This is a genomic window from Winkia sp. UMB3158, from assembly GCF_030217145.1.
Classification (GTDB): domain Bacteria; phylum Actinomycetota; class Actinomycetes; order Actinomycetales; family Actinomycetaceae; genus Winkia; species Winkia anitrata.
This window is the reverse complement of record NZ_JASONH010000001.1, coordinates 1-111128: the sequence shown is the minus strand read 5'-3', so window position 1 is coordinate 111128 and position 111128 is coordinate 1. Positions and strand designations below refer to the sequence as shown.

Below are 111128 nucleotides of genomic sequence, written 5' to 3'. Positions count from 1 at the left end.
TTTGATCGACGAGGCTCGTACGCCACTAATCATTTCAGGTCCTGCTGAGGGCGAAGCGGATCAGTGGTACTCGAAGTTCTCGCAGATGGTCCGCCTGCTAGAGCGCGGTAGGGACTACGAGGTAGACGAGAAGAAGCGCACCGTTGGGGTAACCGAAGCGGGCATTGAAGCGATTGAGGATATGCTCGGTATTGATAATCTCTACGAAGCTGCGCATACGCCGCTGATCGGCTTCCTGAACAATGCTATTAAGGCTAAGGAGCTCTTCAAACGCGACCGCGACTACATCGTCTCGGGTGGGGAAGTAATCATCGTTGACGAACATACCGGTCGTACGATGGAAGGACGCCGCTACAACGAGGGTATCCACCAGGCTATCGAAGCCAAGGAAGGTGTTGAAGTAAAGGCCGAAAACCAGACTTTGGCGACGATTACACTGCAGAACTACTTCCGCCTATACGAGGTACTCGCTGGCATGACGGGTACTGCCGAAACTGAGGCTGCCGAGTTCGCAAATACTTACAAGATCGGGGTAGTGCCGATCCCAACTAACAAGCCGATGATCCGCCAAGATAAGGCTGACCTGGTCTACCCAACCCGCGCTGGCAAGCTGCGGGCGATTGTAAAAGATATCGCGGAGCGTCACGAAAAGGGACAACCGGTACTGGTTGGCACTACCGACGTGGCGAAGTCCGAGGAGCTTTCTGCACTTCTAAAGGAAGTTGGAGTGCCGCACACTGTGCTGAATGCTAAGCAGCACAAGCGCGAAGCAGAAATCGTTTTCGATGCCGGTCGAAAAGGCGCAGTGACTGTCGCTACGAACATGGCTGGTCGTGGTACCGACATTATGCTCGGTGGCAATCCTGAGCGCATTGCCGAGCAAGAAGTGCGTGCAGCCGGTTTCGATCCTGAAGAAGATCTCGATGCCTACCGGAAGGCCTACGAGGAGGCGCTTCCAAAGGCCGAAGCCGCTGTGAAGGCCGAGCATGACGAAGTAAAGGAGCTGGGCGGACTATACGTCCTCGGTACGGAACGGCACGACTCGCGTCGTATCGATAACCAGCTTCGTGGTAGGTCTGGCCGTCAGGGTGACCCGGGCGAATCCCGTTTCTACCTGTCTATGCAAGATCCGCTCATGTTGAAGTTTGCAACCGGTCTGGCGCAGAGGATCATGGCATCAGACTCGTATCCGGAGGATCTGCCGCTGGAAGGGCGCTTGGTGTCGCGTACGATCGAGTCCGCCCAGAGCCAGGTCGAGGCACAGCATGCCGAGATTCGTAAGAACGTGCTGAAGTATGACGATGTTATGACCGGTCAGCGTGAGCTGATTTACGATCAGCGGCGGCAGGTACTAAACGACAAAGTTGACATGGGGGAGCAGGTCCCGGGCTTTATTGAGCAGGTAATTCGCGAATCGGTCGCGGCCGTAACTGCGGAGGGAAGCCCCGAAGATTGGGAGCTGGAGAAGCTCTGGACTGAACTTCGTTCGATTTACCCAATCAGCTTGAAGATCGAAGATCTAGAAGAAGAAGTAGGTGGCAGGGTCGCCCTATCGTCTGACGATGTCACGGAAGCTCTGTTGGATGACATTACTGACGCCTACGCAACCGCGGTTGAAGAAGTAGATAATAATCCGGTTGCAATTTCGCAATTGGGCGATGCTCCCATGAACGAGCTGGAGCGCCGGGTCCTATTAGGGACAGTCGACAGGTTGTGGAGGGAACACCTCTACGAGATGGATTACCTGAAGGAAGGCATCGGCCTGCGCGCAATGGGCCAGCGTGATCCCCTGGTGGAATATTCTTCCGAGGGCGCGCAGATGTTTACCGAGATGATGGGGCGTATTCGTCAGGACACCGTCTCTTCGGTATTCGGTTTTGCTCACCAGTTCAAGGCTGTTCGTGAACAGCTTGAAGCCCAGCAGGCCGACAACTCCGGAAATGTGATGGGTACTGTCGGAGCAAGTGAGGAGCCGACCAATATTGCCTACTCCGGGCCATCCGATTCTCCCTCGAGCGAGGAAGAGGAAGGCGCATCTGCGGGGCAGGCAGAAGGAAAGCCCATGAACCGTTCAGAGAGGCGTGCCGCGAAGAAGAAAAATCGCAGCTAGCCAATTTCTAGTGCCGTAGTAACCCACCTACCGTGTAGCGGTTCAAGGCGCAGTGCTACGGCCCTGGACTTCTTTCCATCGAATACTACGACGGCGGCCTCTACAGCCTGGAGGCCGCCGCCTTTTATTGCCTGCACTGCCTTCACATGTGCGCTAACAACTCTGGCGGATTTAGCGGGAGCGGCATGCTTATTCAGCCTTCGCGCCATCTCTACCCGATTGAGTAACGCCCCATGTATTTCGGGCAATAGCCACTGAGACAGTGGGGAAGTAGGGCGAAAACCGGTGAGTAGTTCGATTACGGTTTTAGCGATGTTCGCCGCCCATGGTCTTGGGTGTGGCATCTTTGGTGTGGGCAGACCTTGATTAGGTCTAAGCTTGCTCCGGGCGGCACACCCAGGCCGTAGTACCGGAATCTGGGTGCGGGTTGGGGGTGGAGTCATTGGTCGCTTGGGAGCAAGCTTTATCATCTTTGGGGATTGGCTTAGTGGTGCGCTCATTTGTCTTCCTTTGGAATAGCCAGGTTTTGTCCTGGTTGAATTAGGTTCGGATTTGGTCCGATAACGGTCTTGTTTCGGTCGTAAAGGGCATTGACTGAGGTGGCGTGCTCTTGCGATATGCTCCACAGAGAATCACCGGCTTGCACGGTGTAATAGGAGAGGTTTTGGGGTGGCGCTCCGGCAGTTAGATCCAGTGAGGGAGCTCCTGGCCCCAGATCAACGAGGGAGGTCGCAACTACGGGACTTCCTTCGGTAGCAGGCGAAGCAGTAGTTGCGAGGGCTGCGGGGGCGGAAAAGAAGCCAATTGCCGTGGATGCTGAGATCGAGATTCCAGCTGCTTTTCGCAACAGGGGCGGACCGTATTGTAGAACTTTGCTGCGAATTGTCTCGGCAACTCTTGCCGGGGCAAACTGGGCAACCAAAAGTGCCAGCCCGCCGGCTAGATACCACAGCGATAGTAGGGCTCCGATTGTGGCTAGTATGCAGGCCACTAACGCCGAGAGCTGGGCTGATGGCAATTCTTGCACGAATATTTGGTGTGCAGAGTCGATCGCCATGCCAGAGCAGTAGGCGCAACTACTTGGTGCCGCCAACGTTGCGATACCGGCGCCGATATTGTTTATGCTTCGCATTGAATGCCTAACGACTATGTTTGAGCATGTTTGATACTTAACGTTAAGCGTGCGGGTGCGACTCTGTCAACAGTAATATTTAGATATGGATTTTTTAGATTCTCTGGAAGCTGCTTTTGAAGGGCAGTGGGCGGTAGAGCGTGAAGCGGAGGCGCACGAATTAGCCGAGGCTGCTCGTCTCAGCATTAACTTGGCTGATCTGATACGCGAGCAGCAAGGTAGGCGTGTTGATCTGGAACTATTTTCCGGGGCGCGGATTGCTGGGCTGGCGGTAGAGGTGAATTCTGCCTGGGCGCAGGTTGTAGATCAGGCAGGGAATCGGACGGTTGTTGCGTTGGCTGCAATAGCGGCGATGGGTGCTCCGGGGCGTGCTGGAACCGTTGAATCTTTGTTGCAGTCTAGGCAGAAAATCGGCATGGTTATGCGTGAAATTGCAAGATCGGGGCGTGTGGTGCTGGTGACCTCTGTAGCGGGGCAGCAGTGGCGAGGTCGACTGTCCGGGGTTGGGGCCGACTATCTAGAGCTAGACAGGAGATGTGCTGTGCGGCTGGCCGTTATTGAGAGCGTGCGAGTGTGTTAGAGGTTTTTAGCTTTTTCCGCTGAGGCTGCGTATGCATTCTGAATGTAGTCTTCGAGGACAGACTTCTCTATCCTCCACTGCTTGCGTCCGCCAACTTGGATGGCTGGAAGTTCGCCCGATTTGATCATGGCACGGACCCCTTGCTCTGAAAGGGCAAGTAAATCGGCCACGTCAGAGATTGTGTAAAATCTAGGTTCCATGTTGCCTATTATGCCCATTTAGTATGTTTTATGTCTATAGATAATGTATTGTTTGGGTTGCTACGGAAGTGACTTTTCCGCTTTCGCATCGGGAAAAACCCGGGCAAAATAGGAAAGGCAAAAAACGGCAACTGGAGACAAGATGGCTAATGCAATGAGGCTTCGCGATCCCCGACTCCTAGCGGGAATTATTCTGATAATCGGGTCGGCCCTAGCGGGTTGGTTCATTCTAGATCGCTCTGCATCCGGTCCTGCAATGTTGCAGGCAAGAAGTGACTTGGCCGCCGGCACGGTCCTGAGTGAGGCAAATACTATTGTCGCTGATGGTTTTGCAGGGAAGGGCGATATCTACCTAGCGGCTTCAGAACTAAAAGAGAATCGACCGCTGGCGAGGCCGGTAGGAAAAGGGGAGATTATTCCAAAAGCAGCTGTTGCTAATGCTGACGCTGTTACCTCCAGGCCAATGATGGTCACCGCCGCGTCTTCTCTTCCCGCATCCGTCAAGGCCGGTGACCAGATAGAACTGTGGGAGGTGGCAAATTCCGACTCGGGACAATCCCAAGAACCGCAACTTATGTGCGTGGCCGGACTCGTCTCTTCTAAAGAGGACGAGAGGGCGTTCAGTGACGGGGTAAAACTCGAAGTTAGGGTGCCGGGAGAATCCGTTTCCAGAGTGCTAGCCGCACAGGGGAAAGGATCCAAGATAGTAGCGGTGGCGAAACACCGATGATCGGGGTCTTGCTATGCCTTGAAGGCGAGTTAGAAGTTGATCTTGTCCGGTCGATCTCTGCCGGTCGGGACATAGCCGTTCAACGTAGATGCGCCGATCTTACGGAGCTACTTGCAGCGGCTGAAGCTGGACTCGGTTCTGTAGCGATCATCTCGGGGGAAGTAGACGGACTTACAATCTCGACTGTAGAACGCCTAGAAGAGGCCGGCATGCACACGCTGGTTGTCTCCTCTGCTATTGAAGAATTTGGTCCTGCGCGTGTCGTTCCCCCAGATAAGACGGCAATCTTAAACAGGGTTGCCGCGGTCATTTCCAAGGCTGCAAGTACCTCCCTCGCTACGCCCTCGACCGAAAGCGATAAGCAGGAATCCGGTGAGGAGACGCCTCTCGGAAAGATAGTAGTAATCACGTCCCCGATAGGATCTCCGGGGCGTACCACCTTAGCTGCGGGAATCGCTGGCGCATTGGCGCAGCGTCATTCCGTGCTGCTGATCGATGCCGATATTACTGCCCCGTCTGTGGCAATGACATTGGGGCTGGACGATTTTGGAGCTGGCATTGCAGCAGCGGCAAGATTGGCTGATCGGGGAGCCTTAGACCAGATGGAATTGGACCTAATCGTCGAGGAATCGGCTGGCTTCAAGGTACTAACTGGGCTAAACAGAGCGCATAGGTGGCAGGAGGTGCCCGGAGGCACCATCAGCAGAATCCTTGAGGTAGCTGCGACCATGTTCGAATGGGTTGTTGTGGATACTGCTGCAAGAACCGATCCAGATGAGTCCGGTACTGTTTTTGGGCCTGCCCGTGACGACGTTCTGGAAGCCATCCTAAATAACTGTGATCACCAAGTGCTTGTCGGACGTGCTGACCCAATTGCTATTCGGCGGCTACTCGCAGCATATGGAGACGAGGCAGATCGAGGGCGCAAGCCGGACACTGTAGCTGTGACTGGTACGGGCGTAATCCCAGGAATGCGCGAGAGACACGTGGGGGATGTGGTTGCACGTTTTGCCCATGCCAAGATCGTAGGGATTGACTTTGATGCGGAGGGGATTGCTCAGGCATTACTGGAGGCTAGACCATACGAGGCTGTAGCTATTTCGAAGCTGGTCGACCGTATAACGGGGGAGCGAAGTTACAGATCCCGTAAGGACATGCGAAAATAGGGCCATGCGTATATATCTTCCCTTGCTGAGGACCGAACTAGCCGACCTGGAACTGCCATCGCGTAACGCTGTTGCTGCCACGGAAGAATTTCAGCGAAAATACCACGAAGAAGGCTTTGACATCGAGGATTACGAATTCATATCCATGATGGTTGCAGCTGGACTTTGTAAGGAACTCGGGGCTGACATGCGCATTGTTGCTGCGGCAGATTGCGAGGCTACCGAAGTGGGCCACGGCATGGTGCAGCCCGCAAGCCTTTCCTGGGAGGATGTCGTGTCAATCCATGTAGACGGCACTGAAGGACGTGCGCTAGTCGCCGCTGGCAAGTGGGAAGAGGCTGGCGCCGAAGCACTGGAATGGTACGACATAGTAGAACGGCAAAATCTTATCGCCGAGTTGGCAGATTAAGTTTCAACCGGGATCCCTGCTCTGAGGCAATTACCTGCACTTTCGGGCCCACCTGGTTTGCTAACTCGCGGACGTGAGAGATGATGCCAACTAATCTGCCAGCACTACTGACACGGAGCTGATCCATCACAGAGTCCAGTTTTTGGGGATCTAGGCTTCCAAATCCCTCGTCGATAAGCATCGTTTGGATTACTATTCCCCCTGCCTCATAGCTAACTACCTCAGCTAGTGCTAGCGAGAGGGCGAGCGAACAGTAGAACATTTCCCCGCCAGATAGCGATGAGGTTTTGCGTTCTGTATCCGAGTAATGGTCCCTAACGGCTAGTGAGAGAGCTTGATTTACAGAACGTCCCCCGTCAGAATCGGTGCGCACGAGCTCATACCTACCCGCGGACATGGCCTGCAGATGTGGATTCGCAACGGCAAGAATCTGGTTCAATCGCTCGAGTAGTACCCAGGTAGAAAGCGGAATTGAATCTTGGTTTGCTGGGCCAGCGTTGACCAGTTCGAAAAGCCAAAGTAGATCTTTGTGCTCGGCAGTTAGGCTATCCAAATGGTCGGTAGCTGAGCTAATTCGCTCTACTGCTCGAAGCAGTTGGTCCCGCTCAGCTAGCAGCTTTCCGAGCTGCTGGTTTTGCGCGTCAGCCGTGGCAGTGGCAGAGTCTTTAGCATTTTGCAGGGCTACGGTATCGGGACTGTTCTCTGCTGCCAGTGCAACTAACTTGGGCTCAGAAAGACGCTGCGAACAAGATTGTTTTTGTGCTTTCCAATCGGCAATTTGGCTGCGAAGACCAGATTCTGCCTCTTTGTCCAAAGCCGCCTTCTGCGCGTCCTCGACGGTAGGAAAGTTGTTTTTCTTCAGCGACCGGATTAGCTCCTCGCCGGATGTCTCGGCAGCTACCTTTGCATGCTCCAGATGCTTGATGTTGAGTAGTTGGCGGTCACCTAAAGTGTGAATCTGCACCAGTTTGTCGTGCAATTGCCGAACAGTGATTCCGTTTTGGGTAAGCGGCGCTATTTGACCTTTTAGCTTACTGATTGACTCTGTAAGAGAGTGGATCCTTTGCTGTAGTTCCTGCAAAGCCTGTTTATTGAGGGCAACTTCGGTGTCGTATTGCGCCTTCTTATTCTGTTCTTCTTGGAGCTTGTTCTGATAGCCTTCCAGTTTATTTGCTTGCCGTTCGGCCTGCTCGAAGAGCGTTCGTTCCAACTGCAGCTGGGGCGCAAGTACCTCCTGCGCGATTGATATTTCCGCTTGAGCTTTAGTAGTGCGTTCTAAGGCTTGTTCGTGCCTACTCTTTGCAGCGTTGAATAGCTCTTCGGCTCTAGCAGTTTCTTTGTATGCCTCGCTTAGGCGATCCAGGGACACAGTTTGGGCGCCCTCCTCAGCAGGATGCGGGTGCGACAAAGAACCGCAGGCGGGGCAGGGAACCCCATCTTGCAAGTGGGAGGCTACCTGAGACGCAAGCCCCTGCAGCCGCTGCGTAACTAGGTGTGCCTCCTTGGATTTGGCCGTGTCCCAGGCACGTGCCGCGGCAATTTTCTGCTCAGCGGCATCTGATAGGGCTTTTGCAGCCTCTTTCCATTCCTCGTGTGCCTGATGCTGGGCCTGTAGCTTTTCTAGTTTTTCGCCGTGCTCCTGCATTGCCTTGGATGCATTCTGGGAAGCCAAGACCTGTAGCTTCACGTGCTCGACTACCTGGTGCGCCTTTGCAGCCTTGGCAGAGCATTCCTGGCCCCCTTTGCTTGCCGCCGCAGCTTTATCTTGGAGCGTGTGTAGTTCTTCTTGTCTATTTTTCAGGTCTGCTTCTACGCCTACTAGTGGCACTAGTTCTGCTGCGTACTGGCCAGCCTTTTCCCGCAAGTCACCGCGATAAAACGAAACCTCCGCTACGGCCTGAGTCAAGATTTCTTCAGCTTCGGTCACGGCTTGCTCAGCGTCTTCCTTAGCAGCCAGATCGTGCTCATGTATTGAGTTTTTGCCCAGTACCTCTTTAGAGCGAGCAGCAGCATCGAGAGTGAGCTGCTGGCGCTCTCTGAGCGAGGCTTCTTGCTCCAGCGTATGCAGAGTTTGCTTTAGCAGAGAGAATTGTGCTTTGGCCTCAATTACCTGCTCCCCGTGGGTTAATGCAGCGGCGGCCTTTTGCTCTTGATCTTTGGCTTTGGCAAGGCCGCTTTTAGCGGTCTCTACCGAGGCATCCATTGCCTGCGCAACGGCGGCTCGGGCAGCGTGAGGTGACCTCTCGCTAAGCTCTATTCCCTTTTCCTGTATTTGGTCCAAATACTCTGACCACGCACTATTGAGGGCGGCAGAAGCATCCTTTGCGACTGCCTGTGCATCCTTCGCGCTCTCGCGTAATGCGTCCTCGAAACGAGCGTAGTCTTGGGTGCGGAAGATAGATTCGAGCACTTTCTTGCGATCGTCAGACTTCGCCCTGAGGAACGTATCGAATTTTCCCTGAGGCAGAATCACGGTCTGACAGAACTGTTCCCCTGTGAGGCCTACCAGTTCTAAGATAGCCGGGCCAACATCTACAGGGCGGGTCGCAAGCGGATTCGCCGGATCGTCAATGCGAATCAGATGCGCGGTAGTGCGATGCAAGGTAAAGCCATCGCCCCGCTTCTTGGGCCTTTCGTATGCGGGCGAGCGGCGGACTCTGTACTGCCCAGAAGACACTTCAAAATCTAGTTCAACCCAGGTTTCTTCAGTGGGAGCACATAAAGTAGAGCGCATTCGGGCGGGATCAGCATTTTGGCTGGAAAGACGGCCGTATAGAGCGAACACTACGGCATCTAGAATAGTCGTCTTACCGCCTCCGGTAGGGCCTGTAATAAGCATGATTCCCTCGGGCTCAAATTCTTCAAAATCTATGTCTTGGCGCCCGGGGAAAGGACCAATCCCGGAAAAAGATAGTCTAAGAAGCCGCATGCTCGTCGCCCTTCCTTACCTGGTACCAGATCTGCTCGACAATTTGCTTGCCCTTCTGCGTAAGTTCTTTCCTGCCGACCTGCTGGGCAAAATCAATGGTCACCTGTACCGGATCCTGCTGGACCACCGTGGTTGTAGGTAGAGACGGACGCCGCTGCGCACCTACAAACTGGACAGTCAGCAAATGTGGAAAACGCTCCAGTAACTGCCGATGAAGATTGGGGGGCCGCGAAACATCGGTGACTTGTGCCGCCACCCACGCATCTTGATAAGAGGCAAAAGCGGGCGAAAGAAGCTCTTCTAAAGTGCCTGTGATAGTGGCTATGGGGCGTACCTGTGGGATAGGTAGCCTGGTAACTGTCGTATTGCCATCTTGGCAGGCAACGAGTAGAGCGCACTTTGCAGTACCAGCCTCGGAAAATGAATACGGCACGGGCGAACCCGAGTAGTAGATAGGAACTGGCCCTTGGAGATGCTGATAGCGATGCAAATGTCCCAAAGCCACATATGACATTTTTTCAAATAGGTCAGCAGATACTGCTTCCACGCCTCCGATAGAGATGTCTCTTTCTGAATCGGAACTTATGCCCCCTAAAACGAAAGCATGGGCCATTACAACGGCAGGTAGAGACGGGTCTTTCTGGCGTCGTTGCTGCAAATCCTGGGAAACGAGTTGCATAGCCGCGCTCATCACATCCTGATGAGTTGTGGCAGTACCAAAGAAATGACTGGCAGCTATTGGTTCTAGATAGGGGAGAGGATAGACGACTCCGTCTGCTACCGGCACCGCTTTTCCGACCTGGGACAGCCGCGATACCACTACTAGTTCGTCCCTAAAGAATTCTGCTCCGAATCCCAGCCGCTTGGCGGAGTCATGGTTGCCGGGACAGTAGATTACTCGGGTGAACTTGGTAAGCCGGTGCAGGGCATCTTCTAACAGTTCTACCGCCCCTGCTGACGGCAGTGCCCGGTCATATACGTCGCCGCTAATTAGCACCGCATCTACCCGGTGTTCTTTGGCAAGATCCACCAAGGAATCTATAAAGAGCCGCTGGGCCGGCACCATGTCTGCCCCGTGCAATGTGCGTCCCAGATGCCAGTCGGAAGTGTGGATGAACTTCATACCACTAAGGTTATGCCCCGCCTCCGACTAATGAGGACAGACCTTAGGACCGCTCCCAAGATTCCAGCCCCGCTTCCCTAGAAGCCAGCAGGCGACGGAACGAGGCGACTCGTTCACGCGAGACCTGTTTCGCATCCAGTGCGCAATCAGGTGCATCCGCACCGTGGGAACACCCACGCGGACAGTACTCCTGCGCGACTTCGGCAAGGTCAGTGAAGCCAGCTAACAATTCGTCAGGTTCAACATGCGCTAATCCAAAGGAACGGACCCCGGGGGTATCGACTACCCATCCAGAATCGTCCTTCAACGGTAAGGCAACCGCTGAAGTGGAAGTATGTCGCCCTCGGCCGGTCACGGCATTGACATGGCCGGTTGCCCGATCTGCCTGCGGAATAAGGGCATTGATCAGTGTTGACTTGCCCACCCCAGAGTGGCCTACCAGAACTGTCAAGTTGTCTTTTAGCTGTGCCTCCAGTTCTGCTAGTCCCACAATGCCATTTTCAGTTACCGAGGTAGAGACAAAACCAATATCCAGATTCTTGTAGAAAGTGAGCGCCTCTTCGGGCTGGGCTAGATCGGCTTTTGTAAGCACTAGGAGGGGTTTTATGCCCGCCGAAACCGCTGCCACAAGGCACCTGTCAATCATGCCCGTGCGCGGAGGCGGATCTGCCAGGGCAGTTACGATTGCCATTTGAGTTGCGTTGGCAACCATAGGTTTCTCGGTGCCTTTACTTGCGTCGTCTTCAGTAGAGCGCATCAACACGGTGCTCCGTTCCTCGACGACGACGATGCGAGCTAGGGATCCTTTCGATCCGGACAAGTCTCCAACAACGCGCACCCTATCGCCTACGATTACAGCGCGTCGTCCAAGTTCGCGGGCCTTTACCGCGTGAAGGAGATTGTTCTTTAAAGAAAGGGTGAAACGCCCTCTATCTACGGCAACTACCGAAGCGATCTCGGCTTTTGAATAATCTGGCCGTTTCTTGGACCTAGGTCTAGATGAACGCGCGGGGCGTACCTTCACCCTGGGATCGTCCGTGCCAATATCACGCCAACCCATTTAGTCCCCTCCACATCCGGGCAAAATCAGGCAGTGTCTTTGCGGTAGTGGCAATATTTTCTACCTTGACCGCAGTCCTTAGCCCCGCAATCGCAGCAAAAGTAGCCATTCGGTGATCTTCATAAGTATTGATTCTTGCCGGTCTTGGAGTGCCCGGAGTAATAGTTAGGAAATCAGGGCCTTCCTCGATCTGGGCTCCCAGCTTGCATCCTTCACAGGCGAGGGCGGCAAGACGGTCTGTTTCGTGACCGCGCAGATGCCCGATTCCATACAGGTGAGTGGGGCCTTCTGCAAAGAGTGCGAGCGCCACGACAGTAGGCACCAGCTCGCCCTCGGCAGACATGTCACGGGTGATCCCGCGAAGGGATTTTCCTTCCACTGTAAGTCGGTTTGCTTCCTGGCTGACACTAGCGCCAAAATCGGTCAGGATGCTCTTCCAGTGGGCTCCTACCTGTGTAGTAGCTGCGGGCCAATCGGGGATCGAAACGGTGCCGCCAGTAAGTGCGGCCGCGGCTAAGAACGGGCCGGCGTTGGAAAGATCCGGTTCAATAGTTACGGTTCCCCCTGCAGGGCGAACGCCGCCAGCGACGAAGGCGTTACCATCTTGCACGCACGGTACCGCATGGGCCCTTAGTGTCTGCATAGTCATCCGAATATGCGGCAATGAGGGGAGCTTTCCCATTACTTCAACCCGCAGTGGATTTGGCATGGCAGCACTGGCGAGCAACAGTGCGGAAAGAAATTGGCTAGTGGAACTCGAATCGACACGGACTGGCCCTTCAAGCGCGCTGCCGTGTACAGCAAGTGGGAGGTGGTCGCTTTCACCGAGAGAATCGATCCGAGCTCCCATCCGCCGCAAAGCCTGTACCAGCCCTGCCATAGGACGGACTCGGGCGCCCTCGTCCCCATCCAATATGCAGTCACCCTGCGCCATGGCCGCTAGAGGAAGCACGAAGCGCATAACGGTTCCAGCGAGGCCACAATCAATTTGTCCGCTCGAACGCAGGGTGCCCCCACGTACGGTCCAAACGTCGCCTTGGCAGGAGACGGCCACGCCTAACTGCTTAAGAGCGGCGACCATCAAGGTGGTGTCCCGCGAGCGGAGAGCACCGCGGATGGTAGTGGGCTGGTCCGAAAGGGCAGCCAACACTAGATGGCGGGCGGTCAAAGACTTAGAACCGGGAATCCGTACTACTCCAGAAACCGGCCCTTGGGCTAAGGGGGCCTCCCACCACTGCGCCATTAATCCCCGATCTGTTCGATTTGTTCCATAGCTGCATCCGCTTCGGCTTCGCGCAATGCTTTGTAGTTCCGGTAGCGCCAGCCTAGCGACGGATCCCCTTCGCGATCGTAAGCCGCCAGTAGGAGTCCGCCGGTCAAGCCTAGCCGAGTAACCGCCATGGACAGGTTCTGCTTCCGCTTGTCGGACTCAGCAAACAAGACGGGATAATTCACTGCGGTGATCGGAAGGTTCAACAGGGCAAGCACAGCCGCGCAAGTACGGGGCTTGATGCCGAAGATCAGACCTAGCCCGGCAGCGGTGGTGACTCCGCCGGCAACACGGGTAACCATGCGCGCGTCAGAGTCCAGTACTGGGGGAAGTCCCCACTTCTCTAGTTTCGGAGAGACAGACCGAAAACGCGCTACGTGTTCTTCGGAGTGGATAACGGCGTCGATGCCGTCAGAGACGAAAAGAGAGGCGATCATAGTGCGGGCGAGAGTGCGTAAAATGCTCATAAAACAATTGGTACCGCACCTGGGTGCTTTTCGCTAGCTATTGGAAAAATAAAATCTGGTCCGGGAATAAAACAGGGCGGCTTCGTGTTCAGTTAGTTAGTTCGCAAAGACTAGTTCTGAGTGCTGCGATAGGCTGAAAGGTGATGACACAAACAACCAAGAGGGCGCCGGCAGAATCCGTCGCCGAGCGCCGGCAGCGTTTCGAACAGGATGCTCTGCCTCACCTGGATGAACTGTATCGCGGCGCATTGCGCTTCACTAGGAACCCGGCAGACGCCGAGGACCTAGTGCAGGATGCCATGGTCAAGGCGTACGCGGCTTTCGACCAGTACAAGCCAGGAACAAACTTGCGAGCGTGGTTGTTCCGTATCCTGCGGAACACCTATATAAATAAATATCGCAAGGAACAGCGCCGGCCACCTACCGCAGATGCTGGCGAGTTGCAGGATTGGCAACTTGCAAAGGCCGCTAGTCACGATTCTGTGGGGTTGTTATCCGCCGAGGTCGAAGCTCTTGCCGCACTTCCAGAGGGTACGGTTCGAGAGGCTTTGATGGAACTGCCAGAGGACTATAGGATCGCGGTTTTTTTGGCGGATGTGGAAGGTTTCTCGTACAAAGAAATCGCGCAGATTATGGACACGCCCACTGGAACGGTGATGTCTCGATTGCACAGAGGGCGATCCAGGTTGCGCAAGGCTCTTGCGAATTACGTAGCAGAAGGGGAGGAATCATGAGCTGCGGATGTGGTAGCGATGATTGTCGCTGCGACGAGGTAATGGCCGATCTATACGAGTTTGTAGACGAGACTCTGTCTCCGTCCCAGATCCACAGGTTAGCGGCGCACATAAGTGGGTGCCCGCATTGTGCAGCCCACGCTGAGGGGGAGCGGGAACTGCGAGCTTTGATGGCTCGGCAGTGCCGAGAGAGCGCGCCGGCACGTCTTCGCGGCAGAATCGTTCGAACCATTGCAGCTTCGGATGGCCAAAATGGGATGTCTATTACTATTTTGGAGTCTTACTAGCCGGTTGGCTTGGTTTTCCGGGGTTGCATGTGCGAAACTGGTTTGGTTATCGACCCGGAAGGAGTGTGTCCCATGAGCAAGCGTGGACGCAAGCGTAAGGATCGCAGGTTCAAGCCTGCCAACCATGGCAAACGCCCTCAGTAACTGAGTTTTAGAGCCCCACTTCGGTGGGGCTCTTTTTTATCTCTTGACAAAAAGTATTGAATATTTATTCACGAAACGACGCTGTTTTGGCCGAATCTGTAGGGATTGGATGAAGCCGGTATGAATAAAAAGAGAATGTCGTTCTACTATTCGGACATATATTCTCAGTCACTGAGCAGGCAACTACTGTTTCTGTAACGTTCACGCTGGGTGAACGCGCAACAGAATAGGAGTGAAGATGTCCGCTACACTGCAAAAAGCAGCGTCTGCGCAAACCGTGCAGCAAAAAGAAGAACGCGCAGCATACATCGCTGCCCTAGGTTTTCCTATTCTGGTCATTATTGGTGGCTTGGTAGGTTTTGCAGCTCCCAGTGTCGTCTTGCCGCTAAAGGGTTGGGTTAACCTCCTTCTAGGGGTTGTCATGTTCGGCATGGGACTTACCCTAAAACCGGCAGATTTCGTGCTGGTTGCCAAACGTCCGCTACCTGTTCTTATCGGTGTCGTTTCGCAGTATGTGGTCATGCCGCTGCTTGCCGTAGTGCTGGTATGGGTAATGCAGCTTCCCGCTGAGGTAGCCGCCGGTGTCATCCTGGTCGGGTGTGCGCCGGGTGGAACCTCCTCTAACGTGGTTTCGTATCTTGCTAGGGGCGACGTGGCTCTGTCCGTCACGATGACCTCCATCTCGACGCTGCTAGCGCCGGTACTTACCCCCTTGTTGACTCTGTGGCTCGCAGGTCAGTACATGCCGGTGAGCGGTGCCGCCATGGCAGTGTCGATCGTCAAGGTAGTACTTCTGCCGGTCGTAGGCGGCCTCGCTTTGAGGGCGTTCTTCAATTCCGCAGTGCAAAAGGTAGAGCCGGCACTGCCCTGGGTATCGGTTGTAGCCATCAGTGTCATCGCTGCCACGGTGGTCGCCGGGTCTAAGGAAACTATCGCCACTTCGGCGGTAGTCGTCTTCGTGGCCGTAGTTCTGCACAACTGCTTTGGGTATGTGCTCGGCTTCTTCGCCTCGAAATTCACTGGAGGGACTCGTACCACTTCTCGTACGACCGCCATCGAGGTGGGCATGCAGAATTCCGGTTTGGCCGCAACTCTCGCAATGCAGTACATGAGCCCGACCGCAGCTTTGCCCGCGGCTGTCTTCTCGGTATGGCATAACCTGTCGGGCGCTGTAGTGGCAGCCCTGTGCCGCACGGCAGATAAGCGCCAGGCTAGTAAGTAGTAGTTGAAAAAATGCCGGTCCCGCGGGACCGGCATTTTTTCATTCTGTTCCAATCCAGGAACCGAAACCTGAATGCAGGACGAGCCATGCTAGCAGCCCGTATCCAACCTGTCCGGGCAGCCCTGTGGGAGACTGGTTGACCTCTGACAGCCACCCATCGTGAGTACTAAGCGGAGTGAAAGTGTCAACGTAGGTTACGGAACGCCTAGAGCAAACGTCCTCAAGCGCATGGTTTAGCTTGGCCAGACCAGTGCTTTCTACTGCCGGTAGCGGGGGAGGTCCCACCACAAAGCAGGGCATGTTGGCACCGGCAGCCTTATCCAAAATATTGGCCAGGGAAAGACGCGAACGAGGAGAAGTGAGGCCAGCGGCAATATCCGCGCTTCCCATCCCTATTAGCAACCTGTTTATGGCGCCTTTGGTACAGCGCCTGGCAGCTTCCTCTTCCCACCTATCGGCTAGATCTATCGAAGTTTCGTTGGGAACTGCCAACGTGAAAGTCTGTACTTCTCGGGCAGCCTGGGTTCTGGCCATAACCCGACCAACCCATCCTAGAGCGCGAGGATCTCCGGCACCTGCGGCCAGCTCATCGCCAATCACAATCAAATTCTGAGGGGTATCCACAACTACATCCTACAAAGTGCGCACAAATAGAGGAGTGGGCAGCTAGCTGCCCACTCCAATACAACTATCGCTGGAAGGCGGCCTCCATGAGCCTCTCGTTTTGTTCAGCATGCATAGCAGCCGTACCGGCTGAAGGAGCTGCCGAGGAGGGTCTTGATACCACGCGAAGGGTTCGGCCTCCGGTGGCCGCATCTGTAATATTCAAGGCCAAGAAAGGCCACGCCCCCATGTTGCGCGGTTCGTCTTGGACCCACACCAGCTCGGCCGAGGACGGGAATGCGCCCAGAGCCTTAGCAAGCGCTTCTTCGGCAAGCGGATAGTACTGCTCCAGACGAACAATCGCGGTCGATTTGTCGTTCCTTTTTGCGCGAGCCTTCACTAAGTCGTAGTAGACCCTGCCGGAGGTAAGGATGATCCGATCGACGTTGGAAGCGTTCGCCAACACCTCATCCTGAGACTCCTGGAGCACCTCGTGGAACGAGCCGCGAGTAAAGTCCTCTACTGGCGAGGTGGCGGCATTCAGCCGAAGCAGCTGCTTCGGAGTAAATACGATCAGTGGTTTGCGCGGGCGCTGATAAGCCTGCGACCTCAGCAAGTGGAAATGCTGAGCCGGGGTAGAAGGCTGAGTAATGCGCATGTTGTTCTGCGCGGCAAGCTGCAAATAACGCTCAATCCTGGCGGAAGAGTGATCCGGGCCCTGCCCCTCATAGCCATGTGGCAGAAGCATCACCAGCGAAGCGTGCTGGCCCCACTTCTGCTCGGCTGCAGAAATGAACTCATCCACAACCAATTGGGCTCCATTTACGAAGTCGCCAAACTGCGCTTCCCACAGCACTAAGGCCGACGGGCGCTCAACAGAATAGCCATATTCAAAGGCAAGAGGCCCATACTCCGACAGTGAAGAGTCGTATATGGAGAGCATCTTTTGATCCGGAGTCAGAAAGTCTAACGGCGTCCATTCGCGTCCAGTGTCGTGATCGTGAAGAACCGCATGGCGCTGTACGAATGTGCCGCGACGGCAATCCTCGCCAGACATCCGCACCGGGGTTCCCTCGATCAGCAATGAGCCGAACGCTAACAGCTCGCCGAAGCCCCAATCGATCTTGCCTTCGCGGCTCATCTGGTGGCGTCGTTCCATCAACTTGCGCATCTTCGGGTGAGGAGTGAAGTGCTCGGGAACGTGCAAGTAGGCATCCCCGATGCGCTCGATTACCTGCCGTGGCACCGCAGTATCCCAACCGACCATCATGCCCGCTCCAGGACGCTGAGATTCCGGTAATTCCAACGCGGCTTCCCCAGGGGACCAGCCGTGTTCGCGAGTCTCAGTCAGGATGCGATTCATCTCGGTGTTGTACTCAGCCAAAGAGGCGCGTGCCTCCTCTTCAGTTATGTCTCCACGGCCAATCAAATTCTTGGTATACACCGACCGAGTAGAAGGAAGTTGATTGATCAGGTTGTACATGATCGGCTGCGTCATCGAGGGGTCGTCGCCCTCGTTGTGGCCGCGCCGACGGTAGCAGACCATGTCAATGATTACATCCTTGTGGAATTCTTCGCGGAAGGAGAAGGCTAGATTCGCAGCCCGTACCACCTCTTCAGGGTCATCTCCATTGACGTGGAAGACAGGGATCTGTAGCCCCCTTGCCATATCGGTGCAATAGCGGGTTGACCTGCCAGAAGCTGGCCCGGTTGTGAACCCAATCTGGTTGTTCACAATGACATGCAGGGTACCCCCGACGCGGTATGCAGGCAGCTGAGACATATTCAAGACCTCATAGACCACGCCCTGGCCAACGAAAGCTGCATCCCCATGAATCAGAATCGGCAGAACGGGGTAGTCGTCAACCTGCCCCATCTTGTCTAACTTGGCGCGGCAGATGCCTTCCAGCACCCCGTCGGCTGCCTCCAAGTGAGATGGGTTAGCCGCCAGAGTTACGCGGATAGCCACGCCGTCCTCGACAGAGAAAACCCCTTCTGTGCCCAGGTGGTATTTCACGTCACCGCTACCTTGAACCGTGCGTGGATCCTGATTGCCTTCAAACTCAGAAAAGATCTGCCCGTAGGACTTTCCGCCAATATTGGCCAGCACATTCAAGCGGCCACGGTGCGCCATGCCAATGACAGCATCAGGAAGGCCGCGCCTCGCTGCAGCCGTAAGAGCGGTATCGAGCAGCGGGATCAGCGATTCGCCGCCCTCAAGAGAAAAACGCTTCTGGCCGACATACTTGGTCTGCAGGAAAGTTTCGAATGCCTCGGCTCTAGACAGAGTGGACAGAATGTGTCGCTGGGCTTCCTTGGAAGGCTTCTCGTAAGGAGTCTCAATTTGCCGCTGCAGCCAAGCCCGCTGGGCTGGATCCTGGATGTGCATGTACTCAATGCCCATAGAACGGGTGTAAGTGTCGCGCAGCCTGGTAAGGATCTGCCGCAAAGTCATATTTGCAGCTCCACCGAATCCGCCGGTGGGGAAGGATCGATCAAGATCCCAAACAGTTAGGCCGTAGTTAGCAAGAGACAGGTCGGGATGGCGACGCTGCCGATACGCCAGCGGGTCAGTATCTGCCGCAAGGTGTCCGCGAGAACGATAGGCATGAATAAGCTCAGCAATGCGAGCAGGCTTGCCCTTCTCTGTCTCAAGCGAGTACTCGTAATCCTGCTGGAAGACGAAAGGCTCGTAGGGTACCTCCATGGCGCGGAAGACACGTTCGTAGAAGCCATCCTTGCCAGTTAGCTTTTCCTCTACAGTACGAAGGAATTCCCCGGAGGCAGCTCCCTGAATAACCCGGTGGTCGTAGGTGGAAGTCATATACATGGCCTTGCCGACCCCCATACGTGCCAGCACGGTCGGGGATGCGCCAGCCCACTCGGCAGGATACGCCGTGGCGCCGACGCCAATAATTGTCCCCTGCCCGGCCATCAACCTGGGTACGGAATGGCTTGTTCCCAAGGTGCCGGGGTTAGTCAGCGTCATCGAGGCACCCTGGAAATCCTTAGGGGTGAGCTTGCCCGCACGGGTCCGCGCAACAAGGTCCTCATAGGCGGCCACAAATTGCTGGAAATCTAACCTGTCAGCCTCGTGGATCACGGGCACCATAAGAGTGCGGGTGCCGTCCTTCTTCGGTAGATCAATAGCTAACCCGAACCCCACGTGTCCGTACTGGCGAACGTTGGGCTTGCCGTCGACCTCTTCGTAACGGACGTTCATAGAAGGCATCTTGGTCAAGGTCTCGACCACCGCGTATCCGATTAGGTGGGTAAAGGAAACCTTTCCGCCCCGAGTTCTGGCTAGATGGTTATTAATAACCGAACGATTTTCGATCAGTACTTTTGCTGGGATCTGCCGGGCAGAGGTCGCGGTCGGAACGCTCAAAGAGGTTTCCATATTCTTCACGATGGCGCCCGCCGGGCCACGCAGTCGCTGTACCTGGTCGACTTCGCCCTCGGACCCCAGTAGCGCGCCGTTGCCCTTCAGAGCATTTGCCGCATACGGCGAAGTTGGCGGCTCCACCTTCGAGAGGGGAAGAGGGGGAAGATCAGAACGTGTCTCGTCTGCTACTTGCTCTGCAGGCTGGTCCTGCACCTTCTCTCTCTGTGCGGGAGTAGAGGTCGCCTTGAGCTCCTCCATACTTTCGACAGCTTTGAAATAATCCTGCCAATCGGTGGGCACCGATAGGGGATCTGCATCATACTTCTTGCGCATCTGCGCGATTACGTCACTGGTGGGCGCTTGTTCACTGCTGTCCTGAGACATGTAACACCTCGATGTGGAGTGCGACGGAAACTACTCGTAGAAACAAGATTAGGCAATGAATGCCGAATCCACAGCATTTCCCTTTTATTTCGAGACACTTTGCCCCAGTTTGGGCATGTAATTGCTCGGGCGAGGCCAGTACAATAAAGAATCATGTGCACCAATGGATTGGACGGGCTACTTTTACATGCTCTATGACCTTTTAATGATCGGAGCGGGAGTGGTCCTAACGCTCGGGACTGCGCTCTTTGTTGCATCCGAGTTCTCTTTAGTCGCTCTAGATCCGGCAACCGTGGATCGAAGAGCAGCGGCTGGCGACAAGCGTGCCAGCAGTGTCTCGAAGACAATGCACCACCTAAGCACTCACCTTTCGGGAGCTCAGGTTGGAATTACGCTGACCACAATCATGCTCGGCTACACTACGCAGACTGCTGTAGCTGACATGATCGATCGGTCTCTCCGCGGACTCGGAGTAGCAGTAGCAATTTCCACTACCGTGGGCGTGGCAGCCGCCGTGATCGTGGTCAATGTTTTCTCGATGGTCTTCGGCGAACTTGTCCCGAAGAATTTTGCGCTCGCGGAAACACTGAAGGTTGCTGGCATAGTTTCTCCGGTGCAGCGAGCCTTCACGTTCTTATTCCGGCCCCTAATCGGCCTGCTCAACGGCTCTGCGAATATGGTGCTGCGGGCGGTCGGAGTAGAGCCCCTGGAACAGATGTCCTCTGCCAGATCTGCTTCGGAGCTAGCGGCGATGGTTCGGCACAGCGCAGAAGAAGGCACCCTTGATACGTCTACCGCTTCGATGTTCACCAGATCGGTCCGAATGGGGCGACTGACTGCAGCCGACATCATGGTTGACCGAGGGCGAATGGACACCTTAGAAGCAACGAACAACGTGGAAGATCTTATCGATCTTGCCCGTAAGACGGGGCGCTCGCGCTTCCCTGTAATCGGCGAGGACACGGACGACATTCTGGGAATTGCGCACCTGCGCAGGGCGGCTGCCGTTCCCTTTGCCAAGAGAGGAGAGGTTCCCGTCACTAGCCAGTCGATCATGTTTGATGCGATGCGCGTTCCGGAGACGGTGCAACTGGCTCCGCTCATGGTTGCCCTCCGTGAAGAGGGCCTACAGATGGCGATAGTGGTTGATGAATACGGCGGTACTTCGGGACTTGTCACCCTCGAGGACATAGTTGAAGAAATCGTAGGCGAGATCGCTGACGAACATGATCCCAAGCGCCGTGGGATTCGAATTGCCGGGCAAAATGGCTGGTATGTTTCCGGGCTGGTTCGCCCTGACGAACTACACGATTACACGAAACTGCGGGTGCCTGATGACGGACCCTACGACACCCTCGGAGGATTGATAATGGACCGGCTCGGGGCGATCCCAAAAGAGGGCGACTACGTAGATGTCAATCATGTGCGGTTGCAGGTGACCGGTATGGATGGCAGGCGAGTGGACCAAGTCCTAGTTCAGCCAACGAAGGAGGTCTGAAATGGGAATTGGTACCGGACTGATCATAGCGATTGCCCTCTTGGCAGTGAACGCGTTCTTCGTGGGAGCTGAATTTGCAGTTACCTCGTCTCGAAAATCCCAGATTGACCCGCTAGTAGAAGAAGGCAGGGCAGGCGCAAAGGCTGCACAGTGGGCCTTAGAGCACGTTTCCCTAATGCTGGCAGTGTGTCAGTTAGGGGTAACGCTTGCTTCTACAGCATTGGGTGCGGTGGCGGAGCCGGCTCTTGCAAGAGCGGTCAGGCCGCTCCTCCTTCGGTTCGGTTTGCCCGCTGCAAGCTCTCATCTGGTGGCAGTGATTATTGCTTTACTGGTCGTACTGTATCTGCACGTAGTTGTTGGCGAAATGATTCCCAAGAATCTGTCAGTGTCAGCACCGGCGAAAATGGTGCTGGTGCTAGCTCCACCTCTGGTGCGGCTGGGCCGTCTAGTGCGGCCAATTGTTGAGGGAATGGATCATTTTGCGAATTGGTTTATCACGAAACTCGGGGTGGAACCCAAGCACGAGGTGGCTGCCACCTTTACTGCAGAAGAAGTGGCTACCATCGTGGAATTGTCAGAAGCTGAAGGCAAGCTGACTGACGATCTAGGTCTGCTGTCCGGAACGCTAGAATTTAGCGAAGAACTTGTAGAGGCCGTAATGGTGGGTCCCGAAAAGCTTGTGACGCTGCCCGTGCAAGTAACTCCTGCCGAGTTTGAAAAAGTAGTTTCCCAGACGGGATTTTCGCGCTTCCCGCTAGTAGATGGAACTGGCGAATACGTCGGCTACCTGCATCTAAAAGATGTACTGCAGGCCGACTCTAAAGAACAGCGAGACAAGCCTGTGCCCTCATGGTGGATCAGACAGCTGCCCAAGGCATCTCCTCAGGACGAGGTCGAGGATGCGCTTCGGGTAATGCAGATGACCGGTGTTCACTTAGCTAAGGTAGAGCGCGAAGGAAGTATCGTTGGCGTCATCTTCCTTGAAGATATTTTGGAAGAACTTGTAGGTGAGGTTCGGGACGTAATGCAGCGGCAGTAGGGATTCTCTGTAGAATGCATAACATTTGTATGTCATCGTGTAATATAAACGTTATTGTTTCGTGATGTGGCCTTGTAGACGAGACGAAAGGGAAACAGTGGAGAGCAGGATTGACATGCGGAAGGCGAACAAACGTCCTCGGCATCCCCGTGGAATGGGACGGCGGCTAGCAGTTCTTGGTTCCTTGGGAGCGATCACCGTAGCTGCTCCACTTGCCGGTTTCGTCGGGGCCGACATGTCTATTGCAATGCCTAAAGAATCTGGATATCACGCCGGAGACACCTGGGCGAAGGTGCGTTCTAACGTTTCTACTGTTGAATCGCAGAGCCAACTAACAGCGGTGGCAGCCCCCGTTTCGGTTGCGAGGGTACGTACAAGTAAAGAGATGAAACGGTGCGTGGCGAAGTATGCCTCTGCCGGTGAACGCGGTGTTTTTGCCACTTCTGATGCCATCGTCGAGCCGCTGCCCGCCGGTACATTTACAATCGCCTCCCCCTTCGGGTACAGGTCCCACCCGCTGTTCCACACTTCTAAATTGCACGAGGGCGCCGATATGGCCGCCCCGTCAGGTACCCCTGTTTTTGCCACTGCTCCGGGCGTTGTGAAGACCGCCTCTGAAATTGAGGGCGGTGGCTACACTGTAGAAATTACTCACACGATGGAAAACGGCGAGACTTTCTCGTCGGGGTATATGCACCTACTTGCGGGATCCATCCAGGTGAAGGTAGGGGAGACGGTCAAGGCCGGGCAGATGATAGCCCAGGTCGGCTCTACCGGTAATTCCACTGGGCCGCACTTGCATTTCGAAATCAGGCCAGATAAAGATCCTATCGATCCGCTGCCATGGTTGAAGGAACATAACGCCCATCCGGTAGGTCAAGAAGATTGCTAAGGGCATTTGCCCATCGCGGGGGAGCCAATGAAGCGGAAGAAAATACTCCGCAGGCTTTCGAATATGCGCTCTCGCTCGGGTATAAGCGGCTAGAAACGGATGCGCATCTTAGCCGAGACAACAAAGTGGTGCTGCACCATGATCCCGACCTGAAGCGAACCTATGGGATAGCCGCGAAGATCGCTGACTTGGATTGGGCCGAGCTCTCGGAATTTCGAATGCCTAATGGAGGCAGGCTCATGCGTTTTGAAGAAGCGCTAGAGCGTTTTGACCAGGTTGAATTCAACGTTGACGCGAAAGAAAATGCCGTGGCAATGCCATTGCTGAGGCTCGCCAAGAACGATTTGGACCGGGTCCGCTTTGTTTCTTTTTCAGCGCGGACAGTAAAAGAATTGCGGCAGGCTGGAGCCGAAAAGACAGCACTTACTATGCCCGAGGTAGCCGGGCTTCGCTTGGGAATGCCGCTGCCTAAAAGGCTGCTGGAGAGGGTTGACGCGGTACAAATACCTCCCACTTATGGGCCGATCAAATTAGCCACAAAGACTTTCATCTCAAGAGCGCACGACGCCGGTTTATTTGTTGATGTATGGACTGTTAGTGAAACAGAAACTATATTGAAAATGATCGACGCCGGAGTCGATGGGCTAATGACTGACTCGCCCTCGGTACTCAAAGAAGTGTTGGTCCAAAGGAACATTTGGGAGGGCTAATGCCTTGGATCAGAAAGCCGGTAGATAAAAAGCTGGTTAGAGCGGCCAGGAAAGCGCGCGCGGCGGAAGAAATTGCGCATCTTGACTACTTGCGCGCGGTTCAGCGTGCCGTCATGAAAATGAACCAGACCCAGCTGGCCGAGGAATTAGGGGTATCACAGTCTTCTGTATCGCAATTGCTCCGTTCGGCCAAACGGCAACCTCCAGTAGCGTCAGGGTACTTTTCTGCCGATCCGGACGAGGCGATTAAAAGATTTGTAGCCGGGGTAGTAACTAGAAAAGAACTGGTTGAAGAATTGCGCAGATGGAACAGTCGTGGGGCAGACACCAGAGCGGCTCTAGATAAAGCCTATGTGCAGCGGATTATCTCGGAGCGGTTAGCGAAGATGGTAGGGGAAGAAGCCCGTAGGTAGGAACTGTAATGATAGTGTCGAATCCATGAGGATTCACATTGCATCGGACCATGCTGGGTTCGAACTCAAAGAAGCGTTGAAAACCCATTTTTCTGAACGTGGCAATGAAGTCATTGATCACGGCCCTGAAACATACGATCCAGCTGATGACTATCCCCCAACCTGCCAGGCATGCGCAGAAGCGGTGCTTGCGGATCCAGGTTCGCTAGGCTTCGTGCTGGGTGGATCGGGCAACGGTGAGCAGATTGCCGCAAACCAGGTTAAAGGCATCCGCGCCGCCCTCTGTTGGTCAGAGGAGACGGCAGAGTTGGCAAGGCTGCACAACAATGCTCAGGTTGCCGGTATAGGAGCTCGCATGCACTCCACGGAAGACGCCATTCGGATTGCAGACAAGTTTGTCGACACAGCATTTACCGGTGAGGAGAGGCACTGCCGACGTATTGATCTACTGGACGAGTACGACCAGAAACACTGATTTACCAGCAGATTTTCGATACTAGGCCCTTCGCTGGTAAAGTGGAGGGCCGTAGGCCCCGATAGCTCAGTGGATAGAGCGTCTGCCTCCGGAGCAGAAGGTCGCAGGTTCGAATCCTGTTCGGGGCGCTTCGAAAGCCGTGGAATAATGCGGAAAAGTCATGTGCTAAAAGTTGCGTGACACAGAGCGTGACACAGCAGGGGGTAGAACAAGGCTCAAAACAGGCGGCAAAAATGGGGTTAAAACCGAAAAAACTTAAACACAAATCCGGAAAAACGGTTTACAGAATCCGATTCCGCGAACGCCTCGGAGCGAACCCAGTCAGCGAAACCTTCGACCGCCTAAAAGACGCTCAAGCCTTCTGCAAACTCATCGAACAAGTCGGAGGGGCTGACGCACGCAGAATCCGTGAAGGCATCGGCACCAAGCCCCTCAAACCCACCCAAACAGCCTTCGAAGAATACATAGACCAAGCACGCGGGTACGCATCCCCCGCATCAATACGCGAAAATGAAAAAATATGGGAACGCCACATCGCCCCAACTTTCGCCGCCATCCCCGTAGAAACAATCACACGGCAGATGATCGAAAAATGGGTGGCAAAACTCCGCAAGACTGAAACATATTCATCAAAAAGCAGGGGGGAAAAGGCTCTTGCAGCCGGGCTACCACACACACCCGACTACCTTTCAGTAAAAACCATCAAAAATATTCACGGCCTGCTCTCTTCGATCCTCAAATACCAAGTGCAGATGCGGACCATTCCCGCGAACCCAGCTTTCGCTATACGCCTACCAAGGGCTGCGAGGAAGCGCTACCCAACCTTTCTGACGGCAAACGAGTTCGCAGCAATATATGATGCCACCCCTGCCGATTGGAGGCCGCTCCTGGCCCTTCTGGCGGGCACGGGCATGCGGTGGAGTGAAGCAACCGCGCTGAAAGGCTCGGACTTCGACTTGGATGCTCGAATTGCCATAGTGCGAGTAGAACGGGCATGGAAAATGGCGAACGGGAAACGCGTGCTTGGCGCTCCTAAGACCGAAAGTGGCGTGCGCACCATATCCCTATCGAGATCTACTATTGATCAGATCCGTGAAGTGGTAGAAGCCGCAAAAGGTGACTCTTTCGTGTTCAAAGGGACGTGCGGGGGAGTGCTGAAGAATGAGTGGTTCTCGCGCCGCGTGTGGAAGCCTGCGTTAGTGAAAGCTGGCATAGAACACACTCCAACACTGCACGATCTGCGGCATTCTCACGCGTCATGGCTGATTGCAGCAGGCGTGCCATTGACTGTGATTCAACGCCGCCTTGGGCATTCCTCCATTAAGGTTACTTCAGATACTTATGGCCATCTTGCGCCGGATGCTTTGCAAGTGGCAGCGGACGCTATCGGGATAGCGCTTTCTCAGGCATTGCCAGAAATAGAGGGTTGACCAGGTTAGGGGGTGTGGTATTCTGTAATTGCCCGGACCTTAGTTGCCCGGTAGCTATGGCGTTAAATATATGCGCTCTGCCAATGGAGCCTAGCAGCTTACAGGCAGTTTCCCCACGTAAGTGGGGGTAACCCAATACGGGTAAAATAACGTGTGCCGCGCGTGCATGTTTCACTATTCCCCGCGAAAGCGGGGGCAAACAGGGAGCCTAGTCCTTTCGACTAGGCTCCCTAATTTTTTGCGTAAAATTCAGGGCATGGGTCTATTTATAACTTTTGAGGGCGGCGAAGGCGCTGGCAAGTCCACGCAAGCAAAACTACTCGCAAACCACCTAATAGCGGCGGGCGTGGATGTGCTGCTTACGCGCGAACCGGGCGGCACAGCCCTGGGTGAGAGCATACGCGCGCTAGTAATGCATGGGGGAGAAGTAGACGCTAAAACGGAGGCGCTGCTTTACGCGGCAGATCGCGCACACCACGTAGCAAGGGTAATAGCGCCTGCGCTCGCGGCGGGCAAGGTTGTGATCTGTGATCGGTTTTCGGATTCGTCGGTGGCGTATCAGGGCGCGGGGCGCGGCCTCGGCATGAAAGCAATCAGGGGGCTTAGTGATTGGGCAAGCGGCGGGGTAGCGCCTGATCTGACTTTCCTCCTTAACTTGGACACGGACGCGGGGGCGGGGCGCGTCTCACAGCGGGGCAAGAGAAGAGATCGTATCGAGAGCGCGGGCAGCGAATTTCACGAGCGCATACATAAGGCATTTCAGCGGATCGCGGTAGCAGAAAGCGCGCGGATAGTGCCTATTAACGCGTGTGGAAGCGTGAAGGAAATCCACGAGCAAATAGTAGAAGTAGTAAAAAAGCACATCAAAACGTGAGCGAGCACACAATAATAGAGCTTTACAATGTCGCAGAGTGGGACATATAATTAAAGCACAAGGCAAAAGAAAAGGGCCTTGAAAACAAAGAGGCAACAAGGCCTCACAACTCGGAAAGGAATCCGAAATGGCTAACAAATACCAATCCACCGAAGCCCAGCGCCGCTACATCCTCGCACTCTCAGACTGGATGAGCGATGAACAATGGTGCGAAATGTTCGCAGAATACGCAAAAAGAAACCAAAACCAGCCCACCACCCTCATCACCGAAACCCGCAACCAAGCCTTGAAGCGGCTAACCAAGCGCGTCTGCTCCGCAATGATCGACGAACTCAAATAACCCCCCCGGCCCCGCCCGTCTTTGTGGCGGGGCCCCAAAAAGCACTGAAAGAACCAGAAAATGAAAAAGCAATACCTACAACAGGCCCGGATCAACCTCACCGAAATTGCCCGTCCCGCCGTCGTCGCCGAATACGTTGATTACATCAAAATGTGCCTAGAAGACGGCGAAACCCTCGAAGAAATAAAAGAGGGCCTCCCACACGTTTCGACCGCAGACGCAGAAGATGCGGCATGGGACGCAATCAAAAAATACTTGTGCGCAACCGGTACCTTAGAAGAATACTGGCGCGCCCTCGCACAATGCAAAGACAAGGGCGACAACAAACTCGCGAACATCTACTACATGTGGAATGCCGGCAAACAAGCCCGCGACATGTGGTACAACGCCCCACTAGAAGCACTCGAACAAGTACAGAAAGGGCACTAATTTGAACTCAGCTACATTCAAAACCTACCGGGAAACCCTCGGCATGGACGGCCAAGCCGTAGCGGACTGGCTCAAAGTAAACCGGCGCACAGTCCAACGATGGGAACAACCAGACGCAGGCGATATCCCCGAATGGGCGGCAGAAAAACTACAATCCCGCTGGGATAGCCTCGTCGACAAGATCAGTGACGCGATTGATTACCTTGACCAGCTGCAACAAGAAACTGGGGCACCGCCAGAGGCTGTGCAGATGCAAAGGTTCAAAACCAATGCTTCCTGCAAGCGCGTTAACGGCCCTGGTGTGACTGCCAGAGAGCACGCAATCATGGTGGGCATTATTACCGCTGCCTTGCAGGCAGAAAAGTATGAGGTGAACTTGGACTGGATCCCCCAAGAAGAATCATAACTGTAGGGAAAGTGTTAAAAATCCAGTAATAATATTACTATTTCACCCATTTAGTAATATTATTACCGCTTTTGTAACATGCCCTAACGGCCTTGCGAGCATAAAAAAAGAGGGGCACCCCGGCCAAAACCTGGTCAGGGTGCCCCAAACGTTAGTGCTTGTTGCACTTCTCGGTCCGCAACTCTAGGTTGCGCATGCGCGCGTGTAGATCCTCAGCTGCGATAGCCTGCTCGCGCCGATAATCCCCAACCTGATGCCCCAGGCTCTTCACCTGATCAAGTAAGAGATCGAATCTGCGATCTTGCTCTTTTTGCATGCGCTCAATACGATTCACCGCATCACGCAAGGATGAGCCGTGGTTGGTCTCCAATTGCTCTCGGGTCTCACAAGCGGCTTTCTCAATCTTCTTGTTGGAATGTTCGACGCGTTTGATTTTTACCACTCCCGCGATTGCTGTGATGAAAGCTGCGAAACCTCCGAACCCGCCGAGGGTGGCAAGAGCATCAATAAACCCGCTCAAAAGCTCACTCCTCCTTCCCCTCGGTCTTGGTGGGGGCGCGGTGCCTACCAGCAGGCGGGGAAGTAATATCGCGCACCCAATCCATCAAACCCGTAGGTTTCAGGATCGTGTAGGCGATCTGCCCGGCCCCAGCGACCACGCCCAGGTTCATGATCGCGAACTGGTAAAACGCCGGATACTTAATAAACACGAAGGTTGCCGCCGCGAGTAGCACGTACACGCCCAGGGCTACCAGGCGTTTAGTGTTTTGTGACCAGTGCGCGCGTGTGATCACAGATACCACGAATGTGCCTAGGATGCCCGCGAGCGCGGAAAAATCAATGGGGCTAATGTGCTGAAATAGCTGATCCATTTTTTACCACATCCATCCTTTGGTGTTGAGGGCGTGCTGTATGGCGCGGGCAGTGTTTTCTCCGAGGTAGCCGTCTTGGGCCTGGTGGAGGTTGGCTTGCCAGGCGCGGATTGTGGCCGGGCCGAGGATACCGTCCTGGGCTTGTTTTAGGCGGGCTTGTAGTTCGCGTATGGCCTTTGAGCCCGCATCGCCGTTGCCGAATTGGGCCGGGCAGGGGTCAGCCTCCATGATCGCCGGGTAGTATTCCTGATTATCCGCCACCTGGTCGGAGATTATGCCGTCTTGTGGGGTGCGTAGGTGGGCTTGGATTCTCTTCCACGAGCCTGTTCCGAGGATGCCGTCCTCGGCGAGTTTGCCGGGGGTGGGGGCCGGGTCTGCTTTCGGGCTTACGCTGGCAGGGGCCCCTCGGCGGATGTCTTCGGCGCGTGCGTCCAGCCAGGCGAGCTTGCCCGCATACGTGCCGGGGCAGGCAGTATTGTAGAAATCGTTATGCTTGGCCAGGGGGATGCGCCAGCCGTAATCGCGGCGGATATTGGCGATCAGCTCCGCGATGGTCTCCAGGTCTGCGCTGCTCATGCGTGGGTTGCACTCAATCCCGATAGAACGCTTGTTGACGGAGTAGTCGCCGGCGTGCCAGGCCGTATCGGCAGCGTTCACGATCCACGCTACTCGGCCTGCTTCTGCCACACAGTGAGCGGAAGTGCCAACCGCCGGGTTACACAGGGTGCGTATCGCCCCCTCAAACCCGGGATTACGATCCGGACTATTCCACCAGTGAATAACAATCACATTTACTTGCGTGCCGCCCCTGCCAGGCGTGTAATTCGGTGAGTCATAGCAGGTTATATCTTGATATGCCATATGGGCTCCTCACATTCTTTTGGTTTTGGGTATAAAAAAGCCCCAACACCCTGTAGGGTGCGGGGGATGAATGAGTGGTTTTGATTAGTTTTTGTGCTCCCACATAGTCCGGTCCTTATCCGGCGGATAACCAGTAATAGACGTGTGAGCAACTTTCGCCTTATAAATACTGCCCTCGTAAAGGACCGTGTCACCCACCGCGTAAGGGTGGCCTCCCGCCCATTCGGGGGGCACATACTCGCCTACTTCAACCTCCGGGGCATCCTGCAAAGCCCCCTCATAGAGTTCCCACAAGGCAGCATGCGAACCAGGGCGCGCAAAATTGAACGGCACTTTAGACTGATAAAGCTTGCCCTCGAAAGTGACGATCTGGCCGACAGCATAGGTTTCTTCAACCCGCGTCGGGGCTACCCAAGTAACCCCCGGCTTAGGAAGGCCGGTAGCCACCATCAAATCCGCCTGCAACTGCGTCGCATTCGCAGTAAAGACCCTTAGCGTGTGACGGCGCTGTTCTTCCTCGCAAGCTAGCTCGTAGATCATTCCGAACTCTTCCTGGTCTAACCCCTGTAAGGCTTCTCTACTGATCGAACGAAGATCCGGTTTCTTAGGTTTGGTTGTTGGCTGTTCTGCTCCCATAAGTACTCCTCAATTTTTTTTAGGCCCAGTAGGTTACGTGTAAGCGGAAAGAATGCGGGTTGAACGTGGTGTACGGGGACCGGGGGCCAATCTTGAAATTAGCCCACCCATTACTCTTCAAGAACGCGGCCGCGTTCGGGCCGAACCCGACGCTGAAATTAGAATAATCTCGTACGAAAACAGTCTTGGACTCGCCGCTAAGTCGGCATGGGTACCAAATCCCCTTGCCTGAGTCGTACATGTCCCACGTGCACGTGCCGGTCACTACGATTGATGAAATAGTGTGCCCCTTGATTTCAGGGATTCTGAAACCAACCTCCACGTACCTGCCATCGCCAGAAACAACCCCGCCGGTAGTCCAGGCTGGGCCAATAGTCTTCTTTATTGCACGCGGCCCCGGCTTGGGTGCGGGTCCGCCCCCTCCACCACCAGGTTTTGGTTTAGGCGCAAAATACTCAACCTCTGGTAGCAGGCGCGGTTTAGACTCAGAAACAGTAAGCACCGAGGCCATAGCAACAAACTCGCTCTTCTTGTATGAGTGCACCCCAGGCCTGATCGCAAACTTTACGCCTTCACCCTCGTCCTTGTCTGCATCCACATGCAGTAAACAAGAAATAGCGTGGTTAGTGTACTGCTGCTTATTGAAAGTGGTTTGCCAGGAAACCGGTTCGCCCTCGCAAGTGACTTTTCCGCCTGAAACGTCAATGATGTCGAAATAGGTGCCGACCGCGTCGTATGGTTGATGCCCGCCGTGGGCCCTAAGAGTAGTGGACCATAGTAGCTGGTAGTCGCCTACATGCAACGTGAGGGGGATGCGCGCGACGGCTGTCTTTTGATAGCCCGCCGTATGCGTGTAATTCGGTAGGGTGACCGCTATTTCAGAACCAGCACGCGGCTTGTATTCTTCACCCCCAACAATTAGGCGTTGTACTGCTAGCTCGCGGGCGACCGCGTTCCCATCACCTGACACGCCGAACCCGGTGATAACGTTCCCGTTCGCGTCAGTAGATGTAAGGGCAATACGCTGTTCACCTTGCCCGCTTATTTGGGTGATTGGTTCTTCTTGATTCGGCCCGTATACTTGCAACCCAGCTGCGTTTAGTTCTGTTCTTGCGCCGCTGAAAGTAGGGTTAGCATCCGAGCCGGTGCGCTCGCCTCCTAGGACGATACGGCCCGCGCCGGTAAGGTGCATCCACGCGTTCATTATCGAGGATTGGATCTGCTCGAATTTGATTTTGAGGAATTCGCCTATCCTGGCGGCCATACCCTCCGTAACATTCAGCTTTTCCACATCAACGGCGTGAGCGGCAAGCTTCGAGGTCGTAATAGACCCATCCTCAATTACGGTTTCTTGATCTAATGCGACGCGTAGTTTTGCGATCATCAGGTTCCCGCCGTGGCACTGGGCCACTAGCCGCGCGAACGTGGGCTTAACTAGACCGTGTGGGGTGATCTCGTATCTTCTGTGCTCCCAACTAGTAGGCAGTTCCTTCCAAGTTTGCGGGGGGAAAAGCCCCGTCCACGGATCACTAATACTTGGTGAACTAAAGTGTAAGAAGTCCCCGCCAGATACCGGCATAAATCCTATGCTCCCGTGGGCCCCTGACGTAGAGGCTTGCACCCAAAAATCAAGAACATACTTGCGCCCAGGCTCGAAAAGGATTCTGGTCTCGTTAGCTACCGTACTAGAGCTCCCGAAGTGCTCTGGGGGAAATATTAGGGCAACGTGCATCCCGCCGGCGACGTACTCGTCTTGTAAGCCCACATTTTTATCCCACCCAGTGCCGGCAAGATCAGCCTTAGCAAGGTCACCGTCGGGTAATAGATTGGTGCCCTTAACTATAATTCTGGAGGCTGCGAGCTGGTCCACGAAAGCATTATCAGAGATGAGCTTGCTAATAACCGCCCTATCAAAACTGCCAGTGCCAGCCTTGAGCTTATCCACCGTCAAGTCCGCGACGATCTCGGCCCCCACATCAGTTTTCACCCACGCAGTGCCATCATGAACCCATTGCCCAATAATCTTGCCAACCAAGGACGAGTCGGTGTACTGCCACCACACATCCCCCGCATGACCAGCACCAGAGGGGGTAGTGGTTGACCGCGTAATCTTACTTTTACCATCGGCAGCAGTTTGCGCACGCGACGCAGCCTCACTAGCAGAACCCGCAAGCTTCGCCGCAGCAGTCGCTTTAGAATCCGCCTCAGACGCAGCCTTCTTAGCCGCCTCAGCCGCGTTCTTAGCCTCAGGCAACTCACGATTAAACCGGTCTATTTCGTCGCCCATTTCGACCATGTCGCCGCGTAAATGCTCTGCACTATTTTTAGCGTCGTCAGCAGTATTAGACGCAGAATCCGCCTTGGTTTTGGCCTCCTCCGCAAGCCGTTTCGCATTATCAGCCTGCGAAGTCACCGCAACAACGGACTTCTTTACCTCGTCGGTCGCACCCAACGCTTTAGCAAGCTCACCATCAACACGGGCCTTCTCGGCCTCAAAATCCTTACCCACCTTAGTAGCATGATCAAAAGCCGCATCAATACGGCCCTTAGCCTCATCTAAGGCCTTACGCGTGGCAGTACCAGCCACTTTAGCCACAACAACAGGCGACAACGCCGAAGCCTTACCCGACTTCGCCCTACACCGTAAAGCCACGTTGTAAGTGCCTGGAGCTAATTCAACAGTCTTAGCCCCGCCCGCCCGAGTGTTAATAGTCCCCACGAATAAATCAGGGGCAACCCCACCAGCCGGGGGTACCTCGCTGTTAGTGTCAATTTTTGTTGAATCCGGGGGGAGATCCTCCGGGGAACCAATTATCCAAATCTCAACAGCCCTAAAATCATTAGGACACTGCGCTTCATGCTCAAAAGCCCCATCCCACCGCACAGAAAGAGTAGCCTCACCCTCAACAGTAGGCTTAGTAGGAACAGGCGGGGTAGGCCCCTCCAAAACTTTCACCCCGGCAGTACCGTCAGACTGGCCCCCAATAAGCGCCACCGTTTCCCCAGCCTGATTCTTAACCTGAATAGGGGACTCCGCAGGCAACGTCGCATACGGCAGCACGGAGGCAACTTCAAGATCGCCCACACGCCGCGACAGGTCCGAGAGCTGGTCAGCTACCCTACGCGTGTACTTTTCTAACCCTGCCAAAACCTTTTTCTCCTATTCTGTAGTAATAACCGCGCTGCCCGTGTCGCCGTCTTCTTCAATCTGCATGATGCGCACCCACTGGGCGACTTTCTGCCAGTCAGTGACACCCACTATGGGCACCCAGTCCCCAACATTTAGGGACCCTATAGGGCACCAATCCGACTGGTTCACGAGGAACCGGCGTACTCTCATCTGTTGTGAAACCTGTTGGGCTATTTGCCTTGTCGCATTGGTTAGGGAATCAACGCTATTGTTGCGTAGTAGGGATACTTTGCGGACGCGGCGTAAGCCTTTCGCGCCTGTCCTGATAGGGGCGGTGCGTAGTTTCGCGTCACCCTCACCGGGACCCCAGCCGACAATCTCCGAAGCATAATCCGCGCTGTGGTAGGAAATATCGGGCATTTCAGCCACATTCACACCAATTTCTAAACGAACATTAAGCTTTTTTGCCCCTATAGGCCGCCCGAAATCAATGCGATGTTCTACCGTACCGTTTTTACCTTTGTAGGAGCGTTCGACCCAATCAACCCCGGCCTGTGAAATCATCTCGTCAAGGACGCGGCCAATGTCGTCTACTTCCCACGGGGCTATTGTGTAGGGTTCAGCCGGAATATTAGTAACATCTGTAACCCACCTGTCAGGCGTGTTAACTGTCCTCTTCTTAGTCACGGTTTTAGTGGTTGTGCCCTTGCCGGTGAGAATGCGGCGGAAACGGCACGGATACCAGACACTCCCGGTTCTTACTGTGCTGCCAGGGTAGGGTGCGTGAATGATCCTGCCGCCACCCGTATAAATAGCAACATGGCCTGGCCAGCACACCAGATCGCCGGGCAGTGGTTTTGACACAGCCTTACCCATTTGGGCTTGCGACCCTGAATAGTGTGGTAGGGAATAGCCAAGCTGGCCAAATACGAGTTTGGTGAGGCCGGAACAGTCAACGCCCCTGCGTGATTCTCCACCCCAAACATAAGGGACCCCTATCCAAGAGCGGGCAACGGCAACGAGTCTTTGCCGTTCCGCCTCCGCATTAGAACTACTAGTGTTTACCTTGTAGGTTTCGGTGCGCGTGCCGCCTTTAATTAGGCGGCGTTTTTTCTCTACTCGACCAGGCTTCCCAATAGTCACCCCGGCTTTCATAGGGGAAAAAGTGACGTTCAGGTTACCGTCCGGTTTAGACTGGAGCACGCCCCAAAGTTCCCGATACACGTCCAAAACGTCAGCGGAAACATAATCCCGTTTACTGTCAGTCCAGGCCATTCCCTTCGGGTAGGCAGACACGCCCACCGTCTCAACCTTCAGGTTAGGGGACTCATCATCAAGCTCAGTGATAATGCCGCCCCCGCGAACCTGCCCGGACTCAATCAGCCAGGCGGCAGTCCCCCAAGGACGTAATTCCCCTAGGCTGGTAGCCAAAGTTTTCAAAGGAAACTGGAAGGTGCACCGGGATGGCGCGTTCAAAGACCTTGTGATCTTCACGTGAGTCACTGGGGCGGGGACTTGTACGAGACGATTACCCGGTAATGCTTGCAGTAGTAGTTCCAACTGCGCTTACCCCCTTATGTTTAGCCGATAAAAGTCCACTTGATTGTTCCGATAGTCTGGTAGTCCAGGGTGACTTTCCCACCCGATGACATGAGCCCGGCCATGCCGACCATGCAGTTCTTATTACGGAACTTGCGAACGTCGAACCGATCGGCAACAAAATGTGTTTGTCGCTGGTTCCAACTCATTGGGCCTTGGATTGCTTCTTGCACGATGATTGAGTTTTCGCCCATATGCTCGGCGGGGATGTGCCCGTCGCCGAACCTGTCAGTAAGGAACGCGCGCGTACCTGCTTTTAGGACACCCCTGTAAAGGCCGATTTTCACCCCAGATAGGTTTATTTCAACAATGCAGGAGCAAGCCCAGTTAGGCACGTAAACGCCAACGTGGGTTACTGACTTGTACCGAGTGTTCATTTCCGGGAAGTCAATATCGTAGGTGGGTTTAGTGACCGTCAGATCGGTTAGCCGTAGGGAACGGGCGGGCTTTTGTAGCTGGCGGATCATATTAGACGTGATCGTCTGATTGTTTGCGGGCTGGTCAATAGCCGCAATTACATAATGAGGATTACGCAGCCGCGCGTCAACCTGATCCTTTGACACGCCTTGTACAAGCCGGAACCGCGCATACTGGTATGCGGCCACATCATCCAACCCGTCAGACGGGGTCGCATATTTCGTGTCTTCAATTTCTACAACGAGCAAGTCACGGCGCGGGCTCCCTGCGGTTGGGGGAATATTTACTTTTTCCCCTGACGCATCATTGACCGCAACGTAAGACTCACGGCCTGTATGCCCAGGATAAGTAGAAACAATATTAACCGCGCCTGGCGCAACATATACGGAAGGTGTCGCCGGGTCTGTAGCTGTCACCGCGAAATGATCCCCCAAGGCCACACCATTAATGGGGGTCGCAAAGTAGGAGACAGCGCGGGCAACTTCATCAGTGTGTGGAACGTTCTCAACACCAATATAGGCGGGGACATTCTGGAGCATTACTATAACCTCAATCTAAAAAATGGGTGTTCAACATTTTGTTTAGGCGGGCCACGTGTCACGCCAATAAACTGAGCCCACAACTTTTTCATAGGAGCCGTAATCGGCTTTGACTGTGACCTCAGTTAGACCAGGTGGGACTACTAGCTCGGATAGGGGGGTCCAGGGGTCGAGCATGTCATGTCGGGATCGGCCTGAATTATCCAAAATGGTCTTATTGAAGGGGTCAACCGTTACTGTTTCGCCCTTACGTAATTGGCCTAACAGTCGAACGTTTGTTCGTCCAATTGTTACTGTCGGGTGCACGCAAGGCCCGTAAAAGCGGACCTTAGCGGGCGCGTCTACCGTCCCCCGGTTGTCTGCCAGCACAACATTTTGAGAACGGTGCGTTGAATGCTGAAAGAATAGGGGAAACTCTAAGGGGAATACGAAACCCTCTGAGGGGAGTGGGCGGGTTGATACGGTCGTAACCTGTTTCTCATACCCGCCCATCACCGTGTTTGTCATGGCCTCAAACTGGACGGCGACGCGGATAAAACCCCACCGTTCAGCCACGTTTAGGTCATTAGCTTGTAACCTGCCTGGCCTGCCAATAATGAGTTTTTCGTCCTCGTCAGAGTCCCACCGGAGGAGGGCAGTCTCGCCGCTTTTACGGGCGGCAGTCCAAGCCCCTTGTAACCTGTCTAACTGTCCCCTCGGAGTGATCCCCTCGTGCTCGAATAGGATTAGGTCCCATTCCCACACGCCCGGCTTTAACAGGTCCTTTTGTAGGTGGTAGCCGCGCCCATCTCCCCGTAGCTGGCGTTTAGTCTCACGCTCAATGCCAGCTGGTTTTGTAGACGCGATCTTCGCCCCCGTCCCGGCCCCGAACGTGTATTCCACGCCCGGAGCCGACAGAGTAAACCTAGAATCCCACACTTAGATGCTCCTAACTATCTGGTTAGACGCGAGCGTATTCCCCTTCAAATACCACATGAGAGCGCGCCCGAACTCGTCCGTTTCGTCCTGGTTGGGAAGCCTGTCCGAGTTCAGTTTGATATCCATGTTGAATATTTGGGTTACCCCGCCTGGGTTCTCATATGGGCCGCCGGGGCCGCGCCCGTCCGCGAACTTTTTAGGTTTAGCGACCAGGTTGTAGCCGAACATGTCCGCAGTTTCCGCAAGGATTTGGGTGGAGCGTTTCCGCTTTGACCTGGCCAAGGGGATGTAGGATTCGCCCCCGGTTTCTGGTTCTGCCCACACGCGCCATGCCCCCGCCGGGGCGATTTGTGCGACGTGGCTTTCCCTGCCACCAGACGCAAAGTATTTGACCATGCCCCCAGCCGCGTAAGGTAGGAGAATATCCCCGTTAGCATGCCTGGAGAGTTTGGTTTCAATACCTACGACAGCTGAGAAAGTGGTTTTTATGCTATTCCACCAGCCTTGCAGGGTTGCGCCCCAGTTGCGGGCCTGGTGTACATCAACCGGCTTAGATACTTTTGCTCTGCCTGCTTGATTCAGGTTACGAACCTGTGCGTGCCCGTGGGACGCGTCACCGTGAATAGGCTTCGTTACGACCTGCTTAATGTGATTATTGAGCTGACCGTCTTTCGCCATTGCCTTGATTGTGTTCGCATCAATCGGTTTTACGCGGTTCTGTTCTATGAGCTTGTTGAGGGTGCCGTCTTTTGCCATCGCCTTGAGCGTGTTCGCGTCGATAGGCTTAATAACACCCTTCTCAGCCAGAATATTCAGCCGGTCAATCGCATTCTTAGCCTCATTAGTGGTCGCATTGATAGGTTTATCCACTGGCGCTGCCGCAAACACTTCTAAAAGGGAAATGTCCTTCTTGGCTTTACCCACACCGACCCGGACTTTCACATCAATAGCCTTGATGTCTTTCATCATGCCGAGTTGGGTTGCGAGCTGTTCTGCCTCAGCCTTATTTAAGCCCATTGCCTGTGCGGCCTGGAGGAAGGAATTACGGCCCGCGTTTATCTTCTCATTCAACTCCTGCTGAGAGTGCCCGGTTTTCTGCAACTGCTCCAACTGGCGGTTATACGCGTCAATCATGCTTGATAATGGTTCAATCGCTTTCCGGTTCGCAGCGGAAGTAATATCAATCTGGCCGTTAGCGTCTTTTTGGATTCGCGCCCCATTGGAGACCGCCTGGTTCACCTTGTCTTGCGCGTCCTGCAAGGCGTACGCGGCATCAATCGCGGCCCGCTTCTGGCTGGCGTTTTCCATTTGGGCCTGCGTTTCTTTCTTCAACGCCTCCGTATTATCGGTGACCGCGTCTTTCTGTTCTTTAGCTTTCTTCGCGTCCTTATCCCGAGCTTCAACCGTTTTATTTGTCCAGTCAATTAGTTCGCGTAAGGCTCGCACTTGCGGATCATGCTCGATCGCTTGCGGGTCCATACCCTGCAACGATTTAATACGTGCGTCTAACAACTGCTGGTACCGTTCAACAAGCCGTTTAGCTTCATCACCGTTACCAGCCATAGCAGCTGTTAGTTCCTGGGTGGTAAGGTTCGCGTCTTTATTAGCCCTATTCACCCGGCTAATTGCCTCGAACATGCCATCCTGCTGGGCCTTATTAGCTACGAGCTTTTGCGCGCTACCATCGGCAGCCGCAGCCGCCTGATTCAACTCGTGCGCGAAGTCCGCAGTCTCTTTATTGGCCTTCTGCTGGTTCAAGTAGAAGGTGCCGATAACCCCAGCGAGGGCAGCGACAGCGCCCACAGCTAACCCTACAGGCCCGCCAAACGCGCCCATAATTGCGCCGCCAACGCTCTTAAGTGACCCACTAAGGCCACTAACGCTACCCTTGAAGGCCCCAGTAATACTCGTGAGCTTTCCTACCATGCCGCCGAAAGCATCAACCAGGCCCTGGGTATGGCCTCGCATTAAACCCATAGCGAGAATGCCTGCTTGGATTGGTTCTGGCAGCTTCGTAAAGAGTTCAACAACTTTTGATGCGGCAGTAACCAGTGGCACAAACGCTTCAGTCATTTGTGCTAATGACACGGCTAACGGGATGGAATGGTTTAACAGTTCCGCACCGGCTTTAGCTAACGCTGTGAGCCCAGGCGCGGCAGCATTAATTAGTTTCGTGCCTAAGTCTGCAACAATTACGGCAAGCTGGCCTAATGCTTGCCCAGCCGGGGCCGCCGCTTTAAACGCTTCCCCTAAGCCCTGACGTAGCTTAGGAGAGGCCGCGATAATCGCGCCAATAGCCGGGATAAGCGGGTTAATACCACCCAACAGCATGTTCAGGCCTGGCACAGACTTTAGGCCAATAGTTGCGAAACTAGCGGCAAAACCGGCAATTGCTGGCCCTTTGCCCGCTAACTGGTCCACCGCGCCAGTTATCTTTGACAGGTCAAAGGTCGCAACGGATTTGTTGACTTCGCGGACCGCGTTAGTCATCCCGTCAAAGACTTTACTTACACGCGTGTGAGTAAGGTTAGCGAACCGGTCGGCCTGTTTCGCTGTAGTAGCGAGAGTGTCACCTACGGCCCCAATAAACTTGACGAGGTCGCCCCCGCCGGTGGGGCGTACTAGGTATTTTGTTAGGTTTGCGCCTAGGTTACGCACCTGCGCGCTCACACGCTGGGTTGCGCCCTCCCAAGTCTGTTTAACATTAGCTGCGGCCCCACCGAATTTTTCTGACATGCCCGCAACTAGCATGTCTATAGCCTTGGTCGCATCCAGGGACCCGTTACTAATTTCTTGGCGGATCTGTGCCCCGGTTTTGCCCATTTGTGAGCCGATAAGCTCAGCGGCGTTAATACCCCGCTGACCAAGCTGCATCAAATCCTGGCCGGTTATCTTCCCGGCTGCCTGGATCTGCGCGAGAACGAAAGTCACATCAGATAGTTGCTGTGAAGATCCGCCTGCGGCTGCTACCGCGTCTTGTATAGCCTTCAGGGTGGGAACAACCTTTTTAGCTTCCATACCGAAAGCAAGTAGCTGTTGCTGGCCTTGGATGAACGCGCCTTTGCTAAACGGGGACTGTTGGACGAGGTCGTTTAGCTGTTCCATCTGCTTATTGACCTTGCCCGCGTCACCGAGGAATGTTTTCAACGCGGCGCGCGAGCCTTGTTCGAGGGCATTGAATGCTACGCCTTGGCGAACAATTTTCGCGGTTAGGGTGCCAGCGATACCAGCGGTTGCTGTGAACGCGGCAGCGGTAACCTTACCCACGCTCTTAAGCTTGCCCATAGCCGTGGAAGCCCGGTTAGCTGTTTTTTCGGTGGCTTCTCCGGCCTGCCCGGCTGCTTTAGCGGCTTCACCAGCCTGGCCTGCTGCTTCTCCTGCTTTCTGACCAGCTTGGGAAGCGGCTTCACCGGTCTTTTTGAATCCTTGTTCCGCACTGTTTAGACCCTGCTTGAATTTTGAGTCATCAATTTCAAGGGTTGCGGTTAGGGTTCCAACATTAAACGCCACAACGGGCCTCCCAGGGGGTCTAAAATTTGTTTTATGAAAAAAGGATTAAAAATTGGTGTTGCTTTTTTGGCATGTTTGACCGCGCTTTGTGGGTGCGCTTCGGGGGAACCATCAAACGATACGGCCGCTAAAACCTCCCAGGCGCAGGAGGAGAAACAGGACCCAGAACGCGACCGGAACGCCTGTAACGACTACTTCCGGACGCAGAACTGGTACGATTCTGAGGTCTCGCCGCGATACGTGGAGGCTTTAGGGGGTAGTAATCCCTCTGCCGTGGATGACGTGCGTAATCTGCACGAAATGTTAGGGTACCGTCTTATAGGGCTTCAACGACAAGCGCAAAGCCGCGGACTCTCTGAGGCAATACAGGTGGGCCTGAAGAAGGCTGTGGCCGCCAAGGAGGACCCCTACGGTGAAGCCGGTACGAGGTTGGATCTAGCCCAGGCTCTTAACGAGATTGGGAGGCAATGTGCGCAACTCGGCTACTTCGGAGACTAGCCTTCATTGGGTGTGAAGTGCTCTCTTACCATTGTGCCGTCCGTGTTCAACAGGGAGAACACAATGTTTTGGAACCAGGGCCAAGGCCGACCCGCAAGATCAGGCTCAACAAAACCATAAACCTTAGCTAGATCGGCCTGGACTAGTTCCCACACTTCCATCAACTGGCCCCATGTGACCGTATTCTTCGGCTGTACAGGATCCCTAAGCTCAGACGGTAGAACATAGTCTTCGTAAAGGCCGGTTACTGGGTCTTTTTGCCCGATCCCGTACTTTTCCCACTCTTCGAGCGTTTCCGGCCTTTTGGGGCCGACGTATTACTCTTTTCGTCTACCCCGTACTCAGCCTTCACTAGGGCTTCAGCAGCCTCAGCCCCCATAATCCAATACGTGAACGCGTACTGTACGGCCATATCCAAAACCACTGCCGGGATGCCAGCCTTTACCGCCGCGTCCACAGTGTTCTTATCGAGTAACAGCCCAGTCAAGTTCAAATCAGGGTCCAGACCAGCCTCATTCAGGGCTTCGACCGTGTACTCGGTGGCTTTATCAGCGTTACCGCTATCAATAGTGCGCTGCGTGGCGGTAGCAAGCGCCGCCTGGTAGGCAGTAAGTGTTTTCCCCACTTCAACAGAGGGGACCGGACTAACAAGCGTCCAGTCCCCAACGTTGATAGTGAGCGGTTTGGGCAGGTAGGCGGTTAGATTAGTTGTTGCCATTGGGGTTTACCTTCCATCGCGAAAAAGAATTGGTTAGTGTGATTCGGGGCCGGACGGGGTTACCGTCGGCGTGGCAGGCGTATTAAGCTTTTTCCCGTCCCAAGGATTCTTAATAGGGGTACGCGGGCCTAGGCCCTTGCACTTGATAGAGTGCCCACCAATATCGGCGACACCATCCGCACCACGATTAAACTTGACCGTTACCAGGCCCTCGTATGCTTCTGTTGGGTTACCCGGCCCACCAGCAGGCTTGTCATAGTAACGAACATGAACGGTTGCTTCTTTACCCCGCTTACCAGGCATGGCCGCGTTACGGAACTTTTCAATCTCCGGAAGGTAAGACCCATCCGGTAGCCTGTACTGGCGTACTTCCAGGTCAACAGACCACTTATCGCCCACGTTAATCGGGTGGTCTGCTCCGAGGTCATCATAGGTTGCCGCGTCCTTCTCGTTAGGATCAGCATCCGGGGCGATCTTTGTGGCGAACCTGAGGGGCTGCCAATTTGGAGTTTCTTCCGGGTAGGCCAGATCAACATCTAGACCATACTCGTAAGACATGCCAAGCTTGGCGTTCTTCACATCATTTTCTGCCATCTTCTTTTTCTCCTTCAGTGGTTAGTGACAATAGTGAAATTGAGGGATAGTTCATCACGGCCGGTTTGGTCCGGGCCTAGAGGTAGCCGGGTTGGCTCTGAAACATGAGCGATATTGGGGGCTTTCTGGTCCCCAACGAGAGCGTCCTCGACGGCTTCTGCAAGCGGGGCCGCGCTTACCCTGGCCCTGCACCGGGCTTGTACTTTCCACACCCTGCACCCTTCAAGATTCGGATTCCTGACAGGTAGCCGGTCATACACGGTGATCAGGATGGCTGTATCTGGTTTAGGTGGGAAACGATTAAAAAACACGGGCGGAAGACTAAGCTGGTCGTACTGTTCCGCGTATTCTGCGACTGCCGCGTCTGCTAACAGTCTCGCGAGGGTTTCCTGCAAGTCTTTTGCGGTACCTCCGGGCCTCATGTTGCCCTCCTAACCTCAGCTGCGATCAGATCAACCATTGTTTGGGCTTCCTCACGGGCGGGTTTTTCTAAGTACTTGGCGTTGCCGCCTTTAGGGTGCCGCCATGTAAGTTCCTCATGTTGTCTGGCCGCGTAAACAGTGTCGTAGGAGACTGCGGCCTTCAAACCGGTACTGTCTACGGTGACTGAGGCTGTGGCACGTAGAATGCCTTCATCAATAGGGGCTTGCGCTTGAGATACGCCGCGTAAATGTTCAGCGGCTTTATTCAATCCGACCCGTGCGCCCGCGTTTACTGCCGCTAATAGTTCAGCCCCGTTCCAGGTAAGACTAGTACCCATTGTGGTCCTCCTGCTGGTGGCCCCCAAAATGTACGGTTTCTACATCAGGGAAAGCACTGTTACCTTCGGGGCGCGTATATTCGACGCTAAGTACCGCATACTCGGTTCCCTCAATGACTACGGTGTCCTCGGTAGTAACCTGAATGTCTGGGTGGAGTGCCACAGTGCCAGCCGCTAAAGCTTCATCCCCCGTTTTGGTGACTACTTTGGTTTGCTGCCAGGACACCATCCCTTCTGTTTGTCGCGTAGTGGTATTGCCGGGGCCGTAGGGGCCATAAACGCCAGGTTTTTTTACCTTCACTGGTGTAGTAGGGAAAAGATCAAGAATACTCATCCGACAACCTGTATTTTCATTTTTCCTGTGGTGGCTTGATCAAGGATCAGACGCGCAAGTAAGCAAAGGCTGGTCGTTGTTTCGACTCGGGCCTTCAATTGTTCTGCCTGGTCATCGTAGGTGATTGACCCACCATTCAGGGAAGCGGACCGCACCTTCTTAAGGTCAACCTTGCACGCCTCAGTAGACGGGTCAATATGGTTGTTTTCCCAGTGCTGGATTTGTGCGACAACCGCACTAGTCAGCGTACTGTTAGAGAAATCCCCACTTTTACCCTTGATATAAGCGAGTACGAGGTTTTCAGCAAGCTGTATCGCATCACTAATATGATCCACATTCCGTATTACCTGGTGTACGAGGTTCCGGGTTTCCTCATCTAGGATTGTTCGCACTAATAATCACGACTCCAAAAAGAAAGAGAGTGGGGGAGGGTGTGGGTTTGCCACCCCAATAAGACAAACCCACACCCAGTATTAATGTCAGGCCGCCGTACCTGGTGCTTTATGGGTAATAACGAGAACACCGTTATCATCCCTGCGTGCGGCCGCGTACTTGGAATGGAACCACACCCGGTTCAGGCGTTTACCTGGCACCCTTTCGGTTTCAATGGTGGGCCGCTGCTTGTACTTCAGAGCGAGCGCGCCCGGCTTTACCAGAAGGGCGGTGTTTTCCGGGATGGAATTCACTACCTGTACTGGGACTCCTGCGAGTACACCAATCTGCCCGGTAAGAAGCGGGGTGGTCGCGCCCAGCTTAGAAGCGTTAATGAACTGGTCATCCTTCATTAGAGCAGCCTGCGCCTCAGACCGGATAATCAGGGACGTGTACCGGGTGGGGTCCCACTGGTCGCCTAGGGAGGCGATAGCATCAACGAACAGGCCCCAAGAAAAACCGGTGGCCTTCTGATCGTCGTACTTCTTCGCCTCAGACTTTTCTAGGCCTGCCTGCCTGTCAGCCGGCACAACGTCAATAGCGGCCTTGATCAGGTCAGCGTCTACCTTTTCCGCGTAACGGATACCAAGCTGCCTTGTGCCTTCGGCCTGGATATCTCCGAGGCCGATTAGGCGTGCGTCATCGGTGAACTGGTAGCCAGAACCAACGCCCTTGATCTTAGCGCGGGTCTTGGTCTGGGAGAGCTTACCGAGCTGGGGTTCTTCCAGTTCCTGGACTTCCTGCATTTCCCCTAGCTTTGTCCATTTGGGGAATGTGACCGTGTCGCCGGGCTGGCCTGCGAGCTGGTCATCAGTCACGACAATGGGGGTGCCTAGGAGGGCGCTTTTGCGGGTGAATTCGGCCTGGATTAGGTCCGCCCACACGTCAGGGATGATTAGATCCCCAGTGAGGGTTGTGTTTTCTCGTGCGTCATTGTTTGCCAATTTGGTTGCTCCTGCTTAGAAGTTTTTGACCGCTTCCGCGTATGCGGTTGGGTCGTGCTTGTACAAATAGTTGAGGTCTTCAACTGTTTTTGGTTTGCCCTGCTTCCTGGCAGGTGCGTGTTCTACCGTTGATTGGCCCGCCTGGGGCCGTGCCTGGTAGTAGTCATCCTTTTGGATGAAAGTCTTAATGTGTTCTTCGACTGCTTCCGTGTCGGTAGTGTCGAGGTCATTTAGGGTGTTGGTGAATGTGCGAGAGTCTAGAAGCCGGTCCGGGTTTGCCCCTGCCTTCGCTGCTGCCTTATAAACGGCGTATTCGGTGGCGATCTTCTTGTTGGCTGCGTCTTTAGCCTCAAGCTGGGTGGTAAGGTCTTCCACCGTTGGGGTTTCGTCACCGTCTTTAGTTATGCCTAGAGCAGTAGTTATTGCCTGGGTGAGTTTGTCAAACTTACCCATTTCGGCCTGGAGCTTTTCAACCTTTTCGTTGGCCTTGTTACGTTCCACCCTATACCGGGCGGCTTCACGCCTGGTTTTAGCCAACTCCCCCTGCGGGGCCTCTTCCTTACCCTTGTCTTGCGGGGTGTGGTTGGGGACGTCTGCCGGGGTAGGGGTAGTCTCCTGGGCTTCCCCCTGCTGTTCGGCCTGGGTTTCTTCTGCCATGATTTTAACCTCCTGGGTTAATGTGCTTTCTTGATCTGCTCTCGCACGCGTTTGCGTGGCAAGTCATATTTAGCGGTGAGTTCACGAATCTGTTTTTGGCACTCGCGGATTGTTTGCGCCGGGGTTGGGTCGCCGATCATGTTCACGGCCTCAAGGCGTTTTTGTTTCCTGATTTCGCGTTCCAAAGCCCGCTGTTTTTGTGAGGCTTCATACCTGGCTGGGTCATGCTGTGGGCGGGCCTGCCTGGTTATGCCTGGTAAAAATAGGCGCATGGTGTGGCCGCAGTTCGGATGGTATAGGCCCGCCTGTTTTGCCTCTTCGAGGGTGCCTTTCACGTTTACCGTGACTGTTTGGTCTTCCCGTGTGGCGTGCTGTACGCTTACGCGCCCCTTGTACTGGCCGGTTAGGCTTATTACCTGGTTCTCCCACGGCGCGCACATTGGGCACTCGAACGCGTGATCAGAAACGAGGGCGAGATCTTCACCGTTAACTGTCATTGTGTTTGCCCACCCGTAAACAAGTGAGTGCGTTGCCCCTGTGCGTGTGGCCATTTCTGCGTACGTGTCCATGTGCCACCGTCTACCGGCCTTGTCAGTGAATCCGCTTATCCCATGGCGGGCGAAACTGTTTAGTGCGCCCTGTGTGGCTTTCAGCCGGGTTTCCGCCCCGGTAGTAACACTGGCTACTGGGCGGGAGATAATCCGCTGATACACGTCAACCGCCTCACGTAAAGCTATTGGTGGGATCTGCGAAAGATGGGCGATCAGGTCAGCGGCTATGGTTTCTACGGCTGCCGCCTGCACGGTAGGGAATATTGTGGGGTAGCCGGCTTTGGCAAGGTCTTTCACGGCCTGGCCCTGCCCTGCATCCCTAGCCATGTTGAGGACTTCCTGTGCACGCCGTATTACCCGCTGCCAGCCCCTACCAAGTTGGCGTTCCAGTTCGGCTCTTACTGTGGCGACCTTCGCTAGCCGGGCCACATCCGTGGAAGACGCGCCCATGTCTGCCCACACGGTGCGCGCAATACTCTTACATAATCTGGCTTCCACGTAGGCGACTAGGCTTGCTATTTCTTCAGCCCATAGGCGAGCCTCCGCAGGGTCAAGCATTTAACGGTCACCGCCCTACTATTCTTCTGGTTCGTCTGCCTCTAACTGGGGTGGCCTCCAAGCGTCAGGAGAAGTTAGGGGCGAATCCTGTTTGATCCTCTCGACTTCCTCCGCGACCGCTTTTGCGTCCCAATCAGGGTGGACCATCGCAACTAGGGTTTCTGTAGACGCGATCCTTGCTGCCGCCAACGTGGAAGCGGTAGAGGCTGCCGCCTCGGGGGAATCAATCGCAATATCAGGGAACGCAACATCGACTTCGTCAGGGTTTAGGCCCTTAGTGCCGTAAACATCCGCGTCAATCGTGAGCATTTTGACTAGGAGATCTTCCAAGCGGGGTTGTTCTAACCTGATTTTCCGATCCCTGGTGGTGAGCGTGGCTTTTTCTCTGGCTCTGACCTCGGTTGCGGTCATCACGCCGACTTCCTGCTCCCCAAAGGTTGCAGGAGAATACCCGGCACTGCGAATAATATTGGCGACAAGTTTGTCAATGGTGGCTGCGTGTTCAGCAAACCGGATTGAGAACTGGACCGGTTGGAGGGGTGAGGATTCCCCAATACTGCCTAGGGTTTCTACGCCCTCAAAGACTTCTTGGTCAAGATCAAAGGTGGGGTTACCGTCCCTGTCTTCAAGCATGTCTTTACGTGCGATGATCCTTGCTTTAGCGAGGCGCACGTCGCGCATCCACGCGTTCCAGGTTTCATCTAACGCGTCGAGTAGGCCGGTTAGCCCGTCGAGGTCTGAGCGACCAAGGTCGCGGCCTGCTGCTAGGTCCCGCCATCTGCGTTGAGGTGTCAGGTTCGGGAAGTAGGTTACGCATAGGCCGGGGGTTATGCCGGTGGTTATGGTCGCGTCTGCGTCTACCTGTGTGGCTAGTGGTGCGGTAGTGGGGTGATCTACTAGTGGGCGGATAGAACCTAACTGGGTTTTGGTGCCCTCGTAAAGTTCGTGACGGATACGCCCGTTACCATTTTCGTCTAAGTAGTGGGTTTCGAGGTGCCGCCAATAAGTGGTTGGCCCTGAACCGATCGTAGGGTTGGGATCTTCCAGGTCGTAACAGAAAATGACCTGTTTTAGTTCTCCCCATGAGAAGTAGGGGATTGCTTGATCCGCGTCCACAGTGGTAATAAACGGGCGGGAATGGGTGTTATCCCAGGTAACACGGTAGAACCTACCACCTAAGGCTGCCCCTGTTTCTGCGCCTTGTACGAGCTGGTCGAGTAGGCCGTCTTCAACATATTCGTTGACGCGCCGCCCGGTCGGGGTTGGGGGGTTGCCGTCCTCGGATTTTACGGTGAGCTGTGGGGGCTTTCCGTAGAGTAGTTGTGCGCTGGTTTCGCAAATGTCAGCGGCTAGGGGGACATGTAGGTCAGCTCGTGAGGGCCGGTCTTCGGGCCTGTTATTGTGCCTGCCCCAGAACATGAGGCGGCGGAATAGTCCGCCCTTGCTCCTAGTGTTGGTGTTGGTGGTGGCTGCTAGGCGTGCCGGGTCTCCTACCCACCAGGCTTCCCATTCGTTCATGTCGCGGCGGATGGTTGCGAGGTTTTCGGGGGGCCAGATCGCCCCGGCGGTTATTGCTGCCATTAGTGGCCTCCCTTATTTTGTTGCGCGCCGCCACAAGGTTTCTGTGGTGACGAGTGCGTACCGTAGTGCGTCTAACGCGTGATCGTTGGCCTTGATTGGTTTGTCTTGGCCTTGTTCTGTGGCTTTGGGGTCCCACACGTAGGAGGGGAATTCTTTTAGTAACCATTTGCACCGGTTACTTATTTTGAGTTTTCCCTCGGATAGGAGTGAGCCGACTAGTTTTATGCCGTAGGCGACGTTGTTGTCGGCGTTTCTAATGTTTCTTAGGCCGTCTTCGTAGAGTTGGACTTTGAATGAGCCTGCGGCGGGGTCGACGATGATATGTCGGGGCCGGTCCGCGTATTTGTCCCTGTTGTAGTGCCTGTCGGGTAGGTGGCGGGTTTGGTACAACCAGTTGCGGAATTGTTCTGAGGTTTGCGCGTCTGTGAGGTTTCCTTGGGTTTTGGTTGCCCGCCATTCGTCTACCGCGTATAACCTGTCGTCTACACCCAAAGCGAGCATTACTGCGTCTGTGGGGTTGGTTGTGCCGTAGTCCATGCCGACTGCTAGGGTTTGGCGGATTGGGGGAATGTTTTCCCAGGGGATGACGTGTTCGGTGGGGTTCCACATGTCGTAGACTGCGCCTTCGGCGGCTACCCATTGTCCGAGGATGAATCGTTTGTACCAGAGGCCGGTGTATTCGGCTTTTAGGGATTCTTTGTATTCTTCGGATAGTGCGGGGTTGTCGTCGAGGGTGAAGTTGAAGTTTCTCCAGTCGTGGAGTTCGTCGAGGCGGTCTAGGTAGTCGGTTTTGAGCCAGTGGTAGGGGCTGTCGGGGTTTGTGGTTCCGAGTAGTTGGGAGCCGTCTAGGCTGAGGCGGGATAGGAGCATGCGGAAGAAGGAGTCTGGGAGGACTGTTACTTCGTCTGCGTAGGCTAGGGCGACTGTTGCGCCGCGGATTTTTGTTTCTGCTGATTGGTCGTTGGCTCCGACTATGCTGACGGGTTTGCCGAGTATTTTTGCGGTTGGTGCGCCTTGCCTGTAGTTGATGGCTTTGGCTAGCCAGGCTAGTTCGGGGGTGGAGATTATGGGGGTGAAGAAGTTGCGGAAAATGCTGTCTTTGTTTCTGCCGGTTATGACGTGTACGCCGGGGCCGTCCCAGGTGGCTATTTTCATGCAGTAGGCGAGGATGGATGAGAATGTTTTTCCTGATCTGACTGCGCCTTGCCAGATGTTGGCGCGGCCGTTGCAGTTGGCGATGGCGTAGGCCTGTTTGGGCGACCAGACGAGGGTGTTTTTCTGGTCGTCCACGGCGGGTTTACTCCTTCTGGGTGATGTTTTGGATGGTTTCGGAAAGACTTCTTAGGGCTGCGAGGGCGTTATCTGTGGCTAGGTCTTCTGTGTTGGGTTGTTCAATGCCGGTTAGGCGTTCGATCTGCCGCATAATGTTCACTGCCCGGTCAACGGCGAATTGGTCCCCACCTAGGGCTTGGGTCATCATTACGGTTAGAAGCGAGTCGTAGCGTTCTAGCTGGAGCGTGTAGAGGCGTTTCGCGTCCGGTTTGGGGACCGTGTCAAGAACAGCCTCAAGGTCTTTCATTACGGTGGATTTACTTACCCCGATTTGTTCGGCGATAGCGTTGACGGATTGCCCCATGAGCCTAAGGTCAAAAACTGTTTTGCGGCGTTGCGCGCGTTCGAGGGCGCGTTGCGTTTTGGCAGCGCGTTTAGCGGCGCGGGCTTTTGCTTCTTCAGCCTTGTTTTTGGTGCCCACGTTTTTTACCGATCCTGCCGGCTTTTTGGTGGGTTGGCTCATGGGGTCCTCCTTCGGTTGTGGTTATTTGACGCGGGTTCTTCCTGTTTTTGCTAGGTAGCCTGCTCCTGCTTTGACTTTTTGGGCGGCGCGGTGGAAGGGGTTTTCGGCGCGGGTGTGTCTGAGTATGGTGTTGGCTGCTGCGCGTGCGGCGCGTCCTGCTGCTCTCATGCCTGCGCGTTTGAGTGATCTCAATTTTTTCTCCTTAACGGGGTTGCCCCACCCGTGTTTGTGGGTGGGGTGGTAGTTGTGGTTGGTTTGGGGTTAGTCGGTGGGTTTGGGGATGTCGCTTATATCTATTCCGAGTTCTTTTGCGAGGGCTTGGAAGGCTTTTATGAGGTAGAGGCCGTTGCGGTAGTAGCCTTGGCCCATTTGTTTTTCGTTTACTGCGAGGAGGCGGTTTTGTATTGCCATTGAGTATTCGCAGTGTTCGAAGGTTGGGTATACGTCGGTGTAGTACCAGTGGGAGTTGTAGAGGTTTTTGAATTGGTTTTTTTGGGATTCGTCTTGTTCTTGGAAGGCGCGTTTTACCGCTTTGAAGTCTTCTTTGATGGCGGTTTCGAGGTCGGGTTGTTCGGGTAGGTTTTGTGTTGGGTCGGGGTATTCGGGTTTGGGGTTGCGTACTGCGTCGAGGTCGATTGGGGGGCGGACGGCGCGGCGTGCTTGGTTGAGTGCGTCTAGTGGGTTGCTCATTTGGTGCTCCTTTAGTTGTTTTCGGGTTTGGGTAGGTGGTGGCGCATGTTTTCGTATTTTGCGAGGGGGAACCATTCGAGGAAGCGTTGGTAGTCGTCGGGGGCGTATTTTTCGAGTGGTTCGAGGAATTGGGCGGCGATGCCGTCGAAGGTGCGGCCGGAGTGTTTTATGGGTTTGCCGGTTTTGGTGGTTTTTTTGAACCATTTGTAGTCGGGTGAGTATTCTTCGAGGTTGATCCCGGCTTGGTTTATGCGGTCGTAGCATTCTTGGATGGTCCAGTCCCAGATGATTGCGACTTTTTGTTTTGAGTGGGTGATTGGGCCTGTTTTTTTCATGTAGGTGCGACGGCTGATTCCGTCTGCGGCGCGTGCGCCGTTGCAGGCGTAGGTGTTGTCGTCGAGGCCGTGTTCGTTGCGGTAGATTTCTTCGAGGTCTTGGTATTGGTATGGTTCAAATCCTGCTGCTGCGATTACGGGTATTCGGGTTATGGGTTGGAAGTCGAATCCGTAGAGTTGTGCGAGTAGGGCGGGGTGGGGGTAGCGGGTGATGTGTTGCTGGAAGTAGTCTTCAAATTTTTTGAGTGATTCTTCGCTGAATTTTAAGTCTGGGCAGCGGTAGTAGTAGATGGGGTGGATGTTTTCGGGTTTGATTCCTGAGTCGAGCATGGCTAGCCAGGCTGCGAGTGAGTCTTTGCCTCTGCTGAATGAGAGGATGAGGGTTTGGTTTTGGTTGGCGTAGTTTTCGCGGATTTTTTGGCTTGTGGGCCATTGTGACCCTGCTTGCTTGAATTTTATTGGCATTTTCGTGTCCTTTGAGTGGGGGGCGGGGCCTTGGCTTTGGCCCCGCCTTGGTAATGGTTAGTTGCGGGATTGGATGAGGGGTAGCCCGCTCCATTTTTTGAGGACGGCTAGCGCGGCGTGGTGGAGAATGTAGGGGGCGCTTTCCCCGTCTTGCCCGTGTATTTTGAAGCGGCGGGGGGTGGGGTCTTCGACTTCTTCGGTGGGTGCGACGGTTTCGAGGTCGCGGCTGAAATCTTCGACTTTTCGGGGTTTGAGTTGTACTAGGTAAACCATTTTGGGGGTGGTTTTTTCTACCCTGCAGAAGCATGTTTCGGCCCCGTCGCGCCCTGCGGCTCCTGCGAGGATGTCGCCTTTTTTGAATGGGTTTGTTGTGGTAGCCTGGTTCATGTTCGCTGCTCCTTTCAGTTTCATTTGGTAGCGAACCTTGGCCCCGGACTGTTCCAGCAGTTGCGGGGTCTTTTATTTTTTTGACTCTTTAATAATACTAGGGTTGGGTAGCATTAGCAAGCTATTTTTATGTGGCGTGGTTCACTATGTGGGGGCTTGCCTAATACTGTGGAACCATAGTATACTATTAGTGTCAGCAAGGAAAGGAGAGAACAAATGACTGCTGAAACCACTTACTCGATCCGCCCGAACTTCTTCATCACCGACGCCGTTGAGGGGGTCAACCTAGACCCTGCTAACGAGCTCAATATCACCAGCGCACAGCGCAAGGAAATGAGCGAGAAGGCCGAAGCCGCCTACACTGCCCACCTGGATAAGATCGCCTCCAAGTATGGGGCAAGCGTTTACGCAGACTACGAGGTCTACTACCCGGCAGGCCTGGACCTTGGCGACAAGGACGAGACCGGGACGCTCCTAGGGGATCTTTACGAAGCGGCAAACAGCTTCGACTGGGATCCCTACATGGCCCCGTTTGAGGCTATCTCCGATGCTAATGACGAAGCGGGCGTTGATGCCCGTGAGGAAGACTAACAAATTCCGGCGGGAAGAGCCTTTGCGTTCCTTCCCGCCCATGCGTTTCAAAAGGAGTGCGTCGTTGATGTCGAAACAGTATTTGTCCGTGTCGGATGTTGCCGCCTTGGCGGGAGTAACTGTAGGGACCCTCAGATCCTACGTGTATAAGGGGATGCTTCCTGAACCTGAGGTCCTGGTTGGGTTGGAAACACAGGCGCGCGGCTGGTCCGAGGAATCAATCCGCCACTGGTTGGCTAATAGGCCGGGGCGCGGGCGTAGGACCCCTCCCGCCTAACCTCTTTTTTAGTGCCGGACTGGGGCGAACTGCCCACAATTTTTAGTCGTGTTTGCCTGGGGTTGCCACAGCGGTCACTAAAAACGGTGTTAGGGGGAAGGGAGTATGTGGTGCCCCGCCCAAAAATGGGGGCGTGCGAAACAAGCAAAATCACGCCAAAATGTTTTTTGGGCGGGGCTTCGAGGAGAGAGGGCGCGGCCGGAAAGGAACAAAAACAGCCGCAGACTTCCTCTCTAGAATCCACCAGTTCGGACATTATCGTATCCCCAGCAAGCTAGTCCGAGTGGTGGAAGAACATAAAAAATGGGGTGCCATCACGTCCGCTTCGCGGTTCGGTGGCAACCCTATAGAACAAGTGTTCGACACTTTCGCCGTCTTGTCAAACCGGTTTCAGGTGCACGCGGTTAAAAGTTTTGGGACCGCACAACCCAAAAAAGATCGTACGGTCCCAAACCATTTTTGTTCGGATATCTACCACGCACAAAGCGCAACGAACAAGACTTACTTTACATGGTTTTCTGCAAGTCGGAGGACTTGGGCAACCGAGTACAGCAACCCATCATGATTTCGGCGCACCGGTTTCAGCTTGCCTCTTTCAGCCCACTTGTACACGGTTTTTAGCTTCACCTTTGGGCCAGCAGCCGTCGAGTCCAATAACCGTACTATGTGGGGAATTGTTAGAGCGTATTCGCTGAACTTTTTGTGCGCTTGCTCTAAAAGCCGCCCTGCGTCATGCGCGGTATGGCATTTAGGGCAGGTAACGGTTCTGCGCCCTTTAGGAGCGTAGATCGCCTTCTCACAAAGGGTTTCGTGTGGTCCGGTGGCCGCGTCGCAGGTGCCGTAGAAGTATTTTTCTAATGGCAGGTCTGCGACGCGTTCCAGGATCATGTACGAGGTGCGCACTTGCTCTGCAATTACTGCCGCCTCCTCCTTGACTATCAGGTTTGGGAGCTGGTCCGCGAGGATCTCGCATGTAGTGTGGAAGTAGCCGCGCTCTGCGGGGCCTAGCTTTTTCGCGAGAAGGAAAAGCGGGCCCTCAGCAACACGTACTTTCGTTGCGAGTTCCGGGTTGTAGGGGAGCCTTTCTGCCGGATCACTCCCACCACTCCCGCTGTCTTGCGCCCTGGGTTTTACTAGCCGGTATGCGGCTTGCAACGCGTTCTCGTGCAACCCTGGGAGCTGGCGGAGGGCTTCGAGGGTCATTTCTTCGGCCCTCTCGCTTATGGTCCGACTGTTTTTGAGGGGCTCCCCGGTGATAGGGCATTCAGGTTTTTTCATTCGACCACCGTTTCTTCTTTTGCCACCTCTGGGCCTTCCGGTTCTTCCTGGTCGTCGTATTCTTCTTCGAGCATTCGCAAAATGTGAGTGAGGATAGCTGTTAGAGAGCCGGCTATGTAGGCGTTATCATTGGCTTCGTGCATTGCCTCCTCCCAGCAGGAGTACAGGTAGGCGGCGAGGATCGCCCATATGAAGGCGGCAAGCCAACTGATCTCGTGGGTTTGCCAGGCCATTATTGCAAAGGTTAGGATTGCCGCCCCGCATAGTAGGTAGGCGATTTTGAAGAGGACTTTGAAGATTCGATCAATCATTTTGACTGCTTTCTTTTGGGTATACGCCGAGGAATTCAACGAGCTTTGCGTAGATCTTTTCGGTTAGTAGGGGCGAGTATTGGTTGCTGATTTTGCTAATGATTTCACCGGCGATCAGGCCGGGATCATTATCGAAAGTAGAGATTCTTTCTGTGCGGGCCCCGGCTTGGGTGCGGGATTTGAGCTTGCGATTTTCTGACTCTAGGTGCTCGATCTGCCGCCCGCGCTCGTCGTATTGGGCGTGGAGTCGGGTGAACGCGTCTTCGTCCAAATCGTTTAGCGTGTTGATGAGGTTGGAGAGTTGCCGCCGGTACATGGCATGGTTCTCCCAAAACTTTTTATTAGCACTCATGATCTTCCATTTCTGCGTCTCGTTCTGCTAGTAAGACGGCGTATGCGCGATCGTAGAAGTTTGCGTTATCGGTTTCGACTTGCACTTGGCTGAATAGTCGGAGTGCGGCATCGCTAGCGCACATGCGATTTTTTTCGATCTCGGTAAGCTGCCTGTGCGTTTCTTTATGATTCTTTACCTTCTGGGGGAGAGCGTTTTTTGCTTTCCGCTCAAGTTTCCGCGTATTAGCAAGGATCTGATTTAGAAGGTCTACTGGGTCATCGAGGAATTTAGCCACTGTTTTTCCTTTTCTTTCATTTTTTGGTAGCAGTTTGAGTGGTAGACGGGCCATGGGGTGCCGTCCGTCTGGTTGAGGCTGCTGGTATTGGTTAGTTGGATGGGCTGCCCGCACCCGGCGCAGGTGCGGGTAACCGTGCGGTTAGAGGTTGATGAGGTCATCCCAGAAGGACTCCATAAATTTTCCGTTGCAGATGCAGGCCGGCACCATGACCACGTCGTCTGAGAGTTCCTCGTTAGCGCGTTTTATGCGTTCGGCTTCCTCAAGGAAGAAGTCGATTTTCTGCGCCGTACTGGCAAAGAATGTGATGGCGGTTTCCGCGTCCACACTTGCAGAAGCAAGGTGGTCGCGTTGTTCGATCGTGGATTTACTTCCGGCCTGGTCCTCATTTTCTAGGTAATTATCAAGCATGGAACGAGCGTTGTATACTGCTTCGACGGCCTCGGCCCACGCTTTTCTGGTAGCTTCTTCTGCGCTCATTCTTCTTCACCTCCTTTTAGGGCTTTTCCCAGCGAGAGAATATGCGCGTAAGCGTCGTCGATGTCTTCTAGACACTGGGTAAAATCGTCCGAGCGGAAGCCGTGCTGTTTACTGGCTTCTGTTTCTTCCTTAGGCAGCATGTAATACTGCTTCGCATGCCAGAACCGCATTTGCGCAATTGCTAAGTAGGTTCTTTCTAAACCTGCAAGGTTTGCGGCCGTATCATTTGCATTTTTGAAGAGCTCGCTCTCTGGAAGTGCCTTGAGGCTTTCGTTATTCATGTTTGTGTGGTTTCTTTCTTGTTTTTGAGTTTAAGCATTTTTTGCAGTACCGGGTGGTGACTGGGAATTCTTCCGGTTGTTCACATTCGCCCGGATAGGGGCGGATGTGGCCGGGGGCGTGTGTTTCTGCGGCCTCGTAGGGGTGGTAGTACCAGTAATCCTTTGAGGGCCAATCACGGTGTCTTTCGACCATGCTGCCGCCTTTTAGAATGGTGGGTTGTCGGGAACGCTCCAGGGGTCACCCTGTTGCCCGCCGGCCGGGGCCTGATACGACCCTTGCGGCTGTGGGGGTTGGTTGTAGCCGCCCGCTTGCTGTGGCGGCTGACCTACTGGTGGGATAATCCCCGGCATTGACGGGTGCTTAAGCACGAGATTGGAGCCTTGCCGCCCATCCTTAGTGGTATAGGCTTCAATCCCCAACGTGCCCGTGATGGTGACTTTCGCGCCCCTACCAATGCCGGTGTTGATGATCGCGTCGGCTTCTTTCTCCCAGTAGGTGGCTTTCAGCCACACCGGCTGCCCATCATCGCCCCACTGCCCGGACTGGTCTTTGCGGCGCGGGGTAACCCCGATGGAGAGGGTGACGACGGCTTTACCGGACTGGGTGAAACGCTGCTCCAGGTCGGCCCCGAGGTTTCCGATTGCTGTTACACGTGCTGGCATTATTATTTTTCTCCTTCTTTAATTTCCGCAATAGCTTTTGACGCCACCTTGTGGATAACTTCAAGGATCTGTTCGCGCACTTTTTTGGGAAAGCGGGTATCTGCGACCGCGAGCGCGCCGTATGAGATATCCGCATGCGCGCTTGCGATTTTGATGTCATCTGGCGAGACTGTCACGAGTACGTATCCGACGAGGTTTTCTCCGTTCTTTTCAAGTGCGGTTAAGTGGAATGCGAGGCGTTCCGCCGCAGACAGTTGTTCATTCATAGCTGGTTCCTTTCCTTGTTTTGATCGCGAACAAATTCCGTATTTATGCGTTTAAGTTCGTCGCAGCATTTCTTCACACACCACATAAGAGCGGGGGCCATTTCTTCGATTTCTTGCGCCCATGAGCGCAGTCCCGCATACGCTTTGCGGACTGCTTTCCGGCTCATACTATTATCAATAGGTATCCGGTGGGGCTCGTTTGCGGCGTATTCGCGCACCCTATCTAATTGCTTTAAAAAGCCGTTTAGGCTTGCATTGAACTCAGCTGCGAGCATTTCTTTATCGGTCATTTTTGATCTCCATTTTTCTTGTCTATGATGTCGAGGGCCGCATCCATATATTCGAGGACTTTGCAACAGGCAATAGTGGCAGTTTCAGCGCTTTTAAGTACCGCTGAAATTTCTTTCTCGTGGGTAACGTCAGTTCCGCCTTCAGTTATTCGAAGTATCCGGAGTGATGTTTTCCGGGCGAGGGAGTATATGCCGTCGACATTGTCGAGCATGTCCCAGGGGGTTAGTTTCGGCATTTGGGTTTCCTTTCTTTTTCGATCTGATCGAGGGCGATGTACAGGTTGGTGATTTCGTCGAAGTAGGCGACCGCACGCTCAACGACCCTTTTACTTGCGTCGTCAAGCATTTTCTTGTGTTTGTCGTATGGGTAAAACGGGCCGATTCGCTCGATACGGACGAGTGCGTCTTTGACGCGGCGATTCGAGTCGAGGGCGATCTCTGCTGAAAGCCGCAAAGGCGGGTAATCCATAACGTTTCCTTTCCAGGTTGTCTGTAAGCGTTTTTGAGAGACTTTTTTGGGGCCGGGTAGGTAACCCTACACGGGACACCCTGTTAGGCCGTCCTAGCCTTGACAGTCGGGCTTATTCGGCATGGTCTAGGTTTGGGCGGCAGTAGCTCATACGCGCCGCCCAAACTTTTTGGTTTTCTTGAATAGTTGCTCCCACTCGGCCCGGCTGATCTTCTGGTCCGGCCGTGGTGGGGTGAAAATGTAATCCGCGTTCGCCTTCGCCACCTGCGGCTGCACCCCCGCCAGGCACTCCGCCCGGTACGCACGCCACCACCTCACGTACTGCTCGTGCGTGAGCCGCATAGACGGGCCCAAGTTCGGGACCTCACGGCCACGCGGAGCCAAAGCCTCCTTCTGCACCAGACGCACAAACTCCAGCAATTTCGCCGAAGTAATAAACTCCGGAGCCGAATTGATCAACCTTGTGGTCGCCTCTTCGAGGACCGCGTCAGCCAGGTTCGGGTAGGTCCGGTTTAGTTCGCCAGCGATCTGCGGTGCTTGCGTCATGTCCCAGGCCGCGCCCGCGGAAATAAGCCGGTTTACGCAGATGCCGATCATTTGCTTGCTAGCCATCGGTCACCTGCTTCCGCTCGCTGGCTTCCACCTGGGCCATGGCCTGCTCGTAGGTGAGCTGCCCACCCTGACGCATCGCCGGTAGCGGTTCGGGGCTGGTCGCCCAATCCCAGATCTGCTGCTGGGTTTGGGTACGCCGCTCCGCAGCAGAAACCGGAGCCCGCGCCGGGAGCGGATCGTCTTCCCAGCCGTTGCCGTTGAGCCACCCTTCCGCGTACTTCGTGAACTGGTCAACGCGGTTAGGGTCCGCCGCATACCGGGCCGCGCCTTGGGTGATTTCTTTGGCGCTTGCACGCTTTTTCGCGGCTTTGAAGGCTTTTAGGGCTTTGCGCTTGCCGCGCTTGAGCGGGTATTGGGCCCAGAAGGTTTCAAAATCTTCGGGGTAAGAATTTTTGGGGGTGGGGGTGTCGCGCAAGACCGCGTTAGCGGTTTGCGCCGGGCCGGTTGAGCCGGAATTTGAGCCAGACGCTTTCGGGGGTTGAGCGTTAATTAATTCCCCTGTTCCCCTGTTCCCCTGTTCCCCTGTTCCAGTCGCTGGGGTCTCGCGATAGTGTCGCGATAGTGTCGCGAGGGTGTCGCGAGTATTGCACGAAGAAAAATCATCGTCGCTGGTCGGACGACGTTTCTCACCGTCAGGTAGTGGAAGCCGCGCCTTATTGGGCCGGTCGATACGCTGATGTTTATTCCATCCAGTGATGAATATAAAATCCTTGCTTTCGATCTCGTAAACAACTGCGAGACCATTTGAAATAATTTGCTGCAATGCTCGCGATAGTCTCGCGAGGGTGTCGCGAGGGTTGTCGCAAAGATCCTGAACGAACAAATCACCAGCAATCGAAGCCAAGTCAAACCGCCCAACCCCGTTGTCGTCCACGTAGGACCACAGGCCGATGAAAACCAGCCGCGCGTCCCACGAGAGGGCAGTGATGTCCCTACTGCGCCAAAACTCCGGCTTAATACTCCTAATCCGCATACCTCAACACCTCCCTTCCTTTAGAACGGCACCGATAGATCTATGACTGTGATTTCGGCTCGGGGGCCGTTTTTCGCCCCAATCGTGTTAGACGCGGCGTACGCCTTCGTGGCGTGCGAATCCACAAACCGTGAATCCTCCACCGTGAACTTGCCGCCCTGCCTGGGCGACAGGCCATCCTGAACAGCTCGGAGGAGCTTGTCCACATCCGGTTTAGTCGCCGCGTAATCCTTAAACTTTGGGCGCTTCGGACGAGCCAAATAAAATTGCACACTCAACAAAAGTGGGCAGTTCAAAGGCAACTTCCAACCCGCAAGGCGGGCAGTATTCAACGCCCCAAACTGGACCTTCTGCCGCCACACAGCCAACTGCGCGTTCTTCACGTGATACAACTGGCCGGTACGCCTATTCACGCCCATAGACCCCTGCGAAATAGGCATTCCAAGCACCGTAAAACTGATCTGGCCTTTCACTTCTTATTCACCCTTGCTTTATGATCTGGATTAGCTAGAAGCTGCCCACCAAGCGCAGTCGGTTTCCCTTCCTTAATGCGCCGGTTACACCGTGAGCACAAACCCTTACTCCAAGACGCGGGATACAAGGTCTCGGGAAGGTCTTTCACAGTCAGGCGCGGGTGGCGTAAAAGCCGCCCGCAACCCACGCACGGGCGCGTCGAATCAGAACACTTAATCGCGCACTGCTTGCACAGCCGTCTTTTTGCGTTCACGCACTTGCGCGTGCCTGGGGCATCTTTCGCGCTCACTTTCAGACCGCGCAACTTATGCCCGCACCCACCCCTACAAGGCCCAAGATCCGTAGAGTACGAGGGCGACGCCTCGCGTTTAGCGCACTTATGGCACAGGGTGTCCGTTTCAAGGAGTTTCACCCATTGGGGCACATCCTTTGGCCGCACACCACCAACAACACCAACAACACCGCAAGAGGCGCATCGCTTGATGTCGTCGCGCCGTCTGAGGAACCGATCCAAAGGGGATTCACCCGCGTAAACGCCAACCTGCCAATTCCGCGCCGACAGTCCCTTTTCGGTCTCGTCTACGTATTGGCGGCATGCCCCTATTACAGGGCAGGACGCGCAGACCCTTTTCGCCTCCGCAAACTCATCATGCCTACCGTTTTTGGTATTATTCGTGAACAGCTCCGGTGCCCTCGTGCAGGCCGCGTTTTCTGCCCACTGCCCAGGCAAAGGCAGATCCAAACGGGGATCCAAGCACAAAGTCGAATAACTCATGCTTGCGCCCTTCTAATCAGCTCGTAAACCTCCCGGCCTTTCTCGCTGATCTGCCACAAGCGGACGCGCCGCCCGGCCTTATTTTTCCCGCGCCCGGCCTTTTCTACTAGGCCAATATTTGCGAGTTCGGAGCGGCGGGACCGGTACGAGGACGAGACCGCAGGCGCGTCGTACGCATCCGCATAACAAGCTGTCAGCTGCTCATCACTAATCGGGGCATCTTGATTAGCGAAAATTGCTAAAACCTTGCGGGCGACCTCCCGTGCCGCAACAGCCCGCGCGGCCTCATGCGAGGTTTGCGGGTCCCCAAGCCGGGCGTGCGCCTCCAACCGATCCAGCTTCGCCAACGCCGTTTCCGTAGCAGGCCGCGCATTCGCGCACTCCAGCAGGAACAGAGCGACGAACCCTTCCGCAATTTCCGCGCTTGTGGAGTGGCCTAGCTTGCCGGAAGTGATCCACCCATCAGCGCACAAGCACTTCATGAGGTGCTCGACACTGCCACCTTCGCGTACTCCTAGCAGGAGCGCCCCGTTAGGGAGCTCGCGCAGGTCAGCCGCCCCGTAAAGTTGTTCCCCACACCGAAACAAGGGGTGAGTATCGCGGATCATTCGCTCTCACCCCCGTTTGGGATGCAAAACAGCTTCGCGGATTTGAACTTTTCAAAATCAAAAAATGAGGCAACAAACTGTGTAGAGCGGGTGCCGTAATATGCGAGGCTGGTTTTAATTGCCCATTTGTCCACGCCTACTTTTTCGACAATGAACCCAGAGCCGTCACGGCAAACCACCTCAAACGCAGCTCCCACCGGCAGCCTAGGCAGAGTACCCGCAGTAACTGTCATCCCCCTTTTCAGAGGTGCAACAGGCCCCTGCGACTGCTTTTGAGGCTTATCAAGTGAGGTATCGAAGAGGGGGTTACCAGGGTAGTCAGCAATCAGCCACCCAGGTTTCATAACATGCGCGATTAGCCATTCCGGCCCGCAGGTCTCAGGCACGCCTATTAGACCGGATGGGGCATGCCAGCAGCCTTCAGGGCAGTGCGCAAAAGGAACGGGATACGCCGGGGCAGATTTCAGCCTTCCAATAATCACCGTGGAGGTAGGAAGCCCGCTGAAATCTTCTACCGTGGTAGCGAACCCACCAACGCCAAGATTCTTCATTTTTCTTCGCCTTCTTCAAAAACTTCCACATCAAGGACTTCACCCTCCGGAGCGGGCTCTCCAGCCGACTTTTCTCCCTGCAATTCATTCAGCCTTTGCACCAGGTAGGCGCGCACCACCGCAAGCTGCTCATTACTCAAACCCTCAAGCGGGGTAGTGCCTACCGCATACTCGCAACGCCCACGCTTAGTCGCGTACGCGATAGTGCCCTGCAACTGCGCGGCAGTAAGATCAAGGAATTGCGCGGCCTTCACGATCTGGTCCTGCATGAGCTCACGCGAATCCCCATTCCACACCGGCGGCTCCGGTTCCGGCACATCCTGCGTTTGAGGCTGTGCGGACGGCGGAACCTGCTCTGAGCTCACAGCAACCGGGGTAGAATCCGCTAATTCTTCCTCCGTATAAATAACGCCCATCAACGCGTCATTCGCGGCCATCCTCGCAACCTCGCTAATAGCGCGGGCTCGGAGCATTGCCGCAGGGTACTGCGACCACGGCCCCTTATTCCCCCACAAACCAGCGCGACGGGCCTTCGCCTCATCCCAAGTAACGCTCATTGGAGCATCCGGGTCATCCGCACGGATCACCGTGGCAGTACAATGTTGATCATCACTTTCAACCCGCAACTTATGCCCAGCCTTACGAATCAAAGCCGCCATAAGATCCGCACTCATCGCGGGTTTTCCCTTAATAACATTGATACTGGTCAACGCCTGAATAGGCGGTAAACCGAGAGCGGCACCGGCTTCCATAGCCACCAAAACATTTTGTGGCTGGCGCACATACGCGGCAGGCAGCAACTGGGAAGCTGCGAGCGCTTTCGCATACTCCATACGCGCCGAAATAGGTTCACGATAAACCGCGAGCGCAACGCTGCTTTCACTCATCGCGTCCTCCTAGCTGTGGGAGGGCGGAAAGCTGCTTCACATAATTCGCCAAGTAATTATCAGCCTGCGCGGGAGACTGACGCACAACCACATGCGGAGGCCGGGACGGCTTTACGTTCACGCCGTTAGGGAGGGCTCCATCATTCTTTTGCACATACAATGCCAATTGCGGGCCCTTTTTCGCCCACTCGCGCACAACCTGTACGGTTTGCACGGCCCGCTCATAATCAGCCGGCTCATGCACTTGCAACCAAGCCGCGTACGCGTCTTCATCGGTAACCTCATAATCGAGGGTTTCAGCAGGCTTAGTAATACTCACGGTGGCGATATCCGCCCCATTAGGGGCATGCGCCGTAACCTTAGTACCAGGCTCAAAAGCCTTTTCCACCAGGTAGGCTTTACACGCCTTTTCCACCTCGCTAAGGTGAGACTTAATAATCTTGATAGTTGTCAAATATTCGAGTGCTTGCGCCGTATTCTTCTTAGAAAGACGCGGAAGTTTAGTACCCAATTCTTAATCCTCTACTGGTATATGGGTGATAATCGCGGAAATGACTTTCTCGGAGCGGATAAGATTCATAAGCTCCGAAGTCATAAAAGACTTGTTGTATTGGTTGATGCCGAGGCCGGGGCCGTCCCAAAAAGTAGGGTCCTGCTTCCTGGCAGTAAACACGGCCCCACCAGGGGCTCCTGGGGAGATTTTCTGGATTGTGACTAGCGTGCCAACAGGGGCAAAAACAAGATCCTCCACCCCCGCAACCGGCATCCCTACGTGGACGGAATGCCCCTCATGCTGGCTTCGTACGCGATCGAGAAAATCATCCTCCATATCAATATGGAGTTCCTGCAAATAGTCGTAATACTCGCGGCACATCAGGGAGTCACCCTTCCTTGCCGTTACCAAAATTGGCCAAAAACCCAACCAGACAACCGGCAGTCATGACATAGCACCAAAACGCGAAATAAGGATCAGCAACCCAAAAAACATGAGTGAACCAAGCACACATGGCCCCGCCAATGCCAAAAAGAATACTTTTAGCCACTCGGTAAAACTTGCGATGCCTCATGCGAGCCTCCTAGTAGCTGCGCCTTTACGGGCGGCAGCAGAGCGCGCAGAACGCGGGGCAATCCGCGCCGGGGCGCTCTCATCAAACGCTGCGGCTTTTTCGCGTTCATGGGCTTCAATGGCATCCGGGCGGATACGCCACACCCAACCGAACTTAGTAGCTTTCAAAGCGCCTTCCTGGCACATTTTCCGCACGGTTTTCGCGGAAAGACTCAGTAATTTTGCTGCATCTTGCACGGAAAGCCAAGCTTGCGGATTACGCGGTGGCAATACTGGGGTGCTCATAGCGCACCCCCGCCAATGAAAGGCATGTTGCACTTGCTAGCGATTTTTACTTTGCCGAGGAAGTTAATGAACATTCGGGTTTCCGCAAGCTCATGCCCAGCGGCCTTAAGCAACCCCCGACGGTATATGGCATTAACGAAAACCTCATCGCGGGTCGCACCATCATCAAAATGATTAGCAAGAGCCTCCATGTAATGATTGAAGGTTGCCGCGCACTTGAGCGCCTCAATAGCAACTTCTTCGGGATCCTGCCCTTCTTGCAGGGTGGGTTCGCCCCACTCATCAAGCGTGGTAATAGGCGGGAAAAGTGGTACCGGGGCCTGTTTCGGGTATGATTCACCTTGGAAGGTCATAATTCGTGATTCCTTTCAAAATTAGTGACTCCGCTTGTTGCCGCAGGTGGAGTCACACCTAATTAATTCGCGTAATACTTAGACCAAACACCCTCAAAAAGGGGCCGGTCCTTCTCGGTGTATGCGTTGACCTGGCGGGTCTGCCCATTCCCCAAATTCAGGGGGTACTTCTCCGGCTCCCTACCATGCTCTAGCGTGTAAGTAGCTTTCACCCTTTTGCCGAAAGTAGGGGAAATCCGCTTCATCTGATCCTTGCTGAGGCCTTTTTCTTTCAAAAAGTCCTGCGCGTACAAGGGGCGGGTTGCGGGTTCCAGCTGTGGGAACTCTCCAAGCCCACGCGCTAGAATTACGCGCGCCCTTGCTTCGAGGTGATCCGCTTGAATAAGGCCCCGCGCGGCCTGGCAAAGAACAAGTTCTTCCTTAGCCTGCGCAATAACCGGATTAGCAATAGGAGACAGGGCCGGAAGCTGGTAGGAGCCCTGGTTGAACAGGGTGGGTAGGACCTCATCGAATACCCATGCCTCAAATTTTTGGGCCGTGGGTAGCTTCGACGCAACGATAAGTCGAAGAACATCACCCTCCGAGATAAACCGGGCTTGCTGGGTGCGTCCGAGGCTATCAACGATGGGGTACCGTTTCGTTACCCCATCGGTTTTGCAATGGTCTGATAATGCCTTATTCGTATTGGTGTATCCGAGGGCGGTTGCCACATCCTTACCACAGAAAAAGGCTTTACCGTTCTCTTTGAAGATACGGACATTGGTGCCTTCAAACGTGAAGGGGATTAGATTACTCATGCTGTTTCCTTTTCGCGGTAAGCTCGGGGGAGGAACGTTTTAGGAAGGAGCTCCCAGGGTTCCGATCCGGTGGTTTCGGCGATGGCGCACAATTCAGAGAGTGAAAACTCGGCTTTACCGGAGATTTTTCGATTCATGGTCGAGTAGGGGATTCCGGTTTCATCTGTGATTGATCTGCGGGAGCGGTTCGAGGAAGCGATTGCTTCGCGAACGCTCCTTGCTGTTTCCTTTGCGATGTTCATATGAACATTATATATGCCTATCTAATCATTCTGCAAGTCGGATTTGATACCAATTTAGACATTGCATATGCGCAAAATGAGCAATATAATGTTTGTATGGATATAAGGAAACGCGGCGACAAGTATGCAGATCTTGTCGGACTCACAACCAAAGGAAAAATCACCCAATACGGATGGACAATCACCGATGTAGCAAAAGCCATAGGGAGTGGGCAGGCAACCGTTTCTCGCTGGCTAAACCCCGGCGACCCTCAGCTACCAGTACGTGCGCTATGTAAAATATGCGAAGCTATCGGAGCCACCCCTCAAGAGGTCGCGCAAGAAGCTTACGAATGGCTAAACCGCGATTTTGGCAAGCCTTCAAAACGGGATGACGCCACCGACTTTCCCGCACCTAACCTTTACGCGCTCTCGGATGCGGAGGCGGAAGCGCAAACCGATTTCAGTGCTCTTGCAGCCGATGACCGCACCCCAGAAAACGACCGTGACATACCTCATGCCGACTGAACATTAAAAACGGCTCATTCTGTCAGTCCCACGCGGCATTAATTAACCTGTGGGACTGACAGAACAAGCGCTCCGAGAATACTGTGCCAAAGAAGGCGTAAGTATTCGCGAAAGCGCGCGCATACCCGGCCTAGGCCACTACGACGCAAAAACGCGCACAATCTGGCTGAACAATAAGCTTACCGCCCGTGAGCGCACCCCCGTGCTCTTGCACGAGATCATCCACCACAGGGCCGGCCATGACGGGCCGCAACCCCCGCGTATAGAAGCGCGGGTGAAAGCCGCCGTCGCGCGCCTACTCGTCAACCCCACAATGTACGCTAAAGCGGAAGCAATAACAGGGGTGCCGCCCGCCTGATCGCAGAAGAACTTGACTTGCCTTGCTGGCTGATTGAAGACTTTCGCACGCTTGTGATACCGACTATGCGAAGTCAGTTTAGTTGAGGTTTGAGATTGGCGAATTTTCGCTTATGTGAGCGGAGGCCCACCTCTGGAGACGAGTAAGGGATGGGCCTCAACTATGCGTACACCAAATCCGATTGGCTAGGCTAAACCGGAGCCGTCAGACGATTTTATTCTACCAAATGCCTTATGCGCACTCATAAGGCGGCTTGTTGTTTTGTATAAAGTGCCTTATGCGTGGCCACCGCCTGTCCCGCCTGTGTCAGGTGACACGAAAAGCAGGGATAAGCAGGGCAAAGTAGGGCTACCCCTTGGTTCGTAAAAACCGCCAAAAACAGGATAATTCCAACGAAATACCAGGCCACACATGTTAATGCTATAATCTGTTCGTTAGGTTCGAATCCTGTTCGGGGCGCTTTTCATACCCAAAACCGCGCAGATACTTTGGTTGTTAGCAGCCAGCACTTTATGTGAGCAGACAAAAATGGCCCCGCCGAAGCGGGGCCAAATCTAGTAGTTTTCTATTCGGCTGGTCTATTTATTATCCAGTAGAGGAGGCCAACAAAGACGCCCCCACCAAGGATGTTGCCGAGCGTTACCGGAAGCAGGTTTACCAACAAGAAATTAGAGAAGGTTAGCTGCCCTCCGTAGCCCAGGATTAGGCCGTAGGGGATCATGAACATGTTTGCCACGGAGTGTTCGAATCCTGCGGCGACGAAAGCCGAGATCGGGCCCACGATGGCGAGGATCTTATCCGCGACAGTCTTGCCCGCGAAGGTCAGCCACACTGCCAGGCAAACTAGCAGGTTACAGCCAATGCCCAAGACAAAGCTCTCGATTGGGGTGTGCGATACTTTCGCCGTTGCAGTGTTGACTATTACCTGACCGAAGGCGCCTTTGCCGCCTGCTTGCAGGTTTCCGAAATAGGCGAGGGCAACCACAAGTAGTGAACCGACGAAGTTGCCGACGTAGACGATTGCCCAGTGCTTTAACAGTTCCGCCCAAGTAAGGCGACCCGAAGCCTTGGCGATCAGCGACATGGTGGTGGAGGTGAACAGGTCAGCTCCGGTAATAACTACTAGGATCAGGCCGACTGAGAAGACCAAGCCTCCCATCAGTTTGGCTACGCCCAGGGGCAGCTTATCGGCGCCCATCTGCACGGTTGTGAAAAAGATGAAGCCAAGTCCGATGTAGGCGCCTGCGGCAATCGCCAACAGGAAGGTATTCAGCGGCTTAGTATTTGCAACGCCTGCTTTCCCCGCCATTGCGGAGGTGGCAGTTTTTAATGTTTCTACTGGTGAGGACATTACCAGCTTCTCTGAGGGGGCATTTACTTGTGTATTCACCCCGCCAGTGTATGTGACAACCGGTAAATAGGGTAGGAAATTTTGTTGAAAAGGCGAACTTTTCTGTTTTGGGAAAGGCGATTGCGTAGCCTACCCCTTTAGCAGGTAGTCTTAGCGTGTGACTCCAGAAGAACTTTCAGAACTAATTCACCAGTGTCTTTCTGCGGCAGCGAAGAGGGGAGACATCGCCCTCAACGCAGAAGATATTCCTCAGGTAAAAGTTGAGCGACCACGCAATCGTGAACATGGCGATTGGGCAACGAACGTGGCTATGCAGCTAGCTAGGAAGGCATCAACTAATCCGCGTGCCCTGGCAACTCTGTTGGCCGGAGAGTTAGAACAGGTCGACGCTATTGCGGCCGCGGAAGTGGCAGGTCCAGGATTTTTGAATGTCCGACTTTCCTCTGGAGCCGCAGGTGCCTTAGCTGCCACCATCTTGGAGGCTGGCTCGCAGTATGGTCGCAGTGATGCGCAGTCGGGTTCGCACGTGAACCTAGAATTCGTCTCTGCTAATCCCACCGGTCCGATTCATATCGGTGGAGCACGCTGGGCCGCAGTGGGAGATGCTATGGCGCGCGTCCTCGAAGCTGCTGGCGCGCAGGTAACTCGCGAATACTACTTCAACGATCACGGTAATCAGATCAACAACTTCTCGGCTTCATTGCTAGCGGCTGCGAAGGGGCGCCCAACGCCAGAAGATGGCTACGGCGGAAAGTACATTTCCGAGGTCGCAGACCAAGTAATTGCGCAGGTTGGCGCCGAGGGAGGCACTGATCCACGGGAATTAGGAGATGTCGAAGCTCAGGAAGTATTCAGGGAAAAAGGCGTAAAGCTCATGTTCGCCGAGATCCAGGAATCTTTGCACGCATTCCGTACGGATTTTGACGTTTTCTTCCATGAGCAGACTCTGCATGAATCTGGTGCGGTAGACGATGCCATCGAGAAGCTGCGCAAGTTGGGCGTAATTTTCGAATCGGAAGGTGCCCTGTGGCTCCGGTCTACCGATTTTGGAGATGACAAGGACCGCGTCCTAATCAAGTCCGATGGCAATGCTGCCTACTTCTCTGGCGACGTTGCGTACTATCTGAATAAGCGTGAACGTGGGTTTGACCAGTGTATTTACATGCTTGGCGCGGACCATCACGGCTATATCGGACGCATGTACGCCATGGCTCGCGCTTTCGGGGACGAGGCCGGCCCCGGAAAGAATATGGAAATTCTGATTGGGCAGCTGGTAAACCTAGTGCGCGCCGGTAAACCAGTTCGCATGTCCAAGCGTGCCGGAACCGTAGTTACCCTTGAGGACCTAGTGGAAGCTGTTGGGGTAGATGCGGCGCGGTACAGCCTGATTCGTTCCTCGGTAGATACCACCCTGGAGCTGGATTTGGATGTTGTGGCATCGCACACGAACGAGAATCCGGTCTACTACGTGCAGTACGCACACGCGCGTACCTGCGCTGTTGCCCGCAATGCGCAGGAACACGGAGTTTCCCGCGAGGCCGGCTTCGCTCCGGAGGAACTATCTTCCGCAGCCGACGGGGAACTGCTAGGCACCCTGGCTCGATACCCGGAAATCGTGGCGCAGTCCGCTAGCATGCGAGAGCCGCACCGAGTGGCTCGTTATCTAGAAGAACTAGCCGGTGCCTACCACGCCTGGTACGGACAGTGCCGAGTTACTCCCCGTGGGGACGATCCTGTCGAGCCTTCGCATGTGGCTCGCCTGTGGCTAAATGATGCCGTCGGCCAGGTCCTGCGCAACGGTCTAGATTTGCTAGGGGTGCAAGCACCCGAAAGGATGTAGCTCTCATGACTGATTTGGCCGCATTGGCGTGCCCTGATCCTGCCCAGCGCCCCGACCTGTGGCCCTGGAGTGCTGCCCGCGAAGACGGAGCGCTATGGGTGGGTGGAGTTTCTCTGATTGATGTGGCGAAAGAATACGCCACCCCCGCCTACGTGTGGGATGAGGCAGATTTCGAAGGGCGCTGCCAGGTGTGGGCTGCCGCTATGGCCGAAGCTTTTTGGGAAGGCTACGGATTTTCGGGAGCAAAGGTAAATTACGCTGGAAAGGCTTTCCTGTGTGCCGATGCTGTGCGCGCTGCAACGCGGGCCGGCCTCGGTATCGACACGGCCTCCTTGGGCGAGCTCTCACTAGCGTTAGCTGCAGGTGCCCCCGCGAGCGAGATTGGATTGCATGGCAATAACAAAGGGGATCGCGAACTGGAGTTGGCCATCGCAGCTGGCATCGACAGAATAATTGTTGATTCCTTACCTGAAGTAGCGCAGGTCGAACGCATTGCGGCTGCGGCCGGTAAACAGGCGCGAGTGATGGTCAGATTAACCACCGGGGTTCACGCCGGTGGGCATGAATACATTTCCACCGCACACGAGGACCAAAAGTTTGGCCTCTCGATCGCTACTGGGCAGGCAGAGGAAGTCATCGACGCCATCGCTCAGTGCGATCACCTAGAGCTGGTGGGACTGCACTCTCATATTGGTTCTCAGATATTGGATTTGGACGCTTTTGCGGCATCTGCCTCAAAGGTAATGGCATTTCGTGCCAAGATCCTGGAAAAGGGATTAGCCGTAGGCGAGGTTGACCTGGGAGGCGGATATGCCATCGCCTATACCGGTGCTGATCCGCAGGCGCCTACTGCTAATGAGATTAGCCTCGCCCTAGCCGAGGCTGTGAAGGATGCTTGCCAGAAGGCGGGCACTGATATCCCCGTAATCTCGATCGAACCGGGGCGCTCTATTGCGGGCCCATCCCAGGTGATGCTGTATTCGGTCGGAACGATCAAAGATGTCACTATCGCGCAGGGGCAAACCAGGCGTTATGTGTCGGTAGACGGCGGAATGTCAGACAATATTAGGCCGGCTCTTTATGGCGCCAACTACAGCGCCACGCTGGCAAATCGCATCTCTGAGGCAGAAACGGTGCTTTGCCGGGTAGTAGGCAAACACTGTGAATCCGGGGACGTGGTAGTAAATGACGTTGCCCTTCCTGCAGATTTACAGGCCGGGGATCTATTAGCTGTACCGGCTGTGGGTGCGTACGGTCGTGCCATGGCATCGAATTACAACATGCTGGCGAGACCCGGAGTTGTCGGAGTAAGAAACGGCAAATGGCGCGAAATTATAAAGCGCGAAACTATTGAAGATCTATTGGCTGCAGATAAGACCTTGGAAAAATAGCGAGGACTGAATGTCAAAAGAGGTTGTAAAGATTGGCGTCCTGGGGTGCGGCACCGTCGGTACCCAAGTTGTGCGGTTACTCGGGGAGCGGGGACGCGACCTAGCAGCGCGTGCGGGAGCACCCCTAGAAATTGTGGGTATATGTGTTTCAAATCTGCAGGCAGAACGCGATGAGGCAGTTGACCGGTCTTTGCTAACCACAGATGCCAACAGTGTTATTGATGAAGCCGACCTCGTCATTGAACTGATAGGTGGCATTGAACCTCCTCGCACGTTGGTGAGGCGCGCCCTCAGTGCCGGCAAGACGGTGGTTACTGGCAACAAGGCTTTATTAGCCGCACACGGACCGGAACTGTACGAGCTGGCCGCCGAAAAGTGTGCCAATCTCTACTACGAAGCTGCGGTTGCCGGAGCAGTCCCCGTCGTTTATGGCCTACGAGAATCCTTGCTCGGCGACCGTATTAACAAGGTAACCGGTATTGTCAACGGCACTACCAATTACATGCTTGAACAGATGGATACGGCCGGTCGTTCTTACGACGAGGCGCTGGCGAAGGCACAGGAGCTGGGGTTTGCAGAGGCCGATCCCACAGCCGACGTAGACGGTTTCGATGCGGCCGCAAAGTGCGCGATATTGGCGTCCCTGGCATTCCACACCAGGGTGTCGCTGCAGGATGTGCCTGCTACGGGCATCCGCTCCATCACGGAACAAGACTCGGCGGACGCTGCTTTCTTCGACGAGAAGATCAAGCTGGTGGCAGTAGCCGAGCGCGTACAAACTGAAGACGGGGAGGCACTCAGCCTTGGAGTTTATCCCGCAGTTGTACCGCAGTCTTCCGCCCTCGCCAATATAAATGGAGCCTTCAACGCAGTGGTGGTGGAGGCTGAGGCCGCTGGCACTCTGATGTTTACCGGACAGGGAGCGGGCGGAGTACAGACTGCCTCAGCCGTGCTTTCTGACGTGGTGGCGGGTGCGTCCCACATTGCCCACGGGGGGAGCGCGCCACGAGAAAACTCCTATGCGAATCTGCCAATCCTGCCCGCTAGCGAAGGCTGCCATCGGTACCGGCTCCGGGTGAATGTCCCTGACGAGCTAGGTACCCTGGCAGAACTTGCCCAAATTTTTGCAGATGAGGGCGTCTCGATCTCCGCAGTACACCAGAGTGCCAATGAGGACAAGGTATCGGTTGTGTTGTCGACGCATAAGGTAGCGCAGAAGGCTATTGCGAAGATCCGCGAGCGCTTGGAAGCAACTGGGGTTCATGTTGCTTCCGTGCTGGTGCTAGAGGCATAAGATGCGGCTGACTAACGACTCGGTGCGGGTACGGGTACCGGCCACATCTGCGAATCTGGGGCCTGGATATGACTCCATGGGGATGGCCTTGGCCATGTATGACCAGATCGATGCCCGCGCGGTTGCTGGGCCAACTCGGGTAACGGTGAAGGGACAGGGGGAAGGGCAGCTTCCCGAGGGCGAGGAACACCTGGTAGTGCAGGCGCTTCGCGTGGCTTTGGAAGCAGTCGGTGCTCCCCAGGTGGGAGTCCACTTGAACTGCGTCAATACGATCCCTCACGGGCGTGGGCTTGGGTCTTCGGCCTCGGCAATTGTGGCCGGCATGCTGCTTGCGCGTTCATTTCTGGCAGAGCCAGAGGTGCTCGACGATCAACGGATTTTGCAACTGGCTACCCAGATGGAAGGCCATCCTGACAACGTAGCGCCGACGATCTTTGGGGGAGCCACGATCAGCTGGATGGCAGACGAAACTGCCTGCGCAACCCGCATTCCGGTAGCTAATGGCTTGGTAACAACAGCATTTGTTCCCGGCTTTAGGCTGGCCACCTCCAAGGCGCGGAAAATGCTGCCTGCTAAGGTGCCTCACGCCGATGCCGCATTTCAGGCTGGACGCGCAGCGCTGCTGGTTGCTGCTTTGGCCGATCGCCCAGAATTGCTCTGCGCTGCCACAGAAGATCGGTTGCATCAGGACTACCGGGAGCCGGCTATGCCAGCCTCCGTCGGACTCGTTCGCTGGTTGCGCGACGAGGGGTATCCGGCAGTGGTTTCTGGGGCCGGTCCGACCGTGCTAGTGCTTGGACGGGTGACCCCGGGGGTGCGCCGGCAGGCCCGCGAAGGCCGGTGGGATGTACACGAATTGAAAGTAGATGAAGAGGGCGCCAAAACTGTGGGCGGCACCTCTTCGCGTGATCGCTAAACTTTTGCTATTGTTGAGCCATCGCAGACATTTTCTGCGTTTCGGGCTCAATAGCCTTTAGCTAATCCATTTTCTTTTTCTTTCGCGCAATAGGGCGTAAACGGATTATGCTTTCCCAACAACATTTATGAAGGAATTTCGTGAGCACTAATAATGATCTGAGCTCCAAGCGGCTACCCGAGCTGCAAGCCCTCGCCGCATCTATGGGCCTGAAGGGCACTTCTAGAATGCGCAAATCTGATCTGATCCAGAAAATTCAAGCTGCTTCGTCCTCGACCGACGGCGGTGGTCAAGCTGAGCCGCGCCGTCAAGCAAAGGAACAGGAAACCCCCGAAAAGGCTGCTGCTAGCCAGGATAATCTCCCAAAGGCAAATGGCGATGATGCGCAAGGCCTCAAGAATCAGGATTCCCGGGAAGGGCGTCCTCGGCGTAGTCGCAGGCGCAGGGCTTCCTCCGACGCTGGCGCACCCAAGCTGGACGTGAAGCAGGAACTGGCGCGCGAGGGCAAGGCTGAAACTCCGTCCTCATCTGATGAACCGAAGAAGGTAGAAGACATTAAGCTGCCCACCGGCGGCAAGAAACATGATGACGAGGAGCGCTCTGGACGTCGCAGGCGCGGGCGGGACCGGAAGCGGGGCCGCCACGACGGCAACAACAATTCTCACCACAACTCCAACAATTCGAACAACTCGAACAACGAGGTAAGCGAAGACGACGTGCTGATCCCCATCGCGGGTATCTTGGACGTGCGCGATAACCACGCTTTTGTTCGCACCTCCGGGTACTTGCCCGGTCCTAACGACGTGTACTTGTCACTGGGGCAGGTGCGCCGCTGGGGGCTGCGCTCCGGCGATGCGATCCAGGGTGCGGTGCGCCAGCCGCGCGAGGGCGAACGACGGAGGCAAAAGTACAATGCCCTGGTTCGCTTGGATGCGGCTAACGGGCTGACGCCCGAGCAGACCCATGAGCGCCCGCAGTTCAAGGACTTGACCCCGCTGTATCCGGACGAGCAGCTGCGGCTGGAGACTTCTCCGAAGGCTATTACGCCCCGTGTTATCGACTTGGTTAGCCCCATCGGCAAGGGACAGCGCGGACTTATCGTTTCGCCGCCTAAGGCCGGTAAGACGATCATTCTTCAGCAGATCGCCAACGCTATTTCGATCAACAATCCTGAAGCCCATCTGATGGTGGTTCTGGTAGACGAGCGGCCCGAAGAAGTTACTGATATGCAGCGTACGGTGAAGGGGGAAGTCATTGCTTCGACCTTCGACCGGCCGGCTTCTGATCACACCATCGTTGCGGAACTGGCAATCGAACGGGCAAAGCGTTTGGTTGAACTAGGCAAGGACGTGGTGGTCCTTCTGGACTCCATCACCCGTCTTGGGCGTGCCTACAACCTGGCTGCCCCAGCTTCTGGGCGCATTCTTTCCGGCGGTGTTGATGCTTCCGCCCTCTACCCGCCCAAGAAGTTCTTTGGTGCGGCCAGGAACGTGGAAAACGGCGGTTCTCTTACCATTTTGGCTACTGCTCTTGTCGAGACCGGCTCCAAGATGGACGAGGTCATCTTCGAAGAGTTCAAGGGTACGGGCAATATGGAATTGCGGTTGTCGCGTGCCTTGGCAGATCGCCGTATCTTCCCGGCAGTAGACGTCAACTCGTCGGGCACTCGCCGTGAAGAGATGTTGCTGCGTCCTGAAGAGATGAAGATTTTGTGGAAGCTTCGCAGGATCCTTGGCTCGCTCGATACGCAGGAGGCAACCGAACTGGTACTAGGCAAGCTTCGTGATACTTCCTCCAATGCTGAGTTCCTACTCACCATTGGGAAGATGAGCACGTCGGCCGATTAGTAGCGCCTGCAGTGAACACTCTCACGTATGAATACGTGGAAGAGTATGGCATAATCTTTCTGTTCCGGTTCACCGCTCTGGCGGACCCGGCGACCTCGAATTCCTTAAGGAGATAAATTATGAAACAGGGAATCCACCCTGACTACCACCCGGTAACTGTAACCTGCACCTGCGGCAACGAGTTCCAGACTCGCTCCACCATTTCGGGCGATTCGATGCGTGTTGACGTGTGCAGCGCCTGCCACCCGTTCTACACTGGCAAGCAGAAGATCATGGATACCGGTGGTCGTGTTGCTCGCTTCGAGAAGCGCTACGGCAAGCGTAAGAAGTAAATAGGTCTTATGGGCGCCGGTCGGGTCTTCCCGGCCGGCGCTTCTATGTAGTCGGCACCCCAATTTGTAGGAAAGCGGTAATGAGCGCAAGTTTTGACGCAGGCGAGAAGATTTTTGCCGACCTGGCAGAGGTTGAAAAGAAGATGTCGGATCCGGCGGTGCTGTCGGATCAGGTTCAGGCACGTAAGGTTGGTAGGCGTTATTCGGAACTGAAGCGGCAGGCAGAGTCAATCCGGTCGTGGCAGAAGCTTAGTGATGACTTGGATGCTGCGAAGGAACTTGCTGAGGTAGATTCCGAGTTCGCTAAGGAAGCAGAGCGGCTCGAGTCTGAGGTGAGTGCTGCCCACCAAAAGATGCTCTCAGTACTTGCTCCACGTGATCCTGAGGATGCCTCCGATGTACTTATGGAGATCAAGGCCGGTGCTGGCGGTGAAGAGTCCGCCCTCTTCGCGGGGGACCTGCTGCGGATGTACCAGCGGTACAGCGAAAAGCGTGGTTGGTCGTTCAAGGTGATGGACATGAACGAAACCGATTTGGGTGGCGTGAAGGATGCACAGATCTCTATCCGGGCAAAGGGTAATCCTTCTCCGGAAGAGGGCGTGTGGGCGTCCATGAAGTACGAGGGCGGCGTGCACCGCGTCCAGCGCGTTCCTGTTACCGAAACGCAGGGGCGTATTCATACTTCTGCTGCCGGCGTGTACGTTATGCCGGAAGTTGAGGATGAGGGAGAGGTCGAGATTGGCCCGAATGACATCCGGGTGGATGTGTTCCGTTCCTCTGGTCCTGGCGGCCAGTCGGTGAACACTACAGACTCGGCGGTGCGTATTACTCACTTGCCCACTGGCATCGTGGTGTCTATGCAGAACGAAAAATCGCAGATCCAGAACCGTGAGGCTGCGATGCGCGTTTTGCGTTCGAGACTAGCCGAGGAAGAACGTCGCAAGCGCGAGGCTGAGGAAGCGGAGGCGCGCCATTCGCAGGTGCGAACTGTGGATCGTTCAGAACGCATTCGCACCTATAACTTCCCCGAAAATCGCATTGCTGATCACCGTACTGGCTACAAGGCATTCAATCTTGACATCGTCCTGGGCGGAGAACTGCAGCCCGTGATTGATTCGGCTATCAAGCTGGACGAGGAACACCAGTTGGCCAAGGCCACAGGTCAGGAATGAGCTCTGTAAGGGGAGCTATTCGGCAAGGCGCCTATATTCTTGCCGAGGCCGGAGTAGATTCGCCTACTCCAGATGCGAAAGAGCTAATGGAATCCATAGTGGGCGAAATTTTTACGGCTCCGGCTACTCTTAGTCCTGCCCAGGAACGCGAGTTTTTCACCTTGGTAGGCAAACGCGCTAGTCGTATACCGCTGCAATATTTGACTGGAAAGATGTATTTTCGGCGGCGGACGTTAAAGGCTGCCGAGGGCGTGTTCATAGTGCGTCCTGAAACTGAGATGGTTGCCGAGAGCGCAATCGCTGCAGCTCGCGAAGTTGCTCGCCCTCTCGGATACCGTGAAGGTGCTGTGCGTGTGGTGGATCTTTGTGCCGGCTCGGGGGCCATAGCCGGTGCGGTGGCCGACGAGATCCCGGGCGCTAAGGTGTGGGCCGTCGAGATGGACCCGAAGGCTTACGCGCTTGCCAAAGAGAACCTGCAGGGATTGCAGGTGGAGCTCGTGTGCGCGGATGCCACCAGTGCGGAAACTATGCGGAATTTGGACGGGTCAATAGATGTGGTGGTTTCCAATCCGCCGTACGTGCCCGAAGGGGACGTGGCACAAGCAGAAGCGCTCTGTGACCCTCCTAGTGCTCTGTATGGAGGCGGAAGCAATGGGCTCGAGATCCCCTGCCAGATTATCGACCGAGCTGCACGTTTGTTGCGCGACGGGGGTGTGTTGGTGATGGAACACGCGCCCTCGCAGGGGGCGGATTTGTGCGCGCACGCTCGGAAGATGGGGTATGTGCAGCCGTGTATCATGAAGGATCTTACTGGTCGAGATCGTTATCTATTTGCTCGTCGCCCTAAAATGGGGGACATGAATGTGTATCCAGCTTCCGAAGCCGCCCAGCCGTTGCAAGAGGCAGCCCAGAAGGGCGAGCTAGTTGTTATTCCCACTGACACTGTGTATGGAATCGGGGCAGATCCGCGAAATGCGCAGGCTGTCTCCAAACTATTAGCTGCTAAGGGTAGGACCGGGCAGATGCCTCCGCCGGTGTTGGTGTCTGCTTTGGAGGACTGGAAACTGGTGGCCGCATCTATGTCGCCCAAAATGATGGCATTGGCAAGGGCTTTTTGGCCTGGCGCGCTCACATTGATTCTGCCCGCGGGCAAGAACCTCGGATGGGATACTGAGGCGAAGGGCGGCACAGTTGCTGTTAGGGTTCCGGGTCTGGCACAAACTAGGGAGCTATTGAAGCTAACTGGTCCGCTTGCTGTGACCTCCGCAAATCTGCACGGAGACGATCCGGCTCAGAACGTATCCGATGCACAGGGATACTTCGGCGAAGAAGTGGCTATCTATGTAGACGAGGGGCCAACCCCCGGTCCGGTGCCCTCTACAATTGTCTCCCAACGCGGCGAAGAGATGGTGATCTTGCGGCAGGGGGTAATCCCTGAAGAAGAGCTCGCGCGGGTCTGGGAGAGTGCGTGAAACTCTACCTCCTGCTCGCCCTCATAGCTGGCTCCGTTACCTACTTACTCACCCCGGTGGTTAGACAACTCGCCCTGGCAGCTCACGCCCTGACGCCTGTGCGTAAGCGGGATGTGCATACCGTCCCAACCCCCAGACTTGGGGGAGTAGCGATGCTTGGCGGATTTGCGGTGGCCATGGTGCTCGCTTCCAGGACTTCTTACTTTTCCCGACTGTTTGCCGATCCGCAACCGTGGTCGCTTCTTGCGGGTGCTGTGGGAATCTGCCTTCTGGGATTCTTGGACGACCTGTGGGATTTGGAATGGTGGACCAAACTAGCCGGGCAAATCCTGATTGCAGGAGGCATGGCTTGGGGTGGAGTGCAGCTCGTTAGTTTCCCAATCTTTGGCCTCACGATCGGCTCTTCAAAACTCTCTATTGCCGTAACTGTGCTGGTAGTAGTGGCCTGTATCAATGCGGTCAATTTTGTTGATGGGCTAGACGGGCTAGCAGCCGGCTGTATTGCCATTGGAGCGATGGGATTCTTTGTCTATTCCTACATGCTGGTTCGCCTCACGAATGCTCAGTCTTATGCGTCATTGGCCGCAGCCGTAGTGATCATGTTGGTGGGTATCTGTGCAGGATTCTTGCCGCACAATTTCCACCCGGCCACAATCTTTATGGGTGATACCGGAGCAATGCTGCTGGGACTACTGTCCGCAGGAGTGTCAATCCTGGTTACGGGGCAGGTAGATCCTGCAATGTTCGCCGGATCAGAGATGTTTCCTTCGCTGCTACCGATATTGCTGCCGATTGCGGTGCTGATACTGCCGCTAACAGATATGACGATGGCAGTGGTGCGTCGCATGCGGGCAGGGCATTCGCCATTTCACCCAGATAGAATGCATCTTCACCACCGCCTATTGAACCTTGGCTATTCGGTGGTTACCGCTGTCTTAATCATGTATCTGTGGGCAGCTTATGTCGCATTGGGGGCAGCGGCCCTTGTAGTATTTGAACCCATACATGTGGGCATTGGGCTCGCCATCGGTTTAGTTGTGGTCGTGGTTATTACCGTCTTATCAGTACCGTCTGTACACCAATCAATTTTTCGAAAGAGGCAGAGGCACTAATGGAACAAGTTCGCCGAGCAATGGCTGCAGCGCGCAAAGCAGTCCTGGTTTCTTACCTCGCTACGAGCATCCTTGGCCTCATAGGCGGACAGGTCTGGCGAGGGCGGCCGGGGCTTATTGCAGCATTGGTTGCGGCCGCCATAGGGGCGGTGTTGTGTTTGGCGACCATGGCGGTCAACTACTACGGCGTGAAATATCCGGACTACATTGCGCCAGCTCTGGGTGGGGGAATGCTCCTCAAGTTAGTTGCTCTGGCAGTTGGCTTGTGTTTATCTAGAAGATTTGTTTGCATTGACACGGTGGTATTGGGAATCACACTCACTGTTATGATTGTCGTCACAATGTTTGCTGAAACTGTAGCCTTGGTTCGTTCGCGCATCGCCTACGTCGATCCAAAAGCACAGCTCGCCCCTACTTTGGAGGGCGAGGATCGGTAGTGACCGAAACATGAGGGTTTGTTGTACCCTTTATCAGGTGATGGCTATCTTTAGGTTGATGGCTCCATTAAAGAAGCAGGAGGTGCCCTGGTGCTAAGAGCGCTGGCGGTTGGCAATGCGGTAGTGCACACTAGCGGGGAGTTTCATACCCCATCACTAGATGATTTCTTCCCCCCGGTTTTTGCATTTGAGGGAACTCCTTTTGCAATGAACCGTGTCATGGTCATCAGGTTGGTCATGTTGGCGATCATGGTGATTCTGCTCCTGGTCTACGCTCGCCGTGCAAGGCTGGTGCCGGGCAGGGCCCAGGCCACTATGGAGTTGCTCTTCGACTTCGTGCGCACCTCGATCTCGGAGCAGGCAATGGGAAAGACAATGGCAGCTAAGTACAACGGCGTAGTAGCGGTTGTATTTTTCACCGCCCTGTTCATGAACTTTGCCGGGATCATTCCCGGTTTGAACTTGGCCGGAACCTCAGTTGCTGGTTTGCCAATTCTCATGGCTATTGTCGCTTGGGTGGCGTTCATTTGGGCCGGCATTCGCGAGCAGGGAGTTGGAGGATTTTTCAAATCAGCGCTATTCCCGCCGGGAGTGCCTAAGCCTATCTACCTCATCCTCACTCCGATCGAAGCGCTTTCGACCTTCATCATCAGGCCGTTCACCCTGTTTGTCCGTCTTATGGCAAACATGATCTCTGGTCACTTTATGCTGGCCCTCTGCCTGGCAGGAACTAACTTCCTGCTGCTTTACATGCAAGGTCCGCTGAGGGCAGTAGGTATCTTGACCTTCTTAGGCGCCATTTTCGTGACTCTGTTTGAAATGGTTGTTGCATTTTTGCAGGCATACATCTTCGGCATTCTAACTGCCGTGTACATTGATCTTTCAGTGCACTCGCACTGATATCCGAAGGCATCCGCATTCGGAAACTAAATAAAGAAAAGGAACACACCAATGACTGGTAGCGCAGCAGTACTAGCAACCATCGGTTACGGTCTTGCGACCATAGGCCCCGGCATCGGCATCGGCTTGCTGGTAGGAAAGACTCAGGAATCCATCGCTCGTCAGCCCGAAGTTGCCGGTAGGCTAACCACCAACATGTTCATCGGCGTCGCATTCGTTGAGGCGCTCGGTCTGCTTGGCATCGTAGCAGGCATTCTCTGGGCGAACGTATAAGCATGTATTCCGCAGTACTACAGGTTGCTGCAGAGACACAACGCAACCCGCTTCTACCCGAGACCTTCGACATTTTTTGGTCGGCAGTCGTCTTGGTCGTGGTTGCGCTCGTCCTGGGCAAGTTCGCCCTCCCGGCCTTCAATAAGATGGTCGATGAGCGGACCCGCAAGATCCAAGAGGGGCTGACTCTAGCCGAAAAGGCTAAGCAGCAGGTCGCTCAGGCCGACGAACAGGCCCAGAGCGAATTGCGTGAGGCCCGTAAGGAAGCCCAGGAGATTCGCGATAAGGCACGCGCCGATGGCAAGGATATTGTCGCCCGTGCCCGCGAAGAAGCAAAGCAGGAAGCGGAGCGTGTGCGCACCGCAGCAACGCGAGAAATTGAAGCAGAACGGCAATCGGCCCAGCTCTCACTTCGGTCAGATGTGGGGCTGCTTGCTGCGCAGTTAGCAGAAAAGATTGTGGGGGAGCAGCTCAAGGATCGGGAACTTTCCGCCCGTGTAATTGATCGCTTCCTTGATGATCTGGAGGCAAGCCCGGCGCCGGAAGGAGCTGAGTCGAAGTAATGCGCGCATCTAGTGCGGCAACGCGTGAAGCAGGACGCAAGGTCCTAAAGGACGGCGTTCCCTCTGCTTGGCAGCAGATGCAGGACGTCGCCAGTGACCTATTTAGCGTGGCTGATTTGGTGAAGCAGAACCCCGGTTTAGCCCGGGCACTGACTGATCCTGCTAGGTCAGCTGAAGATAAGGTCGCCTTGGCGAAGGATGTGTTTTCAGAAAAAACACATCCGTTAGCTCAAGCGATTCTAAATGAATTGGTAAGCGGCAGGTTCTCCTCCGAGAACGATCTGTCGCATGCTCTGGAGGACATTGCAAGTGACGGGCAGTTCTACTGGGCTGCTAGCGAGGGTAAGCTGGAACAGGTTGCCCAGGAGTTGTTCAATGTCACCCAGCTGTTGCAAAAGGAGCGGGAGTTGCGCAATGCGCTTTCCGATTCGTCTGAATCCCGTGCTTCTAGGCGGGCACAGCTAGTTCAGACTCTTTTTGCGCACGCGGTTAGCCCACAGGCCCTCACGCTACTGCAGAGGGCGAGCGCCTACCCCAGGGAGGGCTCACTGCTAGCTACCCTGAGGCGCTATGCGCAGCGCGCTTCACAGCTTCGTGATCGAAAGCTGGTCACGGTTGAGGCGCCGCAGGAACTGGAACCGGCTCAGCTGGAGCGGTTGCACAATATTTTGCGTAATCGCTACGGTCGCGACGTGGATTTGAATGTCTCGATTGTTCCTTCCTTAATTGGTGGACTTCGGATCCACACTTCCTCTCACATTACCGACGGCACTGTCCGTAACGCCCTGGCCCGCACGCGCGAACGTTTGGCCGGCTAACAAGATAGATAGTAAGGATTCTCATGGCTGAACTTTCCATCGCTCCCGACAAGATTCGGGAAGCGCTGAACAGCTTTGTTGACAGCTACGAACCAACTCAGGCAGATACTGAAGAGGTCGGTCACGTCACGCAGACGGCTGATGGCATTGCACGCGTCGAAGGCCTACCTGGCACGATGGCAAACGAACTTCTTCGGTTTGAAGATGGCACCCTGGGTCTGGCAATGAACCTCGACGTCCGTGAAATCGGTTGTGTGGTTCTTGGCGACTTCGGTGGCATTGAAGAAGGTCAACAGGTCTTCCGCACCGGTGAGGTTCTCTCAGTCGGCGTAGGCGACGGCTACCTCGGCCGCGTCGTTGACCCGATGGGTGCTCCGATTGACGGACTAGGCGAGATCACCGACCTTGAAGGTCGCCGCGCCCTCGAATTGCAGGCACCGGGCGTGATGATGCGTAAGTCCGTGCACGAACCGCTACAGACTGGTCTGAAGGCAATTGACTCGATGATCCCGGTTGGCCGCGGCCAGCGTCAGCTAATCATCGGTGACCGGCAGACGGGTAAGACCGCGATCGCGATCGATACGATTTTGAACCAGCGCGAGAACTGGCTCAGTGGTGACCCGAAGAAGCAGGTACGTTGCATTTATGTAGCTATCGGGCAGAAGGGCTCTACCATTGCTTCTGTTCGTTCCACTCTGGAAGAGGCCGGTGCTCTGGAATACACGACTATCGTCGCCTCGCCCGCATCAGACCCGGCAGGTTTCAAGTACCTTGCCCCATACACCGGTTCGGCAATTGGCCAGCACTGGATGTACCAGGGCAAGCATGTGCTGATCGTATTTGATGACCTGTCGAAGCAGGCAGAAGCCTACCGTGCAGTCTCGCTTCTGCTGCGTCGTCCGCCGGGACGCGAAGCTTACCCTGGCGACGTGTTCTACTTGCACTCTCGTCTACTCGAACGTTGCGCCAAGCTCTCTGACGAACTCGGCGGCGGCTCGATGACCGGCCTGCCTTTGATCGAAACCAAGGCAAATGACGTCTCGGCATACATTCCGACCAACGTAATTTCAATTACTGACGGGCAGATCTTCCTGCAATCCGATCTGTTCAACTCGAACCAGCGACCCGCTGTGGACGTGGGTATTTCGGTGTCCCGAGTAGGCGGTGACGCCCAGATCAAGGCCATGAAGAAGGTTGCCGGTACGCTGAAGCTTACGCTGGCGCAGTACCGTAGCCAGGCTGCTTTCGCTATGTTCGCTTCCGACCTCGACGAAGCTACTAGGCAGCAGCTGACCCGCGGCGAGCGGCTGATGGAATTGCTGAAGCAGCCCCAGTCAAGCCCGGTGAAGGTCGAAGACCAGGTAGCAGTCATTTGGGCTGGTACCCACGGGTACCTAGACGATCTGCCAGTTTCCGCTGTCAAGGACTTCGAGGCAGGTCTGATCGACCATCTGCATTCGCACTCGCAGGTGCTGCAGACGATCGCCGACACAGGCTTGCTAGAAGATGACACGGAAGCTTCGCTGAAGGATGCTGTCGAAGAATTCCACTCGACCTTTGCGGCAAACTTCGAGTCGGCCCACGTTGATGGTGCCGATAACAAAGTTGAAGCGGAACATACCGAAGAGCAGATTACGCGCGGAAAGCGGTCCTAATGGGCGGCAAGCAACGCGTATATAAGCACAAGATTAACTCCACGGCTACACTCAAGAAGGTGTTCCGCGCCATGGAGTTGATCGCTGCTTCTCGTATTGGCAAAGCGCGCCAGGCTGCTGACGAAGCGGAACCGTTCTCGCGTGCGGTGACCAAGGCAGTCATGGCAGTGTCGGTACACTCGGACATGGATCACCCGCTCACGCGGCCACGTACCGATACCAATAGGGTTGCAGTAATTGCTATTACCTCTGATCGCGGTATGGCGGGCGCATATTCGGCAAATATTTTGCGCGAAACTGAAAAGCTGCTGAAGAAGTTGCAGGAAGAAGGCAAAGAGCCGGTCCTGTACACCTCTGGTAGGCGGGCGCAGTCATACTTCCGCTTCCGGGAACGGGCTATTGAGAAGTCGTGGACCGGTGTTTCGGACAACCCCGATGAAGAAACGATCACCGATATTGCGAAGACCCTGCAGCAGGCTTTCCTAGCCAGCCCCGAAGAGGGCGGAGTGGGCGAGGTCTACATGGTCTTCACGCGTTTCAAGTCGATGGTTTCGCAGGTTCCCGAGGTGCGCAAGATGCTGCCGCTGAAGGTTGTTGATTCCGAAGAAGTCATCGATCTGGATGCCGAAAAAATGTGGAACAAGTACTCCGAGGGCGACGCAATGCCCCTGTACGAGTTTGAGCCTTCCGCCGATGCGCTCTTGGATTACGTGCTGCCCATGTACGTGGGCGTGCGAATCCGCCACGCGCTCTTGCAGTCGGCTGCTTCCGAATTGGCTTCCAGGCAGACAGCAATGCACACTGCCTCGGATAACGCGGAAGAGCTGATCAACGACTACACTCGTCTGGCTAACGCCGCAAGGCAAACCGAAATCACTCAAGAGATTACCGAAATCGTGTCCGGTGCCGACGCACTGGCAAGTTAGAGGGAATACACAAAAATGACTGAAACTGAAGAAAAAGTCCCGGGCGTCGGCCGCATTGCGCGCGTTACGGGCGCAATTGTCGACATCGAGTTCCCGCCGGATGCGATCCCCGACATGTACAACGCCCTCAAGGTTGAGGTAAACCTATCCGGTCAGGGCGAGGGCGAAGGCGTCACCCAGATGACGCTGGAAGTTGCCCAGCACCTAGGGGACAACCTGGTGCGCGCTATTGCACTGAAGCCGACTGATGGCTTGGTGCGTGGCGCCAAGGTAATCGATACCGGCGAAGCAATCACCGTCCCGGTCGGTGACGTGACTCGTGGCCACGTGTTCAACGTGATCGGTGAATGCTTGAACCTGGAAAAGGGCGAGAGCCTCGAGATCACCGAACGGTGGCCAATCCACAGGCAGCCCCCGAAGTTCGACCAGCTAGAGCCGAAGACCCAGATGTTCGAGACCGGCATCAAGGTTATTGACCTGCTCACCCCGTACGTGCAGGGTGGCAAGATCGGTCTGTTCGGTGGCGCCGGTGTGGGCAAGACTGTTCTGATTCAAGAAATGATTCAGCGTGTGGCCCAGGACCATGGCGGCGTATCTGTATTCGCTGGCGTGGGCGAGCGTACCCGTGAGGGTAACGACCTGATTCACGAAATGGACGAGGCGGGTGTCTTCGACAAGACAGCACTTGTGTTCGGCCAGATGGACGAACCGCCAGGAGTACGTCTTCGTATCGCGCTAACCGGTTTGACCATGGCAGAATACTTCCGTGATGTGAAGAACCAGGACGTGTTGCTGTTCATCGATAACATCTTCCGTTTCACTCAGGCAGGTTCTGAGGTATCGACCCTGCTTGGGCGCATGCCTTCGGCAGTGGGCTACCAGCCCAACCTGGCTGACGAAATGGGACAGTTGCAGGAACGTATTACCTCGGCAGGGGGCCACTCGATTACCTCGCTGCAGGCAATTTACGTGCCCGCTGACGACTACACCGACCCTGCACCAGCGACTACCTTCGCTCACCTGGATGCTACTACTGAGCTTTCTCGTGAAGTTGCCTCCCGCGGTCTGTACCCGGCAGTGGATCCGTTGGCTTCGTCCTCGCGAATCCTGGATCCGCGCTACGTGGGCGACGAGCACTACCAGGTTGCCACCAGGGTGAAGTCCATTCTGCAGAAGAACAAGGAACTGCAGGACATCATCTCGATCCTGGGCGTTGACGAACTGTCTGAAGAGGACAAGGTTACTGTGGCAAGAGCTCGTCGTATCGAGCAGTTCCTGTCGCAGAACACCTACATGGCCGAGAAGTTCACTGGCGTAGAAGGCTCTACGGTTCCGCTCGCAGAAACCGTTGAGGCATTCAAGCGCATCTGTGACGGTGTCTACGACAAGGTACCCGAACAGGCTTTCTTCAACATCGGCGGCATCGACGATCTGGAACGCAACTGGCACGAAATGCAGAAGGCATAAATGTTAGACGTAAACGTGGTATCGCGCACAGAATCCATCTGGTCTGGCACTGCCAGCCTCGTGGCGGCTCCCTCTATTGACGGCGAGATTGGCATCTTGCCGGGTAGGCAGCCCCTACTGGCAGCAATGGCCAGAGGCACTGTGCGGGTGAAAAATGGCGATTCACTAGTCAAAGAAGTAAAGGTTCTTCGCGGATTGATCTCGGTCGATTCCGACATGGTAACCATACTTATAGACGAACTGGATAAGAACTAGCTAAAACAGCTAACATATAGTGCATGACGACTACTAATGCACTGACCATCGTTCTGGCAGTTATTGCCTGTATTGGTCTGATTATTGTTGTCGTCGTTGGACTTTATGCGTTCCGCATGCGCCGCGTTATGCATGCCGCATCATTCGATTGCGATTACCGGCCGGACATCACCTCGGGGTGGACGGCCGGTTTCGCTGTCTATGAGCGCGATTCGCTGGATTGGTATCGCCTGGTGTCGTTCCGTCACCGCCCTGATCTATCGTGGGGGCGCAGGACAATGACGCTCGAGCGACCCGTTCGAATCGGGAAACGCGATGACAAAGAAGTATTTTTGACGAATGTGCGCGCCGACGGACACAAATTCGATTTGGCTATGGACCGAGACGATCTGAACGGCCTGGTCTCCTGGTCAGAGGCTGCACCACCACGCGCACAGTAGGGAATTCATGCGACTCGTTGTTGCGACATGTTCTGTCGAATATTCAGGGCGTCTTGACGCCCACCTGCCCATGGCAATCCGGCTCTTGATGATCAAGGCCGACGGCTCTGTGCTTGTCCACTCTGACGGCGGCTCCTACAAGCCGCTCAATTGGATGGCTGCTCCCTGCACCCTTCGCGAGATAGAGCCCGACCAGAGCGAACGGGAAGCTGGCATCACCAAGGTTTGGGATGTGCGGGCCAAAAAGAGCGACGACAAGCTGAAAGTGCGCATCGGGGAAGTACTGCACGACCTCGAAGAAACCTTCGGCATTGATCCTGGTCTTACCAAGGATGGCGTAGAAGCCCATCTGCAGGAACTGCTGGCGGAGCAGGTGCCGCAGATCCTCGGCGAAAGGTGGCGGCTGGTGCGCAGAGAATACCCGACCGCAATCGGACCGGTTGACCTGATGGTCCGCGATCCCGAAGGAAATGCGTGGGCGATCGAAGTAAAACGTGTGGGCGGTATGGACGGGGTAGAACAGCTTACCCGATACCTGGAATTGCTCGGAAGAGACCCCAAATTTGCTGGAATTAAGGGAATTTTTGCTGCCCAGCAAATCCGCCCACAGGCCAAGGTATTGGCCGAGGACCGCGGTATTACCACAATGCTGTTAGATTATGCAGCCATGCGGGGAACCGACGACGTGGAAGCAAGATTGTTCTAGAAGGGAAGAAATGTTTGCCGTCGAGGGAAAAGTTGTAACGGAGCAACAAGTAATTGCGAACGGAGTAGTCGCGATAGAGGGCGAGACGATTTCCTGGGTGGGGCCCGCAGCCGAATTCACCGGCAAGATTACTACCCACTCTGACTACATTTTGCCGGGCCTAGTTGACGTGCACTGCCACGGGGGAGGGGGCGCATCCTTCCCGGACGCCCTCGATGCTTCGGATGCGAAACGGGCGGCGGCAGAACATCTGCGCCACGGCACTACTACCATGGTGGGGTCGCTGGTAACACAGGACGAACCGGTTCTGCTAAAACAGGCCGAGCTGCTTGCGCAACTGTGCGAAGAGGGGATGCTTGCAGGCATCCATTTTGAAGGTCCTTTCGTGTCTGCAGGACACTGCGGCGCGCAGGATCCTCGCTATATTCGCGAGCCCGACACTGACTTTGTAAACGGACTCCTGGCCGCCTGCAATGGGTGGGCTCGAACCATGACGATCGCGCCGGAAAAGCCGGGTGTTTTGGGCGAGGACGGGATTGCCGCGGCACTGATAGCCGGGGGTGTGATTCCGTCTTACGGGCATACTGATGCTTCCTCCGAAGAATTCCGCGAGGCGGTAGAACAGACTGCTCAGATGATGTCTGGCGGGAATGCCCGCTGCAACGTTCCTACGGCTACCCACCTGTTTAACGGAATGGCTCCTATGCACCATCGGGAACCGGGACCTGTCCCGGAGGCATTAGCGGCCGCGCGGCGGGGGAGACTGATCGTAGAGGTGATCTGCGATGGAGTGCACGTATCGCCCTCGTTGGTGCGGAACGTTTATGAGCTTGTCGGACGCGAAGCAATCACTTTCGTTACCGACTCCATGGCTGCTGCAGGCATGGAAGACGGGCACTACCGGCTCGGCCCGCAAGAGGTGGACGTGCGGGACGGGAAAGCATTCTTGGCCGGCGGCACCTCTTTGGCCGGCGGCACCTCTCACCTGCTGGGCTGTGTAAAGATCGCGGTTACGGCTGGAATCCCGCTGCTCGACGCCGTCTACTGTGCGGCCACCTCCGGTGCGAAGGTGCTGGGAATGAAGCACGTGGGAAGCATAGAAGTGGGCAAGCAAGCAGATCTAGTCCTGGCGGATACCAACTTGTCAGCAAGAACCGTGATCAAGGCAGGCCGGCAACTAGACTAGTGTCATGAGCGCTATTCATACCTATGGCGAGGCGCGCGAGGGCGCTCTCGTCCTACTGCCGCCGTTTCCTTTTGATTCCCGCCTGTGGGAGGCAGTCGCCTCCCAGCTTGAAGGGTTGCCCGTGGTAACGGTTGACCCACCGGGGTTTAGTGGAGATCAGGTGCCGGTCACCCCCTCCCTGGAAGCCTATGCTTCTTCGGTGGTAGACAAGCTGCGCGGTGAAGGCATTAGAAGAGTCTTGGTAGCCGGCTGCTCGATGGGCGGCTACACAGCGCTCACTATGCTGGAACGGTACCCTAAAATGGTGGCTGCAATCGGGCTGTTCGGTACCCATGCCGGCCCCGACAGCGCTGCCGCTAGAGCTGGACGCACAGAAGCTGCGGTAAGAGCGCTAGCAGGATCAGATATGCCGGCCCGTGCCGAAGGCACACGGGACCTGTTAGGCGCCTCCTCCAGGAAGGACGAGGAGCTCGTGCACATAATTCGCTCCTGGGCATCGGAGGCTCCCGCAGAGGCCGTGGCATGGTGCCAGCGGGCAATGGCCGGTAGGCCGGGAAGACTACACGTATTACAGAGGGCGAACATCCCAGGCATCGTAGTTCGTGGGATTGAAGACCCCGTCACGAGCCCCGAGCAGGCGACAGCCATGGCCGAGGCACTGCAAACTCAGGTTATAGAAGTGCCCAGGTGCGGGCACTTGGTGCCTATCGAGGCTCCGAGTATTGTGGCCCGCCACCTGGGCGATCTATATAAGCACGTATTCGGTTAGTCCTGAGAAGCCGACGGCAGATCTGCAGCGCTCGCTTCGCCCTCGTCTAGGGCGAGCGGGCGTTCCTGCATGGGGGTAATTCCCTCTAGTGCAGAAGCGGTCTCGGTAGTTAGCAGGCCACGTAGCTCCTCCAGGTAGGCGGCAACCGAGTTGCGCTGCTGGGTGAGCTTTTCGACCGTCCGCTGAGCGGAGGCTCGTTCGGACTGGGCCTCGACACGTGCAGACTCGCGCAGCTGCTCGGCTTCGGCCTCGGCTGCCGCAATAATCGACTCAGCGGAACGGCGAGCCTCTTCCTGACGACGGCGAACCACCGCGTCGGTGTCGGTGAGCAACCGTTCGGCTCGCTGCAGGGTGTCACCTAGATGCTTTTCCGCCTCGGCAACCTGGGCCTTGGCAGCGGCAACCATCTGAGAGGTTTCGTCATATGCCTGCTGGTGGGCGGCAGCGTCAGCTTCCTTGGCCTCGGCACGAGCCTGGGCGATCTCGGTGTCCGCCTCCTGCCTGTTCTGCTCGATCTGGTTGCGCAGGTTTTCTGCTTCGACGCGGGCTTCGCGCAAGAGGGCGTCGGCCTCGTTCTTCGCGTCGGTTAGTAGACGTTCGGCCTCGAGTTTGGCCGCCTCCCGTGCCTGGTTAGTCTCCGAAAGAGCAGAATCGCGCAGCGACTGGGCTTCGGTAGAAGCATCGTTGCGCATCTGCGAAGATTCCTGTTCGGCCTTCACGCGCATCTCGACATAATCTTTTTCAGCCTGGGCCCGCTGCAATTCGGTCTCGCGCTGGGTAGTGGCGCGCAGATCGGCAATTTCAGTGTTCACCTCAGCGCGCAGGGAAGAGGCTTCACGCTCTGCAGCAGCAACGAGCTCATCTGCGCGGTGCTGAGCATTGGTCAGTACGGTTTCGGCCTCAGTTGCCGCACGAGTAGTGCGCTCTTCAGCTTCGCGACGAGCCTCAGAAAGCATTCCCGCTGCTTCGGCTTCCGCCCTCTGAGTCATTCGGGAAGTGTTGTCGCGAGTCTTCTGTAGAAGTGCCTCGGCGTCCGCATTAGCCTTACCGACAATGGCGGTGGACTGCTCCTCGGCCGAGCGAAGAAGCTGCTCAATACGTGCGCCCACGCCCTCGTACGAACCGCGATCGATGTCACGCACCTGCGCTTTAGCATCGGAGAGCTGTTCGGACAGATCCTCGCTTCGGGCCTCAGCTGCTGCGAGTCGTTCACGCAGTTCAGACAGTTCTGCGTTCAGGTTCTGTAACTGCGTATCCACTTGCACGCGGTCATAGCCACGCATCACAATTGGAAAATCAGTCTGCTCTTCCACGTGTTCCTCCTCGCGCGTGCCGCGCGTAAGCGCCCGGGGGCATCCATACAAAAATCGTTCCTATTGTCGCACCATTTTCCTATTTCGACCAAGTTCCACGCCGAAGGTTCGCCCATACATGTTCGGTTGCATGATTTGCTCCGAAGTAGAGGACGAAGAAAAGCAGTCGGCAGTGATGGCCGGTTCTCCCAAGGGCCAACATGACAAACCTGCGCGCTCGAGGCCGCGGTCTTGCCTTCGCCGGAGCAAAAGGGCCTTATTTGTGCCAAAAGGCAGGGTAGATAGTACGGATTGGCCAAAAGAACGTATTCTTAAACGTAAGACTGTCAAATGTGCCGAAAAGGTGCTGAAAGAGGGGAACCGTGCTAGCAATTCTTCGCCGGAACATCATCGCACTCATCTTGGGCGTAATAGGGCTGTGCCTGATCCTTGCCGGTATTGCCAGCGCTACCATTTGGAAGCCAAGTCCCACGGTTGCAGCAACAACTACAGTGCAGAAGTTGGGCGTCACCCGCCCCGGGGTGCTTGAGCTGATCGCTAAGGACGTCCATATTCAAGCGAGCACTTCGAAAGGAGCAGTTGCCATAATGGTCGGCCGCTCCCGCGACGTGAATGCGTGGGTAGGGCAGTCCGGCTACACCGAAATCAACGGCCTGAAGACCTTTACTGCCCTAGACACCAAAGAGGTAAAAGGCAAGAACGTCGACCTACCTGATCCCACCAACTCTGACATGTGGGTGCAACAGGAAGCCAAGAACGGCAAAGCACAGATGAAGTGGCAGAACAAGGAAGGATCCTGGTCCGCCCTCATCTACTCTCCTGAAGCTCCTGCCAAGGTACAGCTGACATGGCATAGGACTGTTACTACCCCGTGGCTGTGGCCGCTAGTTGGCGCCGGGATAGTGTTCCTTCTGCTAGCTGCGCTCGCGGCAGTGCTTGCGTTGCGTTCGTTCCGCAAGCGTTCTGGCACGGGGAAGAACGAACCTAAGACAGATACCGTTTCTATCAATGTTGGTTCGCGAAAGATTGAGGCTCCGGGTAGGAAGGCGTTGCGGCAGGCCCGCGAACGCGGTGAGTCAGAGATAGTTGTGGACGGGGTGTCCTTCCCGACCGGACTGATTCCCGTTGTTTCCAAGAAGGAAGATTCTGCCGAAGAGGACGCAGCTGAAACCCAGGCGCAGGATCAGGCTGACCAAAAGGAAGAAGCCGATAGTCCCGAATCCCAGTTGAAAGAAGCGGAGCAACCTGAGCTGACCCCCGAAGCAGAAGAAGCGGAACCGGTAGCTACTCCGGAGGCCGAGACAAAAGATAATGAGGCCACCGCAGAGGGACACAATCCAGAAGAGGAACTAGCAGTTCCCGTGGTCGAGCTACCAAAAAAGTCCGGCTCAAGCAGAATCGATCTGAGTAAGTTTAATTTCAAGAAGAATAAGAAGGAGCAGTAAATAATGCGTAAGACGCTCCTAACTACTGCACTGGCAGGATGCCTGGTGCTTACTGCAACCGCATGCTCGCCCTCGAGTCCACCTTCCGTGAGTGCTCCCAAAGAGGTCGACGCGCCCTCCTTGAATGCGACGCAGGTTCGCGAAGTGATTAGCAAGGTGCAGGAAACGGTCTCCAAGGCAGACCAGAAGAAGGACAAAAAGGTTCTTGCCGAGAGGGTGTACGGGCCGGCATTGCAGACTCGTACTGCGCAATACGACGCTGCGAAGAAAGATGCCCCGCCCGCCCTCGACATGACCCCCACCGCGCTTACCGTTACTAAGTCGGCCGGGTGGCCGCGAGCAATTCTGGATCAGTCGATCTCAAGCAAGTCAGCAGCAATATTCTTGCTGCGCCAGGAAGACGCCCGCCAGAACTACAAGTTGTGGAATTGGGTGCGGCTGTTCCCAGGGGTGACTGTGCCCGAGACTACCGGCGAGAAGAAGGGCACTCAGATTCTGCCCAACGATACGAAGGATCTGGCCATCTCTCCGACAGACCTGGTCAGCCAGTACTCGAAGGTAGTGGTCAACCCGAAAGATAAGGCGGCTGGCAAATTCGAGGCCGACCCGTACGCGGAGTCGGTGCGGAAGAACTTGTCGCAGTTGCGCGACCAGATCGGTGATAACGGCCAGGTAAGCGTGAAGTTATCTCCCTCTCCGGAGAATGAGCCGATGGCCTTTTCGCTACCCAATGGGGGAGCCCTTGTAGCGGTTAGCTTAAAACAGCAAACTGATGTGAAAGTTACCAAAGCTCGTGGCACCATAACTTTTGAAGGACGCGTCGCAGATCTGCTTGGAGGCGAAGGAAAGGTACCGGGCGCAGCGAACTGGACTACTGCGGTCATGGCGCTATTTGTAGTGCCTCCCAAGGGCTCTAAAGACAAGATTCAAGCTATTGGTGCCGAGACGGCTATCGTTGCAGCGACGCGCGACGATGGGGCGGCGCCAGCAGGGGAATAGGTAATGGCAAATCCATCGACATATGGGGCTGTCGATCTAGGCAGCCAGAAGGCACAAGAGACTGCGCCGGCGGCAGAGCAAGCCGGGCCGGCTCTGGTAGTCGAGCTAACTGAGCAGAATCTGCAGCAAGAACTGCAGCTATCACAAAATGTGCTTGTGGTGGTCAGCTTCTGGGCAGATTGGTCCGATGCTTCGAAACAGGTCACCTCTGATCTGGAGCAGATTGCCGGACAAATGGGTGGGCAGTTCCAGCTGGCAAAGGCTTCCACGGATACGGCCAAGCAGGTGGCCGCTGCCTTTCGGGTGCAGTCTGTGCCCGCAGTATTTGCCCTCCTGGGCGGGCGGCCAATGCCTCTATTCCAGGGTCCGCAGCCCAAGGAACAGTTGGAACAGCTGCTGAACCAACTAGTTCAGGCCGCTCAACAACAGGGGATTACCGGCAGAGTAAGTGCTACTGCTGCGCAGCCGGCAGAAAAGCCCGTGTCCGAAGCACAGCGACTAATTGATGCTGCGCTGGCCGAGGAAGACTACGCCAGGGCAGAGGAGCTGTTACAGAAGGAAGTAACTAACCACCCGGCAGATAAAGAACTGAAAGTGCAGCTGGCAGGTGTGCAGCTGCAAATGCGGTTGAGGCAGGAAGAAAATCAATCCGAGGACGACCCGTTGGTACTTGCCGACCGGTTCGCGGGAGTCGGCAACGAAAAGGCAGCTTTCGACGTGCTGCTCGAAGCAATGCGCAACCACACCGGGCAAGAGCGGGAGCCCTACCGGCAGAGGCTAGTCGAGCTATTCAAGGTTGCCAGTGACTCGGCTGCAGTGAACGAGGCGCGGCGGCAGATGTCGGCAATTTTGTTCTAACCGTCTTAGCAGCTTAATGGCCCAGTACCAGCGGTACTGGGCCATTCTTGCGGGTAAGAGTCATCCGTTCGGTCTTAGCCTTGGAGCCTCCTGAGTGTCGCGCTGGGCGGCAGCCCCGATCTTGCGTTGCCTCCTCACAAAGGAAAACGGGAAGATCGGGGGCTGGCTTGGCTCTATTTGATGTCTAGAGGGCGGAGGAACAGTGCGCCGAGGGGCGGCACCCTGAGCTCAACGGAGTAGGGCCTGCCCATCCACGGGATTGGTTCTGCGGTGACCGAACCAAGATTGGTAACTCCCGAACCGCCATAGGCCTCGCTATCAGTGTTGATGAGTTCCTCGTACCGCCCTTCAAATGGCACGCCGACTCGGTACCCCTCGTGAGGATTTCCAGCAAAGTTTGTTACGCATACCAGGAACTTCCAATTCCCGTCCTTGTCTTGTCCCTTTCGCAAGTAAGAGATAGTGTTCCGGTCACCGTCGCCGGCCTCTATCCACTCGAAGCCCGAATGCGTGTCATCCCAGAGCGCCGGTTCAGCCTTATAGAGGTTGTTCAGGTCGGTCAGCAACCTAGTTATTCCGGCATGCAGAGGATCATCCAACAGCCACCAGTCAATGGAGGAATCGGCGTCCCACTCGCGTTCCTGGCCAAATTCGGATCCCATGAACATGAGTTGTTTGCCCGGATGGGACCATTGGTAGGCGTACAGCGCGCGCAGCCCCGCTGCTTTCCGCCAGTTATCGCCCGGCATCTTATTCCACAGAGAGCCTTTTCCATGGACGACCTCGTCGTGGGAAAGCGGCAGCACATAATTTTCGGAGAAAGCGTATACCAGCGAGAAGGTGAGTTCTCCGTGGTGGAATCGCCGGTTGATCGGATCCTCGTTCAAGTACCGCAGGGTGTCATTCATCCACCCCATGTTCCACTTAAGTCCGAACCCAAGCCCACCAGCGTCAGTTGGGGCGGTCACTCCGGGCCAGGCTGTGGACTCTTCGGCGATCATGACGATGCCAGGATTGTTCTTGTAGGCGGTGGCATTTGCTTCCTGCAAGAAGCTGATGGCTTCAAGGTTCTCGCGGCCGCCGTAAATATTGGGGCGCCACGCTCCGTCAGAACGCGAGTAGTCCAAATAAAGCATGGAAGCTACCGCGTCGACTCGCAGCCCATCGATGTGGAATTCGCTCAGCCAGTACAGTGCGTTGGCAACAAGGAAGTTCCGTACCTCTCGACGGCCAAAGTTGAACACCAACGTGCCCCAGTCAGGGTGTTCCCCACGCAGCGGGTCCGGGTCCTCATAAAGCTTTGTGCCATCGAAGTTTGCTAGCGCCCACTCGTCCTTGGGGAAGTGTGCAGGTACCCAATCTAGCAATACCCCAATACCAGCCTGGTGCAGTCTATCTACCAAGTACCTGAAATCGTCCGGGGTGCCGAAGCGAGCTGTCGGGGCATAGTAGGAGGTTTGTTGGTACCCCCAAGATCCCCCAAACGGGTGTTCTGCAACCGGCATGAACTCAACGTGAGTAAAGCCCAACTTGGTTACATGGTCTACTAGATGATCAGCTAGTTCGCGATACTGCAGTCCCTGCATCCACGATCCTAGATGTACCTCATACACGGACATGGGGGCCGAGTGCGGATCGTGCGTTTCACGATATTCCATCCAGTCGCCGTCGCCCCAATCATGGAACTGGTCAGTGACTACTGATGCGGTTGCCGGGGGCACCTCCGTAGCCCGAGCCATCGGGTCAGCTTTCTGGAACCAGTTACCATCCGGGCCGCAGATCTCGAATTTATAGCGGGCTCCCACCTTCACATCGGGGATGAACAGCTCCCAGACTCCAGAGGAACCGAGCGAGCGCATAGCCGAACCGGAACCATCCCAGTAGTTGAAATCGCCCACCACGCGCACGGCACGCGCATTGGGGGCCCACACCGCAAAGGAAACCCCATCTACTTGGCCAAGTTCGCCCCCGTAAGAATGTACGTGCGCTCCCAGGGCATTCCACAGTTGCTCGTGGCGGCCCTCGCCAATTAGATGCAAGTCCAGTTCACCCAAAGTGGGCATGAAGCGGTACGGATCGTCGACGGTAGAAGTCTGATCGCCGTAAGTCACTCGCAACCGGTAGTCGGGAATGTCTTCGCGCTCTAGCACGGCCACCCACACCCCGTCCTGCTCATGGCTTGCAGGGTAAGTGCCGTCGGCGGTGACGATATCCACCGAATCAGCCAGGTGCCGGACAGTACGAATCGTGACGCCTCCCTGGTCTAGGTGCGCCCCGAGTACCGCGTGGGGCGAATGGTAGCGAGCATGCGCTACATCCAGGAGGGTCTGTGGATCCACGTAGACAGGTTTTGCGTTCATGTGTTAAGCCTTACACGTTTAGGCCCTAAACGTGATGATTTTGACGGGCCAAGTTAGCCTAAAAGACGCTTCAGCCCACCAAGCGGAACATGTACCCACGTAGGACGGTGCTGAGCTTCATAGGCAACTTCGTATAGGGCCTTATCAATCTCAAGGATCTGCAAGGCCTCCTGGTGGAACTGCCTTACTGAGCTGTAGCCTTCTAGGAAGGCTTTCCGGTGGATTTGCTCCCACTGCTGCGATGCTCCGCCGGTGGCCCTAGCGTAGTCGAAGGAACGCAACATGCCTGCTATGTCCCGCTCCGGCATATCGGGTTCTAGGCGCTCCGAAAGAGGGCGAAGAGGCTCGCCCTCGAAGTCGATGATCGACCAGCCCGTGGCGCTATGAAGTGTCTGTCCAAGATGGAAATCGCCGTGCACCCGACACACGGGAGCCGACAGCTTCGGAAGGTCAGCAATGGGCAGATTTATCTGGGTAATGGGCGGGTAGGCGGCAGCGGCGCGCTCGTAGGAGGCCCTCAGCCGATTAGAGGCATCAATGTCCTTCAAAGTGCTACCAAAGTGGCGCTCTAACAGCGAATGCATTTGCGCGCTTATCCTGCCCAGTTCGAAGGCCTCCTTGGAGAGAGAATCGCCTGCCTTGGCCGCCTGGGTAAAGAACACGAAGCCGTCCTCGGCCCGGTGCACGTAGTCACTGGCAACAGAGTCAGTGATGACCTCGTTATTCCTGGTGATCTGCGAAATAGCGCGTACCTGCGGCACCCCTTCAAAGCCAGCCTTGGTAAGGGCTAACGGTAGCGATACCTCAGGCTGTTCACCACCGTAGAGGACACGGAAAAACTTGATAATTACCGGCCAACGCCGCGCCGGTACCAGCACTGAGGTGTTGGACTGTTCTCCGGTAAGAACCTTGGCACCGCCAAGGGCCTGCATCCAATCGGTGTAGGCCTCGTCAACCAGCTCAGGCTGCGACGGAAACAACCCGCCGCTCTTAGCCACCTTCTGCAACCATGCCTTCAAAAAATTAGGGTCTGCGCAGCCGTCCTTTACCAGGTGACCGTTGAAGAGCGCTTCCTTGCCTTCTGCGAGGGGAACTTGCAGGCAGGCTCCCTCATAATCCAGCTCAACAAGCCACCAGTGGTCGGAGTGGTCCAACACTTGCACGGTAGGGACTTGTCCAGCCAGGCGTTTTGGGAACCACCTTTTGGATTCGACCCACTGAGTAAGGGAAGGAATACTATTCATCATCGCCCTTTTCAGGTTGTTTCATTCGGAGCCAGTAGAAGGTGTGTCGCCCCAAGGTCAGTGTCAGCTCATCGTTTGCGTCAACTGTGGGGAACGGGTTGCCCGCGTACATGTCAACCGTGCGCCACCCTGCCATGCCGGGAAGCCATAGGTTCACCGCATGAGGAGTCCCTGCCAAGTTGTAGACGCAAAGGACAGTGTCTGACTCGTCGCGGCGGGTGAAAGCCAATATTGCATCATCGGAGGTATGTACCAAGGTCATCTGTCCCACCCCAAAGACGGGGTAGGACTTGCGGATTGCTAAGGTGCGGCGCAGCCAGTTCAACAGTGAGGTAGGCCGCCCCCACGCCTCTTCGACGTTCACCGCGCGATAGTCCCACGCCGGCGTATCGATCAGCGGTAGCCTAAACGTCTTTGGATCGGCTTCAGAAAAGCCTGCCCCTTCGGAAGCATCCCACTGCATCGGGGTGCGCACACCGTCACGGTCATGGAGCCAAATATTGTCGCCCATCGCAATTTCGTCGCCATAGTACAGGAATGGCGAACCAGGCAAGCAAGCAAGAGGGCGTGCGCCAGTTCGATGCGGCGGCGAGAGGAACCTAAAAGTGAAGCAAGTCGGCGGCGAATACCAACGTTCGCGCGCATTCGATCCTGGGGAGCGTACCACCCGTACATGGCCCGCCGCTCCCGATCAGTAACCATCTCCAGGGTAAGTTCATCGTGGTTGCGTAGGAACGTGCCCCACTGGCCACCGCTTGGCAGGGGAGGCAGCTGTGCCAAGATCTGCTTTACCCCCTTGGATGTTTCTTCCTGCATCGCAGCGAAAAGACGAGGCATGATCGGGAAATGGAAACAGATGTGACATTCCGGATTCGCATCGGTACCGAAGTAATCTACGACCTCTTCGGGTGGTTGGTTGGCCTCGGCAATCATGATAACGCCGGGAAATTCTTCGTCAATCATCTGCCGCAGATCGCAAATGAACTCGTGTGTCTCGGGTAAATTCTCGCAGTTAGTGCCGTCTTCCTCGAATAGGTAGGGGATTGCATCTAGGCGGATCCCGTCGACTCCCAGCGAGCACCAATAGCGCACTACTTCGCGCATGGATTCACGCACGTGCGGATTTTCGAAATTCAAATCTGGTTGATGCGAGAAGAACCGATGCCAGTAGTACTGGCCGCGCACCTCGTCATAGGTCCAGTTCGAATGTTCAGTGTCGACAAAGATGATGCGCGCGTCCTGGTAGGCGTCCGGCTCATCGCGCCAAACATAATAGTCCCCGTAGAAACCATCCGGCTCTTCCCGAGACGCCTGGAACCAGGGGTGCTCAGAAGAAGTATGGTTCATGACCATGTCGATGACAATGCGAATGCCGAGGGCATGTGCGTCCTCGATCAGCGCCTGAAAATCTTCGAGGGTGCCGTACTTGGGATCGATCCCCGTGTAGTCCGAAATGTCATAGCCGCCATCTAGTTGTGGAGACGGGTAAAACGGGGGAATCCACAAACAGTCAATCCCAAGCCAAGCCAGATAGCCGAGCCTAGAGCGCAGCCCTTGGAAATCGCCTATTCCGTCCGCATTCGAATCGGCATAGGAACCAAGAAGTACCTCATAAAAAACGGCATTGCGGTGCCAGTTCTGAGCCTCATGAAGAGGGCGGACCGGCTCCGGATCTAGCGGTTCGGGAAGATTCACAGTGCCTCCACACTAAAGACGTGCGCGACCTTTCCGTTCGGCCACAAATCCACATAGTTGGAAGATCCCCACTCGTAGGTGCGCCCGTCGAGTTCGTCGCGTACCCGCATAACTGGCCTTCCGCCCTCGGCAGGCGGGAGCGCAAGTCCCAGTGCCGGGATGTCAACGGACACCATGCCCCGGGTCGTATTATGCGGATCTAAATTAACTACCACCAGAACTGTATCAGCGCTGCCAGTAGGTGACTCCTCGGCACTAACGTGTTTCGAGAAAGCTAGTAGATTCGGGCTAGAGGTCTCGTGAATATGAATGTTACGCAGCCGCTGCAAAGCAGGGTGCGCTTTGCGGATTCGATTCAACGAGCGAATAAGCGGGGCAATGCCCAACTGTTCTGCAGCTTCGAAGTCGCGGTTCTTGTATTCGTACTTCTCGTTGTCATTGTTTTCTTCGTATCCCGGCCGCGGGACGTTTTCAATGCATTCATAGCCCGAATAGATGCCATAGGTGGGGGAGCCGGTAGCGGCAAGAACCGCACGGATCGCATAAATTGCTCTGCCCCCGGTCCACATTTGCGGCGTCAAAATATCGTGGGTAGTAGGCCAGAATGCTGGTCGCAGCAAGTGTGCGGTGTCGTTAGCCAGCTCCTTAAAGTAATCCTGCAGTTCCTCCTTAGTGGTGCGCCACGCGAAGTAGGTGTAGGACTGGTGGAAGCCAAGTCCTCCAAGAGTGCGCATCATTGCTGGACGGGTGAAAGCCTCCGCCAAGAAGATAATGTTCGGATGCTCCTCGTGCATCTGCTTCAAGAAGCGCTGCCAGAATGCCAGCGGTTTAGTATGCGGGTTATCTACGCGGAAGATGGTCACCCCGTGGGCTATCCACTGTTCGGCTACCGCGTAGACCGCCTCATAGATGCCTTTGGGGTCGTTATCAAAGTTCAGCGGATAAATATCCTGATATTTCTTGGGTGGGTTCTCGGCATAAGCAATGGACCCGTCTGCCCGCTTCGAGAACCATTCAGGGTGCTCACTGACCCAAGGATGGTCCGGGCTACATTGGAGGGCGAAATCCAGCGCTACTTCAAGGCCAGCTTCCTTCGCCTTCGACACGAAGAAGTCAAAATCTTCCATGGTGCCTAGGTCTGGATGGATGGCGTCATGGCCGCCCTCTAAAGCGCCGATGGCGTAAGGGGAGCCGGGATCGCTCGGGGACGCCTCTAGTGTGTTGTTCTTGCCCTTCCGGAAGGTGGTCCCAATCGGGTGAACTGGGGTTAGATACACGACGTCGAACCCCATCTGTGCCACCCTTGGCACGATGTCGGCAGCAGTCCGCAAAGTGCCCGATACCCACTCGCCATCTTGCCAGTGTGCCCCAATAGAACGGGGAAAGATTTCGTACCAAGAGCCATACAGGGCGCGCTCGCGGTCTACCTGCACCGGGTAAGACCGGGATCTTCCGGCAAGGTCCCGCAGGGGATATTTGCGCATGATGTGGCGGATTCTAGAATGTAGGCCTGCAGAGAGGCGGGTCTGTGCCGACTTGCTTTTGTCGCGTAGCATATCGATTGCTTCGCGAAGGGATTGGGCATTTTTGGGATCTAGCTTTGCCTGCGTCGGATTATGGGCTGCCTTGCCGACAATTGCCCGCTCTAACAGCCTGGCGCCCTCTTCAAGCATTAATTCGGTATCCACCTCGGCGGCCACTTTGATTGACGCATCATGGCACCAGGTCTCGTAAGGATCTGCCCACGTCTCTATGTGAAAGCTCCAGTCGCCGGGTTCACCCGGACGGAGCCAAGCTTCGTAACGATCTAGCCCGGGCGCGATGTCAACCATCCGGACCCGCATATGTTCACTTCCATCGGGTCTGATAAGGACCGCTTCGGCGGCGTAGCGGTCGTGGCCCTCACGGAATACCGTGGCGCGCACGGGGAAAGATTCGCCCTCGACAGCTTTCGCTGCCCACAGCCCATCTTCTATGGACGGGAAAACTTCGGTAACCGGAATACGTGCAATCTGCCCTCCAGTAGGCCTTTTCAGACTCTTTCTAGGCTTTCTGGCCCTACGTGGGCTAGTGGAGGTCACGGGCGAAGATGCCTTGGAAATCTTCCGGTCAGTCATGAGGCCGCCTTTCAACGTAGCTCGTGTGTACCAGTCTATTGAAAAGCGTCCCCCTTCGTGGTTTTTAGCGCCTTCAAGGGGAGACAAAAAATTTTGGGGGCCGAGTTTATCGACCCCCAAAAAAATTGTCTTTAGTAATCCATCTGCATTGCAGCCTTGACTTCAGCCAGCGTAGCGTTTGCTACTTCATTGGCGCGTTCGTTGCCCTTGTGTAGTACGGAAAGCAGATAGTCAGGATCCTGTTCCAACTCCGCGCGACGGGCACGCATCGGAGCCAAGAATTCATTCAGCGATTCCGTGACGACCTTCTTTAGAGTGCCGCCACCGCCGTCACCAATCTGGTCGGCCAGCTCTTCGGGGCTCTGGTCGCTTGCGAGTGAGGCTAGCGTCAGCAGGTTTGCGACCTCGGGACGGTTCTGCGGATCGTACGTAATGTGGCGATCGGCGTCGGTCTTAGCCTTCTTAATGCGCTTGGCAGTCTCGTCGGCGCTCATGCGCAGTTCGATGGTGTTGCCGCGGGACTTAGACATCTTGGTTCCATCAAGGCCAAGCAGGAGCGGAACGTTCGATAGCAGTGCATCGGGGCGCGGGAAAACAGCATGTTCCTTATCTGCCCGCCCGTAGCGCTTATCGAAGCGGTTAGCGATCTGGCGGGTCTGTTCTAAGTGGGGGAGCTGGTCCTTGCCTACGGGAACCACGTTCGCCTTACAGAACAGGATGTCTGCCGCCTGGTGAACCGGGTAGGTAAGCATGAGTCCGGACATTGCTCGCCCCTCAGTGGCCTCCAATTCGGCCTTCACTGTCGGGTTGCGGTGCAACTCCGATTCGGTGACCAGCGAGAGGAAAGGTAGCAGTAGCTGATTTAGTGCCGGTACCTGGGAGTGAGTAAAAATAACAGACTTAGCAGGGTCTATGCCTGCTGCTAGATAGTCAGTCAGAAGACTTAGTACTCGCTCTTTGAGTGGTCCCACACCGTCTCGGTCGGTTATGACTTGGTAGTCAGCGATGAGTACCCAAGTTTCGACGCCGCGATTTTGCAACTTCACGCGGTTCTGCAAGGTACCAAAGTAATGGCCTAGGTGAAGGTGGCCGGTGGGTCGGTCGCCCGTCAGTACGCGGAAACGAGAAGGGTCTTCATCAATTGCTTTGTCAATTTGCGCCGATCGCTCAATAGAGCGGGCAAGTGAAGCCTCATTGGTAGAGGTTTCCAGTAGGTCTTCTGCGTTTGTCATGGCTCCACTTTAGCGCGAAATGTAAATCTGCATCGAAAGGGCCGGGAGGTCGACTTTTGTACCCGGTTCTTCGACCTCTGGAACTTCGTTATCGAGGGCGACTAACGGGTGGGGCTTCGATAGGGCAGAGTCCCACACCTTCCTCCAGAATGTGCCTCGTCCATCCGCCAGAGAAAACGGGATGGCCTCGTCTAGGCCATTGAAACAAACAAGAACGTCGTTGGACGTGGACGGTAGGCCAGATCGGAGCATCTGGAAGGCCCGTCCGGCCGGATCGTGCCAGGCGCGTTCGCTCATAGGCTTTCCGCTTCGGTCAAACCAGCTTTGGTCCGGGATGGAATCGTCGCCGTACTGGGTGCCTGTCAAGAAATAGTCCGGGCGCATTGCCGGATACCTTTTTCTTAAGGAAATAAGGTGGGTTACGGTTTCTTGCAATTCCCGCTGCCAGGGTGCAAGATTCCAGTTCAGCCACGATATTTCGTTGTCTTGGCAGTAGGCGTTGTTATTGCCCTGTTGAGTGCGCCCAAATTCGTCTCCGGCAACCAGCATGGGGGTACCCGCAGAGACGAACAGCGTGCCGAGCAAATTTCGAATCGTTTTCAGGCGATCCTCCATCAAAGAGATGACCTGAGAACCGCCATTCGAACTTTCGCGGATGTCTCCCCAAGGGAGCGAAATGGGCGCCTCGAGCCCGTGGTTCCAAGAGAGATTGTGGTCAGAGCCGTCCCGATTATTTTCTAGGTTCGCCTCGTTGTGCTTGTCGTTGAACGAAACAAGATCGGCCAGGGTGAAACCGTCGTGAGCGCAGATAAAATTCACCGAGGCTCTGGTGCCTACATTCTGCGCAGGGTCGGCACGGTAGTAAAGGTCGGGGGAACCTGAAAGGCGGGTGGCTAGATCCCGGGGAGAACTGCCTCGGGAGGAGCGTTCAGCCTGCGCCTTGGCGTCGCTAATCCAGAAAGTGCGCAAACTGTCGCGGAAACTGTCGTTCCAGGTAGAGAACGGCCTCTTGAAATTGCCAGTCTGCCAGCCATTTTCGCCTACGTCCCACGGCTCGGCGATCATCTTCACCTGGCAAAGAATCGGGTCAGTAGCGATTGCAGAGAGGATCGGATGGTCGGGCGTGAACTGCGTGCCAAAGCGGCCGATAGTAGTAGCTAGATCGAAGCGGAATCCGTCCACTCCCATGTCACTCACCCAGTACCGCAATGAATCCAGGATCATCTGCTGAACGCGGGTGGAGCCGGCATCGAGCGAATTGCCGCAGCCGGTAACGTCAGCAAATTTGCCCTCCGGGTCATATAGGTAATATTCAGCTTCATCTAGGCCGCGCCACGACAGGGACTGCCCGCCCGGTCCGCCCTCGCCGGTGTGGTTGTATACGACGTCCAAGATTACTTCGATGCCGGCCTCGTGAAGGATCGACACCATGCCACGTACCTCGTCAACTACGGCGCCTGGACCGGAGTGCTGCGACTGCTTCGTTGCCAGTGAGGGTTCGGGGGCGAAGTAGGACAGCGGCGAATAGCCCCAGTAGTTGGTCAGGCCGCGCTCGGCTAGGAAGGGCTCGTCAAACTTCGCATTAATTGGCAAGAGTTCCAGGGCAGTAATGCCCAGTTTTTTCAGGTAGCTGATGGTGGCCGGATGCGCCACCCCAGCGTAGGTGCCACGTAGGTGCGCGGGCACGCCCTCGAGATTCTCGGTGAGGCCCCGCACATGGGATTCGTAGATGACCGTGTCTCGCCAGCTGGTATGTGGACGTCGAGCGACCTCGAATGATGGTCCGGTAATGACCCCGCGCACCGTGTAAGGAGCCGAATCTGTTGGGTTTGGCCGCATCGGCTGGAGCGGGTAAAGCTCATCATCGGTCTGGTGGGCGTGAATTGCCGGGCAAAGTTCTACTTTGCCGGTGATAGCGCGAGCGTACGGGTCGAGCAGCAGTTTGTTGGGGTTGTAGACCATTGCGTTTTCGGGTTCCCACGGGCCCCAAGCCCTGAAACCGTAGGCTGTGCCCGGGCCGATGTCGGAAACATGCCCGCTAAAGATGCCTTCTACGGGGCCGCGAAGGCGAATTCGCCGTTCTGCTGCGTCGGGTTCGTAGGAAGAGAAGATGCAAAATTCGATGTCAGTCGCGCGGGGAGCAACGACAGCTATGTCGACCCCACCGCCAACCAGGGTTACGCCGAGGGCGGGCATGGCCCCCATGATGGGAAGGGCCAGTTCTGAAGTGGGGGCAAAAGTCCGATCGTTACTCACTACTGCATATTCTCATAGATGGTCTGGAACAACTCTGGAAGCGTTTCGCCTTTTCGCCGCTTCGCGTAGAAAGGCACGAAATTGCGCGGATTGGCACTTATTTACATTTTCGTTATTGGCGGATAACTTAAGTCATATCGTCATTGCAGGCATGTTTGTGGCACGCTGGAGTCATGAAGATTGTCGTATGCGTAAAACACGTGCCTGATGTGGAATCAGATCGCAGGTTGGAAGATGGCGTCCTCGTCCGTGGCGAAGACGACGTGCTGAACGAATTAGACGAAAATGCTGTCGAAGCAGCAGTGTCTACTGTTGAAGAATTTGGTGGGGAAGTCGTAGCTCTCACCATGGGCCCCGAAGACGCTGAGGATGCAATTAGCCGGGCCTTGCAGCTGGGGGCTGATTCGGGTGTTCGAATTACGGATGATGAATTGGCGGGTTCGGATGCGCTGGCAACTGCTGAGGTGCTAGCTAAGGCAATTCAGAAGATAGGTCAAGACGGCAAGGTCGACCTGATCATTACGGGTATGGCATCTTTGGACGGTATGACTTCGATGCTGCCGGGATCGCTGGCAACTCAGTTGGGGCTGCCATCTTTGACGCTTGCCCAGGAACTGCAAGTAACAGAGAAGACCGTGCGAATTCGCAAGGTGGCAGACGGCTTTGTCGACGAACTCGAAGCTGATCTTCCGGCAGTCGTTTCTGTGACTGACCAGGTAAATGAGCCGCGATTCCCGAATTTTGCGGATATGGCTGCGGCGCGAAAGAAGCCGGTAACGGTGTGGCAGGTTTCCGACCTGGGCTTGCAAGGCGATGACCGTACCGGTATTGAGGGCGCCGGTACCAATGTGCTACGCGCCCGCCAGGCTCCCGCCAAGACTGCCGGGAAGGTAGTTGCCGACGCCGGTGAGGGCGGCCACCAGCTCGCGCAGTTTTTGATTAACGCCGGCTTTTCTGGGGAGGAAAAATAATGAAGCAGTTTACTGACCCTGTAATCGTCGTGGTCGACCACGTCGGGGATGCCACTCATGGCTACACCTTGACCCCTCCTTCTGAACAGCTGCTCAGCGCAGCCCGGAAGCTGACTTCTGGCAAGGTGTATGCGGTAGCGCTAAATCCCACCCCGCAAATGGACCGTCTTGCCGCATTCGGCGCGGATAGTGTATTTGTTCCTGACCTGCAGGGGCGCAGCCCGCGCGTAGCTGGAGTGGTAGCTGACGCCGCTGCAGCATGCATCAAGCATCTTCCGGAGGCCGCAGCTTTGTTTACGGTGTCGAACTACCGAGGTCGTGAAGTTGCTTCTCACATGGCCACTTTGATGGATGCGGGAGCATCTGTAGACGTCACCCGACTCAGTGTGCGCGACGGTAAGTTAGTTGCGGGCAAATCGGTGCTGGCGGGTTCCTGGGAAACCATTTTCGCGGTGCGCCGTGGTACTCCCGTGATCGCGGTTCGCCCTTCCGCTTTCGAGGCGGTACAGGTGGATTCTCCTGCAGACGTTGAACGAATCGACCTGACAGTAGAATTTCGAGATTCTTCCTCGGCAGTTCGCGTGGTCAGCTCCGAAGCTCGCGAGGGCGACGGGCCGTCTTTGACAGAAGCAGCAGTAGTCGTATGTGGCGGTCGCGGCACAAATGGGGATTTCTCGCTCGTCAACCAGATGGCAAGTACCCTTGGCGGCGCAGTTGGAGCAACCCGCGTGGCAGCCGACGAAGGATGGGTAGATCGTGCTATCCAGATCGGACAGACAGGCGAGACCGTGGCACCATCCCTATACATAGGCCTAGGCGTCTCCGGCGCTGTCCATCACACCTGCGGCATTCAAGGAGCCGGCATGGTTGTCGCCGTTTGTGACGACCCTGACGCCCCCATCTTTGAACTGTGCGATTTTGGCGTCGTAGGGGACATCAACCAGGTGATCCCTCAGGCATTGGAGGACCTTCGCAAATGAGTCCGGTCTACCTGGACTATGCAGCCACCGCTCCGATGCGCCCATCGGTACGGGAAGCAATGATGAAGGTACTGAGCGGTCCCATGGTGGCCAACCCCAACGCGCTCCATATTGCCGGCCGCTCCGCTAAAGAAATGCTCGAGGCTGCCCGCGAACGGGTAGCCCGAGCACTGGGCGCAGCCCCCGCAGAAGTCATCTTCACAGGTGGAGGAACGGAAGCTGACGCGCTCGCGGTCCGCGGCCTGGTCGGCTCTGGTCCCTTGGCAATTAGCGCGGTCGAGCACGAGGCGGTGGCAAAGAACGCTGCCGACATAGCACAGCGCGAAGGAATTGGCTTACTTCACCTGCCTGTGGGGTCCGACGGAGTGCTAGACCTCGAAGCGAGCCGAGAGGTAATTGAGAGGGAACGCCCCTCACTGATTTCGGTGATGGCTGTAAACAACGAAAACGGGGCAATCCAGCCAATCGCGAAACTGGTTGAAATCGCCAATTCGTTGCCGCGCCCCGCCCTCGTGCATACTGACGCTATCCAAGCAGTAGGCAGAATCGATTTTGATTTTGCAAAATCCGGTCTTACCGCTCTTTCGGTGGCTTCTCATAAGCTAGGGGGCCCCGCGGGTATCGGGGCGCTACTCTTACGCAAAGGCCAGTCCTTGCGCACAGATCGCAAAGGCGGGGGGCAGGAACGCGACCTTCGCTCCGGCACGCAAAATGTGCTGGGGGCGGTTGGCTTTGCCGAAGCCATTACTACCACGTTGGCGTGCCAGCACGAAGAAGAACTGCGAGCCAGGAAGTTTCGTGAACAGATTCTGCAAGCAGCTGCCCAAATTGATGGCGTAGAGGTTACTGCAGAGGGCGTTTCCGAAATAATCAACTTCACATGTGAGGGATGCACCTCAGAGGGCTTGCTCTTCGGGTTTGACCAGAGCAAAATATGCGTCAGCGCTGGTTCTGCATGCAAAGCTGGGGTAGCCAGGCCATCGTCGGTGCTCCTAGCCATGGGCAGAACCGAAGCTCAAGCGGCGTCCTCTCTGAGGGTGTCAATGGGCTGGCATACCACTGAAGAGGACATAGAAGCGTTTTGTGCTTGCCTACCGCAGGCGGTGCAGATAGCGCGCAGACTGGAAGGGCGTAAATGAAGGTACTCGCTGCACTATCGGGCGGAGTCGATTCGGCGGTTGCATGTGCGCGCGCCGTAGAGGCCGGGCACGAAGTAACTGCGGTACACATGGCGCTCTCCGGTTCCAGTCAGGCTACTCGGTGTGGTTCGCGTGGCTGTTGCACTATCGAAGATGCGGATGATGCCCGCAGGGCTGCCGCCAAGTTGGGCATTCCTTTTTACATTTGGGATTTGGCAGAAGATTTCGAGGATACAGTAGTTTCCGACTTTGTCGCGGAGTATCAGGCCGGCCGAACTCCGAACCCGTGCGTGCGATGCAACGAATTCGTGAAGTTTCGCGAGCTGCTAGAGAGGGGGATCGCCCTCGGCTTTGATGCTGTCTGTACAGGCCATTATGCCCGACTAGTTCAGGGCGAAAACGGCCCTGAACTACATCGGGCTATTTGCGAGGAGAAGGACCAGTCTTACGTGCTCGCGGTAATGGGCAGGGAGGCGCTCTCGCACGTACTTTTCCCGCTGGGAGAGGTTCCGTCTAAGGCACTGGTTCGTGCCGAAGCGGAAGAGCGCGGACTGATCATGGCTAACAAGCCGGACTCATACGACATCTGCTTCATCCCCGACGGAAACACGCGAAACTTTCTTGCTTCTAAACTTGGCGAGAAAGAGGGCCAGATCGTGGACGTCGATGGCAACGTGCTAGGCAGCCACAAGGGATATTTTGGGTACACGGTCGGGCAGCGGAAAGGGCTAGGACTTACTGTTCCCGCTCCGGATGGCCGCCCTCGATATGTGCTGGAGACGCGCCCACAGTCCAATCAGGTAGTGGTGGGAGCTGCTGAACTCTTGTCGGTTGATCGGATTGAGTGCGCGGACATGGTTCCAATGGCGTCCGATATTTACGGAGAGGGCGCGCGAATCCAATTCCGAGCACATGGGCGGCAGATAGAAGCGACGATCGTGCGTACTGAGGCAGGATTCGTAGCGGAGCTACTAAAGCCTGTGCGAGCAGTTGCACCAGGACAGTCGTTGGTGGTGTACCGCGGCTCGCAGGTGGTGGCTGAGGCGACCATCATGAAGGCTTCCAGGGTGGCACAGCAGGTCGCCTGAAGAATGTGGCGATAACCATTATTTTGGCTTTGGAGATAGGCCACTGGCGCTGGTATGGTTATTGAGTCTCGCGCGCGTGGCGGAATTGGCAGACGCGCTGGATTTAGGTTCCAGTGTCTTACGACGTGGGGGTTCAAGTCCCCCCGCGCGCACCACAAAATAGTTCTCACCAGTACTGACAACTGGTTATAAATGTGAATCGCTGGCCGGCAGCAAACGCTGCGGCCAGTTTTTTATATACCTTCTTCGTGCTTTTCTGTTTTGCGCTAGCGCTAACTAGACTAAAAGGCAGTAGAAAGGCGCTCGATGAACCTAACAACGTTTGTGGCAGATATGTCCGATCCCAAAGATTTTTATCGGCTTTCCATGTCCCTGGTGGTACCCAGGCCAATCGCCTGGATTTCTACCTATAATTCCAAGGGAGAAGCCAACGTCGCGCCGTACGCGTTATTTACTGCTGCTAGTACGGAACCGCTGATTGTGCAATTCTCTTCTAGAAAGCCCAAGGACAGCTACCATAATGCCTGTGAACGCGGTGCTTTCGTTGTGAATTTTGCCGGGGTAGGCGACAAAGAACTGGTTGCGGCTAGCTCGAGGGAATTTAGGCGCGACGTTTCGGAGGCAACCGAATTGGCCCTAGAAGTTATCCCTGCCCAGGACGTGGATGCACCTATGCTGGCAGGCACTAAAGCTGCTTTTGAATGCAGACTAGTGGACACCCATCAGGTTGGTGGGGCGATACTAACTTTCGGGCAGGTGACCCGCATACATGTGGCGAAAGATGTGCTTGGGGCAGATGGCTTGGCAGATGTCACTCGTCTTGCCCCACTTTCGAAATTGGGTAGCTCCCTGTGGGGAAGTACTCTTACTCTGTAACAGCGTTGGAAGGAGCAGCATGCGACTGGAAATAGGACAGAAAGCCCCCGACTTCTCTATCCCGTTATGCGGAGGAGGCCAGTTTGTTCTGGCAGATGAACTGAAGAAGACCGAAAGCGGGGCAATCGTATATTTTTACCCGCGAGCTTCGACCCCCGGTTGTACCACTGAAGCCTGCGACTTTCGTGACTCCTTAGCCTCTCTGCAAGGCGCTGGGTACGCGGTGGTCGGAATTAGTCCCGACAAGATGGGAGCGCTAGAGAAGTTTGCGCAAAAGTATTCTTTGTCTTTCCCGCTTGCATCTGATGAAGATAAGGAAGTCATGAAGGCGTACGGAGCCTTCGGCGAGAAGAAGAACTACGGCAAGGTGGTTCAGGGAGTGATCCGTTCTACCATCGTGGTGGGCAAGGACGGACTGGTAAAAGTTGCCATGTATAACGTGCGCGCCAAAGGCCACGTTAGCCGGCTTCGGAAGGAACTCGCCCTCTAAGGCATCACTTCAGGCTCGCCGTGGCTGCTAGCCTTGCGAGCCTGAGCCATCAACTTGTGAGTATCGCCGCTGAATATAGCCTGCTTCGGAGGAGTCTCGCCGGATGCCCACCAGCAGGCCGCTTCCACTGGACCCATCTTTTGCCGCAGTAGCGCGTGGATTTTACCTATGTTTTTGTCGAGGGCGCGATCTGGACGCATCTGCCAAGTCGGGTAATACCAGGTGCGTCCCAGTTGCACTGCTACAAGCCGGTTTTCCGTTGCCGCTTTATGTATTCCCTGTCTAGAAATACCTAGCCACGCAACTAGTTCGGGAGTTGTGCAACACGGCCCAACTAGCTCTGTCAGGCGTAGGGGAGTGTTTACTAGGGACCGGACTAGTCGCAATACCTCCTGGGCAAGTTCGTCCTCGCGCGGACTCTTAGAAAGGAGGGCGGCTATCTTGTCTTTTGAAGAGGGCACAGGCGAAATCCAGTCTAGATAAAAAAATATCCCAGCCCGCGGCTGGGAGAGAGTGCGCCATGAGGGAATCGAACCCCCAACCCGCTGATTAAGAGTCAGCTGCTCTGCCAATTGAGCTAATGGCGCAGGGAGGACCTCTGGTCGTGAGAACCCAAGGTCCAGTGCGCCATGAGGGAATCGAACCCCCAACCCGCTGATTAAGAGTCAGCTGCTCTGCCAATTGAGCTAATGGCGCAG

Annotated in this window: 123 protein-coding genes, 4 tRNA genes and 1 pseudogene (1 of these 128 running past the window's edge); 58 read left to right on the top strand and 70 right to left on the bottom strand. The window is 55.4% G+C overall.

What is annotated here, in order from left to right; translation table 11 throughout:
* Nucleotides 1-2110, top strand: the 3' portion of a protein-coding gene (gene secA / locus QP400_RS00630) for a preprotein translocase subunit SecA (protein ID WP_004806038.1). 635 nt of this gene lie to the left of the window's left edge; 2110 of the gene's 2745 nt are visible here — the last part of the coding sequence; the start codon falls outside the window, past its left edge; its stop codon occupies nt 2108-2110.
* Here secA and QP400_RS00625 read toward each other — a convergent pair.
* Together QP400_RS00625 and QP400_RS00620 are read right to left on the bottom strand one after the other, a co-directional pair.
* On the bottom strand, nt 2107-2610 hold the full coding sequence (locus tag QP400_RS00625; protein WP_004806041.1) for an Rv3235 family protein: 504 nt from the start codon (nt 2608-2610) through the stop codon (nt 2107-2109). The genes secA and QP400_RS00625 overlap by 4 nt on opposite strands.
* Nucleotides 2607-3242, bottom strand: coding sequence for a LysM peptidoglycan-binding domain-containing protein (locus QP400_RS00620; RefSeq protein ID WP_004806042.1), 636 nt, complete (start codon nt 3240-3242; stop codon nt 2607-2609). The genes QP400_RS00625 and QP400_RS00620 overlap by 4 nt, the downstream gene beginning before the upstream one ends.
* Before the next feature lie 85 nt (nt 3243-3327).
* Between QP400_RS00620 and QP400_RS00615 the strand changes: the two genes are divergently transcribed.
* A complete protein-coding gene (locus QP400_RS00615; RefSeq protein WP_004806045.1) occupies nt 3328-3822 on the top strand; it encodes a hypothetical protein in 495 nt (164 codons plus the stop codon).
* On the opposite strand, the gene QP400_RS00610 is transcribed toward QP400_RS00615, so the two are convergent.
* On the bottom strand, nt 3819-4022 hold the full coding sequence (locus tag QP400_RS00610; protein ID WP_040314892.1) for a helix-turn-helix domain-containing protein: 204 nt from the start codon (nt 4020-4022) through the stop codon (nt 3819-3821). The two genes, QP400_RS00615 and QP400_RS00610, sit on opposite strands and share 4 nt — an antisense overlap.
* 154 nt (nt 4023-4176) lie before the next feature.
* Between QP400_RS00610 and QP400_RS00605 the strand changes: the two genes are divergently transcribed.
* The 3 genes from QP400_RS00605 to QP400_RS00595 are packed head-to-tail and all read left to right on the top strand — an operon-like array spanning nt 4177 to nt 6327.
* Nucleotides 4177-4752, top strand: a complete 576-nt coding sequence (locus QP400_RS00605) for a hypothetical protein (protein ID WP_141740527.1) — start codon at nt 4177-4179, stop codon at nt 4750-4752.
* On the top strand, nt 4749-5918 hold the full coding sequence (locus QP400_RS00600) for a CpaE/TadZ family protein (protein WP_004806051.1): 1170 nt from the start codon (nt 4749-4751) through the stop codon (nt 5916-5918). Before QP400_RS00605 ends, QP400_RS00600 begins: the two co-directional genes overlap by 4 nt.
* Before the next feature lie 4 nt (nt 5919-5922).
* Nucleotides 5923-6327, top strand: a complete 405-nt coding sequence (locus QP400_RS00595) for a DUF6912 family protein (RefSeq protein WP_004806052.1) — start codon at nt 5923-5925, stop codon at nt 6325-6327.
* Here the strand turns inward: QP400_RS00595 and QP400_RS00590 are convergent.
* Genes QP400_RS00590 through QP400_RS00570 form a run of 5 tightly spaced genes read right to left on the bottom strand, consistent with a single transcriptional unit; the run spans nt 6305 to nt 13176 of the window.
* Nucleotides 6305-9256 (bottom strand): AAA family ATPase, encoded by a 2952-nt coding sequence (locus QP400_RS00590; protein WP_004806055.1) that lies wholly within the window; start codon nt 9254-9256, stop codon nt 6305-6307. The two genes, QP400_RS00595 and QP400_RS00590, sit on opposite strands and share 23 nt — an antisense overlap.
* Entirely contained in the window at nt 9243-10379 is a 1137-nt protein-coding gene (locus QP400_RS00585) for an exonuclease SbcCD subunit D (protein WP_004806056.1), read from the bottom strand. The genes QP400_RS00590 and QP400_RS00585 overlap by 14 nt, the downstream gene beginning before the upstream one ends.
* Nucleotides 10380-10422: 43 nt before the next feature.
* Nucleotides 10423-11439 (bottom strand): ribosome small subunit-dependent GTPase A, encoded by a 1017-nt coding sequence (gene rsgA, locus QP400_RS00580; RefSeq protein WP_004806058.1) that lies wholly within the window; start codon nt 11437-11439, stop codon nt 10423-10425.
* The gene (gene aroA / locus QP400_RS00575) at nt 11426-12682 is read right to left on the bottom strand and encodes a 3-phosphoshikimate 1-carboxyvinyltransferase (RefSeq protein WP_004806060.1); all 1257 of its coding nucleotides are present in this window, start codon (nt 12680-12682) and stop codon (nt 11426-11428) included. The genes rsgA and aroA overlap by 14 nt, the downstream gene beginning before the upstream one ends.
* Complete coding sequence (locus QP400_RS00570) at nt 12682-13176, bottom strand: DoxX family protein (protein WP_004806061.1); 495 nt, start codon at nt 13174-13176, stop codon at nt 12682-12684. Before QP400_RS00570 ends, aroA begins: the two co-directional genes overlap by 1 nt.
* Before the next feature lie 143 nt (nt 13177-13319).
* Here QP400_RS00570 and QP400_RS00565 point away from each other — a divergent pair, with 143 nt between their 5' ends.
* The 4 genes from QP400_RS00565 (at nt 13320) to QP400_RS00555 (ending at nt 15563) form a co-directional block, all read left to right on the top strand.
* The gene (locus QP400_RS00565; RefSeq protein ID WP_004806062.1) at nt 13320-13910 is read left to right on the top strand and encodes a sigma-70 family RNA polymerase sigma factor; all 591 of its coding nucleotides are present in this window, start codon (nt 13320-13322) and stop codon (nt 13908-13910) included.
* Nucleotides 13907-14197, top strand: coding sequence for a mycothiol system anti-sigma-R factor (rsrA, locus tag QP400_RS00560; protein ID WP_285462433.1), 291 nt, complete (start codon nt 13907-13909; stop codon nt 14195-14197). Before QP400_RS00565 ends, rsrA begins: the two co-directional genes overlap by 4 nt.
* A gap of 72 nt (nt 14198-14269) precedes the next feature.
* On the top strand, nt 14270-14341 hold the full coding sequence (locus tag QP400_RS10520) for a 50S ribosomal protein bL37 (protein WP_391592316.1): 72 nt from the start codon (nt 14270-14272) through the stop codon (nt 14339-14341).
* Nucleotides 14342-14579: 238 nt separating this feature from the next.
* Nucleotides 14580-15563 (top strand): bile acid:sodium symporter family protein, encoded by a 984-nt coding sequence (locus tag QP400_RS00555; protein WP_004806065.1) that lies wholly within the window; start codon nt 14580-14582, stop codon nt 15561-15563.
* A 39-nt stretch (nt 15564-15602) separates the two neighbouring features.
* Here the strand turns inward: QP400_RS00555 and QP400_RS00550 are convergent, their stop codons facing one another.
* Together QP400_RS00550 and QP400_RS00545 are read right to left on the bottom strand one after the other, a co-directional pair.
* A complete protein-coding gene (locus QP400_RS00550) occupies nt 15603-16187 on the bottom strand; it encodes a GDSL-type esterase/lipase family protein (RefSeq protein ID WP_004806067.1) in 585 nt (194 codons plus the stop codon).
* Nucleotides 16188-16251: 64 nt separating this feature from the next.
* Nucleotides 16252-19935, bottom strand: coding sequence for a multifunctional oxoglutarate decarboxylase/oxoglutarate dehydrogenase thiamine pyrophosphate-binding subunit/dihydrolipoyllysine-residue succinyltransferase subunit (locus tag QP400_RS00545; RefSeq protein ID WP_101485659.1), 3684 nt, complete (start codon nt 19933-19935; stop codon nt 16252-16254).
* Nucleotides 19936-20098: 163 nt separating this feature from the next.
* Here QP400_RS00545 and QP400_RS00540 point away from each other — a divergent pair, with 163 nt between their 5' ends.
* The 12 genes from QP400_RS00540 (at nt 20099) to QP400_RS00485 (ending at nt 28441) form a co-directional block, all read left to right on the top strand.
* On the top strand, nt 20099-21433 hold the full coding sequence (locus QP400_RS00540; RefSeq protein WP_004806071.1) for a hemolysin family protein: 1335 nt from the start codon (nt 20099-20101) through the stop codon (nt 21431-21433).
* A 1-nt stretch (nt 21434) separates the two neighbouring features.
* Nucleotides 21435-22472, top strand: coding sequence for a hemolysin family protein (locus tag QP400_RS00535; RefSeq protein WP_004806074.1), 1038 nt, complete (start codon nt 21435-21437; stop codon nt 22470-22472).
* Between the two features lie 97 nt (nt 22473-22569).
* The gene (locus QP400_RS00530) at nt 22570-23364 is read left to right on the top strand and encodes a M23 family metallopeptidase (RefSeq protein ID WP_160309229.1); all 795 of its coding nucleotides are present in this window, start codon (nt 22570-22572) and stop codon (nt 23362-23364) included.
* Nucleotides 23358-24074, top strand: a complete 717-nt coding sequence (locus tag QP400_RS00525; protein WP_004806079.1) for a glycerophosphodiester phosphodiesterase family protein — start codon at nt 23358-23360, stop codon at nt 24072-24074. The genes QP400_RS00530 and QP400_RS00525 overlap by 7 nt, the downstream gene beginning before the upstream one ends.
* Nucleotides 24074-24487: a helix-turn-helix domain-containing protein gene (locus QP400_RS00520; protein WP_004806081.1), complete on the top strand. Its 414-nt coding sequence runs from the start codon at nt 24074-24076 to the stop codon at nt 24485-24487. Before QP400_RS00525 ends, QP400_RS00520 begins: the two co-directional genes overlap by 1 nt.
* Before the next feature lie 25 nt (nt 24488-24512).
* Nucleotides 24513-24962: a ribose-5-phosphate isomerase gene (locus QP400_RS00515; RefSeq protein WP_004806083.1), complete on the top strand. Its 450-nt coding sequence runs from the start codon at nt 24513-24515 to the stop codon at nt 24960-24962.
* A 55-nt stretch (nt 24963-25017) separates the two neighbouring features.
* A tRNA-Arg gene (locus QP400_RS00510) sits at nt 25018-25090 on the top strand.
* Between the two features lie 105 nt (nt 25091-25195).
* A complete protein-coding gene (locus tag QP400_RS00505) occupies nt 25196-26392 on the top strand; it encodes a tyrosine-type recombinase/integrase (protein ID WP_048707258.1) in 1197 nt (398 codons plus the stop codon).
* Nucleotides 26393-26648: 256 nt separating this feature from the next.
* Nucleotides 26649-27266: a dTMP kinase gene (gene tmk / locus QP400_RS00500; protein WP_048707260.1), complete on the top strand. Its 618-nt coding sequence runs from the start codon at nt 26649-26651 to the stop codon at nt 27264-27266.
* Nucleotides 27267-27393: 127 nt separating this feature from the next.
* Entirely contained in the window at nt 27394-27606 is a 213-nt protein-coding gene (locus QP400_RS00495) for a hypothetical protein (protein WP_048707262.1), read from the top strand.
* A 60-nt stretch (nt 27607-27666) separates the two neighbouring features.
* Nucleotides 27667-28035, top strand: a complete 369-nt coding sequence (locus QP400_RS00490; protein ID WP_048707264.1) for a hypothetical protein — start codon at nt 27667-27669, stop codon at nt 28033-28035.
* A gap of 1 nt (nt 28036) precedes the next feature.
* Nucleotides 28037-28441, top strand: a complete 405-nt coding sequence (locus QP400_RS00485) for a helix-turn-helix domain-containing protein (protein ID WP_048707265.1) — start codon at nt 28037-28039, stop codon at nt 28439-28441.
* A 151-nt stretch (nt 28442-28592) separates the two neighbouring features.
* Here the strand turns inward: QP400_RS00485 and QP400_RS00480 are convergent, their stop codons facing one another.
* From QP400_RS00480 to QP400_RS00440, 9 genes are all read right to left on the bottom strand, one after another.
* Entirely contained in the window at nt 28593-28961 is a 369-nt protein-coding gene (locus QP400_RS00480; protein WP_004808309.1) for a hypothetical protein, read from the bottom strand.
* A gap of 4 nt (nt 28962-28965) precedes the next feature.
* Entirely contained in the window at nt 28966-29313 is a 348-nt protein-coding gene (locus QP400_RS00475) for a hypothetical protein (RefSeq protein ID WP_271694760.1), read from the bottom strand.
* A gap of 3 nt (nt 29314-29316) precedes the next feature.
* Complete coding sequence (locus tag QP400_RS00470) at nt 29317-30174, bottom strand: peptidoglycan recognition protein family protein (protein ID WP_285462430.1); 858 nt, start codon at nt 30172-30174, stop codon at nt 29317-29319.
* Nucleotides 30175-30258: 84 nt separating this feature from the next.
* Nucleotides 30259-30810 carry a carbohydrate-binding protein gene (locus QP400_RS00465; protein WP_048707042.1) on the bottom strand — a complete coding sequence of 184 codons (552 nt, stop codon included), beginning with the start codon at nt 30808-30810 and terminating at the stop codon, nt 30259-30261.
* Between the two features lie 19 nt (nt 30811-30829).
* Nucleotides 30830-33958 carry a hypothetical protein gene (locus tag QP400_RS00460; RefSeq protein WP_048707044.1) on the bottom strand — a complete coding sequence of 1043 codons (3129 nt, stop codon included), beginning with the start codon at nt 33956-33958 and terminating at the stop codon, nt 30830-30832.
* Nucleotides 33959-33970: 12 nt separating this feature from the next.
* Nucleotides 33971-35434: a C40 family peptidase gene (locus QP400_RS00455; protein WP_285444853.1), complete on the bottom strand. Its 1464-nt coding sequence runs from the start codon at nt 35432-35434 to the stop codon at nt 33971-33973.
* An 86-nt stretch (nt 35435-35520) separates the two neighbouring features.
* Complete coding sequence (locus tag QP400_RS00450; RefSeq protein WP_048707045.1) at nt 35521-36495, bottom strand: hypothetical protein; 975 nt, start codon at nt 36493-36495, stop codon at nt 35521-35523.
* A gap of 42 nt (nt 36496-36537) precedes the next feature.
* Nucleotides 36538-37413, bottom strand: a complete 876-nt coding sequence (locus QP400_RS00445) for a phage tail family protein (RefSeq protein ID WP_048707047.1) — start codon at nt 37411-37413, stop codon at nt 36538-36540.
* On the bottom strand, nt 37414-40923 hold the full coding sequence (locus tag QP400_RS00440) for a tape measure protein (RefSeq protein WP_048707049.1): 3510 nt from the start codon (nt 40921-40923) through the stop codon (nt 37414-37416).
* Between the two features lie 33 nt (nt 40924-40956).
* Between QP400_RS00440 and QP400_RS00435 the strand changes: the two genes are divergently transcribed.
* Entirely contained in the window at nt 40957-41421 is a 465-nt protein-coding gene (locus QP400_RS00435) for a hypothetical protein (protein WP_070454423.1), read from the top strand.
* Between the two features lie 244 nt (nt 41422-41665).
* On the opposite strand, the gene QP400_RS00430 is transcribed toward QP400_RS00435, so the two are convergent.
* The 15 genes from QP400_RS00430 to QP400_RS00360 form a co-directional block, all read right to left on the bottom strand.
* A complete protein-coding gene (locus QP400_RS00430; protein ID WP_048707052.1) occupies nt 41666-42139 on the bottom strand; it encodes a DUF7426 family protein in 474 nt (157 codons plus the stop codon).
* A gap of 33 nt (nt 42140-42172) precedes the next feature.
* A complete protein-coding gene (locus tag QP400_RS00425) occupies nt 42173-42733 on the bottom strand; it encodes a phage tail tube protein (RefSeq protein WP_048707054.1) in 561 nt (186 codons plus the stop codon).
* 14 nt (nt 42734-42747) lie between these two features.
* Nucleotides 42748-43155 carry a hypothetical protein gene (locus tag QP400_RS00420; protein ID WP_048707055.1) on the bottom strand — a complete coding sequence of 136 codons (408 nt, stop codon included), beginning with the start codon at nt 43153-43155 and terminating at the stop codon, nt 42748-42750.
* Nucleotides 43152-43493: a hypothetical protein gene (locus tag QP400_RS00415; RefSeq protein ID WP_048707057.1), complete on the bottom strand. Its 342-nt coding sequence runs from the start codon at nt 43491-43493 to the stop codon at nt 43152-43154. The genes QP400_RS00420 and QP400_RS00415 overlap by 4 nt, the downstream gene beginning before the upstream one ends.
* Nucleotides 43483-43827: a hypothetical protein gene (locus QP400_RS00410; protein WP_048707058.1), complete on the bottom strand. Its 345-nt coding sequence runs from the start codon at nt 43825-43827 to the stop codon at nt 43483-43485. Before QP400_RS00410 ends, QP400_RS00415 begins: the two co-directional genes overlap by 11 nt.
* The gene (locus QP400_RS00405; protein ID WP_141739494.1) at nt 43824-44162 is read right to left on the bottom strand and encodes a hypothetical protein; all 339 of its coding nucleotides are present in this window, start codon (nt 44160-44162) and stop codon (nt 43824-43826) included. Before QP400_RS00405 ends, QP400_RS00410 begins: the two co-directional genes overlap by 4 nt.
* A 144-nt stretch (nt 44163-44306) precedes the next feature.
* Entirely contained in the window at nt 44307-45203 is an 897-nt protein-coding gene (locus QP400_RS00400; protein WP_048707061.1) for a phage major capsid protein, read from the bottom strand.
* Between the two features lie 15 nt (nt 45204-45218).
* Nucleotides 45219-45860, bottom strand: a complete 642-nt coding sequence (locus QP400_RS00395) for a hypothetical protein (RefSeq protein WP_048707062.1) — start codon at nt 45858-45860, stop codon at nt 45219-45221.
* Between the two features lie 17 nt (nt 45861-45877).
* Entirely contained in the window at nt 45878-46969 is a 1092-nt protein-coding gene (locus QP400_RS00390) for a phage minor capsid protein (protein ID WP_048707064.1), read from the bottom strand.
* A gap of 18 nt (nt 46970-46987) precedes the next feature.
* Nucleotides 46988-48550, bottom strand: coding sequence for a phage portal protein (locus QP400_RS00385; protein WP_285462428.1), 1563 nt, complete (start codon nt 48548-48550; stop codon nt 46988-46990).
* 12 nt (nt 48551-48562) lie between these two features.
* Nucleotides 48563-49840 carry a PBSX family phage terminase large subunit gene (locus tag QP400_RS00380; protein ID WP_048707068.1) on the bottom strand — a complete coding sequence of 426 codons (1278 nt, stop codon included), beginning with the start codon at nt 49838-49840 and terminating at the stop codon, nt 48563-48565.
* A 7-nt stretch (nt 49841-49847) separates the two neighbouring features.
* Nucleotides 49848-50345, bottom strand: coding sequence for a hypothetical protein (locus tag QP400_RS00375; protein WP_048707070.1), 498 nt, complete (start codon nt 50343-50345; stop codon nt 49848-49850).
* Nucleotides 50346-50606: 261 nt separating this feature from the next.
* Nucleotides 50607-51035, bottom strand: coding sequence for a hypothetical protein (locus QP400_RS00370; RefSeq protein ID WP_048707072.1), 429 nt, complete (start codon nt 51033-51035; stop codon nt 50607-50609).
* A gap of 11 nt (nt 51036-51046) precedes the next feature.
* Nucleotides 51047-51700, bottom strand: a complete 654-nt coding sequence (locus tag QP400_RS00365; RefSeq protein ID WP_152681712.1) for a hypothetical protein — start codon at nt 51698-51700, stop codon at nt 51047-51049.
* Between the two features lie 192 nt (nt 51701-51892).
* Entirely contained in the window at nt 51893-52246 is a 354-nt protein-coding gene (locus QP400_RS00360) for a hypothetical protein (RefSeq protein WP_152681713.1), read from the bottom strand.
* Nucleotides 52247-52438: 192 nt separating this feature from the next.
* On the opposite strand from QP400_RS00360, the gene QP400_RS00355 reads away from it, so the two are divergent.
* A complete protein-coding gene (locus QP400_RS00355; protein ID WP_048707077.1) occupies nt 52439-52813 on the top strand; it encodes a hypothetical protein in 375 nt (124 codons plus the stop codon).
* Between the two features lie 67 nt (nt 52814-52880).
* Nucleotides 52881-53090 carry a helix-turn-helix transcriptional regulator gene (locus QP400_RS00350; RefSeq protein WP_048707079.1) on the top strand — a complete coding sequence of 70 codons (210 nt, stop codon included), beginning with the start codon at nt 52881-52883 and terminating at the stop codon, nt 53088-53090.
* A 501-nt stretch (nt 53091-53591) separates the two neighbouring features.
* On the opposite strand, the gene QP400_RS00345 is transcribed toward QP400_RS00350, so the two are convergent.
* The 25 genes from QP400_RS00345 to QP400_RS00230 all read right to left on the bottom strand — a co-directional run bounded on the left by QP400_RS00345 (nt 53592) and on the right by QP400_RS00230 (nt 65380).
* On the bottom strand, nt 53592-54293 hold the full coding sequence (locus QP400_RS00345) for a helix-turn-helix domain-containing protein (protein ID WP_141739495.1): 702 nt from the start codon (nt 54291-54293) through the stop codon (nt 53592-53594).
* A 71-nt stretch (nt 54294-54364) separates the two neighbouring features.
* Nucleotides 54365-54679: a hypothetical protein gene (locus QP400_RS00340; RefSeq protein WP_048707082.1), complete on the bottom strand. Its 315-nt coding sequence runs from the start codon at nt 54677-54679 to the stop codon at nt 54365-54367.
* On the bottom strand, nt 54672-55031 hold the full coding sequence (locus tag QP400_RS00335; protein ID WP_048707084.1) for a hypothetical protein: 360 nt from the start codon (nt 55029-55031) through the stop codon (nt 54672-54674). The genes QP400_RS00340 and QP400_RS00335 overlap by 8 nt, the downstream gene beginning before the upstream one ends.
* Nucleotides 55021-55308: a hypothetical protein gene (locus QP400_RS00330; RefSeq protein ID WP_048707086.1), complete on the bottom strand. Its 288-nt coding sequence runs from the start codon at nt 55306-55308 to the stop codon at nt 55021-55023. Before QP400_RS00330 ends, QP400_RS00335 begins: the two co-directional genes overlap by 11 nt.
* Nucleotides 55309-55449: 141 nt before the next feature.
* The gene (locus tag QP400_RS00325; protein WP_048707087.1) at nt 55450-55788 is read right to left on the bottom strand and encodes a hypothetical protein; all 339 of its coding nucleotides are present in this window, start codon (nt 55786-55788) and stop codon (nt 55450-55452) included.
* Entirely contained in the window at nt 55785-56069 is a 285-nt protein-coding gene (locus QP400_RS00320; protein ID WP_048707089.1) for a hypothetical protein, read from the bottom strand. Before QP400_RS00320 ends, QP400_RS00325 begins: the two co-directional genes overlap by 4 nt.
* A gap of 204 nt (nt 56070-56273) precedes the next feature.
* Nucleotides 56274-56732 carry a single-stranded DNA-binding protein gene (locus QP400_RS00315; protein ID WP_048707091.1) on the bottom strand — a complete coding sequence of 153 codons (459 nt, stop codon included), beginning with the start codon at nt 56730-56732 and terminating at the stop codon, nt 56274-56276.
* Between the two features lie 2 nt (nt 56733-56734).
* Complete coding sequence (locus QP400_RS00310) at nt 56735-56998, bottom strand: hypothetical protein (RefSeq protein ID WP_048707093.1); 264 nt, start codon at nt 56996-56998, stop codon at nt 56735-56737.
* Complete coding sequence (locus QP400_RS00305) at nt 56995-57288, bottom strand: hypothetical protein (protein WP_048707094.1); 294 nt, start codon at nt 57286-57288, stop codon at nt 56995-56997. The genes QP400_RS00310 and QP400_RS00305 overlap by 4 nt, the downstream gene beginning before the upstream one ends.
* Nucleotides 57285-57524, bottom strand: a complete 240-nt coding sequence (locus tag QP400_RS00300) for a hypothetical protein (protein WP_048707095.1) — start codon at nt 57522-57524, stop codon at nt 57285-57287. The genes QP400_RS00305 and QP400_RS00300 overlap by 4 nt, the downstream gene beginning before the upstream one ends.
* Nucleotides 57512-57757 carry a hypothetical protein gene (locus tag QP400_RS00295; protein WP_048707097.1) on the bottom strand — a complete coding sequence of 82 codons (246 nt, stop codon included), beginning with the start codon at nt 57755-57757 and terminating at the stop codon, nt 57512-57514. The genes QP400_RS00300 and QP400_RS00295 overlap by 13 nt, the downstream gene beginning before the upstream one ends.
* Nucleotides 57758-57904: 147 nt before the next feature.
* Nucleotides 57905-58369 (bottom strand): hypothetical protein, encoded by a 465-nt coding sequence (locus QP400_RS00290; protein ID WP_048707098.1) that lies wholly within the window; start codon nt 58367-58369, stop codon nt 57905-57907.
* Nucleotides 58362-59342, bottom strand: a complete 981-nt coding sequence (locus tag QP400_RS00285; RefSeq protein ID WP_053086199.1) for an LvrA C-terminal domain-related protein — start codon at nt 59340-59342, stop codon at nt 58362-58364. The genes QP400_RS00290 and QP400_RS00285 overlap by 8 nt, the downstream gene beginning before the upstream one ends.
* A 20-nt stretch (nt 59343-59362) precedes the next feature.
* Nucleotides 59363-59782 (bottom strand): RusA family crossover junction endodeoxyribonuclease, encoded by a 420-nt coding sequence (locus tag QP400_RS00280; protein WP_141739496.1) that lies wholly within the window; start codon nt 59780-59782, stop codon nt 59363-59365.
* Between the two features lie 29 nt (nt 59783-59811).
* Nucleotides 59812-60591, bottom strand: coding sequence for a WhiB family transcriptional regulator (locus QP400_RS10455; RefSeq protein ID WP_048707102.1), 780 nt, complete (start codon nt 60589-60591; stop codon nt 59812-59814).
* Nucleotides 60588-61199, bottom strand: coding sequence for a hypothetical protein (locus QP400_RS00275; RefSeq protein ID WP_048707103.1), 612 nt, complete (start codon nt 61197-61199; stop codon nt 60588-60590). Before QP400_RS00275 ends, QP400_RS10455 begins: the two co-directional genes overlap by 4 nt.
* A complete protein-coding gene (locus QP400_RS00270; RefSeq protein WP_048707105.1) occupies nt 61196-61750 on the bottom strand; it encodes a hypothetical protein in 555 nt (184 codons plus the stop codon). The genes QP400_RS00275 and QP400_RS00270 overlap by 4 nt, the downstream gene beginning before the upstream one ends.
* The gene (locus QP400_RS00265; protein ID WP_048707107.1) at nt 61747-62637 is read right to left on the bottom strand and encodes a recombinase family protein; all 891 of its coding nucleotides are present in this window, start codon (nt 62635-62637) and stop codon (nt 61747-61749) included. The genes QP400_RS00270 and QP400_RS00265 overlap by 4 nt, the downstream gene beginning before the upstream one ends.
* Nucleotides 62630-63148 carry a hypothetical protein gene (locus QP400_RS00260; protein WP_048707110.1) on the bottom strand — a complete coding sequence of 173 codons (519 nt, stop codon included), beginning with the start codon at nt 63146-63148 and terminating at the stop codon, nt 62630-62632. The genes QP400_RS00265 and QP400_RS00260 overlap by 8 nt, the downstream gene beginning before the upstream one ends.
* Before the next feature lie 3 nt (nt 63149-63151).
* Complete coding sequence (locus QP400_RS00255; RefSeq protein WP_152681714.1) at nt 63152-63466, bottom strand: hypothetical protein; 315 nt, start codon at nt 63464-63466, stop codon at nt 63152-63154.
* Nucleotides 63467-63518: 52 nt separating this feature from the next.
* Nucleotides 63519-63704, bottom strand: coding sequence for a hypothetical protein (locus tag QP400_RS00250; protein WP_048707114.1), 186 nt, complete (start codon nt 63702-63704; stop codon nt 63519-63521).
* On the bottom strand, nt 63701-63988 hold the full coding sequence (locus QP400_RS00245; protein ID WP_048707115.1) for a helix-turn-helix domain-containing protein: 288 nt from the start codon (nt 63986-63988) through the stop codon (nt 63701-63703). Before QP400_RS00245 ends, QP400_RS00250 begins: the two co-directional genes overlap by 4 nt.
* Nucleotides 63985-64341, bottom strand: coding sequence for a hypothetical protein (locus tag QP400_RS00240; protein WP_048707116.1), 357 nt, complete (start codon nt 64339-64341; stop codon nt 63985-63987). The genes QP400_RS00245 and QP400_RS00240 overlap by 4 nt, the downstream gene beginning before the upstream one ends.
* A 62-nt stretch (nt 64342-64403) precedes the next feature.
* Nucleotides 64404-65138, bottom strand: coding sequence for a BRO-N domain-containing protein (locus QP400_RS00235; protein ID WP_048707117.1), 735 nt, complete (start codon nt 65136-65138; stop codon nt 64404-64406).
* Nucleotides 65135-65380 carry a helix-turn-helix domain-containing protein gene (locus QP400_RS00230; protein ID WP_048707118.1) on the bottom strand — a complete coding sequence of 82 codons (246 nt, stop codon included), beginning with the start codon at nt 65378-65380 and terminating at the stop codon, nt 65135-65137. The genes QP400_RS00235 and QP400_RS00230 overlap by 4 nt, the downstream gene beginning before the upstream one ends.
* 96 nt (nt 65381-65476) lie before the next feature.
* On the opposite strand from QP400_RS00230, the gene QP400_RS00225 reads away from it, so the two are divergent.
* On the top strand, nt 65477-65887 hold the full coding sequence (locus tag QP400_RS00225; protein WP_160309225.1) for a helix-turn-helix domain-containing protein: 411 nt from the start codon (nt 65477-65479) through the stop codon (nt 65885-65887).
* A gap of 49 nt (nt 65888-65936) precedes the next feature.
* Entirely contained in the window at nt 65937-66245 is a 309-nt protein-coding gene (locus QP400_RS00220; RefSeq protein WP_285462425.1) for a hypothetical protein, read from the top strand.
* Between the two features lie 565 nt (nt 66246-66810).
* On the opposite strand, the gene QP400_RS00215 is transcribed toward QP400_RS00220, so the two are convergent.
* Nucleotides 66811-67635, bottom strand: coding sequence for a formate/nitrite transporter family protein (locus QP400_RS00215; RefSeq protein ID WP_196793451.1), 825 nt, complete (start codon nt 67633-67635; stop codon nt 66811-66813).
* Nucleotides 67636-67753: 118 nt separating this feature from the next.
* On the opposite strand from QP400_RS00215, the gene argS reads away from it, so the two are divergent.
* The 22 genes from argS (at nt 67754) to QP400_RS00105 (ending at nt 89367) form a co-directional block, all read left to right on the top strand.
* The gene (gene argS / locus QP400_RS00210; RefSeq protein ID WP_004806087.1) at nt 67754-69436 is read left to right on the top strand and encodes an arginine--tRNA ligase; all 1683 of its coding nucleotides are present in this window, start codon (nt 67754-67756) and stop codon (nt 69434-69436) included.
* Between the two features lie 5 nt (nt 69437-69441).
* A complete protein-coding gene (lysA, locus tag QP400_RS00205) occupies nt 69442-70827 on the top strand; it encodes a diaminopimelate decarboxylase (protein ID WP_004806089.1) in 1386 nt (461 codons plus the stop codon).
* A gap of 10 nt (nt 70828-70837) precedes the next feature.
* Nucleotides 70838-72121 carry a homoserine dehydrogenase gene (locus tag QP400_RS00200; RefSeq protein ID WP_004806091.1) on the top strand — a complete coding sequence of 428 codons (1284 nt, stop codon included), beginning with the start codon at nt 70838-70840 and terminating at the stop codon, nt 72119-72121.
* A 1-nt stretch (nt 72122) separates the two neighbouring features.
* Nucleotides 72123-73037, top strand: a complete 915-nt coding sequence (thrB, locus tag QP400_RS00195) for a homoserine kinase (protein WP_004806093.1) — start codon at nt 72123-72125, stop codon at nt 73035-73037.
* 140 nt (nt 73038-73177) lie between these two features.
* Complete coding sequence (rho, locus tag QP400_RS00190) at nt 73178-74884, top strand: transcription termination factor Rho (RefSeq protein ID WP_004806096.1); 1707 nt, start codon at nt 73178-73180, stop codon at nt 74882-74884.
* Nucleotides 74885-75003: 119 nt separating this feature from the next.
* Complete coding sequence (gene rpmE / locus QP400_RS00185; RefSeq protein ID WP_004806098.1) at nt 75004-75216, top strand: 50S ribosomal protein L31; 213 nt, start codon at nt 75004-75006, stop codon at nt 75214-75216.
* A gap of 80 nt (nt 75217-75296) precedes the next feature.
* Nucleotides 75297-76388 carry a peptide chain release factor 1 gene (prfA, locus tag QP400_RS00180; protein ID WP_004806099.1) on the top strand — a complete coding sequence of 364 codons (1092 nt, stop codon included), beginning with the start codon at nt 75297-75299 and terminating at the stop codon, nt 76386-76388.
* Complete coding sequence (prmC, locus tag QP400_RS00175) at nt 76385-77860, top strand: peptide chain release factor N(5)-glutamine methyltransferase (protein WP_004806102.1); 1476 nt, start codon at nt 76385-76387, stop codon at nt 77858-77860. The genes prfA and prmC overlap by 4 nt, the downstream gene beginning before the upstream one ends.
* Nucleotides 77857-78972, top strand: coding sequence for an MraY family glycosyltransferase (locus QP400_RS00170; RefSeq protein ID WP_004806104.1), 1116 nt, complete (start codon nt 77857-77859; stop codon nt 78970-78972). The genes prmC and QP400_RS00170 overlap by 4 nt, the downstream gene beginning before the upstream one ends.
* Nucleotides 78972-79409, top strand: a complete 438-nt coding sequence (locus QP400_RS00165; RefSeq protein WP_004806106.1) for a Cg1360 family ATP-synthase-associated protein — start codon at nt 78972-78974, stop codon at nt 79407-79409. The genes QP400_RS00170 and QP400_RS00165 overlap by 1 nt, the downstream gene beginning before the upstream one ends.
* Before the next feature lie 90 nt (nt 79410-79499).
* Nucleotides 79500-80309, top strand: coding sequence for a F0F1 ATP synthase subunit A (gene atpB / locus QP400_RS00160; protein ID WP_004806108.1), 810 nt, complete (start codon nt 79500-79502; stop codon nt 80307-80309).
* Between the two features lie 51 nt (nt 80310-80360).
* The gene (gene atpE / locus QP400_RS00155) at nt 80361-80582 is read left to right on the top strand and encodes an ATP synthase F0 subunit C (protein WP_004806111.1); all 222 of its coding nucleotides are present in this window, start codon (nt 80361-80363) and stop codon (nt 80580-80582) included.
* A gap of 2 nt (nt 80583-80584) precedes the next feature.
* The gene (locus tag QP400_RS00150) at nt 80585-81145 is read left to right on the top strand and encodes a F0F1 ATP synthase subunit B (protein WP_004806115.1); all 561 of its coding nucleotides are present in this window, start codon (nt 80585-80587) and stop codon (nt 81143-81145) included.
* Nucleotides 81145-81963, top strand: a complete 819-nt coding sequence (locus QP400_RS00145) for a F0F1 ATP synthase subunit delta (RefSeq protein ID WP_004806117.1) — start codon at nt 81145-81147, stop codon at nt 81961-81963. Before QP400_RS00150 ends, QP400_RS00145 begins: the two co-directional genes overlap by 1 nt.
* A 23-nt stretch (nt 81964-81986) precedes the next feature.
* Complete coding sequence (gene atpA, locus QP400_RS00140) at nt 81987-83618, top strand: F0F1 ATP synthase subunit alpha (RefSeq protein WP_004806119.1); 1632 nt, start codon at nt 81987-81989, stop codon at nt 83616-83618.
* Nucleotides 83618-84544, top strand: a complete 927-nt coding sequence (locus tag QP400_RS00135) for a F0F1 ATP synthase subunit gamma (protein WP_004806122.1) — start codon at nt 83618-83620, stop codon at nt 84542-84544. The genes atpA and QP400_RS00135 overlap by 1 nt, the downstream gene beginning before the upstream one ends.
* A 15-nt stretch (nt 84545-84559) precedes the next feature.
* On the top strand, nt 84560-86011 hold the full coding sequence (atpD, locus tag QP400_RS00130) for a F0F1 ATP synthase subunit beta (RefSeq protein ID WP_004806124.1): 1452 nt from the start codon (nt 84560-84562) through the stop codon (nt 86009-86011).
* Nucleotides 86012-86266 (top strand): hypothetical protein, encoded by a 255-nt coding sequence (locus QP400_RS00125; protein WP_004806125.1) that lies wholly within the window; start codon nt 86012-86014, stop codon nt 86264-86266. It abuts the gene before it with no gap.
* 23 nt (nt 86267-86289) lie between these two features.
* A complete protein-coding gene (locus QP400_RS00120) occupies nt 86290-86706 on the top strand; it encodes a DUF2550 family protein (protein ID WP_004806127.1) in 417 nt (138 codons plus the stop codon).
* Between the two features lie 7 nt (nt 86707-86713).
* Nucleotides 86714-87412, top strand: a complete 699-nt coding sequence (gene nucS, locus QP400_RS00115; RefSeq protein ID WP_004806129.1) for an endonuclease NucS — start codon at nt 86714-86716, stop codon at nt 87410-87412.
* A gap of 10 nt (nt 87413-87422) precedes the next feature.
* Nucleotides 87423-88598 carry an N-acetylglucosamine-6-phosphate deacetylase gene (locus QP400_RS00110; protein WP_004806131.1) on the top strand — a complete coding sequence of 392 codons (1176 nt, stop codon included), beginning with the start codon at nt 87423-87425 and terminating at the stop codon, nt 88596-88598.
* 4 nt (nt 88599-88602) lie between these two features.
* Entirely contained in the window at nt 88603-89367 is a 765-nt protein-coding gene (locus QP400_RS00105) for an alpha/beta fold hydrolase (RefSeq protein WP_004806132.1), read from the top strand.
* On the opposite strand, the gene QP400_RS00100 is transcribed toward QP400_RS00105, so the two are convergent.
* The gene (locus QP400_RS00100; RefSeq protein WP_040315013.1) at nt 89364-90650 is read right to left on the bottom strand and encodes a coiled-coil domain-containing protein; all 1287 of its coding nucleotides are present in this window, start codon (nt 90648-90650) and stop codon (nt 89364-89366) included. The genes QP400_RS00105 and QP400_RS00100 overlap by 4 nt on opposite strands.
* Nucleotides 90651-91042: 392 nt before the next feature.
* Between QP400_RS00100 and QP400_RS00095 the strand changes: the two genes are divergently transcribed.
* From QP400_RS00095 to QP400_RS00085, 3 genes are read left to right on the top strand one after another with little or no spacing between them, the layout of a single operon-like run.
* Nucleotides 91043-92125, top strand: coding sequence for a hypothetical protein (locus tag QP400_RS00095; protein WP_004806136.1), 1083 nt, complete (start codon nt 91043-91045; stop codon nt 92123-92125).
* Between the two features lie 3 nt (nt 92126-92128).
* Nucleotides 92129-93124, top strand: a complete 996-nt coding sequence (locus QP400_RS00090) for a DUF8094 domain-containing protein (RefSeq protein WP_004806138.1) — start codon at nt 92129-92131, stop codon at nt 93122-93124.
* A 3-nt stretch (nt 93125-93127) separates the two neighbouring features.
* On the top strand, nt 93128-93982 hold the full coding sequence (locus QP400_RS00085; RefSeq protein WP_004806140.1) for a tetratricopeptide repeat protein: 855 nt from the start codon (nt 93128-93130) through the stop codon (nt 93980-93982).
* A 173-nt stretch (nt 93983-94155) separates the two neighbouring features.
* Here QP400_RS00085 and glgB read toward each other — a convergent pair whose 3' ends face one another.
* From glgB to glgX, 6 genes and pseudogenes are all read right to left on the bottom strand, one after another.
* Nucleotides 94156-96342 carry a 1,4-alpha-glucan branching protein GlgB gene (gene glgB, locus QP400_RS00080; RefSeq protein ID WP_004806142.1) on the bottom strand — a complete coding sequence of 729 codons (2187 nt, stop codon included), beginning with the start codon at nt 96340-96342 and terminating at the stop codon, nt 94156-94158.
* A gap of 53 nt (nt 96343-96395) precedes the next feature.
* Nucleotides 96396-97589, bottom strand: coding sequence for a phosphotransferase (locus QP400_RS00075; protein ID WP_141740526.1), 1194 nt, complete (start codon nt 97587-97589; stop codon nt 96396-96398).
* Nucleotides 97579-99281: pseudogene (treS, locus tag QP400_RS00070) on the bottom strand (maltose alpha-D-glucosyltransferase). The gene QP400_RS00075 and the pseudogene treS overlap by 11 nt, the downstream one beginning before the upstream one ends.
* Nucleotides 99278-101398, bottom strand: a complete 2121-nt coding sequence (locus tag QP400_RS00065) for an alpha-1,4-glucan--maltose-1-phosphate maltosyltransferase (protein WP_239181400.1) — start codon at nt 101396-101398, stop codon at nt 99278-99280. The pseudogene treS and the gene QP400_RS00065 overlap by 4 nt, the downstream one beginning before the upstream one ends.
* Nucleotides 101399-101529: 131 nt before the next feature.
* Nucleotides 101530-102630, bottom strand: coding sequence for a tryptophan--tRNA ligase (gene trpS, locus QP400_RS00060; protein ID WP_004806150.1), 1101 nt, complete (start codon nt 102628-102630; stop codon nt 101530-101532).
* Between the two features lie 9 nt (nt 102631-102639).
* Nucleotides 102640-104886 carry a glycogen debranching protein GlgX gene (gene glgX, locus QP400_RS00055; RefSeq protein ID WP_004806156.1) on the bottom strand — a complete coding sequence of 749 codons (2247 nt, stop codon included), beginning with the start codon at nt 104884-104886 and terminating at the stop codon, nt 102640-102642.
* A gap of 173 nt (nt 104887-105059) precedes the next feature.
* Here glgX and QP400_RS00050 point away from each other — a divergent pair, with 173 nt between their 5' ends.
* The 7 genes from QP400_RS00050 to QP400_RS00020 all read left to right on the top strand — a co-directional run bounded on the left by QP400_RS00050 (nt 105060) and on the right by QP400_RS00020 (nt 110430).
* Nucleotides 105060-105857: an electron transfer flavoprotein subunit beta/FixA family protein gene (locus QP400_RS00050; protein WP_004806158.1), complete on the top strand. Its 798-nt coding sequence runs from the start codon at nt 105060-105062 to the stop codon at nt 105855-105857.
* Nucleotides 105857-106837 carry an electron transfer flavoprotein subunit alpha/FixB family protein gene (locus QP400_RS00045; protein ID WP_004806160.1) on the top strand — a complete coding sequence of 327 codons (981 nt, stop codon included), beginning with the start codon at nt 105857-105859 and terminating at the stop codon, nt 106835-106837. Before QP400_RS00050 ends, QP400_RS00045 begins: the two co-directional genes overlap by 1 nt.
* The gene (locus tag QP400_RS00040) at nt 106834-107976 is read left to right on the top strand and encodes a cysteine desulfurase family protein (protein WP_004806161.1); all 1143 of its coding nucleotides are present in this window, start codon (nt 106834-106836) and stop codon (nt 107974-107976) included. Before QP400_RS00045 ends, QP400_RS00040 begins: the two co-directional genes overlap by 4 nt.
* On the top strand, nt 107973-109064 hold the full coding sequence (mnmA, locus tag QP400_RS00035; RefSeq protein WP_004806162.1) for a tRNA 2-thiouridine(34) synthase MnmA: 1092 nt from the start codon (nt 107973-107975) through the stop codon (nt 109062-109064). The genes QP400_RS00040 and mnmA overlap by 4 nt, the downstream gene beginning before the upstream one ends.
* Before the next feature lie 70 nt (nt 109065-109134).
* Nucleotides 109135-109219 (top strand) — tRNA-Leu (locus QP400_RS00030).
* 151 nt (nt 109220-109370) lie between these two features.
* A complete protein-coding gene (locus QP400_RS00025; RefSeq protein WP_285462423.1) occupies nt 109371-109940 on the top strand; it encodes a flavin reductase family protein in 570 nt (189 codons plus the stop codon).
* Between the two features lie 19 nt (nt 109941-109959).
* A complete protein-coding gene (locus QP400_RS00020; protein WP_004806166.1) occupies nt 109960-110430 on the top strand; it encodes a peroxiredoxin in 471 nt (156 codons plus the stop codon).
* Here QP400_RS00020 and QP400_RS00015 read toward each other — a convergent pair.
* From QP400_RS00015 to QP400_RS00005, 3 genes are all read right to left on the bottom strand, one after another.
* The gene (locus QP400_RS00015) at nt 110427-110891 is read right to left on the bottom strand and encodes a helix-turn-helix domain-containing protein (protein WP_004806167.1); all 465 of its coding nucleotides are present in this window, start codon (nt 110889-110891) and stop codon (nt 110427-110429) included. The two genes, QP400_RS00020 and QP400_RS00015, sit on opposite strands and share 4 nt — an antisense overlap.
* A gap of 53 nt (nt 110892-110944) precedes the next feature.
* Nucleotides 110945-111017, bottom strand: a tRNA-Lys gene (locus QP400_RS00010).
* Nucleotides 111018-111053: 36 nt separating this feature from the next.
* A tRNA-Lys gene (locus QP400_RS00005) sits at nt 111054-111126 on the bottom strand.
* Between the last annotated feature and the right edge of the window lie 2 nt (nt 111127-111128).

What these genes read in the sequence shown, in the direction of transcription:
- QP400_RS00265 (WP_048707107.1), bottom strand. Translation starts at nt 62,637, where the DNA reads ATGAGTGAAAGCAGCGTTGCGCTCGCGGTTTATCGTGAACCTATTTCG.
- QP400_RS00320 (WP_048707089.1), bottom strand. Translation starts at nt 56,069, where the DNA reads ATGAATAACGAAAGCCTCAAGGCACTTCCAGAGAGCGAGCTCTTCAAA.
- QP400_RS00620 (WP_004806042.1), bottom strand. Translation starts at nt 3,242, where the DNA reads ATGCGAAGCATAAACAATATCGGCGCCGGTATCGCAACGTTGGCGGCA.
- QP400_RS00590 (WP_004806055.1), bottom strand. Translation starts at nt 9,256, where the DNA reads ATGCGGCTTCTTAGACTATCTTTTTCCGGGATTGGTCCTTTCCCCGGG.
- QP400_RS00605 (WP_141740527.1), top strand. Translation starts at nt 4,177, where the DNA reads ATGAGGCTTCGCGATCCCCGACTCCTAGCGGGAATTATTCTGATAATC.
- QP400_RS00135 (WP_004806122.1), top strand. Translation starts at nt 83,618, where the DNA reads ATGGGCGGCAAGCAACGCGTATATAAGCACAAGATTAACTCCACGGCT.
- QP400_RS00295 (WP_048707097.1), bottom strand. Translation starts at nt 57,757, where the DNA reads ATGGATTACCCGCCTTTGCGGCTTTCAGCAGAGATCGCCCTCGACTCG.
- QP400_RS00235 (WP_048707117.1), bottom strand. Translation starts at nt 65,138, where the DNA reads ATGAGTAATCTAATCCCCTTCACGTTTGAAGGCACCAATGTCCGTATC.
- QP400_RS00025 (WP_285462423.1), top strand. Translation starts at nt 109,371, where the DNA reads ATGAACCTAACAACGTTTGTGGCAGATATGTCCGATCCCAAAGATTTT.
- lysA (WP_004806089.1), top strand. Translation starts at nt 69,442, where the DNA reads ATGACTGATTTGGCCGCATTGGCGTGCCCTGATCCTGCCCAGCGCCCC.
- mnmA (WP_004806162.1), top strand. Translation starts at nt 107,973, where the DNA reads ATGAAGGTACTCGCTGCACTATCGGGCGGAGTCGATTCGGCGGTTGCA.
- QP400_RS00345 (WP_141739495.1), bottom strand. Translation starts at nt 54,293, where the DNA reads ATGACCCTCGAAGCCCTCCGCCAGCTCCCAGGGTTGCACGAGAACGCG.
- QP400_RS00255 (WP_152681714.1), bottom strand. Translation starts at nt 63,466, where the DNA reads ATGGAGGATGATTTTCTCGATCGCGTACGAAGCCAGCATGAGGGGCAT.
- QP400_RS00110 (WP_004806131.1), top strand. Translation starts at nt 87,423, where the DNA reads ATGTTTGCCGTCGAGGGAAAAGTTGTAACGGAGCAACAAGTAATTGCG.
- QP400_RS00615 (WP_004806045.1), top strand. Translation starts at nt 3,328, where the DNA reads ATGGATTTTTTAGATTCTCTGGAAGCTGCTTTTGAAGGGCAGTGGGCG.
- QP400_RS00100 (WP_040315013.1), bottom strand. Translation starts at nt 90,650, where the DNA reads ATGCGTGGCTATGACCGCGTGCAAGTGGATACGCAGTTACAGAACCTG.
- QP400_RS00085 (WP_004806140.1), top strand. Translation starts at nt 93,128, where the DNA reads ATGGCAAATCCATCGACATATGGGGCTGTCGATCTAGGCAGCCAGAAG.
- QP400_RS00395 (WP_048707062.1), bottom strand. Translation starts at nt 45,860, where the DNA reads ATGGCAGAAGAAACCCAGGCCGAACAGCAGGGGGAAGCCCAGGAGACT.
- QP400_RS00245 (WP_048707115.1), bottom strand. Translation starts at nt 63,988, where the DNA reads ATGAGCACCCCAGTATTGCCACCGCGTAATCCGCAAGCTTGGCTTTCC.
- prfA (WP_004806099.1), top strand. Translation starts at nt 75,297, where the DNA reads ATGAGCGCAAGTTTTGACGCAGGCGAGAAGATTTTTGCCGACCTGGCA.
- QP400_RS00585 (WP_004806056.1), bottom strand. Translation starts at nt 10,379, where the DNA reads ATGAAGTTCATCCACACTTCCGACTGGCATCTGGGACGCACATTGCAC.
- QP400_RS00020 (WP_004806166.1), top strand. Translation starts at nt 109,960, where the DNA reads ATGCGACTGGAAATAGGACAGAAAGCCCCCGACTTCTCTATCCCGTTA.
- QP400_RS00125 (WP_004806125.1), top strand. Translation starts at nt 86,012, where the DNA reads ATGTTAGACGTAAACGTGGTATCGCGCACAGAATCCATCTGGTCTGGC.
- QP400_RS00280 (WP_141739496.1), bottom strand. Translation starts at nt 59,782, where the DNA reads ATGCCTATTTCGCAGGGGTCTATGGGCGTGAATAGGCGTACCGGCCAG.
- QP400_RS00515 (WP_004806083.1), top strand. Translation starts at nt 24,513, where the DNA reads ATGAGGATTCACATTGCATCGGACCATGCTGGGTTCGAACTCAAAGAA.
- QP400_RS00545 (WP_101485659.1), bottom strand. Translation starts at nt 19,935, where the DNA reads ATGTCTCAGGACAGCAGTGAACAAGCGCCCACCAGTGACGTAATCGCG.
- QP400_RS00625 (WP_004806041.1), bottom strand. Translation starts at nt 2,610, where the DNA reads ATGAGCGCACCACTAAGCCAATCCCCAAAGATGATAAAGCTTGCTCCC.
- QP400_RS00505 (WP_048707258.1), top strand. Translation starts at nt 25,196, where the DNA reads ATGGGGTTAAAACCGAAAAAACTTAAACACAAATCCGGAAAAACGGTT.
- QP400_RS00120 (WP_004806127.1), top strand. Translation starts at nt 86,290, where the DNA reads ATGACGACTACTAATGCACTGACCATCGTTCTGGCAGTTATTGCCTGT.
- QP400_RS00540 (WP_004806071.1), top strand. Translation starts at nt 20,099, where the DNA reads ATGGATTGGACGGGCTACTTTTACATGCTCTATGACCTTTTAATGATC.
- QP400_RS00600 (WP_004806051.1), top strand. Translation starts at nt 4,749, where the DNA reads ATGATCGGGGTCTTGCTATGCCTTGAAGGCGAGTTAGAAGTTGATCTT.
- nucS (WP_004806129.1), top strand. Translation starts at nt 86,714, where the DNA reads ATGCGACTCGTTGTTGCGACATGTTCTGTCGAATATTCAGGGCGTCTT.
- QP400_RS00415 (WP_048707057.1), bottom strand. Translation starts at nt 43,493, where the DNA reads ATGGGTACTAGTCTTACCTGGAACGGGGCTGAACTATTAGCGGCAGTA.
- QP400_RS00385 (WP_285462428.1), bottom strand. Translation starts at nt 48,550, where the DNA reads ATGGCAGCAATAACCGCCGGGGCGATCTGGCCCCCCGAAAACCTCGCA.
- QP400_RS00240 (WP_048707116.1), bottom strand. Translation starts at nt 64,341, where the DNA reads ATGACCTTCCAAGGTGAATCATACCCGAAACAGGCCCCGGTACCACTT.
- QP400_RS00495 (WP_048707262.1), top strand. Translation starts at nt 27,394, where the DNA reads ATGGCTAACAAATACCAATCCACCGAAGCCCAGCGCCGCTACATCCTC.
- rsgA (WP_004806058.1), bottom strand. Translation starts at nt 11,439, where the DNA reads ATGGGTTGGCGTGATATTGGCACGGACGATCCCAGGGTGAAGGTACGC.
- atpD (WP_004806124.1), top strand. Translation starts at nt 84,560, where the DNA reads ATGACTGAAACTGAAGAAAAAGTCCCGGGCGTCGGCCGCATTGCGCGC.
- QP400_RS00040 (WP_004806161.1), top strand. Translation starts at nt 106,834, where the DNA reads ATGAGTCCGGTCTACCTGGACTATGCAGCCACCGCTCCGATGCGCCCA.
- QP400_RS00610 (WP_040314892.1), bottom strand. Translation starts at nt 4,022, where the DNA reads ATGGAACCTAGATTTTACACAATCTCTGACGTGGCCGATTTACTTGCC.
- QP400_RS00045 (WP_004806160.1), top strand. Translation starts at nt 105,857, where the DNA reads ATGAAGCAGTTTACTGACCCTGTAATCGTCGTGGTCGACCACGTCGGG.
- QP400_RS00075 (WP_141740526.1), bottom strand. Translation starts at nt 97,589, where the DNA reads ATGATGAATAGTATTCCTTCCCTTACTCAGTGGGTCGAATCCAAAAGG.
- QP400_RS00430 (WP_048707052.1), bottom strand. Translation starts at nt 42,139, where the DNA reads ATGGCAACAACTAATCTAACCGCCTACCTGCCCAAACCGCTCACTATC.
- QP400_RS00365 (WP_152681712.1), bottom strand. Translation starts at nt 51,700, where the DNA reads ATGCTCGACTCAGGAATCAAACCCGAAAACATCCACCCCATCTACTAC.
- QP400_RS00595 (WP_004806052.1), top strand. Translation starts at nt 5,923, where the DNA reads ATGCGTATATATCTTCCCTTGCTGAGGACCGAACTAGCCGACCTGGAA.
- QP400_RS00050 (WP_004806158.1), top strand. Translation starts at nt 105,060, where the DNA reads ATGAAGATTGTCGTATGCGTAAAACACGTGCCTGATGTGGAATCAGAT.
- QP400_RS00270 (WP_048707105.1), bottom strand. Translation starts at nt 61,750, where the DNA reads ATGAAGAATCTTGGCGTTGGTGGGTTCGCTACCACGGTAGAAGATTTC.
- QP400_RS00300 (WP_048707095.1), bottom strand. Translation starts at nt 57,524, where the DNA reads ATGCCGAAACTAACCCCCTGGGACATGCTCGACAATGTCGACGGCATA.
- QP400_RS00090 (WP_004806138.1), top strand. Translation starts at nt 92,129, where the DNA reads ATGCGTAAGACGCTCCTAACTACTGCACTGGCAGGATGCCTGGTGCTT.
- QP400_RS00230 (WP_048707118.1), bottom strand. Translation starts at nt 65,380, where the DNA reads ATGAACATCGCAAAGGAAACAGCAAGGAGCGTTCGCGAAGCAATCGCT.
- QP400_RS00200 (WP_004806091.1), top strand. Translation starts at nt 70,838, where the DNA reads ATGTCAAAAGAGGTTGTAAAGATTGGCGTCCTGGGGTGCGGCACCGTC.
- QP400_RS00420 (WP_048707055.1), bottom strand. Translation starts at nt 43,155, where the DNA reads ATGAGGCCCGGAGGTACCGCAAAAGACTTGCAGGAAACCCTCGCGAGA.
- QP400_RS00360 (WP_152681713.1), bottom strand. Translation starts at nt 52,246, where the DNA reads ATGAAACTGAAAGGAGCAGCGAACATGAACCAGGCTACCACAACAAAC.
- QP400_RS00325 (WP_048707087.1), bottom strand. Translation starts at nt 55,788, where the DNA reads ATGAGCGCAGAAGAAGCTACCAGAAAAGCGTGGGCCGAGGCCGTCGAA.
- QP400_RS00290 (WP_048707098.1), bottom strand. Translation starts at nt 58,369, where the DNA reads ATGGCTAGCAAGCAAATGATCGGCATCTGCGTAAACCGGCTTATTTCC.
- QP400_RS00470 (WP_285462430.1), bottom strand. Translation starts at nt 30,174, where the DNA reads ATGGCATATCAAGATATAACCTGCTATGACTCACCGAATTACACGCCT.
- QP400_RS10455 (WP_048707102.1), bottom strand. Translation starts at nt 60,591, where the DNA reads ATGAGTTATTCGACTTTGTGCTTGGATCCCCGTTTGGATCTGCCTTTG.
- QP400_RS00425 (WP_048707054.1), bottom strand. Translation starts at nt 42,733, where the DNA reads ATGGCAGAAAATGATGTGAAGAACGCCAAGCTTGGCATGTCTTACGAG.
- QP400_RS00335 (WP_048707084.1), bottom strand. Translation starts at nt 55,031, where the DNA reads ATGAGTGCTAATAAAAAGTTTTGGGAGAACCATGCCATGTACCGGCGG.
- QP400_RS00065 (WP_239181400.1), bottom strand. Translation starts at nt 101,398, where the DNA reads ATGACTGACCGGAAGATTTCCAAGGCATCTTCGCCCGTGACCTCCACT.
- QP400_RS00370 (WP_048707072.1), bottom strand. Translation starts at nt 51,035, where the DNA reads ATGAGCAACCCACTAGACGCACTCAACCAAGCACGCCGCGCCGTCCGC.
- atpE (WP_004806111.1), top strand. Translation starts at nt 80,361, where the DNA reads ATGACTGGTAGCGCAGCAGTACTAGCAACCATCGGTTACGGTCTTGCG.
- QP400_RS00165 (WP_004806106.1), top strand. Translation starts at nt 78,972, where the DNA reads ATGGAACAAGTTCGCCGAGCAATGGCTGCAGCGCGCAAAGCAGTCCTG.
- atpA (WP_004806119.1), top strand. Translation starts at nt 81,987, where the DNA reads ATGGCTGAACTTTCCATCGCTCCCGACAAGATTCGGGAAGCGCTGAAC.
- QP400_RS00150 (WP_004806115.1), top strand. Translation starts at nt 80,585, where the DNA reads ATGTATTCCGCAGTACTACAGGTTGCTGCAGAGACACAACGCAACCCG.
- QP400_RS00305 (WP_048707094.1), bottom strand. Translation starts at nt 57,288, where the DNA reads ATGACCGATAAAGAAATGCTCGCAGCTGAGTTCAATGCAAGCCTAAAC.
- QP400_RS00225 (WP_160309225.1), top strand. Translation starts at nt 65,477, where the DNA reads ATGGATATAAGGAAACGCGGCGACAAGTATGCAGATCTTGTCGGACTC.
- QP400_RS00145 (WP_004806117.1), top strand. Translation starts at nt 81,145, where the DNA reads ATGCGCGCATCTAGTGCGGCAACGCGTGAAGCAGGACGCAAGGTCCTA.
- QP400_RS00250 (WP_048707114.1), bottom strand. Translation starts at nt 63,704, where the DNA reads ATGAGGCATCGCAAGTTTTACCGAGTGGCTAAAAGTATTCTTTTTGGC.
- QP400_RS00490 (WP_048707264.1), top strand. Translation starts at nt 27,667, where the DNA reads ATGAAAAAGCAATACCTACAACAGGCCCGGATCAACCTCACCGAAATT.
- QP400_RS00570 (WP_004806061.1), bottom strand. Translation starts at nt 13,176, where the DNA reads ATGAGCATTTTACGCACTCTCGCCCGCACTATGATCGCCTCTCTTTTC.
- QP400_RS00435 (WP_070454423.1), top strand. Translation starts at nt 40,957, where the DNA reads ATGAAAAAAGGATTAAAAATTGGTGTTGCTTTTTTGGCATGTTTGACC.
- QP400_RS00450 (WP_048707045.1), bottom strand. Translation starts at nt 36,495, where the DNA reads ATGCTCCAGAATGTCCCCGCCTATATTGGTGTTGAGAACGTTCCACAC.
- QP400_RS00535 (WP_004806074.1), top strand. Translation starts at nt 21,435, where the DNA reads ATGGGAATTGGTACCGGACTGATCATAGCGATTGCCCTCTTGGCAGTG.
- glgB (WP_004806142.1), bottom strand. Translation starts at nt 96,342, where the DNA reads ATGAACGCAAAACCTGTCTACGTGGATCCACAGACCCTCCTGGATGTA.
- QP400_RS00465 (WP_048707042.1), bottom strand. Translation starts at nt 30,810, where the DNA reads ATGGGAGCAGAACAGCCAACAACCAAACCTAAGAAACCGGATCTTCGT.
- rsrA (WP_285462433.1), top strand. Translation starts at nt 13,907, where the DNA reads ATGAGCTGCGGATGTGGTAGCGATGATTGTCGCTGCGACGAGGTAATG.
- prmC (WP_004806102.1), top strand. Translation starts at nt 76,385, where the DNA reads ATGAGCTCTGTAAGGGGAGCTATTCGGCAAGGCGCCTATATTCTTGCC.
- tmk (WP_048707260.1), top strand. Translation starts at nt 26,649, where the DNA reads ATGGGTCTATTTATAACTTTTGAGGGCGGCGAAGGCGCTGGCAAGTCC.
- QP400_RS00275 (WP_048707103.1), bottom strand. Translation starts at nt 61,199, where the DNA reads ATGATCCGCGATACTCACCCCTTGTTTCGGTGTGGGGAACAACTTTAC.
- QP400_RS00350 (WP_048707079.1), top strand. Translation starts at nt 52,881, where the DNA reads ATGTCGAAACAGTATTTGTCCGTGTCGGATGTTGCCGCCTTGGCGGGA.
- QP400_RS00315 (WP_048707091.1), bottom strand. Translation starts at nt 56,732, where the DNA reads ATGCCAGCACGTGTAACAGCAATCGGAAACCTCGGGGCCGACCTGGAG.
- QP400_RS00340 (WP_048707082.1), bottom strand. Translation starts at nt 54,679, where the DNA reads ATGATTGATCGAATCTTCAAAGTCCTCTTCAAAATCGCCTACCTACTA.
- rpmE (WP_004806098.1), top strand. Translation starts at nt 75,004, where the DNA reads ATGAAACAGGGAATCCACCCTGACTACCACCCGGTAACTGTAACCTGC.
- QP400_RS00285 (WP_053086199.1), bottom strand. Translation starts at nt 59,342, where the DNA reads ATGCGGATTAGGAGTATTAAGCCGGAGTTTTGGCGCAGTAGGGACATC.
- QP400_RS00520 (WP_004806081.1), top strand. Translation starts at nt 24,074, where the DNA reads ATGCCTTGGATCAGAAAGCCGGTAGATAAAAAGCTGGTTAGAGCGGCC.
- QP400_RS00555 (WP_004806065.1), top strand. Translation starts at nt 14,580, where the DNA reads ATGTCCGCTACACTGCAAAAAGCAGCGTCTGCGCAAACCGTGCAGCAA.
- trpS (WP_004806150.1), bottom strand. Translation starts at nt 102,630, where the DNA reads ATGACAAACGCAGAAGACCTACTGGAAACCTCTACCAATGAGGCTTCA.
- QP400_RS00565 (WP_004806062.1), top strand. Translation starts at nt 13,320, where the DNA reads ATGACACAAACAACCAAGAGGGCGCCGGCAGAATCCGTCGCCGAGCGC.
- QP400_RS00310 (WP_048707093.1), bottom strand. Translation starts at nt 56,998, where the DNA reads ATGAATGAACAACTGTCTGCGGCGGAACGCCTCGCATTCCACTTAACC.
- QP400_RS00375 (WP_048707070.1), bottom strand. Translation starts at nt 50,345, where the DNA reads ATGAGCCAACCCACCAAAAAGCCGGCAGGATCGGTAAAAAACGTGGGC.
- QP400_RS00105 (WP_004806132.1), top strand. Translation starts at nt 88,603, where the DNA reads ATGAGCGCTATTCATACCTATGGCGAGGCGCGCGAGGGCGCTCTCGTC.
- QP400_RS00390 (WP_048707064.1), bottom strand. Translation starts at nt 46,969, where the DNA reads ATGCTTGACCCTGCGGAGGCTCGCCTATGGGCTGAAGAAATAGCAAGC.
- aroA (WP_004806060.1), bottom strand. Translation starts at nt 12,682, where the DNA reads ATGGCGCAGTGGTGGGAGGCCCCCTTAGCCCAAGGGCCGGTTTCTGGA.
- QP400_RS00475 (WP_271694760.1), bottom strand. Translation starts at nt 29,313, where the DNA reads ATGGATCAGCTATTTCAGCACATTAGCCCCATTGATTTTTCCGCGCTC.
- QP400_RS00355 (WP_048707077.1), top strand. Translation starts at nt 52,439, where the DNA reads ATGACTGCTGAAACCACTTACTCGATCCGCCCGAACTTCTTCATCACC.
- QP400_RS00410 (WP_048707058.1), bottom strand. Translation starts at nt 43,827, where the DNA reads ATGAGTATTCTTGATCTTTTCCCTACTACACCAGTGAAGGTAAAAAAA.
- thrB (WP_004806093.1), top strand. Translation starts at nt 72,123, where the DNA reads ATGCGGCTGACTAACGACTCGGTGCGGGTACGGGTACCGGCCACATCT.